The 111,887-nt window shown below is 72.3% G+C and carries 99 protein-coding genes, 5 pseudogenes and 1 riboswitch (2 of these 105 only partly in view); of the genes and pseudogenes, 54 read left to right on the forward strand and 50 right to left on the reverse strand.

Annotation, left to right across the window (positions count from 1 at the left end; all coding sequences use genetic code 11):
* Positions 1 to 521: the 3' end of an alkaline phosphatase family protein gene (locus ACZ60X_RS14085; protein ID WP_469597685.1), read on the forward strand. Its footprint begins 910 nt before the window's first position; 521 of the gene's 1,431 nt are visible here — the last part of the coding sequence; its start codon lies beyond the left edge, outside the window; the stop codon is at positions 519 to 521.
* 112 nt (positions 522 to 633) lie between these two features.
* Here ACZ60X_RS14085 and ku read toward each other — a convergent pair whose 3' ends face one another.
* Positions 634 to 1,638, reverse strand: coding sequence for a non-homologous end joining protein Ku (gene ku / locus ACZ60X_RS14090; protein WP_469597688.1), 1,005 nt, complete (start codon positions 1,636 to 1,638; stop codon positions 634 to 636).
* 50 nt (positions 1,639 to 1,688) lie between these two features.
* On the opposite strand from ku, the gene ligD reads away from it, so the two are divergent.
* Complete coding sequence (ligD, locus tag ACZ60X_RS14095; RefSeq protein ID WP_469597690.1) at positions 1,689 to 2,579, forward strand: non-homologous end-joining DNA ligase; 891 nt, start codon at positions 1,689 to 1,691, stop codon at positions 2,577 to 2,579.
* 12 nt (positions 2,580 to 2,591) lie between these two features.
* Here ligD and ACZ60X_RS14100 read toward each other — a convergent pair whose 3' ends face one another.
* The gene (locus ACZ60X_RS14100) at positions 2,592 to 3,395 is read right to left on the reverse strand and encodes an NERD domain-containing protein (protein ID WP_469597692.1); all 804 of its coding nucleotides are present in this window, start codon (positions 3,393 to 3,395) and stop codon (positions 2,592 to 2,594) included.
* A 115-nt stretch (positions 3,396 to 3,510) separates the two neighbouring features.
* Here ACZ60X_RS14100 and ACZ60X_RS14105 point away from each other — a divergent pair, with 115 nt between their 5' ends.
* From ACZ60X_RS14105 to ACZ60X_RS14130, 6 genes are all read left to right on the forward strand, one after another.
* Complete coding sequence (locus ACZ60X_RS14105) at positions 3,511 to 4,020, forward strand: protein-tyrosine phosphatase family protein (RefSeq protein WP_469597695.1); 510 nt, start codon at positions 3,511 to 3,513, stop codon at positions 4,018 to 4,020.
* Positions 4,021 to 4,148: 128 nt separating this feature from the next.
* Positions 4,149 to 4,919, forward strand: a complete 771-nt coding sequence (locus tag ACZ60X_RS14110; RefSeq protein ID WP_469597698.1) for a hypothetical protein — start codon at positions 4,149 to 4,151, stop codon at positions 4,917 to 4,919.
* A complete protein-coding gene (locus tag ACZ60X_RS14115) occupies positions 4,916 to 6,166 on the forward strand; it encodes an ATP-binding protein (protein ID WP_469597701.1) in 1,251 nt (416 codons plus the stop codon). Before ACZ60X_RS14110 ends, ACZ60X_RS14115 begins: the two co-directional genes overlap by 4 nt.
* 72 nt (positions 6,167 to 6,238) lie before the next feature.
* Entirely contained in the window at positions 6,239 to 7,600 is a 1,362-nt protein-coding gene (locus tag ACZ60X_RS14120; protein ID WP_469597704.1) for an FtsW/RodA/SpoVE family cell cycle protein, read from the forward strand.
* A 47-nt stretch (positions 7,601 to 7,647) separates the two neighbouring features.
* Positions 7,648 to 9,108 (forward strand): penicillin-binding transpeptidase domain-containing protein, encoded by a 1,461-nt coding sequence (locus ACZ60X_RS14125; RefSeq protein WP_469598408.1) that lies wholly within the window; start codon positions 7,648 to 7,650, stop codon positions 9,106 to 9,108.
* 45 nt (positions 9,109 to 9,153) lie between these two features.
* Entirely contained in the window at positions 9,154 to 9,651 is a 498-nt protein-coding gene (locus ACZ60X_RS14130; RefSeq protein ID WP_469597707.1) for a DUF3291 domain-containing protein, read from the forward strand.
* Here ACZ60X_RS14130 and ACZ60X_RS14135 read toward each other — a convergent pair.
* Together ACZ60X_RS14135 and ACZ60X_RS14140 are read right to left on the reverse strand one after the other, a co-directional pair.
* The gene (locus ACZ60X_RS14135) at positions 9,635 to 10,519 is read right to left on the reverse strand and encodes a hypothetical protein (protein WP_469598410.1); all 885 of its coding nucleotides are present in this window, start codon (positions 10,517 to 10,519) and stop codon (positions 9,635 to 9,637) included. The genes ACZ60X_RS14130 and ACZ60X_RS14135 overlap by 17 nt on opposite strands.
* 76 nt (positions 10,520 to 10,595) lie before the next feature.
* Complete coding sequence (locus tag ACZ60X_RS14140) at positions 10,596 to 11,705, reverse strand: ferritin-like domain-containing protein (RefSeq protein WP_469597710.1); 1,110 nt, start codon at positions 11,703 to 11,705, stop codon at positions 10,596 to 10,598.
* A 122-nt stretch (positions 11,706 to 11,827) separates the two neighbouring features.
* Here ACZ60X_RS14140 and ACZ60X_RS14145 point away from each other — a divergent pair, with 122 nt between their 5' ends.
* From ACZ60X_RS14145 to ACZ60X_RS14165, 5 genes are all read left to right on the forward strand, one after another.
* Positions 11,828 to 12,766, forward strand: a complete 939-nt coding sequence (locus ACZ60X_RS14145; protein WP_469597712.1) for an AurF N-oxygenase family protein — start codon at positions 11,828 to 11,830, stop codon at positions 12,764 to 12,766.
* Between the two features lie 388 nt (positions 12,767 to 13,154).
* Positions 13,155 to 13,928, forward strand: a complete 774-nt coding sequence (locus tag ACZ60X_RS14150) for a type 1 glutamine amidotransferase (protein ID WP_469597715.1) — start codon at positions 13,155 to 13,157, stop codon at positions 13,926 to 13,928.
* 48 nt (positions 13,929 to 13,976) lie between these two features.
* Positions 13,977 to 14,627: a TetR/AcrR family transcriptional regulator gene (locus ACZ60X_RS14155; RefSeq protein ID WP_469597717.1), complete on the forward strand. Its 651-nt coding sequence runs from the start codon at positions 13,977 to 13,979 to the stop codon at positions 14,625 to 14,627.
* Positions 14,620 to 14,916 (forward strand): hypothetical protein, encoded by a 297-nt coding sequence (locus ACZ60X_RS14160; protein WP_469597719.1) that lies wholly within the window; start codon positions 14,620 to 14,622, stop codon positions 14,914 to 14,916. The genes ACZ60X_RS14155 and ACZ60X_RS14160 overlap by 8 nt, the downstream gene beginning before the upstream one ends.
* A gap of 127 nt (positions 14,917 to 15,043) precedes the next feature.
* Positions 15,044 to 16,201, forward strand: a complete 1,158-nt coding sequence (locus ACZ60X_RS14165; RefSeq protein WP_469597722.1) for a C40 family peptidase — start codon at positions 15,044 to 15,046, stop codon at positions 16,199 to 16,201.
* Here the strand turns inward: ACZ60X_RS14165 and ACZ60X_RS14170 are convergent.
* The 5 genes from ACZ60X_RS14170 to ACZ60X_RS14190 are packed head-to-tail and all read right to left on the reverse strand — an operon-like array spanning position 16,174 to position 22,245.
* Positions 16,174 to 17,427 carry a styrene monooxygenase/indole monooxygenase family protein gene (locus ACZ60X_RS14170; RefSeq protein ID WP_469597724.1) on the reverse strand — a complete coding sequence of 418 codons (1,254 nt, stop codon included), beginning with the start codon at positions 17,425 to 17,427 and terminating at the stop codon, positions 16,174 to 16,176. The genes ACZ60X_RS14165 and ACZ60X_RS14170 overlap by 28 nt on opposite strands.
* 22 nt (positions 17,428 to 17,449) lie before the next feature.
* Entirely contained in the window at positions 17,450 to 18,118 is a 669-nt protein-coding gene (locus ACZ60X_RS14175) for a GTP-binding protein (protein WP_469597727.1), read from the reverse strand.
* Entirely contained in the window at positions 18,099 to 18,518 is a 420-nt protein-coding gene (locus tag ACZ60X_RS14180) for a DUF742 domain-containing protein (RefSeq protein ID WP_469597729.1), read from the reverse strand. The genes ACZ60X_RS14175 and ACZ60X_RS14180 overlap by 20 nt, the downstream gene beginning before the upstream one ends.
* Positions 18,515 to 19,012, reverse strand: a complete 498-nt coding sequence (locus ACZ60X_RS14185; RefSeq protein WP_469597732.1) for a roadblock/LC7 domain-containing protein — start codon at positions 19,010 to 19,012, stop codon at positions 18,515 to 18,517. Before ACZ60X_RS14185 ends, ACZ60X_RS14180 begins: the two co-directional genes overlap by 4 nt.
* Positions 19,009 to 22,245: a sensor histidine kinase gene (locus ACZ60X_RS14190; protein ID WP_469597735.1), complete on the reverse strand. Its 3,237-nt coding sequence runs from the start codon at positions 22,243 to 22,245 to the stop codon at positions 19,009 to 19,011. The genes ACZ60X_RS14185 and ACZ60X_RS14190 overlap by 4 nt, the downstream gene beginning before the upstream one ends.
* A 385-nt stretch (positions 22,246 to 22,630) precedes the next feature.
* Between ACZ60X_RS14190 and ACZ60X_RS14195 the strand changes: the two genes are divergently transcribed.
* Positions 22,631 to 23,419 carry a protein phosphatase 2C domain-containing protein gene (locus tag ACZ60X_RS14195; protein WP_469597737.1) on the forward strand — a complete coding sequence of 263 codons (789 nt, stop codon included), beginning with the start codon at positions 22,631 to 22,633 and terminating at the stop codon, positions 23,417 to 23,419.
* Between the two features lie 169 nt (positions 23,420 to 23,588).
* Here the strand turns inward: ACZ60X_RS14195 and ACZ60X_RS14200 are convergent, their stop codons facing one another.
* Positions 23,589 to 24,080, reverse strand: a complete 492-nt coding sequence (locus tag ACZ60X_RS14200) for a MarR family winged helix-turn-helix transcriptional regulator (protein WP_469597740.1) — start codon at positions 24,078 to 24,080, stop codon at positions 23,589 to 23,591.
* 232 nt (positions 24,081 to 24,312) lie between these two features.
* Here ACZ60X_RS14200 and ACZ60X_RS14205 point away from each other — a divergent pair, with 232 nt between their 5' ends.
* Together ACZ60X_RS14205 and ACZ60X_RS14210 are read left to right on the forward strand one after the other, a co-directional pair.
* Entirely contained in the window at positions 24,313 to 25,167 is an 855-nt protein-coding gene (locus ACZ60X_RS14205) for a lysozyme (RefSeq protein ID WP_469597743.1), read from the forward strand.
* Between the two features lie 152 nt (positions 25,168 to 25,319).
* The gene (locus tag ACZ60X_RS14210) at positions 25,320 to 27,923 is read left to right on the forward strand and encodes an ATP-binding SpoIIE family protein phosphatase (protein ID WP_469597745.1); all 2,604 of its coding nucleotides are present in this window, start codon (positions 25,320 to 25,322) and stop codon (positions 27,921 to 27,923) included.
* A 107-nt stretch (positions 27,924 to 28,030) separates the two neighbouring features.
* Here the strand turns inward: ACZ60X_RS14210 and lon are convergent, their stop codons facing one another.
* Positions 28,031 to 30,451, reverse strand: coding sequence for an endopeptidase La (gene lon, locus ACZ60X_RS14215; RefSeq protein WP_469597747.1), 2,421 nt, complete (start codon positions 30,449 to 30,451; stop codon positions 28,031 to 28,033).
* A 134-nt stretch (positions 30,452 to 30,585) separates the two neighbouring features.
* Positions 30,586 to 31,425: a rhomboid-like protein gene (locus tag ACZ60X_RS14220; RefSeq protein WP_469597749.1), complete on the reverse strand. Its 840-nt coding sequence runs from the start codon at positions 31,423 to 31,425 to the stop codon at positions 30,586 to 30,588.
* A gap of 218 nt (positions 31,426 to 31,643) precedes the next feature.
* Here ACZ60X_RS14220 and ACZ60X_RS14225 point away from each other — a divergent pair, with 218 nt between their 5' ends.
* The 4 genes from ACZ60X_RS14225 to ACZ60X_RS14240 all read left to right on the forward strand — a co-directional run bounded on the left by ACZ60X_RS14225 (position 31,644) and on the right by ACZ60X_RS14240 (position 38,400).
* Entirely contained in the window at positions 31,644 to 32,321 is a 678-nt protein-coding gene (locus ACZ60X_RS14225; RefSeq protein WP_469597752.1) for a spermine/spermidine synthase domain-containing protein, read from the forward strand.
* Positions 32,322 to 32,446: 125 nt separating this feature from the next.
* Positions 32,447 to 33,187 carry a response regulator transcription factor gene (locus tag ACZ60X_RS14230; RefSeq protein WP_071376483.1) on the forward strand — a complete coding sequence of 247 codons (741 nt, stop codon included), beginning with the start codon at positions 32,447 to 32,449 and terminating at the stop codon, positions 33,185 to 33,187.
* Positions 33,184 to 34,308, forward strand: a complete 1,125-nt coding sequence (locus tag ACZ60X_RS14235) for a sensor histidine kinase (protein WP_469597756.1) — start codon at positions 33,184 to 33,186, stop codon at positions 34,306 to 34,308. The genes ACZ60X_RS14230 and ACZ60X_RS14235 overlap by 4 nt, the downstream gene beginning before the upstream one ends.
* 303 nt (positions 34,309 to 34,611) lie before the next feature.
* The gene (locus ACZ60X_RS14240; RefSeq protein WP_469597758.1) at positions 34,612 to 38,400 is read left to right on the forward strand and encodes a multifunctional oxoglutarate decarboxylase/oxoglutarate dehydrogenase thiamine pyrophosphate-binding subunit/dihydrolipoyllysine-residue succinyltransferase subunit; all 3,789 of its coding nucleotides are present in this window, start codon (positions 34,612 to 34,614) and stop codon (positions 38,398 to 38,400) included.
* 81 nt (positions 38,401 to 38,481) lie between these two features.
* Here the strand turns inward: ACZ60X_RS14240 and fxsT are convergent, their stop codons facing one another.
* From fxsT to ACZ60X_RS14280, 8 genes are all read right to left on the reverse strand, one after another.
* On the reverse strand, positions 38,482 to 41,490 hold the full coding sequence (gene fxsT, locus ACZ60X_RS14245) for an FxSxx-COOH system tetratricopeptide repeat protein (RefSeq protein ID WP_469597760.1): 3,009 nt from the start codon (positions 41,488 to 41,490) through the stop codon (positions 38,482 to 38,484).
* Positions 41,491 to 41,620: 130 nt separating this feature from the next.
* Positions 41,621 to 43,042 carry an aKG-HExxH-type peptide beta-hydroxylase gene (locus ACZ60X_RS14250; protein ID WP_469597763.1) on the reverse strand — a complete coding sequence of 474 codons (1,422 nt, stop codon included), beginning with the start codon at positions 43,040 to 43,042 and terminating at the stop codon, positions 41,621 to 41,623.
* Positions 43,039 to 44,232, reverse strand: a complete 1,194-nt coding sequence (locus tag ACZ60X_RS14255; RefSeq protein WP_469597766.1) for an FxsB family cyclophane-forming radical SAM/SPASM peptide maturase — start codon at positions 44,230 to 44,232, stop codon at positions 43,039 to 43,041. Before ACZ60X_RS14255 ends, ACZ60X_RS14250 begins: the two co-directional genes overlap by 4 nt.
* A 207-nt stretch (positions 44,233 to 44,439) precedes the next feature.
* Positions 44,440 to 44,622 carry an FxSxx-COOH cyclophane-containing RiPP peptide gene (gene fxsA / locus ACZ60X_RS14260; RefSeq protein WP_469597768.1) on the reverse strand — a complete coding sequence of 61 codons (183 nt, stop codon included), beginning with the start codon at positions 44,620 to 44,622 and terminating at the stop codon, positions 44,440 to 44,442.
* Positions 44,623 to 44,673: 51 nt separating this feature from the next.
* Positions 44,674 to 48,342 (reverse strand): SAV_2336 N-terminal domain-related protein, encoded by a 3,669-nt coding sequence (locus ACZ60X_RS14265; protein ID WP_469597770.1) that lies wholly within the window; start codon positions 48,340 to 48,342, stop codon positions 44,674 to 44,676.
* Between the two features lie 7 nt (positions 48,343 to 48,349).
* Positions 48,350 to 49,363, reverse strand: coding sequence for an AAA family ATPase (locus ACZ60X_RS14270; protein WP_469597773.1), 1,014 nt, complete (start codon positions 49,361 to 49,363; stop codon positions 48,350 to 48,352).
* 109 nt (positions 49,364 to 49,472) lie between these two features.
* A complete protein-coding gene (locus ACZ60X_RS14275; protein WP_469597776.1) occupies positions 49,473 to 51,848 on the reverse strand; it encodes a VMAP-C domain-containing protein in 2,376 nt (791 codons plus the stop codon).
* A complete protein-coding gene (locus tag ACZ60X_RS14280; protein ID WP_469598412.1) occupies positions 51,845 to 52,393 on the reverse strand; it encodes a CU044_2847 family protein in 549 nt (182 codons plus the stop codon). The genes ACZ60X_RS14275 and ACZ60X_RS14280 overlap by 4 nt, the downstream gene beginning before the upstream one ends.
* Before the next feature lie 229 nt (positions 52,394 to 52,622).
* On the opposite strand from ACZ60X_RS14280, the gene ACZ60X_RS14285 reads away from it, so the two are divergent.
* From ACZ60X_RS14285 to ACZ60X_RS14295, 3 genes are all read left to right on the forward strand, one after another.
* Positions 52,623 to 52,802 (forward strand): DUF6104 family protein, encoded by a 180-nt coding sequence (locus tag ACZ60X_RS14285; protein WP_003992906.1) that lies wholly within the window; start codon positions 52,623 to 52,625, stop codon positions 52,800 to 52,802.
* 376 nt (positions 52,803 to 53,178) lie between these two features.
* A complete protein-coding gene (locus tag ACZ60X_RS14290; RefSeq protein WP_469597778.1) occupies positions 53,179 to 54,093 on the forward strand; it encodes a DUF4097 family beta strand repeat-containing protein in 915 nt (304 codons plus the stop codon).
* A gap of 1 nt (position 54,094) precedes the next feature.
* Positions 54,095 to 55,156: a PadR family transcriptional regulator gene (locus ACZ60X_RS14295; RefSeq protein WP_469597781.1), complete on the forward strand. Its 1,062-nt coding sequence runs from the start codon at positions 54,095 to 54,097 to the stop codon at positions 55,154 to 55,156.
* Positions 55,157 to 55,382: 226 nt separating this feature from the next.
* On the opposite strand, the gene ACZ60X_RS14300 is transcribed toward ACZ60X_RS14295, so the two are convergent.
* From ACZ60X_RS14300 to ACZ60X_RS14315, 4 genes are all read right to left on the reverse strand, one after another.
* Positions 55,383 to 55,919, reverse strand: a complete 537-nt coding sequence (locus tag ACZ60X_RS14300) for a Clp protease N-terminal domain-containing protein (RefSeq protein WP_469597783.1) — start codon at positions 55,917 to 55,919, stop codon at positions 55,383 to 55,385.
* Entirely contained in the window at positions 55,919 to 56,128 is a 210-nt protein-coding gene (locus ACZ60X_RS14305) for a helix-turn-helix domain-containing protein (RefSeq protein WP_037674056.1), read from the reverse strand. Before ACZ60X_RS14305 ends, ACZ60X_RS14300 begins: the two co-directional genes overlap by 1 nt.
* A gap of 114 nt (positions 56,129 to 56,242) precedes the next feature.
* Entirely contained in the window at positions 56,243 to 57,208 is a 966-nt protein-coding gene (locus ACZ60X_RS14310; RefSeq protein WP_469597785.1) for a zinc-binding dehydrogenase, read from the reverse strand.
* 189 nt (positions 57,209 to 57,397) lie between these two features.
* On the reverse strand, positions 57,398 to 58,621 hold the full coding sequence (locus ACZ60X_RS14315; protein WP_469597788.1) for an NAD(P)-dependent malic enzyme: 1,224 nt from the start codon (positions 58,619 to 58,621) through the stop codon (positions 57,398 to 57,400).
* Positions 58,622 to 59,183: 562 nt separating this feature from the next.
* Here ACZ60X_RS14315 and ACZ60X_RS14320 point away from each other — a divergent pair.
* The 3 genes from ACZ60X_RS14320 to ACZ60X_RS14330 are packed head-to-tail and all read left to right on the forward strand — an operon-like array spanning position 59,184 to position 61,888.
* Positions 59,184 to 60,143, forward strand: a complete 960-nt coding sequence (locus tag ACZ60X_RS14320; protein WP_469597790.1) for an ABC transporter substrate-binding protein — start codon at positions 59,184 to 59,186, stop codon at positions 60,141 to 60,143.
* A 36-nt stretch (positions 60,144 to 60,179) separates the two neighbouring features.
* Positions 60,180 to 61,121, forward strand: a complete 942-nt coding sequence (locus ACZ60X_RS14325) for an amino acid ABC transporter permease (RefSeq protein ID WP_469597793.1) — start codon at positions 60,180 to 60,182, stop codon at positions 61,119 to 61,121.
* A gap of 14 nt (positions 61,122 to 61,135) precedes the next feature.
* The gene (locus tag ACZ60X_RS14330; RefSeq protein ID WP_469598414.1) at positions 61,136 to 61,888 is read left to right on the forward strand and encodes an amino acid ABC transporter ATP-binding protein; all 753 of its coding nucleotides are present in this window, start codon (positions 61,136 to 61,138) and stop codon (positions 61,886 to 61,888) included.
* Between the two features lie 65 nt (positions 61,889 to 61,953).
* Here the strand turns inward: ACZ60X_RS14330 and ACZ60X_RS14335 are convergent, their stop codons facing one another.
* Positions 61,954 to 62,712, reverse strand: coding sequence for a class I SAM-dependent methyltransferase (locus ACZ60X_RS14335; RefSeq protein WP_469597795.1), 759 nt, complete (start codon positions 62,710 to 62,712; stop codon positions 61,954 to 61,956).
* A gap of 100 nt (positions 62,713 to 62,812) precedes the next feature.
* Between ACZ60X_RS14335 and ACZ60X_RS14340 the strand changes: the two genes are divergently transcribed.
* Positions 62,813 to 63,445, forward strand: a complete 633-nt coding sequence (locus tag ACZ60X_RS14340; RefSeq protein ID WP_469597797.1) for a CGNR zinc finger domain-containing protein — start codon at positions 62,813 to 62,815, stop codon at positions 63,443 to 63,445.
* Here the strand turns inward: ACZ60X_RS14340 and sodX are convergent.
* Complete coding sequence (gene sodX / locus ACZ60X_RS14345; RefSeq protein ID WP_469598416.1) at positions 63,349 to 63,783, reverse strand: nickel-type superoxide dismutase maturation protease; 435 nt, start codon at positions 63,781 to 63,783, stop codon at positions 63,349 to 63,351. The two genes, ACZ60X_RS14340 and sodX, sit on opposite strands and share 97 nt — an antisense overlap.
* Positions 63,784 to 63,928: 145 nt before the next feature.
* On the opposite strand from sodX, the gene sodN reads away from it, so the two are divergent.
* The gene (gene sodN / locus ACZ60X_RS14350; RefSeq protein ID WP_100828187.1) at positions 63,929 to 64,324 is read left to right on the forward strand and encodes a superoxide dismutase, Ni; all 396 of its coding nucleotides are present in this window, start codon (positions 63,929 to 63,931) and stop codon (positions 64,322 to 64,324) included.
* Positions 64,325 to 64,583: 259 nt separating this feature from the next.
* Here sodN and ACZ60X_RS14355 read toward each other — a convergent pair whose 3' ends face one another.
* Positions 64,584 to 64,922, reverse strand: coding sequence for a hypothetical protein (locus ACZ60X_RS14355; protein WP_469597800.1), 339 nt, complete (start codon positions 64,920 to 64,922; stop codon positions 64,584 to 64,586).
* 116 nt (positions 64,923 to 65,038) lie between these two features.
* On the opposite strand from ACZ60X_RS14355, the pseudogene ACZ60X_RS14360 reads away from it, so the two are divergent.
* Positions 65,039 to 65,381: pseudogene (locus ACZ60X_RS14360) on the forward strand (hypothetical protein); the annotation flags it as partial.
* Positions 65,363 to 65,479: pseudogene (locus ACZ60X_RS14365) on the forward strand (ASCH domain-containing protein); the annotation flags it as partial. The pseudogenes ACZ60X_RS14360 and ACZ60X_RS14365, both read left to right, overlap by 19 nt.
* Positions 65,480 to 65,645: 166 nt before the next feature.
* Here ACZ60X_RS14365 and ACZ60X_RS14370 read toward each other — a convergent pair.
* Positions 65,646 to 66,818, reverse strand: coding sequence for an epoxide hydrolase family protein (locus ACZ60X_RS14370; RefSeq protein WP_469597802.1), 1,173 nt, complete (start codon positions 66,816 to 66,818; stop codon positions 65,646 to 65,648).
* Between the two features lie 82 nt (positions 66,819 to 66,900).
* On the opposite strand from ACZ60X_RS14370, the gene ACZ60X_RS14375 reads away from it, so the two are divergent.
* Positions 66,901 to 67,476, forward strand: coding sequence for a CGNR zinc finger domain-containing protein (locus tag ACZ60X_RS14375; RefSeq protein ID WP_469597805.1), 576 nt, complete (start codon positions 66,901 to 66,903; stop codon positions 67,474 to 67,476).
* A 152-nt stretch (positions 67,477 to 67,628) separates the two neighbouring features.
* On the opposite strand, the gene ACZ60X_RS14380 is transcribed toward ACZ60X_RS14375, so the two are convergent.
* The 4 genes and pseudogenes from ACZ60X_RS14380 to ACZ60X_RS14395 form a co-directional block, all read right to left on the reverse strand.
* Positions 67,629 to 68,564 carry a hypothetical protein gene (locus tag ACZ60X_RS14380; protein ID WP_469597808.1) on the reverse strand — a complete coding sequence of 312 codons (936 nt, stop codon included), beginning with the start codon at positions 68,562 to 68,564 and terminating at the stop codon, positions 67,629 to 67,631.
* A complete protein-coding gene (locus tag ACZ60X_RS14385; RefSeq protein ID WP_469597811.1) occupies positions 68,561 to 68,917 on the reverse strand; it encodes a PadR family transcriptional regulator in 357 nt (118 codons plus the stop codon). Before ACZ60X_RS14385 ends, ACZ60X_RS14380 begins: the two co-directional genes overlap by 4 nt.
* A 136-nt stretch (positions 68,918 to 69,053) precedes the next feature.
* Positions 69,054 to 69,306, reverse strand: a pseudogene (locus ACZ60X_RS14390) (hypothetical protein).
* A 17-nt stretch (positions 69,307 to 69,323) separates the two neighbouring features.
* A pseudogene (locus ACZ60X_RS14395) lies at positions 69,324 to 69,818 on the reverse strand (inorganic phosphate transporter); the annotation flags it as partial.
* Between the two features lie 237 nt (positions 69,819 to 70,055).
* Between ACZ60X_RS14395 and ACZ60X_RS14400 the strand changes: the two are divergent.
* The 3 genes from ACZ60X_RS14400 to ACZ60X_RS14410 all read left to right on the forward strand — a co-directional run bounded on the left by ACZ60X_RS14400 (position 70,056) and on the right by ACZ60X_RS14410 (position 71,824).
* Positions 70,056 to 70,457, forward strand: coding sequence for a helix-turn-helix transcriptional regulator (locus ACZ60X_RS14400; RefSeq protein WP_469597814.1), 402 nt, complete (start codon positions 70,056 to 70,058; stop codon positions 70,455 to 70,457).
* A 133-nt stretch (positions 70,458 to 70,590) separates the two neighbouring features.
* Positions 70,591 to 71,007, forward strand: a complete 417-nt coding sequence (locus ACZ60X_RS14405) for a VOC family protein (RefSeq protein ID WP_031163324.1) — start codon at positions 70,591 to 70,593, stop codon at positions 71,005 to 71,007.
* Positions 71,008 to 71,062: 55 nt separating this feature from the next.
* Complete coding sequence (locus tag ACZ60X_RS14410; RefSeq protein WP_469597817.1) at positions 71,063 to 71,824, forward strand: VOC family protein; 762 nt, start codon at positions 71,063 to 71,065, stop codon at positions 71,822 to 71,824.
* A gap of 270 nt (positions 71,825 to 72,094) precedes the next feature.
* On the opposite strand, the gene ACZ60X_RS14415 is transcribed toward ACZ60X_RS14410, so the two are convergent.
* From ACZ60X_RS14415 to ACZ60X_RS14425, 3 genes are all read right to left on the reverse strand, one after another.
* Complete coding sequence (locus tag ACZ60X_RS14415) at positions 72,095 to 72,427, reverse strand: DUF952 domain-containing protein (protein WP_469597819.1); 333 nt, start codon at positions 72,425 to 72,427, stop codon at positions 72,095 to 72,097.
* A 300-nt stretch (positions 72,428 to 72,727) separates the two neighbouring features.
* Positions 72,728 to 73,897 (reverse strand): family 2 encapsulin nanocompartment cargo protein polyprenyl transferase, encoded by a 1,170-nt coding sequence (locus ACZ60X_RS14420; protein WP_469597822.1) that lies wholly within the window; start codon positions 73,895 to 73,897, stop codon positions 72,728 to 72,730.
* 112 nt (positions 73,898 to 74,009) lie between these two features.
* The gene (locus tag ACZ60X_RS14425) at positions 74,010 to 75,416 is read right to left on the reverse strand and encodes a family 2B encapsulin nanocompartment shell protein (RefSeq protein WP_469597824.1); all 1,407 of its coding nucleotides are present in this window, start codon (positions 75,414 to 75,416) and stop codon (positions 74,010 to 74,012) included.
* 279 nt (positions 75,417 to 75,695) lie between these two features.
* On the opposite strand from ACZ60X_RS14425, the pseudogene ACZ60X_RS14430 reads away from it, so the two are divergent.
* From ACZ60X_RS14430 to ACZ60X_RS14440, 3 genes and pseudogenes are all read left to right on the forward strand, one after another.
* Positions 75,696 to 76,288 (forward strand): annotated as a pseudogene (locus ACZ60X_RS14430) (N-acetylmuramoyl-L-alanine amidase).
* Between the two features lie 19 nt (positions 76,289 to 76,307).
* Positions 76,308 to 77,231, forward strand: a complete 924-nt coding sequence (locus ACZ60X_RS14435; protein WP_469597827.1) for a 1-aminocyclopropane-1-carboxylate deaminase/D-cysteine desulfhydrase — start codon at positions 76,308 to 76,310, stop codon at positions 77,229 to 77,231.
* Positions 77,232 to 77,298: 67 nt separating this feature from the next.
* Complete coding sequence (locus tag ACZ60X_RS14440) at positions 77,299 to 77,916, forward strand: DUF1707 SHOCT-like domain-containing protein (RefSeq protein ID WP_469597829.1); 618 nt, start codon at positions 77,299 to 77,301, stop codon at positions 77,914 to 77,916.
* Positions 77,917 to 78,461: 545 nt separating this feature from the next.
* On the opposite strand, the gene ACZ60X_RS14445 is transcribed toward ACZ60X_RS14440, so the two are convergent.
* Positions 78,462 to 80,057 carry a Na+/H+ antiporter gene (locus ACZ60X_RS14445; protein ID WP_469597831.1) on the reverse strand — a complete coding sequence of 532 codons (1,596 nt, stop codon included), beginning with the start codon at positions 80,055 to 80,057 and terminating at the stop codon, positions 78,462 to 78,464.
* Positions 80,058 to 80,118: 61 nt separating this feature from the next.
* Here ACZ60X_RS14445 and ACZ60X_RS14450 point away from each other — a divergent pair, with 61 nt between their 5' ends.
* The 3 genes from ACZ60X_RS14450 to ACZ60X_RS14460 all read left to right on the forward strand — a co-directional run bounded on the left by ACZ60X_RS14450 (position 80,119) and on the right by ACZ60X_RS14460 (position 82,296).
* A complete protein-coding gene (locus ACZ60X_RS14450; protein WP_469597833.1) occupies positions 80,119 to 80,379 on the forward strand; it encodes a UBP-type zinc finger domain-containing protein in 261 nt (86 codons plus the stop codon).
* A gap of 331 nt (positions 80,380 to 80,710) precedes the next feature.
* Positions 80,711 to 81,127, forward strand: coding sequence for an ATP-binding protein (locus ACZ60X_RS14455; RefSeq protein ID WP_469597836.1), 417 nt, complete (start codon positions 80,711 to 80,713; stop codon positions 81,125 to 81,127).
* 20 nt (positions 81,128 to 81,147) lie between these two features.
* The gene (locus ACZ60X_RS14460) at positions 81,148 to 82,296 is read left to right on the forward strand and encodes an RNA polymerase sigma factor SigF (protein WP_469597839.1); all 1,149 of its coding nucleotides are present in this window, start codon (positions 81,148 to 81,150) and stop codon (positions 82,294 to 82,296) included.
* A gap of 14 nt (positions 82,297 to 82,310) precedes the next feature.
* Here the strand turns inward: ACZ60X_RS14460 and ACZ60X_RS14465 are convergent, their stop codons facing one another.
* Positions 82,311 to 82,766: a hypothetical protein gene (locus tag ACZ60X_RS14465; protein ID WP_469597842.1), complete on the reverse strand. Its 456-nt coding sequence runs from the start codon at positions 82,764 to 82,766 to the stop codon at positions 82,311 to 82,313.
* A gap of 166 nt (positions 82,767 to 82,932) precedes the next feature.
* Between ACZ60X_RS14465 and ACZ60X_RS14470 the strand changes: the two genes are divergently transcribed.
* Positions 82,933 to 83,901: a diacylglycerol/lipid kinase family protein gene (locus ACZ60X_RS14470; RefSeq protein WP_469597844.1), complete on the forward strand. Its 969-nt coding sequence runs from the start codon at positions 82,933 to 82,935 to the stop codon at positions 83,899 to 83,901.
* Positions 83,902 to 84,220: 319 nt separating this feature from the next.
* Entirely contained in the window at positions 84,221 to 84,478 is a 258-nt protein-coding gene (locus tag ACZ60X_RS14475; RefSeq protein ID WP_003992873.1) for a WhiB family transcriptional regulator, read from the forward strand.
* Between the two features lie 195 nt (positions 84,479 to 84,673).
* On the opposite strand, the gene ACZ60X_RS14480 is transcribed toward ACZ60X_RS14475, so the two are convergent.
* Both ACZ60X_RS14480 and ACZ60X_RS14485 read right to left on the reverse strand, forming a co-directional pair.
* Positions 84,674 to 86,140, reverse strand: a complete 1,467-nt coding sequence (locus tag ACZ60X_RS14480) for a sensor histidine kinase (protein ID WP_469598418.1) — start codon at positions 86,138 to 86,140, stop codon at positions 84,674 to 84,676.
* Between the two features lie 347 nt (positions 86,141 to 86,487).
* Entirely contained in the window at positions 86,488 to 87,126 is a 639-nt protein-coding gene (locus ACZ60X_RS14485) for a TetR/AcrR family transcriptional regulator (RefSeq protein WP_469597846.1), read from the reverse strand.
* A gap of 483 nt (positions 87,127 to 87,609) precedes the next feature.
* Here ACZ60X_RS14485 and nagB point away from each other — a divergent pair, with 483 nt between their 5' ends.
* From nagB to ACZ60X_RS14525, 8 genes are all read left to right on the forward strand, one after another.
* Complete coding sequence (gene nagB, locus ACZ60X_RS14490; protein ID WP_469597848.1) at positions 87,610 to 88,395, forward strand: glucosamine-6-phosphate deaminase; 786 nt, start codon at positions 87,610 to 87,612, stop codon at positions 88,393 to 88,395.
* Between the two features lie 415 nt (positions 88,396 to 88,810).
* Entirely contained in the window at positions 88,811 to 89,575 is a 765-nt protein-coding gene (locus ACZ60X_RS14495) for a GntR family transcriptional regulator (protein WP_469597850.1), read from the forward strand.
* 117 nt (positions 89,576 to 89,692) lie between these two features.
* Complete coding sequence (locus tag ACZ60X_RS14500; protein WP_469597852.1) at positions 89,693 to 89,956, forward strand: DUF3311 domain-containing protein; 264 nt, start codon at positions 89,693 to 89,695, stop codon at positions 89,954 to 89,956.
* On the forward strand, positions 89,953 to 91,581 hold the full coding sequence (gene mctP, locus ACZ60X_RS14505) for a monocarboxylate uptake permease MctP (protein WP_469597854.1): 1,629 nt from the start codon (positions 89,953 to 89,955) through the stop codon (positions 91,579 to 91,581). The genes ACZ60X_RS14500 and mctP overlap by 4 nt, the downstream gene beginning before the upstream one ends.
* Before the next feature lie 74 nt (positions 91,582 to 91,655).
* Positions 91,656 to 92,162, forward strand: coding sequence for a GNAT family N-acetyltransferase (locus ACZ60X_RS14510; protein WP_469597856.1), 507 nt, complete (start codon positions 91,656 to 91,658; stop codon positions 92,160 to 92,162).
* Positions 92,163 to 92,225: 63 nt separating this feature from the next.
* A riboswitch (cobalamin riboswitch) is annotated at positions 92,226 to 92,350 on the forward strand.
* A 127-nt stretch (positions 92,351 to 92,477) separates the two neighbouring features.
* Positions 92,478 to 94,856, forward strand: coding sequence for a ribonucleoside-diphosphate reductase subunit alpha (locus tag ACZ60X_RS14515; protein ID WP_469597858.1), 2,379 nt, complete (start codon positions 92,478 to 92,480; stop codon positions 94,854 to 94,856).
* A complete protein-coding gene (locus ACZ60X_RS14520) occupies positions 94,856 to 95,866 on the forward strand; it encodes a ribonucleotide-diphosphate reductase subunit beta (protein WP_469597861.1) in 1,011 nt (336 codons plus the stop codon). Before ACZ60X_RS14515 ends, ACZ60X_RS14520 begins: the two co-directional genes overlap by 1 nt.
* A gap of 212 nt (positions 95,867 to 96,078) precedes the next feature.
* On the forward strand, positions 96,079 to 97,041 hold the full coding sequence (locus ACZ60X_RS14525) for a GlxA family transcriptional regulator (RefSeq protein ID WP_469597864.1): 963 nt from the start codon (positions 96,079 to 96,081) through the stop codon (positions 97,039 to 97,041).
* Positions 97,042 to 97,074: 33 nt separating this feature from the next.
* Here the strand turns inward: ACZ60X_RS14525 and ACZ60X_RS14530 are convergent, their stop codons facing one another.
* From ACZ60X_RS14530 to ACZ60X_RS14575, 10 genes are all read right to left on the reverse strand, one after another.
* On the reverse strand, positions 97,075 to 98,445 hold the full coding sequence (locus ACZ60X_RS14530) for a bifunctional albaflavenone monooxygenase/terpene synthase (RefSeq protein ID WP_469597867.1): 1,371 nt from the start codon (positions 98,443 to 98,445) through the stop codon (positions 97,075 to 97,077).
* Complete coding sequence (gene cyc1 / locus ACZ60X_RS14535; protein WP_469597870.1) at positions 98,442 to 99,527, reverse strand: epi-isozizaene synthase; 1,086 nt, start codon at positions 99,525 to 99,527, stop codon at positions 98,442 to 98,444. The genes ACZ60X_RS14530 and cyc1 overlap by 4 nt, the downstream gene beginning before the upstream one ends.
* A 290-nt stretch (positions 99,528 to 99,817) precedes the next feature.
* Positions 99,818 to 100,447, reverse strand: a complete 630-nt coding sequence (gene def / locus ACZ60X_RS14540) for a peptide deformylase (protein ID WP_469597873.1) — start codon at positions 100,445 to 100,447, stop codon at positions 99,818 to 99,820.
* Positions 100,448 to 100,535: 88 nt separating this feature from the next.
* Complete coding sequence (locus ACZ60X_RS14545; RefSeq protein WP_469597875.1) at positions 100,536 to 101,516, reverse strand: hypothetical protein; 981 nt, start codon at positions 101,514 to 101,516, stop codon at positions 100,536 to 100,538.
* A gap of 100 nt (positions 101,517 to 101,616) precedes the next feature.
* Positions 101,617 to 102,927: an HD-GYP domain-containing protein gene (locus ACZ60X_RS14550; RefSeq protein WP_469597877.1), complete on the reverse strand. Its 1,311-nt coding sequence runs from the start codon at positions 102,925 to 102,927 to the stop codon at positions 101,617 to 101,619.
* Between the two features lie 361 nt (positions 102,928 to 103,288).
* Positions 103,289 to 104,584 (reverse strand): HD-GYP domain-containing protein, encoded by a 1,296-nt coding sequence (locus ACZ60X_RS14555; protein WP_469597879.1) that lies wholly within the window; start codon positions 104,582 to 104,584, stop codon positions 103,289 to 103,291.
* Between the two features lie 106 nt (positions 104,585 to 104,690).
* The gene (gene rsrA / locus ACZ60X_RS14560; RefSeq protein WP_469597881.1) at positions 104,691 to 104,993 is read right to left on the reverse strand and encodes a mycothiol system anti-sigma-R factor; all 303 of its coding nucleotides are present in this window, start codon (positions 104,991 to 104,993) and stop codon (positions 104,691 to 104,693) included.
* Entirely contained in the window at positions 104,990 to 105,850 is an 861-nt protein-coding gene (locus ACZ60X_RS14565; protein ID WP_469597883.1) for a sigma-70 family RNA polymerase sigma factor, read from the reverse strand. Before ACZ60X_RS14565 ends, rsrA begins: the two co-directional genes overlap by 4 nt.
* Positions 105,851 to 105,942: 92 nt before the next feature.
* On the reverse strand, positions 105,943 to 106,569 hold the full coding sequence (locus ACZ60X_RS14570; protein WP_469597885.1) for an alpha/beta hydrolase family protein: 627 nt from the start codon (positions 106,567 to 106,569) through the stop codon (positions 105,943 to 105,945).
* 1 nt (position 106,570) lies between these two features.
* A complete protein-coding gene (locus ACZ60X_RS14575; protein ID WP_469598420.1) occupies positions 106,571 to 107,386 on the reverse strand; it encodes an SOS response-associated peptidase in 816 nt (271 codons plus the stop codon).
* Positions 107,387 to 107,436: 50 nt separating this feature from the next.
* On the opposite strand from ACZ60X_RS14575, the gene ACZ60X_RS14580 reads away from it, so the two are divergent.
* From ACZ60X_RS14580 to ACZ60X_RS14595, 4 genes are all read left to right on the forward strand, one after another.
* Positions 107,437 to 108,159 carry a M50 family metallopeptidase gene (locus ACZ60X_RS14580; RefSeq protein WP_469597887.1) on the forward strand — a complete coding sequence of 241 codons (723 nt, stop codon included), beginning with the start codon at positions 107,437 to 107,439 and terminating at the stop codon, positions 108,157 to 108,159.
* A 28-nt stretch (positions 108,160 to 108,187) separates the two neighbouring features.
* Positions 108,188 to 109,528, forward strand: a complete 1,341-nt coding sequence (gene aroA, locus ACZ60X_RS14585) for a 3-phosphoshikimate 1-carboxyvinyltransferase (protein WP_469597889.1) — start codon at positions 108,188 to 108,190, stop codon at positions 109,526 to 109,528.
* Between the two features lie 12 nt (positions 109,529 to 109,540).
* On the forward strand, positions 109,541 to 110,551 hold the full coding sequence (gene rsgA / locus ACZ60X_RS14590; protein WP_469597891.1) for a ribosome small subunit-dependent GTPase A: 1,011 nt from the start codon (positions 109,541 to 109,543) through the stop codon (positions 110,549 to 110,551).
* Between the two features lie 84 nt (positions 110,552 to 110,635).
* The gene (locus ACZ60X_RS14595; RefSeq protein ID WP_469597893.1) at positions 110,636 to 110,959 is read left to right on the forward strand and encodes a DMT family transporter; all 324 of its coding nucleotides are present in this window, start codon (positions 110,636 to 110,638) and stop codon (positions 110,957 to 110,959) included.
* A 451-nt stretch (positions 110,960 to 111,410) separates the two neighbouring features.
* Here ACZ60X_RS14595 and ACZ60X_RS14600 read toward each other — a convergent pair whose 3' ends face one another.
* Positions 111,411 to 111,887 carry the 3' portion of a TetR/AcrR family transcriptional regulator gene (locus ACZ60X_RS14600; protein ID WP_469597895.1) on the reverse strand. The gene runs 129 nt beyond the window's last position, so 477 of the gene's 606 nt are visible here — the last part of the coding sequence; its start codon lies off the right edge, out of view — the gene reads right to left on this strand; the stop codon is at positions 111,411 to 111,413.

A 111,887-nucleotide genomic window follows, 5' to 3' on the forward strand; every position in this document is an offset into this window, starting at 1 on the left:
TCCTGGTCATCACCTACGACGAGCACGGCGGGTGCTACGACCACGTCGCGCCCCCGACCACGGCCACCGCGCCGGGGGACGGCACCGCGGGTGAGTTCGGCTTCGACTTCGGCCGGTTCGGCGTCCGGGTGCCGACCGTGCTGGTGTCCCCGCTGATCGACCAGGGCGTCGTGTTCCGCGTCGCGGCCGACGCGACCCCGCTGGATCACACCAGCATCCTCAGGACCGTCGAAGAGCGCTGGTCGCTGCCCGCGCTCACCCAGCGGGACGCCGCGGCCACGGGCCTCGGGGACGTGCTCACCCTCGGCACGCCGCGCACCGACGACGTCCTCGCGAACGTGACCCCGCCCGCGGTGGCGGCGGCCGACCCGAACACCGGCGAGATCTCCCACCTCCAGGAGATCCACGCCGACCTTGTCGCCCGCCAGCTCATCCCGGGCCCGCACGAGCTGTACCGTCCGCTGCCCACCGAGCAGACGCCCCAGGCGTACGACGCGTTCATACGCGCGCACACCCGGTGACCGTTCCCCGGGCAACCCGTCGTACAGCGGGGCGGCCGGCGCCAGGTGGCTCCTGCCTCCTGCGCCGCCGCTCCGCCGGACGCTACCCGTGCCAGCCGGTGCGGGGGCTGCCTCATGCCGACCGTTTGCGCGACGTCGTCTTCTTCGCAGGCGTCTTCGCCGGCGTCGCCTTGTCCGCCGCCGACTTGGCCGACTTCGTCGCGGACCTGGCCGTCGTCTTCTTCGCCGCCGTCGTCTTCTTCGCGGCGGCCGTCTTCTTCACGGCGGCCGTCTTCTTCGCGGCGGCGGTCTTCTTGCGGGGCAGGCGTCTGATCTCGGCCTCGGGGCCGGAGGGGGATTCGCCGCGGGATTCCCGGGCCGCCCGGACGCTGTTCTCCAGGGCCGCCATCAGGTCGAGGACCTTGCCGCCGGCCGCCGGGGCCGGGGATTCCGGCGGGGCCTCGCCGGAGGCCTTCGCGGCGATGACCTCCTCCAGGGCCTCCCGGTACTCGTCGTGCAGGTCCTCCAGGTCCACCTCGCCGAGCGTGTCCATCAGGGCGTCGGCGAGGTCGAGTTCCTTGTCGCGGATCGTCACGGGGGTGTCCGGGGCGACGCCCTCCGGGGCGCGTACCTCGTCGGGCCAGAGCAGGCCGTGCATGGCGATGGCGTCGCCGACGACCCGCAGCATGCCGAGGCGCTCGCGCCCGCGCAGGGCGTACTTCGCGATGGCCACCTTGTTGCTGCGCTTGAGGGCCTCCCGAAGGAGGGTGTACGGCTTCGCCGCCGGGGCGCCGCTCGCCGCCAGGTAGTACGCCGCGTCCATCTGGAGGGGGTCGATCCGGTCGGCCGGTACGAAGGCCACGATCTCGATCGTGCGGGCGGTGGGGATGGGCAGGTGGGAGAGCTCGTCGTCGCTGATCGGGATGATCGTGCCGTCGGCGTCCTCGTAGCCCTTGCCGATCTCCGACTGGGTGACCTCGCGGTCTTCCAGCTCGCACACCTTGCGGTAGCGGATGCGCCCGTTGTCCTCGGTGTGGATCTGGCGGAAGGAGATCGCGTGGCTCTCCGTGGCGTTCACCAGCTTGATCGGGATGCTGACGAGACCGAAGGAGATCGCGCCGTTCCATATCGACCGCACGTGCCGCACCCTTCCGACGGTTTGACCGGTTTTTCTGGGATTGTCATCTTATGACGCCTATCACAGAGGTGGCGGGGCGGCGGGTGGCGCTCACCAACCTGGAGAAGGTGCTGTATCCGCGGACCGGCTTCACCAAGGCGGAGCTGGTGCACTACTACGCGACCAGCGCCGACGCGCTGCTGCCGCACCTGCGCGACCGGGCCGTGTCCTTCCTGCGGTATCCGGACGGCCCGGAAGGGCAGCTGTTCTTCACCAAGAACGTGCCGCCGGGTACGCCCGAGTGGGTCACCACCGCCGAGGTGCCCCGCTCCTCCGCGGACAGCCCGGCCCGGATGGTCGTCGTACAGGACCTGCCGAGCCTGGTGTGGGCGGCGAATCTGGTCACCGAGTTCCACACGCACCAGTGGCTCGTGCAGAGTCCGCGGGAGGCCGACCGGCTGGTCTTCGATCTCGACCCCGGGCCGCCGGCCCATCTCGTCCACTGCTGCGAGGTGGCTCTCTGGCTGCGTGAGCGGCTCACGGCGGACGGGATCGAGGCGTACCCGAAGACGGCCGGGTCGAAGGGGATGCACCTGCTGGCCGCCGTCCGGGGCTCGTCCTCGGAGCGGACCAGCGAGTACGCCAAGGCGCTCGCCGTCGAGGCCGAGCGGGCCATGCCCCGGCTGGTGGTGCACCGGATGACCAAGAGCCTCAGACCGGGGAAGGTGTTCGTCGACTGGAGCCAGAACGCCGCCCGCAAGACGACGGCCACGCCCTACACCCTGCGCGCCCGCCCGTTCCCCCTCGTGTCCACCCCGGTCACCTGGGAAGAGGTCGAGGAGTGCCGCGAACCCGGGCAACTGGCGTTCCAGGCCGCGGACATGGCCGCGCGGCTGCGGGAGCACGGTGACCTGATGGCTCCCCTGCTGGACCCGGGGACGGCCGCTCCCCTGCCCTCCTGACGTCCGAGGCCCTCACACCCTGCGCCACGTGTTGCGGTCCCGGGCCATTCCGTGCAGGGCCTCCACGTCCGCCGGTTTCAGCACCCCGCCCAGCCGGGCCAGCTCCGCCAGCCGGGTGTCGTCGAGGATCCGCACCGCGCGCGGCCGGTCGGTGACGGTCACCTCGGCGGGGCCGGTGAGGGCCAGGACCGGGTGGACCTCGGCGGTCAGGGCGTAGGAGGCGCGGTCCGCGTCCGCGCGCAGGCGGCGCAGCAGCGGCTCGGCCTCGCGGCGGCCCAGGGTGACCATGGGGTCGGCGACCAGGACGCGGGCCTTGCGGGCGTACAGGGCGTGGACGGCGAAGACGCCGCCGGGGCCGAGCAGCAGATGGTGGATGCGGTCGCCGCCGGGCAGCGCGACGGAGTGCACGGTGTGCCAGCCGGCGCCCTCCAAAGCGTCCAGGGCCCCTCCGACGGTCTGCTCGGCGGTCAGGGCGCGGCGGCGCGGGTCGGGGCGCAGCCGGTGGGCGGGGCCGGGGTCGCGGTCGAGGGCGACGAGCAGGGCCTCGCCGGGCCGGTTGGGCGCGAGGTCGTCGTCGGGGTGCAGGGTCAGCCGGGCCAGTTCGGCGGGGGTGGGGACCGGCGGTGGGCCCACGGTCACCGGGCCGGTCAGAAAGGGTTTCAGGGCTTGGAGTACGTCGTCCCTGCTGTCCTCGCCGAGCAGGTTCACGCGGCTCGTCTCCCGGTCGTACCAGGCGACGTTGCTGCCGTCCTGGCGGCAGACGTACAGCCGTTCCCGGCCGTGCCGATAGGCCGGCACCACGCGCAGTGCGTTCATGCGCCATCACCCCTCGACCATGGGAACAGGCGGGGCGCTCCCGGGGCAAGACCGGTTACCTTGGAGGGCGGCCCTGGCAGGACGGACCTTTCGACGGGGAGTTGGGGAGGCGCCGTTGCGGATCCGCGGAAGGCAGCCCGACGTACCGGCTCCGGAGCGTCCGTGGAGCGAGATCGTGCCCGGGCTGTGGATGGGCGGGCACGAGGTCCTCGGCCCGTCCGGGCGCCGGGAGCCCGTGGTCGTGCGGGACGAGTTCGATGTGGTGCAGACGCTGTTACGGCTGCCGGGGCACGGCCCCGATCCGGGGGTCGAGCACCGTGTGTGGCCGATCCCGGACGGCCCGCTGGACGCGACGCAGCTCGCCGGGGTGATGCGGCTGGCCGCAGCGGCGAACGAGGCGCTGGACGCCGGGCGCCGGGTTCTGGTGCGCTGCTTCCACGGGTACAACCGCTCGGGCCTGGTCGTGGCGCACGCCCTGGTGCAGCGCGGCCGCTTCTCGCCGGACGAGGCGATCCAGCTGATCCGGGCCCGGCGTTCGGCCTGGGCGCTGCACAACGAGCTGTTCGTGGAGTACCTGCGCACCGGACTGCCGACCGTGCGACTGCTGGAGGAACTGGCCGAGTAGCCTCTCTCCCAGCGCCGCCCCATGAGCGCAAAAAGGATTTTCCTACGAAACTACGAAACTAAGAGCAATACGAAACTGCGCATAAGGTTGTTCGGGATCCCGAACCGACCCGACACCCCAGGAGCACCGTGCCAGCCCGCCGCCCCGTACGCACCGTCCTCGCCGCGGTCGTCGTCGCCCTGCTGTCGGTGACGGCGTCGGCCTGCGGGGACCGGGGCGGGCTGCGGGCCGCCGGGCCGACGCCCACCGCGGTCAGCCCCGCCAAGCTCTGGCCCGACCTCCAGCCGGCCTCCAGCCCGGCCTACCCCTACGCCGTGGCGGCCCGGGCGGTCGTCAAGGGCGTCAAGGTCCCCGGCGACGACATCCGCAAGGTGAACCCGGTCGACGTGGTCGAGGCGGAGATCAAGGCGGAGCCGGACGACTACGGGTCCAAGGGGGCCTACCACGCGACCGTGGACCGGCTGAAGGACTGCCGGCCCGCCGGCGACCGGGCGCTGTGCCCGCTGCTGAAGCCGTACTACCGGGACCTGACCGGCGACGGCCGGGACGACCTCACGCTCGGCTTCCGGCTCTACCCGACCAACCAGACGGCGGTGCGGGTCTACACCGTCGAGAAGCACCGGCTGGTGCAGGTGCTGGCGGACAACGACGCGATCCTGGGGGTGGAGCTGGCCGGCCGGGCGCTGATCGAGCGCTCCCCGGCGGACATCTCCGGCTACGAGTACCGCACGACCTGGGTGTGGGACCCGGGGCAGCGGGCGATGGTGTTCTCCCGGGACGAGTACCTGCACACCGGTGACGGCCGCAAGGCCACCAAGCCGTCCCGCTCCGCCTCGCCGCCCCGCTCCGCCTCGCATACCCCGTCCGCCTCGCAGACCCCCTCGGCGGGCACCCCGTGAAGCCCGCTCTGCCGAGGTGGGCCGGTCCGCTCGCCGTGAAGGCGGCCGTGTTCATCACGGTGATGTGCTGTGCGCTGGCCGCGCTGCTCGGCGTCCTGGTGCACGTCTCGGTGACCAACCAGACCGTCGACCAGTCCCGCCGCCAGGCCCTGTCCCGCCTCGGGGACGCCACCGAGGCGTACGAGGCCGGGGACACGCTGCTGCCGGGCGCCGGGGTGGACCCCGAAGGGCTGCCCGGCGCGCTGCGGGCGCTGGCGGCGCGCGGTGAGCGCGGCACGATCGTCTCCACGCACAACGGGCGCCCGACCATGTGGGCGGCGGGCCCGGCGGCCGGGCACCGGGCGCTGGCCGTGGAGATGGACTACTCGCAGCAGGCCCGCACCATCGCCGGGCTGGACAACTCCATCCTGTGGTCCTCGGGGCTGGCCATCGGGGTCGTGGTGCTGGTCGGCGTGTTCGGCGTGACCCGCGTGACCCGGCGGCTGCACGCCACCGCGCGCGTGGCGCGGCGCATCAGCGCCGGCGACCTGGACGCGCGCGTGGACGATCCGCTGACCAAGGTCCCGTCCCGGCCGCAGGACGAGGTGGCGGCGGTCGCGGCGGCCCTGGACACGATGGCCTCCACGCTGCAGAGCAAGCTGCTGAGCGAGCAGCGGTTCACCGCGGACGTGGCGCACGAGCTGCGCACCCCGCTGACCGGGCTGCACGCGGCGGCGGAGCTGCTTCCCCCGGGACGGCCGACGGAGCTGGTCCGGGACCGGGTCGCGGCGCTGCGCACGCTGACCGAGGACCTGCTGGAGATCTCCCGGCTGGACACCGGGCGGGAGAAGCTGGACCTGGGCACCGAGGAGCTGGGGGCGCTGGCCCGGCGGGTGGTGCGGGCGTCGGGCACCGACACCGAGGTGCGGATCGTTCGGGGCGCGCGCGTGGAGACCGACCGCCGGCGGCTGGAGCGGGTGCTGGGGAACCTGGTGGCCAACGCGCACAAGCACGGCGCCCCGCCGGTGGTGCTGACCGTGGACGGGGCCGTGGTGACCGTGCGGGATCACGGCGGCGGGTACCCGCGGTACCTGGTGGCGCACGGCCCGCAGCGCTTCCGCACGGAGGGCGGGGCCACCGGGCACGGGCTGGGGCTCACCATCGCGGTGGGGCAGGCGGAGGTCCTGGGCGCGCGGCTGACGTTCGCCAACGCGGTGGACGGGGGCGCGGTGGCGACCCTGCTCCTGCCGGTGGACGAGGAGCGCTAGAGCCCGGGACGCAGCGCCCGGCACGCGGCGCGCTGCATCGGCACCATAGCCCCATTTCGGTAGGTTCCGGGCATGACCAAGGCCGGAACCACGCTGGCGGCGACGCAGGCTCACGCACCTGTCGAACGCCTCCCCCGGCGCCGTGGCATCGAACTCGCGCTGATCGTCCTGGCCGTCCTGCTGTGCGTGTACGGCTACTGCGCGGTGGGGCTCGCGCGCAGCGGCAGCGTTCCGCCCGGTGCCGTCGGGTACGGCGCCGGGCTCGGGGTGCTCGCCCTGGTCGCGCATCTCGTCGTACGGCTGCGGGCGCCGTACGCCGATCCGCTGCCGCTGCCGATCGGGGTGCTGCTCAACGGGCTCGGCCTGGTGCTGATCTACCGGCTGGACCTGCAGACCCCGAAGGACCGGGCGGCGCCGGCCCAGCTGGTGTGGTCCACGCTCGGGGTCGGGCTGTTCATCGGGGTCGTACTGGTACTGCGCGACCACCGGCTGCTGCAGCGGTACGCGTACGTGTGCGGGGCCGCCGCGCTGGTGCTGCTCGCGCTGCCGATCCTGTTCCCGGCCGTCAACGGCGCCCGGATCTGGCTGCGGATCGCCGGGTTCTCCATCCAGCCCGGCGAGTTCGCGAAGGTGCTGCTCGCGGTGTTCTTCGCCGCCTACCTGGCCGCCAACCGCAACGCGCTCGCGTACACGGGCCGCCGGCTGTGGCGGCTGCAGTTCCCGGCCGGGCGGGTGCTCGGGCCGATCGTGACGGTCTGGCTGCTGAGCGTCGGCGTGCTGGTCCTGGAGCGGGACCTGGGCACCTCGCTGCTGTTCTTCGGGCTGTTCGTGGTGCTGCTGTACGTCGCGACCGGGCGGACGGGGTGGATCGCGGTCGGGCTGCTGCTGGCGGTGCTCGGCGCCTACGCCGTCGGGCGGTTCGAGCCGCACGTGGGCGGACGCATCGAGGACTGGCTGCACCCCTTCCACACGATCGACGCCGGGATCGGACCCAACCAGCTCTCGCAGTCGCTGTTCGCCTTCGCGGCCGGCGGGGTGCTCGGCACCGGGCTCGGGCTCGGGCACTCCCTGCTGATCGGCTTCGCCGTGAAGTCGGACTTCATCCTGGCCACGGCGGGCGAGGAGCTGGGGCTGGCCGGGCTCGCGGCGATCTTCCTGCTGTACGGCCTGCTGGTGGAGCGCGGCTTCCGCGCGGGCCTCGCGCTGCGCGAGCCGTTCGGCCGGCTCCTCGCCGTCGGGCTCGCCTCGCTGCTGGCGCTGCAGGTGTTCGTGATCGCGGGCGGGGTGACCGGGCTGATCCCGCTGACCGGCATGGCGATGCCGTTCCTCGCCCAGGGCGGCTCCTCGGTGATCACCAACTGGGCGATCGTCGCGCTGCTGATCCGGGTGAGCGACTCGGCACGCAGCCAGTACGACGGGCGGGAGGCCCCATGAGCGACGACCACGGCGGCTACGGCGGCTTTCCCGAGGGAGGGCGCCCCATGGCCCGGTACATCCGGCGCGCCTGGGCGCTGTGCGCGCTGCTGCTCGCGGCCCTGCTGGGCAACGCCGCCCGGGTGCAGGTGGTGCAGTCGCAGTACTTCGACGCCAATCCGGCCAACCGCCGTGCCACGATCGCCCGTTACAGCCAGCCGCGCGGCGACATCGTGGTCGGCGGCGAGCCGGTCACCGGGTCCGTCGACACCGGGGAGCAGCTGCGCTACGAACGGAGCTACAAGGACGGCCCGTTGTACGCCCCGGTCACCGGCTTCTCCTCGCAGACGTACGGCACCACGTTCCTGGAGCACGCCGGGGACGGGGTGCTCTCCGGCACCGATCCGCTGCTGTCGCCGCTGCTGCCGCTGTGGCAGGACCTGACGCGCGCCCGCACTCCCGCGGGGAACGTCGTGACCACGCTGAACCGGGACGCGCAGGAGGCCGCGTACCGGGGGCTGGCGGGGCGCAAGGGCGCGGTCGCCGCGATCGAGCCGGCCACCGGCCGGATCCTCGCGCTGGTGTCGAGCCCGTCGTACGACCCCGCGCAACTGTCCGGCAACGGCGAGGCGGTGGCCTCGGCGTGGGAGCGGCTGGGCCATGACCCGGAGAAGCCGATGCTCAACCGGGCGGCGCGGCAGACCTATCCGCCGGGCTCGACGTTCAAGGTGGTCACCGCGGCGGCGGCGCTGGACGCGGGCGCGGTCACGGACCTGGACGCGCCCACCGACTCCCCCGACCCCTACCGGCTGCCCGGCACCGCGACCCGGCTGACCAACGAGTCCGACGGCTGCCGCGACGCCTCGCTGCGCATGGCCTTCGAGTGGTCCTGCAACACGGTGTTCGCCAAGCTGGGCGTGGACGTCGGGGCGCGGGACATGGTGGACACGGCGCAGGGGTTCGGGTTCAACGACACCGCGCTGCGCATCCCGTTCTCCGTGGTGCCCAGCACCTTCGACCCGCACGTGGACCGGGCGCAGCTGGCGCTGTCGTCGATCGGGCAGTACAACACGCGGGCCACGCCGTTGCAGATGGCGATGGTCGCGGCGGCCGTCGCCGACGGCGGTCTGCTGCACACCCCGTACCTGGTGGAGCGCACGACCCGGCGCACCGGCGAGACGGTCGCCGGGAGCGGGGTGCACCGGGTGCGGCAGGTGATGAACCCGACGACGGCCGTGCGGCTGAAGGAGCTGATGACGGACGTGGTCCAGGAGGGCACCGGGACCCGGGCGGCCATCCCCGGCGCCCTGGTCGGCGGCAAGACCGGCACCGCGCAGCACGGAGTCGGCAACTCCGGTGTGCCCTACGCCTGGTTCGTCTCCTGGGCGCAGGCCGCGAACGCGCTGGAGCCGCGGGTGGCGGTCGCGGTGGTGGTCGAGGACGCCTCGGCGAACCGGGGCGAGATCAGCGGCGGCGGGGACGCGGCGCCGATCGCGCGGGACGTGATGCGCGCGGTTCTCGGTCCGTGAGACGGGGGGTACCGGGCGCACCCGGCCCCGACCTACCGTTCGGTCATGACGCAGACCGCCGCGTACGAACTCGCCGAAGTCAACATCGCCCGCCTCAAGTTCCCGCTGGACTCCCCCGAGTTGAAGGACTTCGTCGACGCGCTCGACCCGGTGAACGCGACGGCGGACGCCGCGGACGGATTCGTGTGGCGGCTCGCGAGCGACTCGGGCAACGCCACCGACATCCCGGTGCTCGGCGACGAGTGGCTGATCATCAACATGTCGACCTGGCGGGACGCGGACGCGCTGACGGCGTTCATGTACCAGGGGCAGCACCGGGAGTTGCTGGCGCGGCGCCGGGAGTGGTTCGACAGGCTCCAGGAGGCGACGGCCGTGCTGTGGTGGGTGCCGGCCGGCCACCGCCCGACGGTCGCCGAGGCGGAGGACCGGCTGCTGCGGCTGCGGGCGCAGGGCCCGACGCCGTTCGCCTTCACGCTGCGGACGCGGTTCCCGGCCCCCGCGGGGACGGCGGTGGTGCGGGAGCCGGTCAGCCGATCGGCTTGACCGCCTCGGTGCGGATCCGGCGGGTCGTGCGGGCGAGTCGGGCCAGGTCCACCTCCGACGGGTCCTGCGCGAGCCGCTGCGTGTCGACCTCGGCGACCGTGGCGCCGGTGTTGCCGTCGGCCCAGGCGCACATGGGCACGGTGACCGTCGTGCCCATCTGCTGCTGCGTCGCCACTTCGCACGTGATGGTCACGCCGTCCAGCTGGTAGTCCTTCGGGGCCACGGCGACCGTGGCACCGTCCCCCTGGGCGGCGCCCTTCATCATGCTGCGCCGGGCGGCATCGGGGTTCTTGAACCTGCCGTACATGCCCGACAGCGCCAGTGTGCCCCTGGCCGCGTCACCGCCGAGGTCGTAGCTGCCGACCACCCCGTGCGTGTCCTTGGCGTCCCAGGCGCCGTCGGCCTCGTCCTCGATCTTCCTGCCCTCGGAGGCGGAGAGGTCCCGGGCCAGCTGGTAGTTCCCTTCGGGCAGGGCCAGCGTCCCGGGCAGCGTCAGCTTGTTCTTCGCCTCGGGGAAGCCGCTGCCGACCACCGCGCCGAGCAGGACGAGACCCACGACGACCAGCGTCACGACACCGCCCACGATCCCGAGGACCAGCCCGACCCGGCGCTTCCCGGTCGGCGGGGCCGGGAGCGGCGCGCCCCAGGCCGGGTAGGGCTGCGGCGGGTACGGCTGCTGGTGGGGGTAGCGCTGCTGCTCTGGGTACGGCTGCTGGGCGTAGGGCTGCTGTCGCGGATACGGCTGCGCCTGCGGATACGGCGAGCCGCACGGGCCGGGGGCGGCCGGCGGCTGACCGTACGGGGGCTGCGGGCCGTAGGGAGGCTGCTGCCCGTACGGTGGCTGCGGCTGCTGCGACGGTGGAGGCATGGACACGCCAGCACGCTACTGCACCCGGGCGACCACCCGGCCACCGCCGCCGAGCGCCCGGCCCGGCGCCCGATGCTCAGTCCTCGGCCGCGCCCGACTCCACGGCCTGCCGCACCTCCGCCACCCGCGCGTGCTCCTCGGCGGCGAAGCGCTCGGCGTCCAGTCGCTCGGCCAGTTCCTCGTCCTGGGCCATGAGCAGGTCCAGGCTGGAGTCGCCCATCTCGAACACACCCATGTCGACATAGGCCTGCTGCAGGCGCTCGCCCCACAGGCCGATGTCCTTGACGCAGGGCACGATGCGGCTGAACAGCAGCTTCCGGAAGAGCTGGAGGAACTCGGAGCGCTCGCTCAGCGCCTCCGCCTCGGCCTTGGGAATGCCGAAGTTCTCCAGGACCTCGACCCCGCGCAGCCGGTCGCGCATCAGGTAGCAGCCCTCGATGACGAACTCCTCGCGCTCGCGCAGCTCGGCGTCGGTGAGCTGCCTGTAGTAGTCCCGCAGGGCCATGCGACCGAAGGCGACGTGCCGGGCCTCGTCCTGCATGACGTACGTCAGGATCTGCTTCGGCAGCGGCTTGTCGGTGGTGTCCCGGATCATGCCGAAGGCGGCCAGCGCCAGGCCCTCGATGAGCACCTGCATGCCCAGGTACGGCATGTCCCAGCGGCTGTCGCGCAGGGTGTCGTCGAGGAGGGAGCGCAGATTGTCGTTGATCGGGTAGACGAGCCCGATCTTCTCGTGCAGGAACCGGCCGTAGATCTCGGCGTGCCGGGCCTCGTCCATGGTCTGGGTCGCGGAGTAGAACTTGGCGTCCAGGTCGGGCACCGACTCCACGATCCGCGCCGCGCAGATCATCGCGCCCTGCTCGCCGTGCAGGAACTGGCTGAACTGCCAGGAGGCGAAGTGCCGGCGCAGCTCGCCCTTGTCCTTGTCGGTCATCTTGTCCCAGTACGGGGTGCCGTACAGGGTCATGGACTCCTCGGGAGTGCCGAGCGGGTCGTACGGATCGACCTCCAGCTCCCAGTCGATGCGCCGCTGCCCGTCCCACTGCTTGTCCTTGCCCTTCTGGTACAGGGCGAGCAAGCGGTCGCGGCCGTCGTCGTACTCCCAGGTGAACCGGGCCGCGCCGCTCGCGGGCACCTGCCAGGAGGAGTCGCCGGGGTCGTTGGAGTACAGGTCATGGGTCGGCATACCTCGCAGGCTCACACGTAGACGCTGAGTCAACAAGTCGTGCGCGAGGGATTGACGGCCTTGCTGACAAGCAGTCTCATAAGATAGGACGACGTACCCCCCGGTAACGAGGTGAGGGAGCCATGACGACGCTGACGGAAGAGGACGCGCTGGACGGACTGCGCGACGCCCTCGGCCTGCTCAAGGACCGGGAACAGGTGGCCGAACGGCTGCTCGTCTCCTCCGCCAGGCACTCCTTCGACCCGGACAAGGAGCTGGACTGGGACGCGCCCTTCGAGGAGGGCAAGTGGTTCTGGCCGCCGGAGCTGGTGTCGCTGTACGACACCCCGATGTGGAAGCGGATGAGCGAGGAACAGCGGATCCTGCTCTCCCAGCACGAGGCGGCGGCGCTGGCCTCGCTCGGCATCTGGTTCGAGATCATCCTGATGCAGCTGCTGGTCCGGCACATCTACGACAAGGCGGCGACGAGCGCGCACGTCCGCTACGCGCTGACCGAGATCGAGGACGAGTGCCGGCACTCGAAGATGTTCGCCCGGCTGATCGCGCACGGCGGCACGCCCTGGTACCCGGTGAGCCGCGCCCACCAGAACCTCGGCCGCCTCTTCAAGACCGTCTCCACCACCCCCGGCTCCTTCACGGCGACGCTGCTCGGCGAGGAGGTCCTGGACTGGATGCAGCGCCTGACCTTCCCGGACGAGCGCGTCCAGCCGCTCATCCGGGGCGTCACGCGCATCCATGTCGTGGAGGAGGCCCGCCATGTCCGCTACGCCCGCGAGGAGTTGCGCCGCCAGATGGTGACCGCCCCGAAGTGGTCCCAGGAGTTCACCCGGATCACCTCCGGCGAGTTCGCCCGCGTCTTCTCGGTCGCCTTCGTCAACCCCGACGTCTACGCGAACGTCGGCCTCGACAAGCGGGAGGCCATGGCCCAGGTGAAGGCCAGCGGGCACCGCCGGGAGGTCATGCAGAGCGGCGCGAAGCGGCTGACGGACTTCCTGGACGACATCGGCGTGCTGCGGGGTGCGGGCCGGCGACTGTGGAGGTCGTCGGGACTGCTGGCCTAGGGACGGGCGCATGCGGTGACCTGCGGCGCCCGGGAGGGCTGGTCCGGCGGGCGGGGAGGGCGGCCCGAGCACCGGAGACGCCGACGCGACGGGAGCGCTGACGGCCGGGCATGCGGGCGGCCGTCGCCCGACGGGCGGAAGCAGTTGCCGAACCAGCGGTGCTGTGACTCGACCGACGCAGACGGCGACCCCACAAGCACGAGCCGACAGCACCACCCACCGAGCCGTCCCCCGCAGGCCAGGCGACGTTGTCCGATGGGCGGTGCGGGTGGTCTGAGCTGCCGGTTCGGGTCCTGGACTGGCGCGTTAGGGTGAGAGCCGTTCCGCCCGGGACCGATCTCCCGGTCCCCTCCGATCGGTTCCCCCGCCCCCTCCAGGAGACCTCCGTATGCCCACGCGTACCGTCCTGTTCCTCCAGCACGTCGAGGTGGAGAGGCCGGGTCTGATACTCGACGCCCTGGACGGCAGCGGTCTCGACGTGGACATCCGGAACCTCGTCGACCTTCCGGGCGCCTCGGCGGACGATCTGCCGCCGGTCGCGGACCTCGCGGGGCTCGTCGTGATGGGCGGTCCCATGAACGCCGACGATCTCGCCGGGCATCCGGCGCTCCGGCTGGAGCGGGAGCTGCTGGCCGAGGCGCTGCGCCGGGGCACGCCGACGCTGGGCGTGTGCCTGGGCGCCCAGCTCCTCGCCCGTGCCCAGGGCCTGGCCGTACGGACCGGTGCCGAGCTGGGGCGGGGCAGCGAGCTGGGCTGGAGCCCGCTGCGCGAGGTGGACCGCGGCGACCCGGTCGTCGGCCCGCTGGCGGACGCCCCCGCCGTATTCCACTGGCACGCTGACCGCATCGTGCCCGGCACCGGCACCCGCGTGCTGGCCCGCACCGACACCACCGAGTGCCAGGCGTTCCGCGCCGGACCGGCCGCCTGGGGCCTGCAGTTCCACCTCGAGGTCTCGCCGGACCTCCTCGACGACTGGCTCGCCGAACCCTCCTTCGTCGCCGAGGCCACGCACGCGCTCGGCGACGCGGCGGTGGACCGGCTGCGGGCCGACGCCCGCGCCGCCGCCCCGGCCCTGCGCCCGTCGGCCGAGCGGAGCCTGGCCCATCTGCGGGGTCTGTTCCAGGCCCACGCCGACCGTCGGGGCCCCTCCGACGGGTCGTGATCCGCGCACGGGCGACGGCCCGGCGACGGCGCGCGTTACCCTGCGTGCATGACCCCGGCCGCCACCCCCGCCTACCGTCGTCTGAGCGTCGAGGAGCGACGCAGCCAGCTGCTCGCCGCCGCGCTCTCGCTGTTCGCCCACCGCGCCCCCGAGGACGTGTCACTGGACGACGTGGCGGAGGCCGCCGGGGTGTCGCGGCCGCTGGTGTACCGGTACTTCCCGGGCGGCAAGCAGCAGTTGTACGAGGCCGCGCTGCGCTCGGCCGCGGAAGAGCTCCAGCAGTGCTTCGACGAGCCCCTGGCGGGTCCGTTGCTGCGCCGGCTGTCCCGGGCCCTCGACCGGTATCTGGCGTTCGTCGACGAGCACGACACCGGCTTCAGCGCACTGCTCCAGGGCGGCAGCGTGGTGGAGACCTCGCGGACGACGGCCATAGTGGACGGGGTGCGCCGGGCCGCCGCCGAGCACATCTACCGCCATCTCGACGTCGCCGATCCCGGCCCCCGGCTGCGGATGACCGTCCGGATGTGGATCACCGCCGTCGAGGCGGCCTCGCTGATCTGGCTGGACGAGGACAAGCAGCCCCCGGTCGAGGAGCTGCGCGACTGGCTGGTGGAGCAGTTCGTGGCCGTCCTCGCCGTCACCGCGGGCCGCGACCCGCAGACGGCCGCCCTCGTCGGCACGCTCGCCGAGGATGGCTGAGACTGGACGCGTGAAGAGCGAGGACACCCCCTTCGAGGGCGGCCCGATGGACGGGCGCGTGCTGCCGGTCATGCTCGGGCCGACCGGGCACCCCCCGAAGACGTACCGCATCCCCGTCCCCGACCCGGACGGCGGCCCGCCCACGGTGCTCGTCTACCGCCGGGTGCCCCGGGGCCACAGCAAGAGGCTGGGGCTGATCCAGGGGTGGAAGTACCTCTACGACCCCGACGACACCTCCGGCGGCAGGCTCCGGTGGCCCTGGTCGAAGCCGGCGGCCACGAACGAGTGACAGGCCTGGGCCGATCCGCGCACGCTCGGCGCGCGCCCCGCACAGATACATCCGATTATCGCGGTGCCATGGGAGGCGACCAGCCCGCCCGCCGGGATCCCCTGCCCGCACCCGAGGTGATGATGCCGTGTCAGGAGTGCTGCTGCGCCTCGTCTGTACGGCGGCGGTGGCGGCCCAGGCCGTCCTCGCACCCGTGCCCGCCCTGGCCGCGCCGGCCGGCCCGGCCGATCCGGCGCCCCAGCAGTCCGCGCCCCAGCCGCCCGGACCTCAGCCGTCCGGATCCCAGCCGCCCGGACCCCAGCCGTCCGCGTCCCAGTCGCCCGGACCCCAGCGGTCCGTGTCCCAGCTGCTGACGGATCTGCAACAGCTGTACCGGCAGGCGGAGCAGGCCACCGAGGCCTACAACGCCACGGCCGGGAAGCTGAAGCGGCAGCAGGCCGAGGTGTCCCGGCTGGACGGCCAACTGGCCCGTGTGCGCCTGGCGTTGCAGGACAGCCGGACCGACGCGGGGCGGCTGGCCCGGCAGCAGTACCAGAACAGCGGCGGCCTCGGGCCGTACGTCCGCCTGCTGCTCGCGCCCGACCCCCAGCACGCGCTGGACGAGGGCCACGTCATCGGTGAGCTGGCACGCCAACGGGCCCGGACCGTCTCCCGGCTGACCGGCGCGGAGCAGCAGAAGGACGCCCTGGCCCGCGCCGCCCGCGCGGCCCTCGACACCCAGCTCACGCTCGCGGACCAGCAGAAGAGGCAGCGTGACGAGGTCCGGGCGAAGCTGGCCGACGTCGAACGCCTGCTGGCCGGGCTCACCCCGGCCCAGCTGGCCGCGGTCGCCGCGCTGGAACGGCAGGGGGTCACCGCGGCCCAGTCCAAGCTCACCACCGCGGGCGCCCTGCCCACGGACCGCGCCGCCTCCCCCGCCGGGGACCGCGCGGTCCGCTACGCCATGGCGCAGGTGGGCAAGCCCTACGAGTGGGGCGCGGAGGGCCCCGACTCCTACGACTGCTCGGGCCTCACCGCGCGGGCCTGGGAGCACGCGGGCACGCCGATCCCGCGCACCAGCCAGGAGCAGTGGGAGCGGCTGAAGCGGATCCCGCTCGGCGAGCTGCGCCCCGGTGACCTCGTGGTCTACTTCCCCGACGCGACCCACGTGGCGATGTACGCCGGGCACGGCGAGGTCGTCCAGGCACCGAGGCCGGGAGCGGCGGTGACGGTGTCACCCCTGGCCTCGTACCCGGTCCTCGGTGCCGTGCGGCCGGATCAGGCTCCGGCCACCGACGCCAGGTAGGCCTGCGTCTTGTCCGGCTCGTAGAAGAAGTTCTCGAAGTCCGCCGGGTCGTTGAAGGCGTTGGCGAAGCGGTCGGCGACGGGCTGGAGCTGGCCGGCGGCGCCGATGAGGTTCAGGATGTGCTCCGGCGGCGGCGCGAGCATCGCGTTGGTCCACTTGGTGACGTGCTGCGCGGTGTTCCAGTAGCGGTCGAACGTCGCCTGCATCCAGGCCTCGTCGAACTCCTTGTCCCCGTGTTCGAGGATCGAGGCGAGGTAGGCGGCGGCGCACTTGGACGCCGAGTTGGAGCCCTGGCCGGTGATCGGGTCGTTCGCGACGACCACGTCGGCCACGCCGAGGACCAGGCCGCCGCCGGGGAGGCGGCCGATCGGGTTGCGGACGGTGGGTGCGTAGCGGCCGGCCAGCGTGCCGCCCGCGTCGGTCAGTTCGACCTTGGTCGCGCGCGCGTACTCCCAGGGCGTGAACGTCTCCATGAGTTCCAGGGTCAGGGAGAGGTGCTCCGCCGGGTCCTTGACGCCCTTGAAGACGTCCAGCGGCCCGCCCGGTATGCCCTCCCAGAACAGGATGTCCGCGCGCCCGGAGGTGGTGAGCGTCGGCATCACGAACAGCTCGCCGACGCCCGGCACCAGGTTGCAGCGCACGGCGTCGAACTCCGGGTGCTCCGGGCGCGGGCCCAGCCCGTGGACGTACGCCACGGCCAGCGCGCGCTGCGGCTCGCTGTACGGGGAGCGGGAGGCGTCGCGGCCGAACATCTGGACCAGCTCGCCCTTGCCGGCCGAGACCAGGACGAGGTCGTAGGTCCGGGCGAAGTAGTCGAGGTCGCCGACCGCCGCGCCGTGGATGACCAGCTGGCCGCCGCGCTGCGCGAAGGTCTCCATCCAGCCGGCCATCTTCACCCGCTGGTCGACCGACTGCGCGTACCCGTCCAGCCTGCCCACCCAGTCGATGGCCCGCTGGGTGGGGCCCGGGTCGTGCGAGCCGGGGGCCGCGACCGAGACGCCGAGTCCCTCGATCTTCGGGGCCTGGGACTCCCAGAAGTTCAACTGGAGATCGCGCTCGTGCTGCAGTGCCGTGTGGAACATGCACTGTGTCGACATGACCCGGCCGGTGCGGATCTCGTCCGCGGTCCGGTTCGACATCAGGGTGACCTCATAGCCGTGCGACTGGAGGCCGAGGGCGAGCTGGAGGCCGGACTGGCCGGCTCCGACGACGAGTATCTTCCGCATGCGGGTGAGGACTCCTTCGGGACTACTCGGGGGTTTCGTCCAGCGCGTGGCCGACCAGGGCCAGGAGGATCTCGATGACCGAAATTCGACGCCGCGCATCCATGATCATGACAGGGATGTGCGCGGGTATCGTCAGCGCCTCCCGCACGTCCTCCGGCTCGAACCGCTCGCTGCCGTCGAAGTGGTTGACCGCGACGACGTACGGCAGCCCGCAGCTCTCGAAGTAGTCCAGTGCCGGGAAACAGTCCTTCAGGCGCCGGGTGTCGGCCATGACGACGGCGCCGATCGCGCCCCGCACCAGGTCGTCCCACATGAACCAGAACCGCTGCTGGCCCGGCGTGCCGAACAGGTAGAGCACCAGGTCGTCGTCGAGCGTGATGCGGCCGAAGTCCATGGCCACGGTGGTCGTGACCTTGTCCGGCGTGGCGGTGAGGTCGTCGGTCTCCTCGCTCGCCTCGGTCATCAGCGCCTCGGTCTGCAGCGGCGTGATCTCAGAAACGGAGGTGACCAGTGTGGTCTTGCCGACGCCGAAGCCCCCGGCCACCACGATCTTGGTGGCGATGGGGGCCCGCGTACGGTCGGTCTGCCAGGCCTTCAGGTCCTCGTCGGGCTCGGTGAAACCGGCGACGAGCGGGGGCCTTCCGACCGCGGAGGCCGCGGAGGCCGCGGCGTCAGAGACGACGGAGTCCACCAAGCACCCTTTCCAGCAGAGCGCGGTCCGGACGGCCGGTGCCGTGACCGGTTCCGGTGCCGTACACACGGATCTTTCCCTGGTCCGCGAGGTCGCTGAGCAGGACGCGGACCACGCCGAGCGGCATCTTCAGCAGCGCGGCGATCTCGGCCACCGTGCGCATACGGCGGCACAGTTCGACGATGGCCCGCATCTCCGGCATGACCCGGGTGACGAGGGAACCGTTCGTCAGTTCCTTGCGCTCCTCCGGAGCCTCCAGCGCGGCGGTGCTGGCGACGAACGTCTCCACGAGGAGGACGTGGCCGAAACGGGTACGGCCGCCGGTGAGCGAGTAGGGGCGGACGCGGGCGGGTTTGCGGTCGCCGCCGCGCACGGGGAGTTTCTTCGGGGTGCCGCTCATCGGGTGCTCCCCGTCGACTCGGCTTCCAGGGACTTGCGCAGCTCGCTGCGGAGTTCGGGGGTCAGGACGTGGCCGGCGCGGCCGACGAAGAGGGCCATGTGGTACGCCACCACGCTCATGTCGCAGTCGGCGGAACCGTGCACGCCGAGCAGCGAGCCGTCGCTGATGGACATCACGAACAGGCTGCCCTCCTCCATGGCGACCATCGTGTGCCTGACCCCGCCGAACTGCATCAGCTTGGCGGCGCCGACGGTGAGGCTGCCGATGCCGGAGACGATGGTGGCGAGGTCGGCGGAGGAGCCGCGGGGCCCTTTCGCCGGGCGGTTCTGGCGGGACTGCTCGGTCTGGCCCGGGTCGGACGAGAGCAGGAGCAGACCGTCCGAGGAGACCACGGCGACGGATTCGATGCCGGGTACTTCGTCCACCAGGTTGGTCAGCAGCCAGTGCAGGTTGCGGGCTTCACTGCTCAGACCATAGGTACTGGGCGCGGTCAACTGCTTGCCTCCTCGGCTGTGCCCCCCGTTGCTTCTTCGGCGTGTGCGTAAGCGGTCGGCCGGCGGTGGCCGGCGGTCTGTTCCTCGATCTCCTGCGCCACGGCGCGGTAGCCGGCCTGGGCGCCGCTGCGGAAGCCGCCGAGTCTGCGGCGCAGGGCGTCGGCGTCGACCGTGCCGGTCCGCTGGCGCGGGGCCTGGGCGGGGGCGGTGATCCTGGGGGTGCGCTTGGGCAGACCCTTGGCGGTGACCGCCTCGGCTTCGCCTTCGGCGCGCTCGGTGCCATCCGCAGCGTGCGTGCGGGTCTCGTCCTCGGGCGCGGGTGCCCCCTGCGGAGCGCGCCCGCCACCGGCGGCCACCGGGCCCGTGGGCGGGCCTGACTGCGCCGGGGCGGTGGGGGTGGTGAGCGTGTGCGGGCCCGCTGGGGCTTGCGGGGCCGGGGCCGGTGCGCCGGTGGCCGGTGCCTCCGGCTCGCGCGCCGGCAGGCCGGTGGCCGTGGCGTGCGGGTCGGCTGCCGGGCCGCTGTGGAACGCCGGGTCCGGGCCGTCGGAGTGCGGGTGCTGCGCGACGTCCGGCAGCAGCAGCTCCATCGTCGTCTCGGCGAAGGTCTCCGCCGGGGCCTTCGGGCGCGTTTCCGTGTGCCGGCCGGCGGACGGCTCGGCCTGCTGGTGTACGGCGGTGTCTTCGGGCTCGCCGTGCTCGGCGGCCCCGGTGGACTCCCCGAACTCCCGGTGCTCAGCGGGCCCGGCGGACTCCCCGTACTCCCCACGCGCACCAGAGCCGGCGACCTCCCGGTACCGCCAGTGCTCACCAGACCCGGCGGACTCCCCGTACTCGCCGTGCTCAGCGGGCCCGGCGGACTCCCCGTACTCCCCACGCGCACCAGAGCCGGCGGCCTCCCGGTACTGCCGGTGCTCACCAGACCCGGCGGATTCGCCGTGCTCCCCGTGCTCACCGGGCCCGGTGGCTTCGCCGGACGGGGCGGCCAAGGCCTCCTCGGCCCGGACGGCTTCCTCCGCGAGGGCCACCAGGGGGTCGGTGTTCTTGGGCCGCCCGTGCAGGACGTTGGAGTTGGCCTCGGCGTCGGCGCCCGGCAGGGAGAAGGTGCCGGTGCCGCTCATGGAGGCGGTCTGCGGGGGCAGGGCAGTGGGCGGCGCCTCCGCCAGGAGGGTGGCGGGGAGGACCACGACCGCCGCGATGCCCCCCTGCTTCTGCTCGCGCAGCTGCACGCGGACACCGTGCCGGTGCGCGAGGCGGGCGACGACGTACAGGCCGAGGCCGAGCCCGGTCTCGCCCTGGGTGTCGTAGTGGGACTCGGGGTCGAAGTCCGCCAGGCGGCCGTTGAGCTGGTCGAGGCGGTCGCCCGCCATACCGATGCCCTCGTCCTGGACGGAGAGCATCACCTCACCGGACTCCAGCAGCCAGCCGGAGACCTCGACCGGGAGGTCCGGAGGGGAGAACGACGTGGCGTTCTCCATCAGCTCGGCCAGGAGGTGGGAGAGGTCGTCGGCGGCGAAGCCGGCCACGTGCGCGTGCGGGGGCAGCGCGGCGATGCGGACGCGTTCGTAGCGTTCGATCTCGCTGACCGCGGCGCGGACGACGTCGACCAGCGGGACCGGGCCGTGGTGCTGCTGGACGTGCTCGGTGCCGGCGAGGACGAGGAGGTTCTCGCTGTGCCGGCGCATGACCGTGGCGAAGTGGTCCAGCTTGAAGAGCGTGGCGAGGCGGTCGGGGTCCTGCTCGCGCTCCTCCAGGCCCTCGATGACGGCGAGCTGGCGCTCGACCAGGCCGAGGGTGCGCAGGGCGAGGTTGACGAAGGTGCCGCCGATGCTGCCGCGCAGCCGCTTCAGCTGGGCGGCGGACTCGGCGAGTTCGGCACGCAGCTCCTCGCGGGCGTCGGCCATCTTCTGGCGCTGGCCGACCAGGTGCTTGCGGTCCGTCTCCAGCGTGGCCACGCGCTCGTGCAGGGCCGCGGCGTGCGCGTGCAGGGCGTTGACCGAGCGGACGACCTGGGCGAACTCGTCGTTGCGGCCGGTGAAGGCGATCGGCTCCTGCGCCACCGGGTCCTCCGCCTGCGCCAGGCGGGCCGAGCCGCGGCGCAGCACGGACAGCGGACGGGTCAGGGTGCGGGCCATGGCCGTGGCGATGCCGACCGCGACCAGCATCAGGGCGCCCAGCACGGCGACGCGGATCTCCAGCGCCGTGACGTCGTCGTCCCGGAGCTTCGCCAGGTCCTTGGTGCGGTGGTCGTAGAGGGCCGACTCGGCGCCGCGCATCAGGTCGACCCGGGCGGACAAGGCCGCGTCCAGCTTCTTGGTGCTGGTGGACAGCTCGCTGTCGGTGAGGGTGGGCTGGGCGGTGAGCGTGGCCAGGTACTTCTCCGCCGAGTTCACCTCGGAGCCGGTGACCGTGGAGTCGTAGGAGTCGACGGCGGAGCGCGGGGCGGTCTCCCGGAAGTCGGCGAGGGCGGCGTCGGAGCGCAGCCGGGCCTGCTGGGCCGCGGCGGTGAGGCCGTCGCGCAGCTTCCTGTCGGCCTCCGTGGCGGTGGAGGCCGTGACGGGCAGGCCGGTGACGGGGCTGATCACGGTCCGGGTGGTGCCCGGCACGTTCAGCGCGGCCAGCAGCAGGCCGCGGGCGGCGGCGGACTGCTGGACGGCGGTGTCGAGTTCGGCGAGCGCGTGGGCGCCGGAGCCGGCCCGCGGGGGCGACTGCTCGGCCAGCTGCTCGGCGACCTGGTGCAGCGCGGCGATCGTGTCCGAGTAGGCCTTGTGTGCCTCCAGCGCCGTGGACCTGCCGGTGAGCGCGGACTGGCGCACGGCGGCGATGCCGTCGAGTTCGCCGCGCAGGCCCGCCGGGATGCCCGGGTCGGCGCGCAGGTCCTCGACCTGCCGGTCGACGCGGGCGCTGCGGTCCTCGGAGGGGGCCTTGGACTTGACCCGCCCGGCCGCGACGTAGGTGGTGACCTCGTCGCGCTCGTCGGCCAGCGAGTGGGCGAGCGCGAGCGCGTCCTCGGTGCCGGCGGCCAGCGTCACCAGGTTCTGGGAGTCGCTGACGTCCTCGGAGGCGGTCAGCAGGGCGGGCGCCCCGGCGCCGGCGATGGCGGCGGCCACCACGGCGACGGCGACGATCAGCCGGGTGCGCACATGAGTGGGGCGGCCGGTACCCACGGGGGTCTGCTGGGCGGTCCCCACGGGGTCCGTCTGCCTGCCTGTGCGCCGAGGCCGCTTTTTCTGCACCGGTGCTCGCACTCCTGAACTCGACTACCTAGGGGCCCGGGTGGCGCCCCGTCATCTCGGTGCCAAGTGGTGCGTACACCCGGTTCGTACGGTTTCCGACCCTCCCAGCGCCGGTGGGCGGGGGTCGTGCATCACCTGACCCGCCACCCGAAGGAGTGAACATCGGAGGGGAGTTGGCGGGCAAGTTCCCATGGCGTGTGCACGACTGCTGCGGGGCACGCCGGTTGGACGCGCGCGGCATGCTTTGGCAGTATTCGCCACCCACCCCTTCCCGGAATGGCCCATTCCCGCGCAAACCAGGCGTCTGACCTGCGCGGTCGTATCAATTCGCGGCCGCTTGCCAGCCTTTGGCGAATGCTGTGAAGGCCTCGTGCAGACTGACTGGATGCGATCTGATCTCGTTTCGGAGCCCGGCGACCCGAACCGCCCCAACGAGGACTTCGCCGGTGTCGGACTACCCGCCTGCGGGCAGGGCGGTTGCGTGATCGTCCTGGACGGGGTGACACCGCCGAGAGGGGAGACGGGGTGTCTGCATTCCGTCCCCTGGTTCACGGCCCGGCTCGGCGGCGCGCTGACCGAACTGACCGTTTCGGGGCGAGATCTGACGCTCCCGGAGATTCTCTCGCGGGCGATCGCGCGCACGGCCGAGGCCCACGCGGACACCTGTGAGCTTTCTCACCCGCGCACGCCTCAGGCAACGGTGGCACTGGCCCGCTGGTCCGCCGACGCGGTCGAGTACCTGGTGCTGTCCGACTCCGCGCTGCTCCTGCGGGCCCCCGACGGGACGGTCACGCCGGTGCTGGACGACCGCCTCGCCCGGCTCCCGCGCTCCGCGCTCGCCACCGACGCCCTGGTGGACGCCACCCTGCGCAACAAGGAGGGCGGCTTCTTCACGGCCGCCGCCGATCCGGCGGTGGCCACCCGCGCGGTCACCGGCCTCGCGCCCCGCCGCGAGGTCCGGGCACTGGCCGCGCTGACGGACGGGGCGACCCGCTGGACGGAGAAGTTCCGCGAGGGCGACTGGGCGGCCCTGTTCGACGTGGTCGAGAAGGAGGGCGCCCGGTCGCTGGTGGACCGGGTGCGGGAGCTGGAGGCGGCGGACGGCGAGGCGCGGACCTTCCTGGGGCGGGGCAAGACGCACGACGACGCGACGGTGGTGTACGTCGAGCTGTGAGCCGTGCGCCGTCACGGCCCGAGCCCTGCCCGGGGACGCCGAGGGGCGATCCGGCCCGCTCCCCCGTGCGGCCGTGACGTGCCCCATCCGGCCGTGGCACAGCCCTCACGACGGCGGCGACGCGCTTCGTTAGGCCGTGCCCGCACGCCGGACGGCATGCGGGCACGGCCTACTTCTCCATGACGCCGTTCAGCTGGTGCAGCAGCCGGGCCAGCTCGGCGACCTCGTGGCGGTCCCAGTGGGCGAGCTGGCTGACGTAGCGGGCGCGGCGGGCCTCGCGGACCTTGCCGACCCGGCCGCGGCCCTCGTCGGTCAGGGTGACGAGCCAGGCGCGGCCGTCGGCCGGGTCCGGTTCGCGGGCGATCAGCCCCAGCTCCTCCAGGGCGCGCAGCTGGCGCGACATGGTGGCCTTGCCGACACCGATGTAGGCGGCGAGTGCCGTGGCCCGCTGGCCGCCGCACTCGTCGAGCCGGATGAGCAGCCCGTACGCGGAGGACTCCAGGTCGGGATGGACCTCGCGGGCCATCTCGCCCTGGTTGGCCCGGGCGCGCCGCAGGAGCACGGTCAACTCCCGCTCCAACGCCAGGAACTCCTGGTCTGCGCCACTGGGCGTCATCTGTCCGGCGGCGCGATGTGCGCCGTCGTTTCCGTGCTCGTGCACGTCAGCACCCCTGCTCGGTTTCGCGATTCTGAAAGTTTCTGCCAAACGTGGTCATTGCCGCAGCTCCCTCAGTATTTCGCAGGCGTAGACCAACGGCGGCGCCCGGACCCCCTTCCCAGGCTGTCATCTACGTGCGTAGCTTCTTTACCAGGCAATGAATGGCATGCCCACGCCAGTGGGACGACCCCCCACCTGTCTGTCGCTCCCCCACCTCGTTCTCCGGAGGCACGTCATGCCCGTGCACAGACCCGGCTCCGTCCGCCCCGCCCCCCACACCTCGCACTCCCTGCGTCCGCGCGTCCTCGCCGTCCTCGTGACGGCCCTGCTCACGGCGCTCTCCCTCACCCTTCCCCTCACCTCCGCCCAGGCCGCCACGAAGCCCGCACGAGGCAGCGCCCACATGGGCATGGGGGTCCTCGCCCACGACGGCCACGGCGGCACGCCCGCCGCCACCGCCGTCACCCAGACCGAGGGCGTGGACGTCGCCGCCTACCAGGGCAACGTCGCCTGGTCGACCCTGTGGAACAGCGGGGTGCGCTGGGCGTACACGAAGGCCACGGAAGGCACGTACTACACGAACCCGTACTTCGCGCAGCAGTACAACGGCTCGTACGGCACCGGCATGATCCGCGGCGCCTACCACTTCGCGACCCCGGACACCACCAGCGGCGCCGCCCAGGCGAGCTACTTCGTCGGCCACGGCGGCGGCTGGTCCAAGGACGGCAAGACGCTGCCGGGCGCCCTCGACATCGAGTGGAACCCGTACGGCGCCGAGTGCTACGGCAAGTCGGCGAGCGCGATGGTCGGCTGGATCGCCGACTTCCTGACCACCTACAAGTCCCTGACCGGCCGGGACGCCGTGATCTACACGGCCACCAGCTGGTGGAGCGACTGCACCGGGAACTACGGCGGCTTCGCGGCGAACAACCCCCTGTGGATCGCCCGCTACGCCTCGGACCCGGGCACGCTGCCGGCCGGCTGGTCGTACTACACGATGTGGCAGTACACCTCCTCCGGCCCGACCGTCGGCGACCACGACAAGTTCAACGGCGCCCTGGACCGGGTGCAGGCGCTGGCCAACGGCTGAGCCGGTCCGGCCGGGCCGGCGGTGCCCTCTGCGTGGCCCCTGCCGCTCGTGCGCGGGGGCCACCGCGCTGCCGGGGGCTGCGTTGGTGCTCGGCGCCGCCCCGGACGATGCTGGTCGTGGAGGGCCTGCTGAGCAAGGCGAGATGAGCGACGATGGAGCGACAGGAGCGCCGGGCGACCTACACGGCCACGGCCACCATCGATGAGCAGGGCATTCTCACGAGCTGGAGCGACGGCGCGCGCCGCCTGCTCGGTTACGACTCCCCCGCCGTCGTCGGCCGCCCCGCCACCGCCCTGCTCGCCTCCGACGGCGAGGCCGCCCGCCGGGTCCTGGCGGGCCGGCAGCGCTGGAACGGCACCGTGCCGCTGCGCCACCGCGACGGCCGGCTCCTGGAGCTGGGCGTGCTGGCGCACCGCCGCACCTCGCGGACCGGTGCCACCGACTGGCTCGTGGTGAGCGCCGTACCGGCCCGCGCGCAGCCGCCGCGGGGCGAGCCGCTGGAGGAGTGGACGTTTCTCCAGTCGCCGTACCCGCTGGCCATCTTCGACGCCGAGTTGCGCCTGGTGCGCGTCAACCGCCGGATGGAGCGCGCCCTCGCGCTGCCCGAGGCGGCGGTGCGCGGGCTGCGGCTGCCGCTCATCGTGCCCGGCGCCGAGAGCGAGGAGGCCGACCGGTCGATGCGGCGTGCGCTGGAGTCGGGCCGGCCGCAGGAGATCAGGGCGCGGCTCGGCGCGGAGCTGGGCGGCAGCGCCGTGTTCACTCCGCTGAAGGACGCCGACGGCCGGGTGCGGGCGGTCAGCCTGTCCGTCCGCCAGCCCGCCGACCAGGGCTCCGCCGGCATGCCGGGCGCGGCGCCCACCGGCTCCTTCGACGCGGAAGAGGAACAGGACCGCGCCGCCCGGAACCTCGCCGAACTCACCGTCCCCGAGCTGGCCGACGCCATGACGGTCGACCTGCTCGACGCCCTGCCGGAGGGAACGGAGGGGATGGTGGAGGCGGAGGGGACGGAGGGCGGCGGGGGGATCGAGGATGCCGGGGCCGGCGGGGCCGGCGGCAGGGCCACGGCCGAGGGAGGCGCCGGAGGCGGAACGAGCGGGGCGGAGGACGAGCGGGCCGGCACATGGGCCGAGAGGGTCGTCCCGCGCACCGCCGGGCCCCTCCTCCTGCGCCGCGCCGTGCTGCGTGCCGTACCGAGCGGCGGGCGGCCCCACCCGGGCGCCGACGCAGGCGCCGGCACCTGGGGCCACGCCTCCGCCTCTGCTTCCGCCGGGGCCGATGCCGAGGGCGGAGCCGGGGCCGGGGAGGCGGTGGTGTGTGGGCCGGAGTCGCCGGCCGGGCGCTGTCTGGTGGCGGGGCGGGCCCTGCTGTTCGACACGCGGGAGCCGGCCGTCGCCGAGTGGGCGGCGCTGGACCCGGGCGCGGCCTGGCTGCGGGCGGCCGGGGCGGGCGCGCTGCTCGCGGTGCCGCTGCTCGCCCAGGGCGACGCCGTCGGCGTGGCCCTCTTCGCCCGGCGGCGCGAGCGCGGGCCGTTCGGGGCGGAGGAGCTGCGGCGGGCGCAGGAACTCGCCGACCGGGCGGCCGCGGCCCTGCGGCGGGCGCGCGACCACGCCCGCGCCCATGCGCACGCCCGGGCCCGGACCACCACGATGGCCCTGCAGCGCAGCCTGCTTCCGCACACCCTGCCCGAGCAGGCGGCCCTGGAGATCGCCACCCGCTATGTGCCCGCCGCCACCCGGGCCGGGGTCGGCGGCGACTGGTTCGACGTGATCCCGCTGTCCGGGGCCCGCGTCGCGCTGGTCGTCGGCGACGTCGTCGGACACGGCATCCGCGCCTCGGCGACCATGGGCCGGCTGCGCACCGCCGTCCGCACCCTGGCCGACGTCGACCTGCCGCCCGACGAACTGCTCACCCACCTCGACGACCTGGTCCTGCGGCTCGCCGCCGACGAGAGCGGCGAGGACACCTCCGACGACACGCCCGGCGGCATCGGCACGACCTGCCTGTACGCGGTCTACGACCCGGTCTCGCGCCGGTGCTCCCTGGCCCGCGCCGGGCACCCGCCGCCCGCCGTCGTCGCTCCGGACGGCGCCGTCCGGTTCCTCGACGTACCGGCCGGACCGCCGCTCGGGCTGGGCGGGCTGCCCTTCGAGGCCGCCGAGACGGAACTGCCCGAGGGCAGCCTGCTCGCCCTCTACACCGACGGACTGTTCGAGGCCCGCGAGCACGACATCGACGAGGCACTGGACAGGATGTTCGTCGCGCTCGCCCGGCCCGCCCGGTCGCTGGACGCGATCTGCGACCACGTGCTCACCGCGCTGCTGACCCAACGCCCCGACGACGACATCGCCCTCCTCGTCGCCCGCACCCGCGCGCTGCACGGGGACCGGGTGGCCGCCTGGGAGCTGGCGGACGAACCCGCCATGGTCGCCCGCGCCCGCCGCCTCACCGACGAGCAGCTGTCCACGTGGGGCCTGACGGAGGCCGCGTTCACCACCGAGCTGATGGTCAGCGAGCTGGTCACCAACGCCATCCGCTACGGCCGCCCGCCCATCCAGCTCCGGCTGATCCACCAGGACGCCACGCTGATCTGCGAGGTGTACGACGCCGGCGGCACCACCCCGCACATGCGCCGCGCCCGCATCTTCGACGAGGGCGGCCGGGGTCTGCTGCTGGTCGCCCAGCTCGCCGAGCGCTGGGGCACCCGGCACGACCGGGTCGGCAAGACGGTGTGGGCGGAACAGTCGCTCCTCCCCTGAGCGGCCCGGCCGGCCCGGATCCTCGCGGGCCGCCCCGGAAGGCGTCCACGGCGAGGGCCCGGGCCTCCCTCACGGGACCCGGGCCCTCGGTCGTCCCGCGGCGTCTGTCACGCCGCCACGGGAATCTCCGGCGCCACGCCGTTCAGGGCGGGCGCGAGCGCCAGTTCCAGGACCTGGCGGACGTCGGTCACGGTGTGGACGTCGAGCTTGTCCAGCACCTCGGCCGGGACGTCGTCCAGGTCGGGTTCGTTGCGCTTGGGGATGATCACGGTGGTCACCCCGGCGCGGTGGGCGGCGAGCAGCTTCTGCTTGACCCCGCCGATCGGCAGCACGCGGCCGGTCAGCGAGATCTCGCCGGTCATCGCCACGCCCGTGCGCACCAGCCGGCCGGAGAGCAGGGAGGCGAGGGCGGTGGTCATCGTGACGCCCGCGCTCGGGCCGTCCTTCGGGACCGCGCCCGCCGGGAAGTGGATGTGCACGCCCCGGTCCTTCAGGTCGGCCACCGGCAGTTCCAGTTCGGCGCCGTGGCTGCGCAGGAAGCTGAGCGCGATCTGCGCCGACTCCTTCATCACGTCACCGAGCTGCCCGGTCAGGGTCAGGCCCGCCGCGCCCGTCTCGGGGTCGGCCAGGGACGCCTCCACGAAGAGGACGTCGCCGCCCGCTCCCGTGACCGCGAGGCCCGTGGCCACGCCGGGCACGGACGTACGGCGCTCGGCCGGGTCCTGTGCGGACTCGGGCACGTGGTGCGGCCGGCCGATCAGGGCGCGCAGGTCGGCGTCCGTCACGGTGAACGGCAGCTCCCGCTCGCCGAGTTCGTGCTGGGCCGCGACCTTGCGCAGCAGGCGCGCGATGGAGCGCTCCAGGGTGCGCACGCCCGCCTCGCGCGTGTACTCGCCGGCCAGCTTGCGCAGCGCGCCCTCGTCGATCGTGACCTCGTCCCTGTCGATCCCGGCCCGCTCCAGCTGGCGCGGGAGCAGGTGGTCGCGGGCGATGACGACCTTCTCGTCCTCGGTGTAGCCGTCGAGCCGGACGATCTCCATACGGTCGGCGAGCGCCTCCGGGATGGCCTCCAGGACGTTGGCGGTGGCCAGGAAGACCACGTCGGACAGGTCGAGTTCGACCTCCAGGTAGTGGTCCCGGAAGGTGTGGTTCTGGGCCGGGTCGAGGACTTCCAGCAGGGCGGCCGCCGGGTCGCCGCGGAAGTCGGAGCCCACCTTGTCGATCTCGTCCAGCAGGACCACCGGGTTCATGGACCCGGCCTCCTTGATCGCGCGGACGATCCGGCCGGGCAGCGCCCCGACGTACGTACGGCGGTGGCCGCGGATCTCGGCCTCGTCGCGGACGCCGCCGAGGGCGACGCGGACGAACGTGCGGCCCATGGCGTGGGCCACGCTCTCGCCCAGGCTGGTCTTCCCGACGCCGGGGGGCCCGACGAGGGCCAGGACGGCGCCGCCGCGCCGGCCGCCGATGACGCCCAGGCCGCGGTCGTTGCGGCGCTTGCGCACCGCGAGGTACTCGGTGATGCGTTCCTTGACGTCCTCCAGGCCCGCGTGCTCGGCGTCCAGGACCGCCTTGGCGCCCTGGATGTCGTAGGCGTCCTGCGTCCGCTCGTTCCACGGCATCTCCAGGACGGTGTCCAGCCAGGTGCGGATCCAGGACCCCTCGGGGGACTGGTCGCTGGACCGCTCCAGCTTGTCGACCTCCTTGAGGGCGGCCTCGCGGACGTTCTCGGGCAGGTCGGCGGCCTCGACGCGGGCGCGGTAGTCGTCGGACTCCTCCCCCTCCTTCTCGCCGTTCAGCTCGCGCAGTTCCTTGCGGACGGCTTCCAGCTGACGGCGCAGCAGGAACTCGCGCTGCTGCTTGTCGACGCCCTCCTGGACGTCCTTGGCGATGGTCTCGGCCACGTCCTGCTCGGCGAGGTGGTCGCGCAGCGCCTGCGTGGCAAGCTTCAGCCGGGCCACCGGGTCGGCGGTCTCCAGCAGTTCGACCTTCTGCTCGATGGTCAGGAAGGGCGAGTAGCCGGAGTTGTCGGCGAGCGCGGAGACGTCCTCGATGGCCTGGACCCGGTCCACGACCTGCCAGGCGCCGCGCTTCTTCAGCCAGTTGGTGGCGAGGGCCTTGTACTCCTTGACGAGGTCGGCGACATGACCCGGCATCGGTTCCGGCACGCTCTCCTCGATCCGGGCGCCCTCGACCCACAGGGCGGCGCCGGGGCCGGTGGTACCGGCACCGATCCGCACCCGGGCGCGGCCGCGGATCAGAGCCCCCGGGTCTCCGTCGGCCAGCCGGCCGACCTGCTCGACCGTGCCGAGCACACCGGTCTTGGCGTACGTGCCGTCGATGCGCGGCACGAGCAGGACCTGAGGCTTTCCGGGCGCCGACCGGGCGGCGGCCTGCGCAGCCTCCACCGCGGCGCGCACCTCGGCGTCGCTCAGGTCCAGCGGAACGACCATGCCGGGCAGCACGACCTCGTCGTCGAGCGGCAGCACGGGCAGGACGAGCGTGAACGCCGTGGACTCAGCAGCCATGATCTCCCCTTCGGCAGTCAACTTGAGCTGTACCGACTCAACCTCTGGGCATGGTCCGGTGTTCCCACGGCGCTGTTCGCTGTGAGCGATCAGGGAAGGGTGCGGACGTTCCCGCAGGGGGAGGGGACGGCCCGTCAGGCCGAGCGAGCCCACCGGCGTACGAAGCGCCAGCTCAACACACCTATCGTCAGGGCGATCAGATGGCCCCAGTCCGTCATCGGGTCCACGAACGCGGTCAGGTCGCTCACGAGGAGTCCGGCGACCACGGTGAGGATGGGCCAGCGCAGCCACGGGGACAGCAGGCCGGACAGGGCGCCGATGCTGGCGGCCACGCCGAAGCTGATGCCGTAGTCGAGGCGGTGCAGGGACGTGGACGGCAGATGGCCCACCAGCACGGCGAGGCCCACCGGGACCTCGGTGGCGAGGGTGGCGAGGACATGGCCGGCCAGGAAGACACAGGCCGTCCGTCCGCCGCCTATACGGCGTTCCAGCGCGGTGAGCGTCAGCAGGAAGGCGGCCGTGTACGGCGAGAGGATCCCGCCCGCGATCCACAGCGCGCTCGTGAGCAGCACCACCGCGGGTGACCGCACGAGATGCGCCACGTCCGTGCTGGAGGCCTGGTAGAGGGCGTTCACGAGGCCGGGATCGGCCACCGCCGCGACGGCGGAGGTGACCGCGAGGACGGCCGCGTAGCCGAAGGTGAAGGGCGTGCCGACCGGGGTGGGCAGCAGCCGCAGGAGACGGGCGACGGGGTCCGGGGCCGGCCGCAGCCCGCGCAGACGGGCGGCGAGACTCGGGCGCGGCGCCGCCACGCGCGCGGGAACGGGGGCCTCCTCTGCGCCGCGCTGACGCGGCATGCCGTCGAGCAGGTCCGGAAGCACCGGGGCCGGCACGGTGGCCGTGCCGTCGGACAGGGGCGTGCCCGTCGAGGGCGGGGACGCGGCCGCCGCAGGGCCCGTCGCGGTCCGTTCCACGATGAGGCGCTCCTTCCGTTGGGCCCCACGATCGGGACTCGACGGGCCGCGTGTCTATGACCGGCGCCACGCGAGAGCCATTTCTCAGCAACCTCTCACGCTCTGCGCGCGTCCGCACCCCGGCGCACGCCCCTCGGACGGGCGCACCGGACCGGGGCCGGCCGTCCGTCATCGGCAATTCCCGTGCCGGACAAGGCCCGTTCAAGCAGGATGGGGGTATGACTGCCGCGTACGACACCCCCGTTGTCCTCGACCGCCGTACCGGCCCGTACGGCGAGGTGGTGCTGCGCCGGCACGGCGCGCTGCTCCAGATCATCGCCAACGGGTGCTTCCTGATGGACACCTCCGACGGCCGCTCCGAGCGGCTGCTGGTCGACGCGGCGTACGACGCGCTGGACGGGCGACCCGCGCCGGCGGTGCTGATCGGCGGGCTGGGCGTCGGCTTCTCGCTCGCGCACGCCGCCGCCGACGCGCGCTGGGGGCGGATCACCGTGGTGGAGCGGGAGCCCGCCGTCGTCGACTGGCACCGCGGCGGCCCGCTCGGGCGGATCTCCGCCGGCGCGCTCGGCGATCCGCGCACCGAGGTGGTCCAGGGCGACCTCGTCTCCTACGTCAATGAGACATCGGACACGTTCGACGCGCTGTGCCTGGACATCGACAACGGACCCGGCTGGACGGTCACGGACGGCAACGACAGCCTGTACTCCCCGGCCGGACTCGCTTCCTGCGCACGGGTGTTGAGGCCCGGCGGGGTGCTCGCGGTGTGGTCGGCCCGGCCCTCTCCGGAATTTGAAGGAAGCTTGCGGAATGCCGGGTTCCAGCAGGTGCGTACCGAAGAGGTGCCGGTTGCCCGGGGCGTTCCGGACGCCGTGCACCTCGGGGTCCGCCCTGGATAGCGACAGCGCGGCGGATCCCCGTAATGTGCTGCCCTGACGCGGATCATTCAACGGATCAACCAAGCGTCGAACGCAGACATGGGATCACCCCACGGATTCCGGAAAGCAACAAGCAGGGGCGGGCGATGGAGCAGACACACACCTCCCAGAGCGGCGCGGCGACGAGCACCCCGGGCGCACAGCGCCGGGTGCTGGTCGTCGAGGACGACCCCACGATCGTCGACGCCATCGCGGCCCGGCTGCGTGCCGAGGGATTTCTCGTGCAGACCGCGGCGGACGGTCCGGCGGCGGTCGACACGGCCGAGGCCTGGCAGCCCGACCTGCTGATCCTCGACATCATGCTGCCGGGCTTCGACGGCCTCGAGGTCTGCCGGCGGGTGCAGGCGCAGCGGCCGGTGCCGGTGCTGATGCTGACCGCACGGGACGACGAGACGGACATGCTGGTCGGTCTCGGGGTCGGCGCGGACGACTACATGACCAAGCCGTTCTCGATGCGGGAGCTGGCGGCGCGCGTGCACGTGCTGCTGCGCCGGGTGGAGCGGGCGGCCCTCGCCGCCACGACTCCGCGCTCCGGCATACTGCGCCTCGGCGAGCTGGAGATCGACCACGCGCAGCGCCGGGTGCGGGTGAAGTCCGAGGACGTCCACCTGACGCCGACCGAGTTCGACCTGTTGGTGTGCCTCGCGAACACCCCGCGTGCGGTGCTCTCCCGGGAGCAGCTGCTGGCCGAGGTGTGGGACTGGGCGGACGCCTCCGGGACCCGCACGGTCGACAGCCACATCAAGGCGCTGCGCCGGAAGATCGGCGCGGAGCGGATCCGCACGGTGCACGGCGTGGGCTACGCCCTGGAGACACCGACGCCATGAGCGCGGACGGGCGCCAGGCCGCACGGAGGAGCTCCGGGGCCCCCGGTGAGGAACCCTGGGGCCGGGTGCGCCCGTTCTCGATCAAGACCAAGCTGGGCGCGCTCGTCGTCATCTCGGTGCTGATCACCACCGGTCTGTCGATGATCGCGGTGCACACCAAGACCGAGCTGCGCTTCATCACGGTCTTCTCGATGATCGCCACGCTGCTGATCACCCAGTTCGTGGCGCACTCGCTGACCATGCCGCTGGACGAGATGAACGCGGTGGCGCGGTCGATCTCACAGGGCGACTACACCCGCCGGGTGCGGGAGAACCGCCGGGACGAACTGGGCGACCTGGCCGAGACGATCAACGTCATGGCCGACGAGCTGGAGGCCCAGGACCGCCAGCGCAAGGAGCTGGTCGCGAACGTCTCGCACGAGCTGCGCACGCCCATCGCCGGGCTGCGCGCGGTGCTGGAGAACATCGTCGACGGGGTCACCGAGGCCGACCAGGAGACGATGCGCACGGCCCTGAAGCAGACCGAGCGGCTGGGCCGCCTGGTGGAGACCCTGCTGGACCTGTCCCGGCTGGACAACGGCGTCGTCCCGCTGAAGACGCGCCGCTTCGAGGTGTGGCCGTATCTGTCGGGCGTGCTGAAGGAGGCCAACATGGTCGCCTCGGCGCGGGCCGGCATCGCCTCCGGCTCCGGCAGCCACACCCGCACCGACGTCCACCTCCACCTGGACGTCTCCCCGCCGGAGCTGACCGCGCACGCGGACCCCGAGCGCATCCACCAGGTCGTCGCCAACCTGATCGACAACGCGGTCAAGCACAGCCCGCCGCACGGCCGTGTGACCGTGAAGGCGCGGCGCGGGCCGCAGCCGGACTCGCTGGAGCTGGAGGTCCTGGACGAGGGCCCCGGTATCCCCCGCTCCGAGTGGCACAAGGTGTTCGAGCGCTTCAACCGGGGCGCGGTGACCCGGCCGCACGGCCCGGGCAGCGACGGCGGTACCGGCCTGGGGCTCGCGATCGCCCGCTGGGCGGTGGATCTGCACGGCGGCCGGATCGGTGTGGCCGAATCCGAGCGGGGCTGCCGGATCATCGTCACTCTGCCGGGACTGACTTCCGTTCCGCGTTGACGTAAGGTCCGAACCGGAGGCACAAGATCCACGACGGCCGCCGCCGCTTCGGCGCAGCTGGACACGTGTGATCAGGAGCAGGCCCGCGCCACCCTTCGAACGAAGGCGCGCCGGGCCGGGGCCCGTGCACCCTCTCACATGCGGAACCACGCTTGTTTCCCGCCATATCAAGCCCTGAAACAAGATTTGCAATGTGACTTACGCGACGATGACCTTGCTCGACCTGACCTTCTCGGCCATGGAGGCGTAGCCTTTATTCCCGCTGTCCATCACCTTGTGAAGCGGAAGAGGGCGGTTGCCGCCGTGTCGCCACAGTCCCCCAGTAACCCGAGCGTCTCCACCGACGACCAAGCCGGGAAGAACCCCGCAGCTGCGTTCGGTCCGAACGAGTGGCTCGTCGACGAGATCTATCAGCAGTACCTCCAGGACCCGAATTCGGTAGACCGCGCCTGGTGGGACTTCTTCGCCGATTACAAGCCGGGGGCGCCTGCCACCCCGGCTCCGGCGGGTACTGCGGCCGCGGGGGCCGCAGAGACCACCCCATCGGCCCCGCAGACCGCCGCTCCGGCACCTGCCCCGCAGGCCGCCGCCCCGGCCGCCCCCACGGCCCCCCAGCCCGCCCCGGCCCCCGCCCCCGCGGCGAAGGCCCCGGCCAAGCCGGCGCAGCCCGCACAGGCGCCCGCTCAGCCGAAGAAGGAGCAGGCCGCCGCCGAGGCCCCCGCGGGCCCCGAGCTGGTCACGCTGCGCGGCCCGGCCGCCGCGGTCGCGAAGAACATGAACGCCTCGCTGGAGCTGCCGACGGCCACCTCGGTCCGCGCGGTCCCGGTGAAGCTGCTGTTCGACAACCGCATCGTCATCAACAACCACCTCAAGCGCGCCCGCGGCGGGAAGATCTCCTTCACGCACCTGATCGGGTACGCGATGGTGCAGGCCATCAAGGCCATGCCGGCCATGAACTGGTCGTTCGGCGAGAAGGACGGCAAGCCGACCCTCGTCAAGCCGCCGCACGTCAACCTGGGCCTGGCCATCGACCTGGTGAAGCCCAACGGTGACCGCCAGCTCGTCGTGGCCGCCATCAAGAAGGCCGAGACGCTGAACTTCTTCGAGTTCTGGCAGGCCTACGAGGACATCGTCCGCCGCGCCCGTGACGGCAAGCTGACGATGGACGACTTCACCGGTGTCACGGTCTCCCTGACCAACCCCGGCGGTCTCGGCACCGTCCACTCGGTCCCGCGCCTCATGCCCGGCCAGTCGGTCATCATGGGCGTCGGCTCCATGGACTACCCGGCGGAGTTCCAGGGCACCAGCCAGGACACCCTGAACAAGCTCGGCATCTCGAAGGTCATGACGCTCACGTCGACCTACGACCACCGGGTCATCCAGGGCGCCGCCTCCGGCGAGTTCCTGCGCCAGGTCGCCAACCTGCTGCTCGGCGAGAACGGCTTCTACGACGACATCTTCGAGGCCCTGCGCATCCCCTACGAGCCGGTCCGCTGGCTCAAGGACATCGACGCCAGCCACGACGACGACGTCACCAAGGCCGCCCGCGTCTTCGAGCTGATCCACTCCTACCGGGTCCGCGGCCACGTCATGGCCGACACCGACCCGCTGGAGTACAAGCAGCGCAAGCACCCCGACCTGGACATCACCGAGCACGGGCTCACCCTGTGGGACCTGGAGCGCGACTTCGCGGTCGGCGGCTTCGCCGGCAAGTCGATGATGAAGCTGCGCGACATCCTCGGCGTGCTGCGCGACTCGTACTGCCGCACCACCGGCATCGAGTTCATGCACATCCAGGACCCCAAGCAGCGCAAGTGGATCCAGGACCGCGTGGAGCGCGGGCACTCCAAGATGGAGCGCGAGGAGCAGCTGCGCATCCTGCGCCGGCTGAACGCCGCGGAGGCCTTCGAGACCTTCCTGCAGACGAAGTACGTCGGCCAGAAGCGCTTCTCGCTGGAGGGCGGCGAGTCCGTCATCCCGCTGCTCGACGCGGTGATCGACTCCGCCGCCGAGTCCCGCCTGGACGAGGTCGTCATCGGCATGGCCCACCGCGGCCGCCTGAACGTCCTCGCCAACATCGTCGGCAAGTCGTACGCGCAGATCTTCCGCGAGTTCGAGGGCAACCTCGACCCGAAGTCGATGCACGGCTCCGGCGACGTGAAGTACCACCTGGGCGCCGAGGGCACCTTCACCGGCCTCGACGGCGAGCAGATCAAGGTGTCGCTGGCCGCCAACCCGTCCCACCTGGAGACGGTCGACCCGGTCATCGAGGGCATCGCCCGCGCCAAGCAGGACATCATCAACAAGGGCGGCACGGACTTCACGGTCCTGCCCGTCGCGCTGCACGGCGACGCGGCCTTCGCGGGCCAGGGCGTCGTGGCCGAGACGCTGAACATGTCGCAGCTGCGCGGCTACCGCACCGGCGGCACGGTCCACATCGTCATCAACAACCAGGTCGGCTTCACCGCGGCCCCCGAGTCCTCGCGTTCCTCCATGTACGCGACGGACGTGGCCCGCATGATCGAGGCCCCGATCTTCCACGTGAACGGCGACGACCCCGAGGCCGTCGTCCGCGTCGCGCGGCTCGCCTTCGAGTTCCGCCAGGCGTTCAACAAGGACGTGGTGATCGACCTCATCTGCTACCGCCGCCGCGGTCACAACGAGTCGGACAACCCGGCCTTCACGCAGCCGCTGATGTACGACCTGATCGACAAGAAGCGCTCGGTGCGCAAGCTCTACACCGAGTCCCTGATCGGTCGCGGCGACATCACCCTGGAAGAGGCCGAGCAGGCCCTGCAGGACTACCAGGGCCAGCTGGAGAAGGTCTTCACCGAGGTCCGCGAGGCCGTCACGACCCAGCAGGGCGTCGGCCCGGTCTCGGACCCGCAGGCGGACTTCCCGGTCGCCGTGAACACCGCGATCTCCTCGGAGGTCGTCAAGCGCATCGCCGAGTCCCAGGTCAACATCCCGGAGTCCTTCCACGTCCACCCGCGTCTGCTGCCCCAGCTGCAGCGCCGGGCCACGATGGTCGAGGACGGCACGATCGACTGGGGCATGGGCGAGACCCTCGCGGTCGGCTCGCTGCTGCTGGAGGGCACCCCTGTCCGGCTGTCCGGCCAGGACTCCCAGCGCGGTACCTTCGGCCAGCGCCACGCGGTCCTCATCGACCGCGAGACGGGCGAGGAGTACACCCCGCTCCAGTACCTCGCCGAGGAGCAGGCGCGCTACAACGTCTACAACTCCCTCCTGTCCGAGTACGCGGTCATGGGCTTCGAGTACGGCTACTCGCTGGCCCGCCCCGACGCGCTCGTGATGTGGGAGGCGCAGTTCGGTGACTTCGTCAACGGCGCCCAGACGGTGGTCGACGAGTACATCTCGGCGGCCGAGCAGAAGTGGGGCCAGACGTCCGGCGTCACCCTGCTCCTGCCGCACGGCTACGAGGGCCAGGGCCCGGACCACTCCTCGGCCCGTGTCGAGCGGTTCCTCCAGCTCTGCGCCCAGAACAACATGACGGTCGCCATGCCGACCCTGCCGTCGAACTACTTCCACCTCCTGCGGTGGCAGGTGCACAACCCGCACCACAAGCCGCTGGTGGTCTTCACCCCGAAGTCGATGCTGCGTCTGAAGGCCGCCGCGTCGAAGACGGAGGAGTTCACGTCGGGTCAGTTCCGTCCCGTCATCGGGGACGCGACGGCGGACCCGGCCGCGGTCCGCAAGGTCGTCTTCGTGGCCGGCAAGCTGTACTACGACCTGGAGGCCGAGCGGGTCAAGCGCGGCATCACGGACACCGCGATCATCCGCATCGAGCGGCTGTACCCGCTGCCGGGTGCCGAGCTGCAGGCGGAGATCAAGAAGTACCCGAACGCCGAGAAGTACCTGTGGGCGCAGGAGGAGCCGGCGAACCAGGGTGCCTGGCCGTTCATCGCGCTCAACCTGATCGACCACCTGGACCTGGCGGTCGGCGCGGACGTCCCGCACGGCGAGCGGCTGCGGCGCATCTCGCGCCCGCACTCCTCGTCCCCGGCGGTCGGCTCCGCCAAGCGCCACCAGGCGGAGCAGGAGCAGCTGGTGCGTGAGGTCTTCGAGGCGTAAGGCCTCGGGCGGCTCAGCGCGACGCGAAGGGCCCGGTGCCGAGTTCCTGACTCGGCACCGGGCCCTTCGCGTGCCGTCGGCTCAGCTCGCCTGGGGCTCGAAGTCCCAGTACGGGCGGTTGCGGGAGCGGGCCGAGATGGTGTGGGTGTGCTGGGGGCCCAGCGTGGCGGCGAGGTCGGACAGGGCCTCCTGTTCGACCTTCTCGGCCTGCTGGCGGTCCCGCAGGGCGCGCAGGTCGGCCGCGTGGGCGACGCGGGCGGAGAGCGTCAGGGGGTGGGTGCGGCCGAGGGTCTCGGTCGCGCGGGCGATCGTGGTCCGGCTGAGGTCGGCGGCGGCCTCCGCGTCCCCGACGAGGTTGCGCAGGGCCGAGGCGTTGATGGCGCAGCCGAGGGTGTGCGGGTGGCTCTCCCCGAGCGTCTCGGTGAGACCGGCCAGCGCCTCCTCGATGACCGCGTAGGCGTGCTCCCGTTCGCCGACGCTGCGCAGGACCAGGGCGTGGTTGGCGCGCGCTCCGATGATGAAGGGGTGGCCCTCGGGGAGCAGCAGCTCGTAGCGGGCGATGATGGACTCGCTGGCCTCGCGGGCCTGGTCGATGTCGCCGTGCTCACGGGCGAAGCAGCTCTGGCTGACGGCCGCGGCCAGGGTCAGCATGTGGATGTCGCCCAGCTTGCGTTCGTATCCTTCGAGCACCCGGGTGAGGAGCTGGCCCGCGGCGGCCCGGTCGCCGCCGCGCAGCTGGCACAGGGCCAGGTTGTGCTCGGCGCGCAGGGTGTCCTGGTTGTCCCGGCCCATGACGATCCGGTACTCGCGCACGTTCTTCGCCTGGGCGGACTCGGCCTCGGCGTAGCGGCCCAGCAGCCTCAGGTCGGTCGCGTGCGACACCTCGGAGAACAGGGTCCACGGGTGGCGGCCCTTCAGCAGCAGGCGCCGGGCCTCCAGGGTGCGCTGGTCGATGCCCCGCGCCTCCTCGTAGCGGCCGAGCAGCCGCATGGTGTAGCCGAGGTTGTTCAGGGCGTTGAGGGTGCGCGAGTCCTGGTCCCCGAGCAGTTCCCGGTAGGTCGGGTAGAGCCACTGGGACAGCTCCAGAGCCTCGTCGTAGCGGCCGAGTTCGCGCAGGTCGGCCGCGAGTCCACTGGCCATCCGCAGGTGGTCGAGGTCGTTCTCGCCCTTCTCCGCCCGCAGATGGTCCACCGCCGCCCGTTCGAGGGCCTCGGTCTCCTGGAACCGGCCGGCCGAGCGCAGCAGGTTCGCGTAGTGGTAGGTGACCTCCCAGACCCGGGCGTGGGAGTCGCCGAGGAGCCGGCGCCAGGCGCGCAGGGCGCGGCGGCCGAGTTTCACACCGGCGCTGTACTCGCCCGCGAACCACATGTACCGCAGGCAGTTCAGCACCAGCGTCTGCACCTTGCGGTCCTTGGACTGCAGGACGTCGGCGTACTTCAGGTGCGGCACGATCTCCGCGTACGCGTCCCAGTTGCGGGTGTCGGTGGGGCGGCCGGGGTCGGCCTCGGCCAGGGCGCGGCGGACCACGTCGATGAAGTCGCGGCGGTCCCGCTCGGGCATGTCCTTGTGGACGATCTGGTGGACCATGCGGTGCAGGTAGACCGACTCGCCCGAGGAGGCGGCCTCGTCCAGGGCCGCCTCGTGGGACTCCAGGCGGACGACCGAGTACTGGCGGAGCTGGTTGACGGCCTTGTTCCACAGCAGGGGGTCGTCCAGGAGGCCCGCGAGCTGTTCGGGCAGGTCGTCGTGGGACATCTCCTTCAGCAGCCGGACGGGGATGAATCCGGGGGCGAAGAAGGTGCACAGGCGCAGCAGGTCGACCGACTCGGGGACGGTCTCGCGGAGCTTGTTCAGCAGTATCGACCAGGCGGTCTGGAAGGCGAGCGGGAAGTCCGCGGACACCTTGACCACGTCCTGGTCGATGCCGCCCTCCAGCAGGTCGATGTACTGCTCCACCGACAGGTCGGAGTCGTTGAGCCAGCCGGCCGTCTGGTCCAGCAGCAGCGGCAGGTCCTCCAGGGCCTCCGCGAGCTGGTCGGCGTCGGCCTCGGTCAGCCGGGGCGCGCGGCGCCGGATGAAGGCCACGGACTCGTCGCGGGCGTAGACGGGGACTTCGAGCAGTTTGCTGTTGTGCTCGCCCCACTCGGGGTTGCGGGAGGTGATGATGACGTGGCCGGGGCCGGTGGGGACCAGGTCCCAGATCTGCTCGGGCTCGTCGGCGCCGTCGAGGATCAGCAGCCAGCGGGAGTACGGCTCGCCGCGGCGCAGGGAGTCCCGGACGGCGCGGAGCCGTTCGCCGTACTCGGGGCCGGTGGCGAGGCCCAGTTTGGGCGCCAGTTCGGCGAGGAGGCGGCGGTAGGTGACCCGCTTCTCGGAGCCGACCCACCAGACGACGTCGTACTCGGAGCCGAAGCGGTAGGCGTACTCGGCGGCCAGCTGGGTCTTGCCGACCCCGGACATGCCGTGGAGGGTGAGGACGCCGGCTCCGGTCTCGCTGCCCTGGAGGAGGTGGTAGGCGTCGTTCAGGAGCGGTTCGCGGCCGGTGAAGCGGGTGTTGCGGCGCGGTACGCCGCCCCAGACGTCGGGCATCGAGGCGGGAAAGCGCGGGGCCGGGCGGGTGACGTCCGCGGTCACCGGCGTGTCGGCCGGGATGTCCAGCCGGTCCAGCAGGCGCCGTTCGGCCTCCTCGGCGCCCATGTTGGTCAGGTCGACCGGGGCGAGGACGGCGGTGGCGGAGGGGACGGAGCTGTTGGTGACGGACACCGCGGCGAACTTGTCCGGGTCGGGCGCGACGACCTCACGCAGGGCCTCGTTCCACTCCTCGTGGGTGCGCGGGCCGAGCTGGAAGTACCACTCGCTGACCAGGATCAGGGTGCGGCCGCCCGCGAGGGTGAGGTCGCGCAGCAGGCCGGTCAGGGACTGGTCGGGCGGGGCGTCCCAGCGCAGGTACACCACGCGCAGGCCGCGCCGCTCCAGCCTGTCCCCGATCCACGCCGCCCAGGGTCGGTTGAACCCGGCGAAGCTGATCGTGACGGTCTGCCTCGCGGCCCCCTTCCCGGTCGACCGGACCGGCGTACGAGCTTCAGACATGCAGCGGCCTCCAGCGCGTAGTCCTCGAAATCGTAGAACCTCGGCGCGGCTCTGGGGAGTCCGGCGACTACGGCAGTGCAACGCCTGGGTCCGACGATCTTCCCGCAGCGGGGAGCGGGAAGTCGGCATTTCATCGATTCGTGAGCGGGGGCGCCGGAGGTTGACGCTGCCGCCACAGGGTGCGTACGGCTTTGACGTACGCCTGCGCGCGCGCCGTGTAACCCCGGGGTGCCGGACGCGCGGCGAGCCGTTCGTGGACTGCGGCCATGGCGTCGACGAAGCGCCGGCCCACCGGTGTCAGGTCGGGCGAGCCGACGAGCGCGGGCAGGGCGGCGCCGACCTGGGCGTGGTAGCGGGCGTGTTCGGCCCAGGCGGACTCCCGCTGGGCGGGGTCCGCGAGCGCCCGGCGCTGGAAGAAGTCCGCCAGCGCGAGGTGGGAGTACGTACCCTGGAGCAGACCGTCGTACGGTCGCGGGTCGGGGCGCCAGGGAGCGAAGTAGCGGGCCTCGGGGCCGGCGCGGTGCAGTTCCACCATCTCGCTGAGCGCGGCGAGTTTGGTGTGCTGCAGTTCGTGCACGAGGGTCGCGGCGAAGGCCACCGGGGTCGCGGGCGCGCTGCTGAGGAGGGCGCCGAACGCCTCGCGACGGGTCGCGCTGCAGCTGCCCCGGCCGCCGGCGCCGGGCGGCGGCTCCAGCGGGACCAGGCAGCGCAGCAGGGTGAGCGCCTCGGTGAGCCGGTGCTCGCCCCCGTCGCGCAGCACGGCGGCGGTGCCGGACCAGGCCTGGAGCCATCGTTTGCGTTCGGCGTCGTCGGGGGGCACGGGTCCGCTCAGCGCGTACGGGGCGGGCTCGCGGGGCGGGACGCGGTAGGGGTCGAGGTCGTCCAGGGGCATGGGGGCGGCGCCGGGCACGAGGCCGGGCAGGGCGTGGGCCGGTGTCCAGGCGGGGGTCGCGGACCAGGCACCGGTGCCGTGTTCCAGGTGCACGGTGACCGCGGGCCCGTCCGGCCGGCCGAGCGTCACCCGCCCGTCCGCGTGCCGGACCTCGACCCGCGCGTCCCCGCCCCCGGGCAGGCGCAGGGCGCCGAGGGAGGGCAGGGTCAGCACGCCGTCGCGCGCGGTGAGGGAGGTGGTGAACGGCAGTCCGGCGCGGGCCGCCGCGGCCACGGCGACCGCGCTGAGGTGGCCGAGGTCGTGCAGCAGCGCACGGCGGCCCTCTTCGGCGAGCCGGCCCTCGCGGGGGCCCAGTCCGGTCAGCACCCGCCTGGCCCAGGGGCCCATGAGCGGATGGGTCAGCCGGGCCCGCGCCGCGGAGTGCGCGCCGCCGCCGGCCCGGTCCGCGGCCGCCAGCAGCGCCCAGTCCTCGCGCAGCCGGCGCTTCGCCGGTCCGGGACAGACACCGGCATCGGCCGCCTCGGCGGCGTCGAGCACGGCGCGCAGCATCAGCAGGCGCCGGGTGTCCTGGTCCCGGACGAGCAGCGCGAGCGTGTCCGGACCGCCCTCGGTCCGCCCGAGTTCCGCAAGCGCCCACTGTGGGACCACCGGAAGACTCACGGGGTGCCCCCTTCGGAGGAGACCGGGGCCGCGGGGCGGGTGGTCGGGGTGTGCCCGGCGAGCCGTGCGGCCACGTGCTGGATGAAGTGCTGCAGGTCCGCGCAGTAGACGGACGGGTTGCGGAAACCGTGTCCGGCGCGGTAGCGGTGGGCGTAGTGTCCGCCGCCGCACACGGTGAGCAGCGGGCAGGCCCGGCAGCGGTCGGACAGGGCCGCCGGACCCGCCTGCCGGGCCGCCACGCCGGGGTGGCGCAGGGCCTCGTCGAAGGCGTGCCGGAAGACGTCCAGTCCGGTCTCGGCGGCGCCCTCGTACGCCGATTTCAGCGAGTCGACCTGCTCGATCGAGCCGTCCGTCTCGACCACGACGGCGTCGAAGGGCTGCAGCCCGAGCGACTCGGTGGCGGCCGGCAGGCCGAGCAGCAGCGCCAGGCACTCCTCGAACAGCCGCACCCGCATCTCGCGCCGGCCCGCCGACCACCAGCGGTCGAAGACCCGGCACAGCCAGTCGCCGTGCCGCGCGTCGCCCCAGTGCGGCGGCGGTGCCGACCAGTTGCCGTGCGGCAGCAGCAGGTCGAGTGCGGGCGGGCGCAGGCCGAGCAGGGACTCGTAGGTGTCCACCGGGTCGGCCGTCGGGTCGACGACGGTGAGGACGCCGGCGTACGCCTCGGGGAAGTGCTCGGCGACCAGTCGGGCACCGCGTGCCGCGGCGGGCCAGGAGGGGCGTCCGGCGTGGTCGACGCGCCGGGCGTTGTGCGCGGGGCTGCCGCCGTCGAGGCTGATGCCGATGCGGATGCCGTGCCGGGCGAGGGCGGCCGCCCGCTCGCGGGTCAGCAGGGTGGCGTTCGTCTGGACCGTGGCCTGGACGCCGCAGCCGGCCGGGACGCGGGCGCGCACGTCGTCGGTGAAGCGGGCGAGCGTGTCCGCGCCGGCCAGCAGGGGTTCGCCGCCGTGCAGGACGAGGGAGACGGCGGCCAGGCCGTGGGCGCGTGCGTGCTCGGCGATGCGGTCGGCGGTGCGCGCCAGGACCTCGGCGGGAGCGGCGGCCGGGCGGACGCGCCAGCCGTGGTCGGGGCCCTCGTACAGATAGCAGTAACGGCAGGCGAGGTTGCAGCGGCCGTGCACCTTGACGATGAACTGCCGGAAGGGAGGGGGGCTTTGGGCCGTGGGCGGGCTGGCGGTGTTTCCGGACACTCCAGCACCCCCATGCCGTACGCCCCGCCGGATGCGATACGAGCGCGGCACAGCTCTTCCGCCCGCATGGACGCGCATTCCCGGCCAATGACCGGGCGCAAACCCCGCCCGATCGAAGTTGGCTGTTTCTGCTCCTGGTTGACCGATAGCAAAGGCCGGTACGGAGGTCCGCGCCGGCCCCCGGCCCCGCTCCGCCCCGTCCGGGTCTCAGAGGGAGTTGTTGAAGCCCCAGAGCATCTCGTTCGGGCGCTCCGCCCGCTCCCGCAGGCCCGTCAGCACCTCCCGCAGGACGGGGTGTTCGACGGTGCGCAGCTCCTCCAGGTCCAGTGCCAGCAGGTCCGGCACCGGCCCGGCGTCCTGCGCCGCGGGTGTCTCGTCCCGTGTGCTCATCCCCGTTCCCCTCTCCCCTGCCGCCCGGCGGGGGTGTCCCCGCCGGTGCGCTCAATCCAGCTCGGCCAGCCGCTCCGCCGTGTCCGCCGCCGTCGGCCCGCCCGTGCCGAGCCCGGCGACGGGCAGCCGCGACCACTCCCCACGCGCCGCCCGGTAGGCCTCACGAGCCGCGCGGGGGCGGGCGGCCGCCTCGTAGGACATACCCCGCCAGTGGTGCGCTTGCGCGCCCAGCTCGACCGCCTCCAGGCGCCGGCGCTCCGTTTCGGCCCCCTCCTCGGCGTCCCGCGCCGCCTCGGCCGCGAGGCGGAAGGCGTCCACCGCGTCGTCCAGGCGGGTGGGCCGGCCGAGGCTGCGGTAGGCCTCGTACTGCGTCTGCCCCAGCTCCAGCCGGCAGCGGGCGGCCAGCAGCGAGTCGGTCGCCTCCGCCGCGGCCAGGCCGAAGAGGTGCTCCGCCTCCCGCAGGTCGACCCGGTCGCCGCGCAGCCGGTAGCGCAGGATCAGGGCCCGGCCCAGCATCAGCAGCCGGTACGCGGTGTGCCGGCTGCCGGTGGGCGTCTCCGTACGGCAGTCCCGCAGCACACGGATCGCCTGGGCCAGCGGCTCCCAGGCGCGGGCCGCGCTCTCCGCGTCCGCGCGCCGCAGCAGTGCCTCGCCCCACTCGGCGAGGACGCCGGAGTAACCGGCCGCGTCCCGGGAGATGTCGGCGGCGGCCTGCGCGAACGCGTCGGCGGCGGCGCGCAGTTCGCGCAGGTCGCCGGACTCGGCGTACCGGGCGACCCGGACACGCCCGGCGCGCACGTGGAGCAGCGAGCGCAGGCTGCGGCTGCTGGTGCTCGCCAGTGCCTCGTCGAGGCGGTCCTGGGCCTCGGTCAGGTCCCCGCCCGACGTCAGCAGCGCGTCGACCAGGTCGATGCGGGCGCGGACCCGCTCCCGGGCCCGGTCCGGGCCGCCCGTGCCGTCGTCCGCGGCCTCGGTCGCCAGCGCGTCGCGCAGCGAGCGGCAGGCCTGCTCGGCATAGCGGCGGGCCTGCTCCGGGTCGCTCGTGACGTGCGCCAGGCGCAGCAGGAGCCGGCCGTGGGTGAGCGGCAGCTCGGACGGGCGGTCCCGGCGGTCCGGCCAGATGTCGGCGAAGGCCTCCAGCATGCCGACGGCGCTCTGCAGCAGCGCGCTGTCGTCGCCCAGCCGGAACTGCGTCTGCAGCGCGTCCACCCGCTCCAGGGTCAGCCGCAGCGCCTCCTTCGGGTCCAGTCCGGGCGCGGCACAGGCCACCGCGTACTCCCGGTCGGCGCGGCGCAGCAGGTCCAGGGCGCCGTGCCGGTCGCCGTGGCGTCTGCGGTCGACGGCCGCGGCGCGCAGCACCCGGGCGAGCGCCGCCCGTTCGCGCAGGGCGTGCGGGTGCGCCACGGCCCGCTCGGCGGCCGTCTCCGCCTCCCGCAGCAGCTCGGCCCCGCCCTGCACCTCCCACAGCCGCAGGGTGGCGTAGGCGTACTCCGCCCACAGCTCGGGATCGGCCCCGGCCGGCCGCTCGTGCTCGGTGGCGCCGCGCAGCAGCTGTACGGCGTCGATCGCGTCCTGCACCATGCCCTCGGCGTCGAACCGGTCGAGCAGGGTGCGGGCCCGCACCACCGCCGGGTGCGTCGGGCGCTCCCCGGGCGGGTCGCCGGGCAGCAGCTCGGGCAGCGGCATGAAGCGCTCGAGCACGCGGGCCGCGACCTCCGCGAAGGGCTGCGGGACCAGCGTCGCGTCACCGTTGTCGCCGTTCTCCCCGGCGTAGCCGGTGCGGGACCCGTAGATCCGCGCGGGGGTGGCGACGGGGTGCCGCGGCGAGGGCACGTAGGTCCGCGGCGAGGCGGCGGGATCCCGCGTTGGTGGCGGCGCCGCCTCGCTCACGGCCTCGGTCACCGGGTCCGGTACGGCGTCGGCCGCGCCGCCGAGCTGGGCGAGGGCGAGGGCCGGGAAGTTGGTGCCGCCCTTGCCGAAGCGCTGCTCGATGTACTCGGAGCAGTGCTTGAGCACCAAAACGGCCTCGTCCCGGCCGAGGGTCGACAGCAGCGCCTCGCGCACGTCCGGGTCCATCTCGTACCACTGGGCGGCGTCCGGGCCGTACTCCTCCTCGGCGCGCCGGACGAGGCCGCCGAGCAGCACCTCGGCGAGTTCCGAGGGGCCGGAACCGGGCAGCATCGTGCGCTGGACCAGTTGCATCACCGGAAGGCACAGCGGGGCGGCGGCCAGATAGACGGCGAGGCGGCCGGCGGTCGGGGAGGCGGCGGAGCGGAACCTGCTGACCCGCTCCACCGGCGTCGGCGTGCGCCCCCGGCGCGGCTCCGGCGCGGGCGGCTGGTCCGGGCGCACCCAGCCGACCGCCCCCGGCACCTGCCCGGCACCGGCCCCGGACAGCAGCCGCGCCCACGCGCCGAGGGCGACGGGCTCGGGCGGCAGCACCGGTACGGGCAGGACGCCCGGCGGCGGCGCCATCGGGGCACCGTCGGGCGTGCGCACCCGCAGGGCGGTGCCGCCCAGGGTGTCGCCGCGGGTCAGTTCGCCGTAGGTCACGGGCAGCAGGGTGCGGTTCCACAGGCGCTGCGGGAGCGGCTGGAGCACCGCTACGGGGGCGATGCGGGCCAGGTGGTGCAGCAGCCGGTGCGCGCGGCCGCTGCGCCACAGCGGGCCGGTGCAGTCGCTGACCAGCAGGGTGATCCGGCGGCCGGTGGGATCGCTCAGCCGGTCCGCGCCGTGCAGCGGGGCCGCCTGGGCGTCCGCGCTGCGGCCGACCGCCGGCTCACCGTCCGGGCCGGCGTGCAGATGGCTGACCTGGATGTCCCCGAAGGCGCCCAACTGGGCGAAGGCCTGCTGGAGTTCGGCGAACATCCGGTCCCACACCCGCATCGAGGGGGCGGCGTCCAGCACCAGCTGAAGCCGGGCGTCGCGCCGGGTCACGGCACGGCGGACGGGCAGGATCAGTCCGCCCGCGCGGGCGCTCAGCTCGGCGGTGGCCGTCTCGTCCAGCTCCGTGCGCAGCGCGGGTGCGGCGCTGCGGTAGGTCTGCAACGGCCGCAGCGCGCGCTGGAGTTCGAGGAGGGCGGGCAGCGCCGGGGCGGCGGGCACCCCGACCGGCAGCGCCCTGATCCGCCCGCTCGCCCGGGTGCGCGGGGCGCCGGGGGCGCCGGGGGCGGTCGTGGCCCCGTCCCGGGGCAGCGGGTACAGCGTCACACGCCGGTCGGGCGCGGCGGCGTCCGCCGACGGTCCCGCCCATGGGGCGGGCCGCTCGGCCTCGGATTCCGTGCGGTCCCCGTTCCGCCCGGGCACGGCCGTACTCACTCCCAGCCCCTGCGCGCCCGGCCTCCCGGTTGCGGCCTCCTCCGGCCGGTCGTCGCCCTCGTCGTCGCCCCCGGCCCAGCGCGCGAGCCACACAGCGTCGCTCAGCTCCTCCGCGTCGGGGTCCATCCCGATCTCCCGCAACCGGCACACCAGTTCGGCCAGCGGATCACCGCCGCCCGCGGCGCCGCGAGCGGAAGCGGCACCGGGCGGAGGACCGGAGCGGCCCGCGCCCGCGGCGGACAGGCCGGACGGAGCGGACGAAGCGGAGGGGCCGGGCGAACCCGACGTGGTCGGCGGCTCGGCGGAGGGCGGCGGGGCGGGAGGGTCGGCGGAGGGCGACGGGGTGGGGCGGTCGGCGGGGTCCGGGGGGATCGGGCCGTGACGTGCCGCTGCGTCGGGCATCAGCGCCTCACCTCGAACGGTCGAGTCGCTGGATGAGCAGGTCGGCGAGGCGCTCGCGGCTCGGCGGCGCGGCGGCCGCGGTCAGGTGGATCGCGTTCAACAGCTGGTCCGCCGCGAGGAGTTCACTGCGCGAGCGTTCCAGGAAGCGGGCGATCAGGTCGTCGCCGGCCCGCGCGGCCTCGTCACCGAGGTGGGCGCGGACGAAGGTGGCGAGCCGGTTGTGATCGGGCCGGTCCAGCTCCAGATGGATGCACCGGCGCATCAGCGGGGCCGGGAAGTCGCGCTCGCCGTTGCTGGTGAGGACCACGAACGGGAAGGCGCGGCAGCGCACCCGGCCGTCGCGCACCCGGACCTTGGCGCCGTCGGCGGTGAGCACCTCGGCCTCGCCGCCGGGCAGCCGGTCGGCGATGCGCTGCAGCTCGGGTATCTCGAACTCGCCCTCCTCCAGCACGTTCAGCAGGTCGTTCGGGAGGTCGATGTCGCATTTGTCGAGTTCATCGATGAGCAGCACGCGCGGCGTGTCGGAGGGCAACAGGGCGGTGCCGAGCGGCCCGAGCCGGATGTAGCTGCCGATGGCCTCCACGGCTCCCGGCCCGCCCTCCGCGGCGCCCGCCCCCTGCGCGGCGATCTGGACGTCCTGGAGCCGGGCGATGGCGTCGTAGTGGTAGAGCCCGTCCTGGAGCGCGGTCCGGCTGACGATGGACCAGCGCAGCACCTCGCCCAGGCCCAGCTCGTACGCCACCGAGTGGGCCAGCGTGCTCTTGCCCGCGCCGGGGCTGCCGGTGACGAGCAGCGGGCGGCGCAGATACAGCGCCGCGTTGATCATCTCCAGCTCCTCCGCGCCGGGCCGGTGCAGTTCGGCCAGGTGCCGGTGCGCGCCGAGCCTGCGGTCCTGGGAGCTGTCGCCGTCCGCGTCCCGGCCGGAGAAGTCCCGCCAGGGCGGCGGCGGCGGCAGCCGGTTCATCCCGTCGTGCGGTTCCCCGGCGCCTCGGTAGATGAGCCACTCACTGGATTCGGTCATGTTCCGGTCCTCGTCGTCACTCGTCCGCCACCGCAGCCGTGAACGTGCATCACGTTATCGACCCTCAGGACGCCTGGTAAGAGGATCCGGAGGGAACGCGCGCGCTGCGTCACGGCGCCTCCAGCAGATCTCCGGTACCGGGCAGGGGCCTGTGCGGATCGTCGTACAGCAGTGCTATTCCATGGGCCCAGTAGGACTCCGTGAGCCCCGCGTGCACCTGCCGGCGCAGGCCGTGCACCACCTCGGGCAGGAGCGCCACGCCGACGCCGTCGTCGACGACCGTCTTGGCGCCCCGGTGGAACTCGCCGCACACGGAGTCGGGTTGCCGCCGCCAGCGGCGCCAAACGGCCACCCCGAAGCCGGCGCCCAGGATCCGGCCCAGCGAGGTGGGGTCGCTGTCGTAGCGCTGGTCGCCGAGGCGGCAGAGCACCGGGACGTCGTGCGGCGCGAGGTCGCGCAGCACCGCGGTCCCGGGCACGGGCCGGCGCACCCCGTCGTCGCAGTCCAGCACCTCGGCCCGTGCCTGGCGGGTGTGCAGCCGGCGCCAGCGGTCGCGCCGTTCGCCGTCCTCGTCCGGCTCGTCGCCGTACGGCTCCCAGACCGCCGTCGGCCACGCGCCGGGGCCCCGCGCCCACTCGTCGGGCAACTGGTCGCGGTCCGAGCAGCGCACGAGCACCGGCCGCTCGACGCCCAGCGGGACGCCGTCGGGCCGCAGCCGCCAGTCGTCCACCGGCGTGTCCAGGAGCGTGTGCGGCAGGGCCACGTACAGGGCGGCGGGCCGCCCGGGTTCGTCGCACTGCCGGAAGGCCTCGACGAGCGGGGCGGCCACCTGGGCGCCGAGGTCGGCCAGCGCGGTGCGCTGCGTCTCGTGCAGCAGCCTCGTCCCGCCGTCCGGGTCCGCCACGCAGACCGACCAGTCGCAGCGGTCGGGCTCCCAGCCCCGGCGCAGCACCACCAGCAGCACGGACGGCCCGGGCGGCGCGAGGGACGGATGCGGTACGGGGGCCTCCGCCGGTGCCTGTCCGTCGTCGTCGCCGGGCCGCTCGTGCCGGGGCTCCGGCCGCCCCAGCAACTCCTCGCGCAGACGGTGCAGTTCGGCGCGGTAGGTGCCGTCCAGACCCGTCGACGCGTGCCGCACCCACTCCCACAGGGCCCCCTCGGCGGCGCGCACGCTGGGCGTCCGCTCGCGGTCGGCGGCCAGGATCCGCATCGCGTAGTCGAGGACGAGCCTGCGCGCCTCGTCCTGCCGCGCGTGCTCGTACAGCACGCCCAGTCCGTCCCGCCAGCCGCGCGGCGCGGGCACCAGGGACGGAAGCCGGAAGCCCGGCAGCGCACGGAGGATGCCGAGCAGGCCGCGGGTGCTGGCCGGGGGCGGCAGGTCGGCCAGCCGCCCGAGCAGCTCCCCGCGCTCGTGCGCACTGAGCGTGCGCCCGGGCCGCGCGCCCAGCTCGCCCTGGATGTCGGCCCAGGTGGGGGCGGACGAGTCGGAGGGCTGCTGGCGGTCGCGGTGGTAGCGGTCGTGGGCGTGGAAGACGGCTTGGTAGAGGTCGCCGTGGTCCGCGGTGTGATGGAGGGCGGTGAAGTGACCGGTGTCGGTGGTGGCGACGGGACTGCCGGGACTGACGGGGCCGTCGAGTCTGACTGCGCCGTGGGAGTCGGCGGCTCCGTGGAGGTCGGCGGCTCCGCGGGCGTTGGTGACGGCGGGAGCGCTGATGGGCTCCGGTAACCGGACGGACTCTCCGGACCCGCTGGTCTCGGGGGGCCCGATGACGCCGTGAGCCGTGAGGGCGTCGCCTGCCATCCGCGCCTGAAGGGTGCGCAGTTGCTCGACACCGATGGAGGTGCCGCCCGCCCCCTGGTCCGAGCGGGACTTCAGGACCCCGACGACCTCGCCGCGCACGGGGTCGATCACCGGTCCGCCGGAGACACCGGGCGGCAGGTCGTTCTGGCCGAGCCGCACCTGCTCCTCGGGGGACCACGCGCTGATGGTGCCCTGGACCGAGAGGTACCCGTCCAGGATCTCCAGCCGGCCCCGGACCCCCGTCCAGCCCGCGTAGTACACCCGGGCCGCGCCGAAGTGCGGGTTGGGCCGCTCCGAGACGTACACGCACGCGTGCCCGGCGGGTTCGCGCAGCCGGACCAGTGCCAGGTCCGGTGCGGGCCAGCTGCCGGCGACGAGCCGGCCGGCGTGCTCCGGCAGGGTCACCGCCACCTGCCCGGGCACGGCGCAGGGGTCGTCGTAGGGACTGGTCCGGTACACCACGGTGACCTCGCCCCCCTCCTCGGCGTGAACCACGTGCGCGCAGGTCAGAACCCAGTTCGGCGCGACGAAGAATCCGCTGCCGAGGAAGCTGCCGGGCTCGTCGTGGGCATACCCGGCGCCCGTGTGATGAATGCGCACCGTCGCCGCGAGAACGAGTTCACGCAGGGCAAGCCGGGCAGCATCGAAGCCGTCGGGTGCGCCCCCGTCGTACCCCTGCGTCATTCCGCGCCCCCGACGCCGCGGCCCCCGACCCCTCCGTGCCCCCGAACGCCGGTGGACGCGCCGGTAGCGGGGCTCGGGTCGGCGGGGCGCGGGCGCGGGGGCGCGCTGTCGCGACCGTGGGCGCCCGGGGTGGCGGACGCGCCCTCCGGCGTGCCGTCGGACGTCCCCTCCGTTGTGTCCGGCGGACCGCCGCCGTTCCAGGTCAGGGTGACCGTGATGGCGGCCTTGGCCTCGCCGTCCGCGAGCAGGCCCACCACCTTGCCGGCCTTCGCGGTCAGCTCGATGCCGAACTCGACGCTCACCTCGTCCGGCCGCACCGCCCGCAGCGGGCCGGACAGCGACCGTGCGACACCGGTGATCAGCGACTGGAGGCTCTCGACGCTCGCCTCCACCCGCTCGGCGAAGCCGGTGTCCGTGTACGACAGCCCGCCCGACGGATGCCCCTCCGCCCGCGCGGACAGCTCCTCGGCCCCGGAAATCCGGGCCCACACCGGCGTCCCGTCCGGCAGCTGGATCCGTGCTACCCGCGTCGACTCCGCGTTCATCATGTTCCCCCGTCCCCTTGCCCCGTTACACCCCGTTGGCCGCCTATGTACCGCTTGCTCCCGGTCATTCCCGGACCACTCGCCCGCCGCGCGGCGCGCCTGCCTATCATTTTCCTGTTCTCGCCAGGCTCCTCAGGCGGAAAAGCGGCATCTTCCACCTCTCACAAGGTGAGGGTTCTTCCCGCCAGGGAGCGGCCCTACCCCTGCACTGAACGACGGAGCGGCATCCATGTACTTCACGGACCGAGGCATCGAAGAACTGGAGAAGCGGCGCGGCGAGGAGGAGGTCACCTTCGAGTGGCTCGCCGAGCAGCTGCGCACGTTCGTCGACCTGAACCCCGACTTCGAGGTACCGGTCGAGCGCCTCGCGACCTGGCTGGCCCGCCTGGACGACGAGGACGACGAGTAGTTCCGGCGATTCCGGCAGTCGAGCAGCGACCGACGCCCACGCCGACAGGGACGGCCGACTCACGACGGTGAGCGCGGCCCGGTCGCGGCGCTGCGGTCGGGCGGGGTACGGCGCTGCGGTCGGGCGGGCACCGCGGCGCGGCGACGCGGCCGCAGCACCACCGCAGCGCGCCGCCGCCCCCGAACCGCGCATCCACCCCCTCCCTCCCGGGCCCTCCACCCATGCCCGCACCGCCTCGCACCGTCGCGTCACGGCGTCGGCTTCCGCGCATGGGCGTCTTGACTTTCCATGACCGCGATATATCGTGAATCGAAGAAGACGCGATATGGCGTGTGTCGTGATCCGCGCTTCGTCCCGCCGTGCCCGAGGAGGCCCCATGCCCGAGTGGTCCGTAGCCGAGCCCCAGAAGCTGACCTTCGACTCCCGCGTGAGCGACCTCAAGGTCCGCATCGTGAGCGGAACGGTGAACGTGGTGGGCACGGAAGAAGGTTCCGCCCGCCTGGAGGTCTCGGAGATCGAAGGCCCACCCCTCGTGGTCACCGAGGAGGGGGGCACCCTGACGGTGGCCTATGAGGACCTGCCCTGGAAGGGATTCCTCAAGTGGCTCGACCGCAAAGGCTGGCGGCGCAGTGCCGTCGTCTCCCTCGCGGTCCCGGCCGACACGCGCGTCGAGGTGGGCGTGGTCGACGCCGACGCGATCGTCTCCGGCCTCCGCGGACCCTCCGTGGTCAAGGGCGTCACCGGTGACACGACCCTGGTCGGCCTCTCCGGCCCGGTCCGCGCGGATACCGTGTCGGGCAATCTGGAGGCCCAGGCGGTCACGGGCGACCTGCGCTTCAACTCCGTCTCGGGAGACCTGACGGTCGTCGAGGGCTCCGGCCGCTCCGTCCGCGCCGACTCGGTCAGCGGATCCATGATCGTCGACCTGGACCCGAACGGTCCCACGGAGGTCAGCCTGACCAGCGTGTCCGGGGAGATCGCCATCCGGCTGCCCCACCCGGCGGACGCAGAGGTGGAGGCGAACACGGCGAGCGGCACGGTCTCCAACGCCTTCGACGGGCTGCGGGTGCACGGCCAGTGGGGCGCCCACAAGATCACGGGCCGGCTCGGCGCGGGCACCGGCAAACTCCGGGCCACCACGGTCTCCGGCTCGATCGCCCTGCTGCGCCGCCCGACACGCGACGACGAGGCCACCCCGTGGGAGCCCGAGCCGCCACACACCCCCGGGACCGGCACCACCGACGCCTCCGATGCCCCGGCCGACGGTACGACCGACAAGAAGGTGCTCTGACATGCCCCCCGTCTTCGCCCACGGGCGCCTCCGCCTGTACCTGCTCAAGCTCCTCGACGAGGCCCCGCGCCACGGCTACGAGGTGATCAGGCTTCTGGAGGAACGCTTCCAGGGGCTGTACGCCCCCTCGGCGGGCACCGTCTACCCCCGCCTGGCCAAGCTGGAGGCCGAGGGCCTGGTCCGGCACACCACGGAGGGCGGCCGCAAGGTGTACTCCATCACGGACGCGGGCCGAGCCGAACTGGCCGATCGCAGCGGCGAGTTGGCCGACCTGGAGCTGGAGATCCGCGAGTCGGTCGCGGAACTCGCGGCCGAGATCAGGGCGGATGTGCGCGGCGCGGCCGGCGACCTGCGCCGCGAAGTGCGCGCGGCCGCCACGGAGGCCCGCCAGGGCGCAAGGCCGGGCGCGGGGGCCCCGCCCGGGGAGTACGGCGACCTGGGCGACGACAAGGAGTCCTGGCGCGCGGCCAAGGAGGAGATGCGCCGGGTCAAGCAGGAGTGGAAGGAGCAGGCCCGCCGCGCCAAGGACGAGAGCCGCCGGGCCCGCGAGGAGGCCCAGCGGGCCCGCCGCCAGGCCCAGGAGGCGCAGGCACGGGCGCGGGCTCAGGCCCAGGAGGAGATGCAGCGCATCGCCCGTCATGTCCAGGATCGTGTCCAGGACCATTTCACGCGCGGCGACTGGCCGACCGGCGTCCGCGAGGGCCTCACCGAGCTGGCCAAGGAGTTCGGTGATTTCGGCAAGGACTGGAGCAAGACCCTGGGCAAGGACTGGGGCTTCACCCGCGCCCCCGAGGAGGCGCACCAGCCCGCCACCCACCCCGAACCCGAATTCACCGTGCCCACCGAGGAATTCCCGGCCGCCTACGAACCCTCCTGGGCGCACGAGGACTTCACCGGCGACCCGTCCCGCGACCTGGACCGCCTCCTGGACCGCTTCCGCGACGACATCCGCGACACGGCCCGCGACCACGGGGTCACCCCCGACCAACTCCGTGAAACCCGTCGGCATCTGTCGACAGCGGCGGCCCGCATCGCGGCCCTGCTGCATCAGCCGAAGGCCTGACGGGAGCACCGGCACGGGGCGCCCTCGATCCACCGAGGACGCCCCGCACCCCCACCGTGCGGCGCCCCGGCACCGCCCCGCCACGGCTCCCGACACCACCTCGCACCAGCGCCCCCGTCACCACCCCCCGACAGGCCCCGGCACCGCCCCGCAGCACCGGCCCCCGCCAACACTCTTGGCACCACACCCCGGCAGGCCCCGGCACCCCGCCACAGCACCGCCCTCGTCACAACACCCCTGACACCGCCTCGTACGTCACCCCGTGATCCGCCAGCACCTCTCCCGCCACTCCGGGCCGGGCGGTGAGGGCCAGCAGGATGTGTTCGTCGCCGATATGGCGGTCCCGGCGGCCGACGGCACTGCGCAGGGCGCCCTCCAGGATGCCCTTGGCGTCCCGGTCGAAGGAGCGCCGGCCCCGCCAACGGCCCCCGTCCGCGCGTTCGCCGGACATCGCGCCGACGCCGTGCGCCTCCTCGACACGGGAGACGATCTCGCAGACGTCGATCCCGAGTCCCGCGAGCGCCTGCGTCTCGGCCCGGGACAGTCCGGCGCGCCGCCGGGCCTCGGCCAGCGCCTCCCGTACCGACGCCTTGCGCGCGGCCAGTCCCAGCGCGGCCAGCGCGGTCTGGGCACGGCCGCTCTCCCGGTCGAGAAGGGCGAGCAGCAGATGCTCGGCGCCGACGGTCCGCTCCCCCGCGCGTTCGCAGCGGCCGACCGCGCCCTCCACGACCACACGGGCATCCTGGTTGAAGCGTTCGAACATCACTGCCTCCCGTACTTCTTGTGCACGGCCTGCCTGCTGACACCCAGCTCCGCGGCGATCTCCTGCCACGACCAGCCCTGATGGCGCGCGCTGCGCACCTGTACCGCCTCCAGCTGCTCCAGCAGCCTGCGCAGCGCGGCCACGGCCCGCAGTCCCACCCGCGGATCACGGTCACCGGCGCGCTCGGCGAGATCGGTTGCCTCGGTCATGACGTCAATCTAGGTTGACACCCTCGCCATGTCAATCGAAGTTGACACGCGGGCCCGAAAAAAGGCGGGTCCGGGACAACCCCGGACCCGCCGCGCTCGACTACCCCGCCGGCGTCAGGAGTTGGTCAGCACGATCTTGCCGAACTGCTCCCCCGACGCCAGCCGCTCGAAGCCCTCACGGGCCCGGTCCAGTGGCAGCTCCTCGTCGATGACGGGCCGTACGCCGGTGGCGGCACAGAAGGAGAGCAGGTCCTCCAGCTCGTCCTTGGTGCCCATCGTGGAGCCGACGACCTTCAGTTCCAGGAAGAAGATCCGGGTCAGCTCGGCGTGCGAGGGACGGTCCCCGCTGGTCGCGCCGGAGATGACGATCGTTCCGCCGGGCCGCAGGGACTTCACCGAGTGCGACCAGGTGGCCGCGCCCACGGTCTCGATCACGGCATCCACCCGCTGCGGCAGCCGCGCCCCCGGCTCCACGGCCTCCACGGCCCCCAGTTCCACGGCCCGCTTCCGCTTCGCCTCGTCCCGGCTGGTGGCGAACACCCGCAGCCCCGCCGCCCTGCCGAGCACGATCGCGGCCGTGGCGACGCCACCGCCCGCGCCCTGCACGAGGACCGAGTCACCGGGTCGTACCCCGGCGTTGGTGAACAGCATCCGGTACGCCGTCAGCCACGCGGTGGGCAGGCAGGCGGCCTCGGCGAAGGACAGCTCCTTGGGCTTGGGCAGCACGTTCCAGGCCGGTACGGCGACCTGCTCGGCGAACGTGCCCTGGTAGCGCTCGGTGAGGATGGAGCGCGGCTCGTCCGGGCCGACCCCATGGCCGCTCTGGCCGATGACGGAGTGCAGGACGACCTCGTTGCCGTCCGCGTCGACCCCGGCGGCGTCACAGCCGAGGATCATCGGCAGCCGGTCCTCCGGGAGGCCGACGCCGCGCAGGGACCAGAGGTCGTGGTGGTTGAGGGAGGCGGCGCGCACATCGATCGTGCTCCAGCCGGGCCGGGCCTCGGGAGCCGGGCGCTCCCCCAACTCCAGGCCGGTCAGCGGCTGGTCTCGGTCGATTCGGGCGGCGTAGACAGCGAACATGGGCCCGACGATAGGTGGGCCGGTCAGCCGGCGGAACCACACAGCCCTGTGACACATGCCCTCTTGCGCACCGGCACCCGTCCGGCGCAGCCCGGCACCAGCGCCGCCACGGGCACCTCGGGTACCACCCGGCCGGCGGGCCGGCGGCAGAGAAAAGGCCCCGCTCACGGGAGCGGGGCCGATTCCGGGTTACCGGCGTGCGACTCCCTCGGCCCGCGCGGCAGCCGCCACCGCCGCGGTGACCGCCGGAGCGACCCGCTCGTCGAACGGCGACGGAATCACATAGTCGGCGGCGAGGTCGTCCCCGACCACCGCGGCCAGCGCCTCCGCCGCGGCGATCTTCATGCCCTCGGTGATCCGGGTGGCCCGCACCTGGAGCGCGCCCGCGAAGATGCCCGGGAACGCCAGGACGTTGTTGATCTGGTTCGGGAAGTCCGAGCGCCCGGTGGCGACGACCGCCGCGTACTTGTGCGCGACGTCCGGGTGCACCTCGGGGTTCGGGTTGGCCATCGCGAACACGAAGGCACCCTCGGCCATGGAGGCCACGGCCTCCTCCGGGACCGTACCGCCGGAGACGCCGATGAAGACGTCCGCGCCCGCGAGGGCGTCCTCCAGCGTGCCGGTGACGCCGGCCTTGTTGGTGAAGCCGGCCAGCTCGCGCTTGACCGGGGTCAGGTCCTCCCGCTCGGCGGACACGACGCCCTTGCGGTCCGCCACGGCCACGTCCCCGACGCCGGCCTCGACCAGCATCTTGGCGATGGCGACACCGGCCGCGCCGGCGCCCGAGATGACGGCCCGCAGCTGTCCGATCTCGCGCCCGCTCAGCCGCGCCGCGTTGCGCAGCGCCGCGAGCGTCACGACGGCCGTGCCGTGCTGGTCGTCGTGGAAGACCGGGATGTCGAGGCGCTCCTGCAGGCGGCGCTCGATCTCGAAGCACCGCGGCGCCGAGATGTCCTCCAGGTTCACCCCGCCGAAGGACGGAGCGAGCCGGACGACGGTCTCGACGATGTCGTCCACGTCGGTGCAGTCGAGCGCGATCGGGACCGCGTCGACACCGCCGAACTGCTTGAACAGGATCGCCTTGCCCTCCATCACCGGAAGGGAGGCCTGGGGACCGATGTCCCCGAGCCCGAGCACGGCCGTACCGTCGGTCACGACGGCGACCACGTTGGACTTCCACGTGTAGTCGTTGACCAGCTCCGGCTGCTCCGCGATCGCGGTGCACACGCGCGCGACTCCGGGCGTGTACGCGAGGGAAAGGTCGTCCTTGTCGCGGACCGGCACGGTGGCCTGCACGGCCATCTTGCCGCCGCGGTGCAGCGCGAACGCCGGATCGAAGGAATCGAGGGGCTCGGCCCCGCCGTCCTGATCCGTTTTGCTGTCGCTGCGAGGATTGACGATCTCCGCTGCCACTTTGTCTTACCCCTTAGGTATGCATGGTTTGAGGGTCGACCACTCCTGGTGAGGGGTGGGCGGGCACCGCGTACGGCCCGATTGCTGATACGTACGAGCACATACGCGACGGGCGCGCCGCACACGCGCCCTGAGCCCCGGATGAGGGGTGTAAAGAACCTTCTTACCGGACGGACGGTGCCCACGACGAGTCCATTAGGTCCAAGGTCACATCCGGCGGCTGGAGAGCCGCACCCGGATGACGGGAGGCCGACGTCCGCGCCGTGCCGCCCGCGACCACGGGTGACGCGGGTAGATGTGACGACCACATCGTGAGATGCGCCGAAGATTTTCCGGCCGGAGGGGTGGATCACCGCAGATGGTCCGGCGGCCAACGACCGTTGTTGTGCCGTCCTATGCGGTTTGGGGGGTCACCCGTTATGCGATTTTGACATAGTCACAACCCTGAATAGCGCCGTCCGAATGGCAAGATGCCGTAAACCCAGCGAGGTCGCGACACCCGATGGTGTGTGTTCTCGTCGACCCATCGGCAAACTCTTCCCATCCGCCGGAGGAACCCACAATGACCGCAAGCTCCACCCGTCGTACGACCGCCGCGCACTCCCGTCTGGCAGCGGTGGGTGCGATCGCGGTCGCGGGCACCCTGCTGCTCACCGGTTGTGGTGACCAGACCAAGAGCAAGAACAACGGCTCCGGCGGCGCGTCCACCGGCAGCGCTCCGCTCGCCGCCAAGCTCCCCGCCAACATCCGGAACAAGGGTGAGATAAAGGTCGGTTCGGACATCGCGTACGCCCCGGTGGAGTTCAAGGACTCCTCCGGCAACGTCGCAGGTCTCGACCCCGACCTCGCGGCGGCCATGGGCAAGCAGCTCGGGGTGAAGCTGACCTTCGAGAACGGCACCTTCGACGGCCTGATCACCGGTCTGCGCTCCGGCCGCTACGACATCGCGATGTCCGCGATGACGGACAACAAGAACCGTCAGCAGGGCGTCGACCCCGACACCGGCAAGAAGGTCGGCGAGGGCGTCGACTTCGTGGACTACCTGACCGCCGGCGTCTCGATCTACACGCGCAAGGGCGACACCCAGGGCATCAACGGGTGGACGGACCTGTGCGGCAAGAAGATCGCCGTCGAGCGCGGCACCGTCTCGGAGGACCTGGCCAAGCAGGAGGCCAAGAAGTGTCCGAGCGGCAAGAAGCTCACCATCGAGCCCTTCGACGACGACCAGCAGTCCCAGACCCGGCTGCGCTCGGGCGGCGTGGACGCCGCCTCCTCCGACTTCCCGGTGGCCGCCTACGCGGTGAAGACCTCCGGCGGCGGCAAGGACTTCCAGATGGCCGGCCAGCAGGTCCAGGCGGCCCCGTACGGCATCGCCGTCTCCAAGGAGGCGACCCAGCTGCGGGACGCGCTCCAGGCCGCGATGGACGCGATCATCAAGGACGGCGAGTACACGAAGATCCTCGCGAAGTGGGGCGCCGAGGACGGCGCCGTCAAGCAGGCCGTGGTCAACGGCGGCAAGTGACCCGCGCGAACGAGCGGCCACTGAGAGGCAACACACGTGACTGACATAGAGAAGACGGCCGGAGGGGCGCCGGCCGGGGGCGGCTCCCCCGCCCACCCGGAGGTCATCAAGGCCATCCCGGTCCGGCACTACGGACGCTACGTCTCCGCCGTCATCGCCCTCGCGATCCTCGTCGCGATCATCTACGCGTTCGGCCAGGGCAAGATCAACTGGCACGCGGTGCCGGAGTACTTCTTCGACCACCGGATCATGACCGGTGTCAGCAAGACCCTGCTGCTGACGGTCCTGTCGATGCTGATCGGCATCGTCGGCGGCATCGTCCTGGCGATCATGCGGCTGTCGAAGAACCCGGTGACCTCGTCGATCGCCTGGTTCTACATCTGGTTCTTCCGCGGCACCCCGGTCCTCGTCCAGCTGTTCCTCTGGTTCAACCTGGGCCTGGTCTTCGAGTACATCAACCTGATGCCGTTCTACAAGGACTACTGGTCGAACTTCATGACGCCGCTGCTGACGGCGCTGCTCGGCCTGGGTCTGAACGAGGCGGCGTACATGGCCGAGATCTGCCGGGCGGGCCTGCTCGCGGTGGACGAGGGCCAGACCGAGGCGGCCCACGCGCTCGGCATGAGCCACGCCAAGACCCTGCGCCGGGTGATCATCCCGCAGGCGATGCGCGTGATCGTGCCGCCGACGGGCAACGAGGTCATCAACATGCTGAAGACGACCTCGCTCGTGGCGGCCGTCCAGTATCCCGAGCTGTTCCGCTACGCGCAGGACATCGGCCAGAACTCCGGCGCCCCGGTGGAGATGTACTTCCTCGCCGCCGCCTGGTACCTGATCATGACGTCCGTCCTGAGCGTCGGCCAGTACTACATCGAGCGGTACTACGCCCGCGGCTCCAGCCGCAGCCTCCCGCCCACCCCGTGGCAGAAGGTCAAGGGGCACCTGACGACCTTCTCGAGCAGGAAGGTCACGGCATGACCGAGCAGAACCCGATGGTCAGGGCCGAGGGCGTGCACAAGTCCTTCGGCCAGGTCGAGGTGCTCAAGGGCATCGACCTGGAGGTGAGGCCCGGCGAGGTGTTCTGCCTCATCGGCCCCTCCGGCTCCGGCAAGTCGACCTTCCTGCGGTGCATCAACCACCTGGAGAAGATCAACGCCGGCCGGCTGTACGTCGACGGCGAGCTGGTCGGCTACCGCCAGCAGGGCGACAGGCTGTACGAGCTGCGCGACCGCGAGGTGGCACTCAAGCGCCGCGACATCGGCATGGTCTTCCAGCGCTTCAACCTGTTCCCGCACATGACGGCCGTCGAGAACGTCATGGAGGCGCCGGTGCAGGTCAAGGGCCGGGGCAGGACGGAGGCCCGGGAGCGGGCGATGCAGCTGCTGGAGCGCGTGGGCCTCGCCGACCGGGCCGGGCACTACCCCTCGCAGCTCTCCGGCGGCCAGCAGCAGCGTGTGGCGATCGCCCGGGCGCTCGCGATGGACCCGAAGCTGATGCTGTTCGACGAGCCGACCTCGGCCCTCGACCCGGAGCTGGTCGGCGACGTCCTGGACGTCATGCGCGACCTCGCCGAGTCCGGCATGACGATGGTCGTCGTCACCCACGAGATGGGCTTCGCCCGCGAGGTGGGCGACAGCCTGGTGTTCATGGACGAGGGCGTGGTGGTCGAATCCGGCCATCCGCGGGATGTCCTGACGAACCCGCAGCACGAGCGGACGCAGTCGTTCCTGTCCAAGGTCCTCTGACCGCGTTACCGAAGAAGGGGCGGTACGGCAAGCCCGTACCGCCCCTTCCGGCATCGCGCGTCCGGCTACTTGAGCGCGAGCAGCAGCGTGTCCGAGGGTGAGCACCACACCGCCCGCGCCTCGGTGAAGCCCCGCTCCAGCAGGGTGCGGGCGTGCCAGGCGGGCGCGGGCATGTCCCCGTCGGCGTGCTCGCCGTAGATCTCGAACCTGCGTGCCGTCGGCTCGGCGAGCACCGGGTCCGCCGCCGCCAGCCGCCACCACTCGGCCCAGTCGACGGCGCCGTCGCGCTTGGCCTGATCCATCCGGGCGTGCCGGAGGGCGCGCACGGCCTCGTTGATCCGGGGCGTGCTGTCGTCGATCATGTGGTCCGCGTTCATGAAGACACCGCCGTCGCGGACCAGCCCCGCGACCTGACCGTAGAGGGCCGCGAGGGGTTCGCTGTGCAGCCAGTGCAGGGCCGTGGCGGTCAGTACGGCGTCGTAGGAGCCGTACGGCAGCCGCGCCGCCCACCCGGGGTCCTTGAGGTCGGCGCTGACGAAGGAGACCCGGTCGTCGCCCTCGAAGGTGCCGCGCGCGATGGCGAGCAGGGCCGGGTCCAGATCGACGCCGGTGCTGGTCGCCTCCGGGAAACGGGCCAGCAGCCGGGCGGTGATGCTGCCGGTGCCGCAGGCCAGGTCGAGGACGCGCGGAGCCGTACCGACCAGCGCCTCGACCATGTCGAGCATGATCCGGAACCGCTCCTCGCGGTCCGGCATGTACCACTCCTGCTGCCGGTCCCAGCTCTCCTGCCAGGCCGCCCAGTCGGTTCCGGTACTCGTGGTCATGGCACCTCATCCCCTCACGCGACGCGTAATACCCTGGATGCACGACGGGCCGTTACCCGACCGCAGACACGACCATAAAGCGCCCTCGTAAGGACTACAAGTGGAACTGGCCTATTACTCGGATTACGCCGTCCGTCTCGTCAACAGCGAGGAACCGGCGCGGGGGAAGGACTCCCTGACCTCGGTCGAGGCCGTCCGCGATCTGTTCGGCACCAGCAACTCCTCCACGGCCCGCCGTGCCACGGACGCCGACGTCACGCGCTTCCGCTCGGTCCGGGCGCGGCTGCGCGGCGTCTTCGAGGCGGCGGACCAGGGGGACGAGACGCTCGCCGTGGACCTGCTGAACTCACTGCTCCTGGAGTTCCCGGTCAGCCCGCAGATCTCCGGGCACGACTTCCGGGACGAGGACGGCCGCCCGCTGTGGCACATGCACCTGGCCGACCACCCCTCCAACCCCACCGCGGGCTACGCGGCCATCGCGGCGATGGGCCTGGCCTTCCACCTCACCGAGTACGGCGTCGACCGCCTCGGCCTCTGCCAGGCCGCCCCCTGCCGCAACGCCTACCTCGACACCTCCACCAACCGCTCCCGGCGCTACTGCTCCGACCGCTGCGCGACCCGCGCCAACGTGGCCGCCTACCGGGCCCGCAAACGCCTGGAGGCCGACCGGTCGGGCAGCAGCGGCCGCACGGACGACAGCGCCCAGCGCACCAGCCTCAGCGGCGAGCGCTGACCGGCCGGCCGCGGCCGGTATCTGAAGTACGCCTTGCCCAGGACCAGTTCGTCCGGTACGACGCCGTAGTCGGTGCTGTCCCCGCCCGCGTACGGGTTGTCCCCCAGCACCCACCAGCCGCCCTCGCGCCGCTCCACGGCGCGCTTGACGACCAGCAGGTCCTGCTGGAACGGATGCCGCAGGACCACGATGTCCCCCGGCCGTACGACCGCCCCATAGCGCAGCAGCAGCCGGTCCCCGTGGCGGAGCGTGGGCACCATGGACGGGCCCGTCACCTCGGCCAGCCCGTACGGCGCCACGGCCCTCCCCCGTTCCGTCTCCTGCGACAGCTCCGGCATCCCCGGCACCTCCCCGGTCCGTTCCTCCACCAGTCTCAGTCTCACCCTGGACTTTTGTCCTAAGCCCTAGGGGGCACCCGAGAAATCGCTCTCCTCAGGGAGTAATGTCGCACCCGAGAAGACGATCACGAGGAAGGAATGCTCCATGCTTTCCCGCCTGTTTGCCCCCAAGGTCAAGGTCAGCGCCCACTGCGACCTGCCCTGCGGCGTGTACGACCCGGCCCAGGCCCGCATCGAGGCGGAGTCGGTGAAGGCCGTGCAGGAAAAGATGGCCGCCAACGACGACCCCCACTTCCAGGCGCGCGCCACCGTCATCAAGGAGCAGCGCGCGGAGCTCGCGAAGCACCACGTCTCGGTCCTGTGGAGCGACTACTTCAAGGCCCCGCACTTCGAGAAGTACCCGGAGCTGCACCAGCTGGTCAACGACACCCTGAAGGCCCTGTCGGCCGCCAAGGCCTCGACCGACCCGGCGACGGGCCAGAAGGCTCTGGACTACATCGCCCAGATCGACAAGATCTTCTGGGAGACGAAGAAGGCGTGATTTCCCTCTACGCCCTCTGACCTGCGATTTCTTTCGTTGCAGTGTCTCCCTGTCCGCACCCGGTCCGCAGGCCGCCGAGCATGGCGAGCGTGGGGTCCGGGTGCGGCGGTCCCGGTCGGTGACGGCGGCGTCGTGTGCGGCGGACAGTTCGGTCACGTCGGCAACTCCGGAGGGGCGGGTAACGCCGCGAGGACGGCCGTGTGTTGGAGCCGTTCGCGCAGGTGCACGGCGTACGCGGCTCCACCGTGCTGCGGCCCGTTCAGTTCCTGGCCCACAGCGGTGAGCCGGCGCGCGGTGCCGGCCGACATGCGCTCCTGCGGGGCATCAAGGACGAACCCACGTGGGCGGCGAACAGGTCACCGACCGACTGGTCGTCGTCTTCGGCGCTTCGGTAGAGCCGGATCGCGGTGTCTGCGCCGGCGACGGCCTGCTGGACGTGCTCCCGCCCGCCCACGGCCAGGTGGCTCGTCCCGGCGTACGCGAACTGCTTGGCGGCCGGGAAGGCGAAGATGCCCGGCACCTCGTCGTGGCCACGCATCGCCTCGCGGGCGCGCTCGGCGTCCACCAGCGCGACCACCGTTCCCGGCCGGTCTGCCACTATGGCCGGCGCACGCGCCTCCAGGCTCGCCAGCCGAGCCCCGATGCTCCCGTCCGCCCTGTGCCGACGACCGGCCTGCGCCGGCCGCGCTGCCCGCTCGTAGTGTCCGTTCCAGTAGGCGATCAGAGACCCGCTGGTGGCTCGTACCCTCCACCGGCACCCCGCACCCCCGCATCCCTTGCCCGCACCCCGGCTGCGGCTGGGCCGAGAGACACGCCGAACGCACCCGCGTCCACCACACCGACCGCGAGGCCGCGCAGGTGGCCGCCGTCTGCCTCCACCGCGGTCCCTGCCGGGCCACCATCGCCCCGACCGGCGGCTCCTACCCGGACCTGGCCACAACTGGTCGACGAGGCCCTCCAAGCCGTCGGCCTCACCCGCGGACAGCTCCCCGCTCGTCTGTTCTGCCCCCAGGTCGTCACCGACACCGGCGCCAAGCTGTCCAAGTCGCTGATCCGCACCTCGCCGACCCTGCAGTCGGCGACACCATCCGCTTCCGGATCAAGGGCACCGACGAGACGTGCGACGTGAAGGTCAAGCGGGTCACCGAGTACCCTCGGCGCCCTCGCCATCGAGATTCGGCTCTCGCGTTTCTCAGGCCTCGCCGCAGAGAAGGCTCAGCACGCGAAATCCACGTGCCGTTGCCGGGGCTAGGAGTGACCATGCTCGGGCGGCCCCGCAGCCGCGATCAGGCGGGATCGAGTGCCGACACCCCTGCCGCGTTCAACGATGGGCGGCCAGCACTGCCGCGAGACCCTCTTGCAGATCTTTGACGAAATACTCGGGAACCTCCAGCGACGGGAAATGTCCTCCCCTTTCGGGCTCCCTCCATCGGACGATCTGTCGGTACCGCTCCTGCGCCCAGGGGCGCGGACACTTCTCGACATCGCGGGGATACATGGTGAGTGCCGACGGGACGTCGACCCGAAGTTCCGGGTCGAGCGAGTTGTGGCTTTCGCAGTAGATGCGGGCCGCCGATGCGCCGGTCCGCGTCAGCCAGTACAGGGTGACGTCGTCAAGAACCGTGTCCATGGAAATCGCCTCGAACGGACTGTCCTCGGTGTCTGACCACTCGGCGAACTTGTCGAGGATCCAGGCAAGAAGCCCGACCGGTGAGTCGACGAGCGAGTAGCCGATGGTCTGTGGGCGGGTCGCCTGCTGCTTCGCGTACGCCGCGCGGTGGCGCCAGAAATCGCGGGTCTCCTCTGCCCACTTGCGCTCGACCGCCGTCAGCCCGTCCGTGGTCAACCCGGGCGGTGCCTCCGCGAACGTTGTGTGGATTCCGAGAACGTGCGCCGGGAACCTGCCGCCGAGAACCGTCGTGATATTGCCTCCCCAGTCGCCGCCGTGGGCTGCGAACCTGCTGTAGCCGAGCCTTCCCATCAGCTCCACCCATGCGGCCGCGATCTTTTCGGTTCCCCACCCGGTGATGGTCGGCTTGTCGCTGTAACCAAAGCCCGGTAGCGATGGAACCACGACGTGGAACGCCGGCGCGTCCGCATCTTTCGGATCTGCCAACTCGTCCACCACATCGACGAACCGAGCAATGCTGTCCGGCCAGCCGTGCGTCAAGATCAGCGGAGTGGCATCTGCGCGGGCGGATCGGCGGTGCAGGAAGTGGATTCCCAGCTCATCGATGGTCGTGCGGAATTGGCCGATCCCGTTGAGGCGCGCTTCGAACGACCGCCAGTCGTACCCGGTGCGCCAGTGGTCCACGACCTCGACGAGGTCGGCGAGCGGAACGCCCTGTTCCCACCGGCGCGGGTCGGGCGCGGCGCGATGGACCGTCTCGGCCTCCGGTAGCCGCGCCACAGCCAGGCGCGCGCGCAGATCGTCGAGGTCGGCGTCAGTTGCGTGGGCTTCGAATGCTTGCGCGTCGCTGGTTGGACGGGGCATGAGACCTCCTGACCATTGCGGAACCGGCTAAGACGGTTCTAGCAGTCCTCCACGGCACCCTGCAACCGGCTAAGGTGGTTCCATGCGTGCTGAGTTCCCTGGCTTCCGTCTCGGTAAGGTGCTGGCGACCAGCTTCACGGGGACTCTGTCGGAGCGTCATGGCGACTCCGTGGAGCGCATTCCCACGCCGCAGCGACTCGTCGACTGGCTGGCGGTGAACGGCCTCGCCGTGGACTCCTGCACCACCGCCCAGCTCGACCTCGCCCGGGAACTGAGGGAGTCGATTCACGCCGCCGCGACAGCGGCCGCACTCCAGGACGTTCTCCCCGCGTCCGCTGTCCACGTCATCAATGACTTCAGCGTTCAGGGTCGGGCCGCGGCGATCCTGACACCCGAGGGCAAGCGGCGATGGCGGCTCGGTTCGGCTTCCCGCGTGGAAGACGCCCTCAGCGTGATCGCCGCCGACGCGATCAGCATCATCGCGGGCGAACGAGACGGAAAGTTGGCCTTGTGCGCATCACCGACCTGCCGAGCCGCCTTCTTCGACACCAGCCAAAGCCGCACCCGCAAATGGTGCGACATGAACACGTGCGGGAATCGTCACAAGAAGGCGCGCTTCATTGCCAACCAGCGCAAAAACCCCAGATCAGCAGAGTGATCGTTACCTCGGTGCATCCACACCGCCCGCCCCTCTGACACCGCGCCCTACGTGCTCGCGGCGTCTCCCCGGCCGCACCCGGACCGCGGGCCGCCGGGCACGGCGACCATCGCGATCCGGGTGCGGTTCTCTGTTCGTCTCGCGCGGGTTTCCTAGGCCGCGCTCGGTGGGGTTGCCCGGTCGCGGGGCCGGCGCGCGCGGGTGAGGAGGACGGCGCCGCCGAGCAGGAGGATGAGCAGCGCGCCCACGCCTGCGGGCGACAGCGGGAGCAGTTGCGGCACCGTCATCTGGAGCATGGTGGGCAGCAGGGCCACCGCCAGGCCCGCGGCGGTCAGCCGGTTCCGGCCGGTGAAGAGAAGGGCGACGGCGAGGGCCGCGGCCCACAGGGTGCGGACGGCACGGGGGCCGCCCGGCAGGACGTAGTAGAGGGTGGCGAGTTGCGCCCCCCACAGCAGGGCGGCCAGGATCCCGGCACCCGCCATCGCGGCATGCTGCGGCCGGGAGTGGCCGAGCAGGTCCCTGGGCGCGGCGAGCACGACGGCGCCGGTGAGGAGCGGCACGAGCAGGCTCATCACCAGGGCGGAGGAGGCGGGCCGGCCGCCGTCGTGGGCGAGCAGGACCAACGGGACGTCGGCCAGCCGCAGCACCGTCGCCGGTACGACCAGCGTCCGGGCCGCGCCCCAGCGCCCGGTCCAGGCGGTCGCGAGCGCCGCCAGCCAGAGCAGCGGCACGAGCACCTGGTCGGCCAGGACGAGAAGGTCCGGGAACGAGGACCACGACAGACCCCGGACGCCGGGGGCGACGAGCCAGAGCAGGCTCACCACGCCACCGCCCGTCGTCACGGCGACGGCGAGCGGAGCAGCCTGCGCCAGCACCCGGCCGGCGATCCGGTCGGACCCCAGCCCGGTGCGCCGCCGCAGCCCGTGCCCGGCGACGTCGAGCGCCTCGCGCAGCCGGCCGAGCGCGCCGGCACCCTGGGTGGCCTCGGCGTAGATCGCGGTCAGCTCGGCCTCGTGCTCGGCGCGGTAGGCGGCCGGGTGGCAGCGCAGTGCCCAGCGCAGGGCGCGCGGCACATGGCGTTCCGTCATGCCGTGGCTCCCTTCGGGCGGACGGTGGGCACACGGCGGGCGGCCATGCGCCGTTCGGCCTCGGCGACGACGGCACGCAGCCGTGCCGTCTCGGCGGCCAGCACGGAGCGGCCCGCCTCGGCGAGGGCGTAGACCTTGCGGGCCCGGCCGTCGACGACCTCCTCGCGTTCGACCCGGATCAGGCCCTGTTGCAGCAGCCGGTCCAGCGCGCCGTAAAGGGTGCCGGTACGCATGCGTACGCGGCCCTGGGAGATGGTGCCGATCTCCTGGATCAGCCCGTAACCGTGCCTGGGCTCGTCGGCCAGGGCGGTGAGCAGGAGCAGCGTCGGCTCCTGAAGCGGTCGGTCACTCATGCCGTCTATATATATCGGCGAACTACATATGCTGTCGAGCGACATGTTGCGGCCGATCGGAGGCAGTCGGCGACGGAGGACGAAGGCCCGGTCGACTCCGCCGACCGGGCCTGGTCCGGGCTGGTGTGCTGCCGTCTCAGTGGAACTGCGGCACGATGAGGCAGATCCCGTACGCCACCACCGCCGCGCAGGCCAGGAAGCACATGGCGGCCTGGGCGCGGCCGGCCGTGCCGGCGGCGCCGTCGCGCGCGCCACCGCCGGCGCCCCCGTCACGGGCGGCTTCGGCGCGGGAGGCCGAGGACGCCGAAGGTGAAGACGACGGCCACGGCGACCGTGACGCCGAGGCTGACCGCGGTGACCTCGCCCAGGGCGGACCAGTCGACACGCATGAGGGACTCCCGGGGTTTCAGGCGGCCGTGCCGACCTTGGTCGGGGCCGCGGTGCGAAGGGTGACCTCGTGGTGGTCGTTGACGTTGTCGGCGCACACCGGGTCGCGGCGGGAGGCGGCGACGATGACCGCGGCGAGCGCCAGAGCGACCAGGGCGACCACGGCCGTACCGGCGTTGCCGCCGTGCTTGACGACGCTCGCCGCGAGGCCGCCGACCAGCGCCGCCGCGGGCAGCGTGATCAGCCAGGCCAGCACCATCCGGCAGGCCACGCCCCAGCGCACCTCGGCGAGCCGGCGGCCCAGGCCCGCGCCGAGGATGCTGCCCGAGGCGACCTGCGTGGTGGACAGCGCGAAGCCGAGGTGGGCGGAGGTGAGGATCACCGCCGTGGACGCGGTCTCTGCGGCGAAGCCCTGCGGGGACTGGATCTCCGCCAGGCCGTTGCCCATGGTGCGGATGATCCGCCAGCCGCCCGGGTAGGTGCCGAGGCCGATCGCGACGCCCGCCGCACCGAGGGTGTCGTGGAACCCGTTCGTGAAGTCGAACGCGAGAGCCGTGACGATGACGACCGCCACGAGGAACGTGATGTGGTCCATTCCGCAAGGCTGGCGAGGGCAGGCCAATGCGCGGAGAACTGAGGGCGAACGACGTATCGAAGATGGGGAACCCTGTTGTGTGCTCTTGTGGGGAAATGTTGTACTCCCCGTTGTCAGTGCCCCGTGCCACGCTGGACACCGACCCTGGAGGAGTGGATGACCGCGCTGGACGACCTCAGACGCCTGCGCCGCGTGCGCGACCGCATGGACCGTGAGTACGCCGAGCCGCTCGACATGACCGACCTGGCCCGGGGCGCCCACATGTCCCCCGGCCACTTCCAGCGCAGCTTCCGCAAGGCCTTCGGGGAGACGCCGTACAGCTATCTCATGACCCGCAGGATCGAGCGCGCCAAGGCGCTGCTGCGCAGGGGTGACCTCACGGTGACCGAGGTCTGCCTCGCCGTGGGCTGTACGTCGCTCGGCTCCTTCAGCTCCCGCTTCACCGAGCTGGTCGGCGAGACGCCGAGCGCCTACCGCGCCCGGGACCACGAGGCGAGCGCGGCGATCCCCTCCTGCGTGGCCCGCACGTTCACCCGGCCGCGCCGCAGACCGTACTGAACCCCGCACCCACCGGACAGCGGTGAGCACCGCACCCAGCCTCACGCGCCCATCGCACCGCTCCCGCCCCCGCGCTCACCCGCCCCTGGCCGAGTACCGCGCGCCCGTGCCCGCAGGGGCCTAGCGTGTGGCCATGGACGTGAAACTCAAACAGTGCTTCATCGCGGTGGACGACCACGACAAGGCGCTCGCCTTCTACCGTGACGTGCTCGGCCTGGAGGTCCGCAACGACGTGGGCTTCGAGGGCATGCGCTGGGTGACGCTGGGCTCGCCGCTCCAGCCGGACGTCGAGATCGTGCTGGAGCCACCGGGCGCGAACCCGGACGCCTCCCCCGCCGACCGGCAGGCGATGGCGGAACTGCTCGCCAAGGGCATGCTCCGCGGCGTCATCTTCACGACCGAGGACTGCGACGCCCTCTACGAGCGCGTGCGCGAGTCCGGCGGCGATGTGCTCCAGGAGCCCACCGACCAGCCGTACGGCGTGCGCGACTGCGCCTTCCGGGACCCGGCGGGCAACCAGCTGCGCTTCCTCCAACGGCCCGCCGAGTGAGGCGCGGCGAGAATTCCGGGCGACCTCGCGGGAATCCGCGCCTACACTCCCGAGCGTGATCATTCGCTGGACGTACGCGTTCGTCGACCGCCCCGCCGACCGGCTGCCGCGGGCCCGCGCCTTCTGGTCGGCGGTCACCGGCACCCGGCCGTCCGAACCCCGGGGCGAGCGAGGGGAGTTCCTGACCCTGCTGCCCGACCCGGCCGCTGGGGCGGACGCGTGCGTGAAGCTCCAGGGCGTCGCCGAGGGGGACGGCGGCGCCCATCTCGACCTGTGCGTGGACGCCGGGGACGTACCGGAGTCGGTCGCGGCCGCGCGCGAACGCGGTGCGGAACTGATCGCGGACCACGGCGGCTGGGCCGTACTGCGCTCCCCCGCCGGGCAGTTGTTCTGTGTGGTGCCCTGGCACGGCGAGGCGGTGCGCCCGCCCGTGGTGGCGGGCAGCCGACTGGACCAGGTGTGCCTCGACATCCCGCCGTCCGCGTATGCCGCGGAGGCAGGCTTCTGGGCCGCGCTGACCGGCTGGGAACGGCTGACGGGGTCCCGCCCGGAGTTCGAGGTGCTGCGGCCGCCGGCGGGGCTGCCCGTGCGGATCCTGCTCCAGCGGCTCGACGCCGAGCGCCCCGCCTGTGCCCATCTCGACCTCGCCTGCGCGGACATCCCCGCGGTCCGCGCCCGGCACGAGGAGTTGGGGGCCGTGCCGGTGTCCCACGGCCCGCACTGGTCCGTGCTGCGCGACCCGGCCGGCGGCCTGTACTGCCTCACCGGCCGCGATCCGGAGACGGGCGGCCTGCCGAACGCCACCCGGCGCGGCTAGGGGGTTTCGTGTGGACCAGGCCGGCCGGGACGAACGGTGCGGCCTGGCGGACCCGAGCGGGCTCTGGTGCGTGCGGACGCGAGACGGAGGAGGGAGTCGACGTGATGGCGGTCCCCCGCGCACGGGAGTCCCTCCGCGCACATGGGGGTCCCTCCCGCTCGAGCGAAGCCGAGAGCGGGGGAGAAGCCGAGCGCGGCGGAGAAGCGGCAACGCCGCAGATGCGCGTGCCGGCCCTCGCGACGACGGGATGGTCCGAACGACACCCCTAGGTCACTCCCAGGGCTCCACCGCGACCACCGCCTCGATCGGCAGCGGTCCGTACAGGTGCGGGAACTCCTCCCCGTCCGGCCCCATCGCCTCGTACCTCAGCGGCGCGCCGACCAGGGCCGGGTCCACGACCAGGACGACCAGGTCGTCGGGGCCGTCGTAGCCGCCGTACAGGAAGTCGGCGACACGCGGGAGCTGTGCGCGGGTGGAGAAGTGGATGAAGCCCTCCTCCTGGAGAGTGCGGCCGCGCGTCGACAGCTCGTAGGTGCCGCGCTCGCGGGCGGCCTCCCACAGGGAGCGCTCGGTGATGTGGAGGATCGGGGGCAGTTTCGGCATGCGCCCACAGTACGGCCGGGCCGGCACCGGTGCGCGAGCGCGGGGGACGGCCCCGCACACGGTGGGGATGTGCGGGACCCGTCTGGCCGGAGCCCCGGTGACCGTGCGGGGTCAGGAGCCGCACGGCCCGGGGCTCCGGGGTCTGTGACGCCCCGAAGGAAACGCGCGCCTGCATCCGGCGGGCGGCTGCCACCGCGAGGGGGTGTCGCCCCGCTCGAACGAAGCTGAGGGCTTGGGACGCGCCGCCGGCCACGACGAGCGCGGACGGCAAACTGCCACGCGCGGCGCTTCCGGTGGCCGCTAGGCGCTGCGCCGGGTCACGAACTCGGCGAGCGCCAGCAGACCGCCCGCCGCCTCGGGATCGGGTACCGCGCGGGCCAGCTCCTGCATGGCGCGAGCCATCCGGTCGGCCGCCTCGGCCTGCGCCCAGTCCCGGCCGCCGGCCCGCTCCACGGCCAGTGCCGTGCGCGCGACGCCCTCTTCGTCCCCGGCGACATGCGGCTTGGCGTACAGCTCGGCCAGGTCGGCCGCCGCGTCCGTGCCCGAGGTGAGCGCGGCCACCACCGGCAGCGACTTCTTGCGGGCCGCCAGGTCGGCGCCGGCCGGCTTGCCGGTGTGCCGCGGGTCTCCCCATATGCCGATGACGTCGTCGATCAGCTGGAAGGCGAGCCCGGCCTGGCGGCCGAAGCCGTCCAGCGCGGCCACCTCCTCGGGCCCGGCGCCCGCGTACAGCGCGCCGAGGGCACAGGCGCAGCCCAGCAGCGCGCCGGTCTTCGCCTCGGCCATGGCGAGCACCTCGTCGAGGGTGACCTCGTCCGGGGCGCGGTGCTCCATGTCCGTGTCGGTGTGCTCTCCGGCGCACAGTTCCACCACGCAGTTCGCGAGCCGGGCCGCGGCCGGGCCGCCCGCCGGATGCGTGTCCTCGGCGAGCAGCCGCAGGGCCAGCGCCAGCAGGGCGTCCCCGGCGAGGATCGCGTCGGTGTCGCCGAACACCGTCCAGGCCGTGGGCCGGTGCCGGCGGGAGGTGTCCCGGTCCATCACGTCGTCGTGCAACAGCGTGAAGTTGTGGACCAGTTCGACCGCCACCGCCGCCGGGACGGCCGCCGTACGGGCCACCGGACCGCCGAGGGCGGCGGCCGCGGCCAGGACGAGCGCCGGCCTTATGGCCTTGCCGCCGTTGCCGGACGCAGGGGTGCCGTCGGCGTGCTGCCAGCCGAAGTGGTAGAGCGCGATCCGGCGCAGGGAGCCGGGCAGCGGCTGAAGGGCCGCGCGCAGCTCCGGGTCGACGACGGCCCTGGTGCGCTCCAGCAGCGCCATCGCCTCATGGCTCTCTGTGGCCTCGGCCGGACCCGTGCCGCCGTCGGCCGCCCTGCCCAGCGCCCCCTTTGCGTCCGTGTGTACGCCCCCCGCCGCGCCCGGGTGCGGCACGGCGGGGTAACGCTGTTCGGTCTCCGTCATGAACTCGGCCATGTCTCCCCCTCGCCCGGTCCGCGGACGCCGGCGTCGCCGGCCCGGCCGGACACGTGTGCCGAGGGTCTACCCGCCACGGTGGGCGGGAACACGGCCGCGAAGTGCGGAAACGTCACCTCCACCGGCCGATCTCGACGTTCTCCAGCACACCGAGCGCGTCCGGCACCAGCACGGCGGCCGAGTAGTAGGCCGTCACGAGGTACTTGATGATGGCCTGTTCGTTGATGCCCATGAACCGCACCGACAGGCTCGGCTCGATCTCGTCGGGGATGCCCGACTGCCGCAGGCCGATGACGCCCTGGTCCTGCTCGCCGGTACGCATCGCGATGATCGACGTGGTGCGCTCCGGGGTGACCGGGATCTTGTTGCAGGGGTAGATCGGCACACCGCGCCAGGTCGGGATGCGGTTGCCGTTGATCTCGACGGTCTCCGGGACCAGGCCGCGCTTGTTCAGCTCGCGTCCGAACGCGGCGATCGCGCGCGGGTGGGCGAGGAACAGCTTGGTGCTGCGGCGGCGGCTGAGCAGCTCGTCCATGTCGTCCGGGCTGGGCACGCCGTCGTGCGGCTGGATCCGCTGGTCGTACTCGCAGTTGTGGAGCAGACCGAACTCGCGGTTGTTGATCAGCTCGTGCTCCTGGCGCTCCTTGAGCGCCTCGACCGTCAGCCGCAGCTGCTGCTCGGTCTGGTTCATCGGCTGGTTGTACAGGTCCGCCACGCGCGTGTGGATGCGCAGCACGGTCTGGGCGATGCTCAGCTCGTACTCGCGGGGGCGGGGCTCGTAGTCGACGAAGGTGTGCGGGATGTCGGGCTCGCCGGAGTGCCCGGCCGCCAGCTCGACCTCCTTCTCGCCGTACTTGTTGGTCCGCTGCTCGGGGAGCGTGCGCAGCTGCTCCAGGTGCTCGCGCAGGGTGTCCGCGCGCTCGACGACCTGCTGGAAGTCCTGGCGGCTGAGGATCAGCACCGTGGTGGGGGTGGCCGCGCGGACGGTGAACTCCCAGATGGCGTCCGGGTCGAGCAGCGCCGCGTCGCCGAAGTAGGCCCCGTCGGCGAGGACCCCGAGGACGGCGTCGTCACCGTAGGGGCCGGTGCCGACCTTCTCGACCCTGCCGTGCGCCAGCAGGTACACCTCATTGGTCTGGTTGCCGAAGTCGGCGATGACCTCACCGGGTGCGAAGTCACGCTGTCGACAGCGGCGGGCCAGTTCCGTCAGCACCTCGTCGTCCGCGTAGTCGCGCAGGGCCGGCAGCTCGCCCAGTTCGGCCGGGATGACCTCGACCTGGTCACCGGTCTTCACGAAGGTGATGCGGCCGTCGCCGACGGTGTACGCCAGGCGCCGGTTGACACGGTACGTACCGCCGTGAACGTCCACCCACGGGAGCGTGCGCAGCAGCCAGCGGGAGCTGATCTCCTGCATCTGCGGTACGGACTTGGTGGTGGTGGCCAGGTTCCGCGCGGCCGCCGTCCCGAGGGACTGCTGCGGCTTGCCCTCGTCCGTGCGGACCTCTTCGCCTACCGACATAAGGAAATGTCCTCCCATGTATGCCCGGTTCCGAATCGCACGGACACCGGTCTCGGAGCCGAGCCTTCCATCACGGAACGCGCTGTCGCCATTACCCGAAAGAGCGGGAATGGATCATCGGACTCCTGGGCATAAGGAGGCATCTCGTCCAGCTCCGACGGCCCTCACGGTCGCGCTCCGTGTCCGGATCGGCTCGCACGACGTACGAACGATGTGTCCGTGACGTCCGTTTTCCGGTAGGGGTCCGCGGCACGGTGAAGCGAACCCGAAGGAGGCGGCATGGCCCCGCCCATGTCCGCGAGCACGTTTCTGGACGTGCTGCGCGCCGAGGGCGTCAGCGTCGTCGAGGTCGGCGGCTGGCGGCACCCCAACCGCAACCACAAGGGCCCCTGGGGACCGGTGCACGGGGTGATGATCCATCACACGGCGACCCGGGTGACGCCGCCACGGTGCAGCTGTGCCGGGACGGCTACGGGGCGCTGCCGGGCCCGCTGTGCCACGGCGTGGTCACCAAGGACGGCACCCTCCACCTGGTCGGCCACGGCCGTGCCGACCTTGCCGGGCTCGGCGACGACGACGTGCCGTGCGCGGTGATCGCCGAGGAGGGACTGCCGCCGGACAACGAGGCGAACACCGACGGCAACCGGCACTTCCACGGCTTCGAGTGCGAGAGCCTGGGCGACGGCGCGGACCCCTGGCCGGACTCCCAGCTCGACGCGATCGCCCGCGCGGCGGCCGCGGTGTGCCGCGTCCACGACTGGACGGAACGCTCGGTGATCGGCCACCTGGAGTGGCAGCCGGGCAAGGCGGACCCGCGCGGGTTCACCATGGCGTGGCTGCGGGAGCGGATCGCGGGGAGGCTGAAGGGGTAGTGCCGGGCGACAATGAGGCGTGACCAGCCCCGGCCCCGCCCTTGCTCCCCGCCTGCCCTCTCCGCTGCAGGAGGTACGGGACGACCGGTTCGAGCGGCGCGGTCTGCGTCTGCTGCTCAAGCGGGACGATCTGATCCACCCGGAGCTGATCGGCAACAAGTGGCGCAAGCTGGTGCCGAACATCGAGGCGGCGGGCGGACGGCCGCTGGTCACCTTCGGCGGGGCCTGGTCGAATCACCTGCGGGCCACCGCCGCCGCGGGCCGGCTGCTCGGCCTGCCGGTCACCGGCGTGGTGCGCGGCGAGGAACTGGCCGGACGCCCGCTCAACCCGTCTCTCGCCCGGTGCGTCGCCGACGGTATGCGGCTGTGCTTCGTCGACAGATCGATGTACCGCCGCAAGGCCGAGCCGGGGACCCTGGCCGCGATCCTGCGCGCGGCCGGCGCCGAGGAGGCGTACGCCGTCCCGGAGGGCGGCAGCAACAGCGCGGCCGTACGGGGCTGCCGGGCGCTCGGCGCGGAACTGCGCGGGCACGCCGACGTGGCGGCCGTCGCCTGCGGCACCGGCGGCACCCTCGCGGGGCTCGCCGCCGGACTCGCACCCAGCGGGCGTGCGCTCGGGATCCCCGTGCTCAAGGGCGGGTTCCTCGGGGGCGACGTACAGGCGCTGCAGGAACGTGCCTTCGGGGGACGCGCCGGGGACTGGTCCCTCGACGAGCGCTTCCACTTCGGCGGGTACGCGCGTACGACGCCCGAACTTCACGACTTCGCGCGGGACTTCGAGGACCGTCACGGGCTGCCGGTCGAGCGTCTCTATGTCGCCAAAATGCTGTACGCGCTTGTCGCCCTGGCGGAAGAAGGCGCCTACGCGCGCGGGACGACGATCGCCGCCGTCGTCACCGGCCGGCCCTTCCCGGAGGACCAGGACGTCCTCGGCGCCTCGTGAACGCCCGCCCGTCGTCGCGCCGTTCGCGCTCGCGCGGGGTGCGGGCCGGGTCGTAAGGTACAGGGCCATGAGCGTCGAGGAGCCCAGCGACCGAGCCGAGCACGATGCGAGACTGCTGCGTGTCTCGCACGCGGACCGCGACCGGATGGTGGAGATCCTGCGGGACGCGGCGGCGGAGGGCCGGCTGGACATCGACGAGCTGGAGGAGCGGGTGGAGCGTGCGCTCACCGCGCGTACCTTCGCGGACCTGGAACCGCTCGCCGAGGACCTGCCGGTCGCGGCGCCCGCTCCACCGGCCCCGGCACCGGCCCCTGCTGCGGCGGACGAGGAGGTGGAGCGGTGGCAGGTACACGGCCAGCGGCTTCGCCGGGAGGGCGCCTGGAAGGTGCCGCGCGTCGTCGAACTCAGCCTGCACGGCGGCTCGGCGCTGCTGGACTACACCCTGGCCCGGCTCCCGGAGGGCGGGCGGAGCACGCTGCGCGTCACGACGCACGGCGGAAGTGTGCGGCTGAGGGTGCCGCCGGGCATCGCGGTGGACCTGAGCGGGGTGTCGACGTACGGAGGACGGGTCCGCGACAACGCCTCGCGGCACGCGGCACCGGGGACGGCGGTGACTCATGTGGTCACGGTGACCGGATCGACCCACGGCGGCAGCGTCCGCGTGGAGATGTCGGCCGCGACGTAGATCCCCCGGGTCGGCCGCACCGCAGGGGACCGAGCGGTCGCCACCGGCGCCGGCGAGCGACCTCACGCGCGCGGAGCCCTCACCACCGCAGTCGGCCACGACCCAGCGCAACCCGCCACCGACATCGGCGAGCGACGCCGCCCACGCGGAGCCGTTGCCACCGGCCTCGGCGAGCATCCCCGCCCGCGCAGAGCCCTCACCACCGCAGTCGGCCACGACCTCACCGGCGAAACCCGCCACCGCCACCGCCGAACGCAATCACACACGCGGAGCCGTTGCCACCGGCCTCGGCGAGCGACCCCACCGGCGAAACCCGTCACCCCCATCGAACGCCACCAGGCACACGGAGCCCTCGCCGGCGGCGCCGGCCGCGGTCTCACCGGCGAAGCCGTCAGCGGCCCGTCGGGGACGACCTCGCGCAGGAAGCCGTCACCGCCGCCCTGGGCCGCGATGTGACCGACCGGCGAAGCCGCGACCGTCGAACGCAACCGCACGCGCGCGGAGCCCCTACCGCCGGCGTCCGCCGCCCATGGCCCGCCTCCCGGCTAGCCCGCCTCCCGGTAAGCCGCGGCCTCCTCCAGGTCCAGGCGCCGGAGCAGCGCGCGCAGCATCTCGTCGTCGATGTGGCGGTGGTCGCGGAGCTTGACGAAGACCTCGCGCTCGGCACTGATCACCTCGCGGGAGAGGCGACGGTAGGTGTCGTCGACGGACTCGCCGGTGACGGGGTTGGTCTGGCCGAGGCGCTCCCAGACGGCGTTGCGGCGGCGCTCCAGCACCGTGCGCAGCCGGTCGGCGAGCGGCGGCGGCAGGGCGTTGCGCTCGTCGGACAGGAGGTCGTCGAGGCGGCTCTCGGCGACCCGGGACGCCTGCGCCTGGGCGTTGGCCTCGGCGAGCGTCTCGGCCTGCCGGTCGCGGCCGGGGAACCTCATCAGGCGGATCAGCGGCGCGAGCGTGAGGCCCTGCACCACCAGGGTGCCGATGACCGTGGTGAAGGTCAGGAACAGGATCAGGTTCCGCTGCGGGAAGGCGGCGCCGCCGTGCACCGTGAGCGGGATGGAGAACGCGATGGCCAGGGACACCACACCTCGCATGGCCGCCCATGACGTGACGACCGGCCCCCGCCAGCCCGGACTCTCCTCACGCTCGCGGATGCGCCCGGAGAGCGCCCGCGGCAGCAGGGCGGCCGGGAACACCCACACGAACCGGGCCGCAACCACGACGAGGAACACCGCGACGGCGTACCGGGCCGCGTCGGTCCCCCGGTAGGCGCCGAGCCCCCTGAGGACGTTCGGCAGTTGCAGGCCGATCAGCGCGAAGACCGCCGACTCCAGCAGGAAGGCGACCATCCGCCACACCGCGTCCTCCTGGAGCCGGGTGGCGAAGTCGACCTCCCACGCGCGGTGCCCGAGATAGACCGCGACCACCACGACCGCGAGCACGCCGGAGCCGTGCAGCTGCTCGGCGACGCCGTAGGCGACGAACGGGATCAGCAGGGAGAGGGTGTTCTGGAGCAGGGCTTCCCTCAGGCGTGTGCGCAGCCAGTGGATCGGCACCATCAGCACCAGTCCGACGAGCACACCGCCGACCGCGGCCCGCAGGAACTCCACGACGCCGCCCGACCAGGTGGCGCCCTCGCCGACGGCCGCCGCGAGGGCGACCTTGTAGGCGGTGATCGCGGTGGCGTCGTTGAGCAGGGACTCGCCCTGGAGGATGGTGGTGATCCGGGACGGCAGACCGACCCGGCGCGCGATCGCCGCGGCCGCGACCGCGTCGGTCGGCGCGACGACCGCGCCCAGCACCAGCGCGGCGGTCAGCGGCAGCCCCGGGACGACGAGGTAGGCGGCCCAGCCGACGACGAAGGTCGCGAAGAGCACGTACCCGATCGACAGCAGCCCCACGGGCCGCATCTGGGCCCGCAGATCGAGGTACGAGCTCTCGGTGCCCTCCTTGTACAGCAGCGGGGGCAGCACCAGCGGCAGGACGACCTCCGGGTCCAGGGTGTAGTGCGGGATCCCCGGGACGTACGAGACCGCCAGGCCCACCGCGACCAGCAGCAGGGGCGCCGGCACCGGTGTGCGCCGGGCGACACCGGCGATGCCCGCACTGCCCGCCACCAGCAACAGCAGCGGCATCACGTCCATGCTCCTCGCCCGCCCTCTTTTTCCGCGCGGTCACCCGCACACCCGTCGTAATCTGGCAATCATGAAACAGTGCACGCACGCCGACGCGCTGCCGCACCCGGAGCCGGAGCCGCTCGACACGACCTGTCCGGAGTGTCTGCGGGACGGCACCCACCCGGTGCAGCTGCGGTTGTGCCTCACCTGTGGTCACGTCGGCTGCTGCGACTCCTCGCCGGGCCGGCACGCGACGGAGCACCATGCGCGCTCCGGTCACCCGGTCATGCGAACCTTCGAGCCCGGCGAGGACTGGCGGTGGTGCTTCGTGGACCACATCCTCGTCTGAACGCTGAACGGCTCGCGGCCCGGACGTCTTCCCGCCCGCGGCTTCCCGCTCGGGGCCGGTGTCGTGTGACACTGCATGCGGTGGCGGCCGTACGACGGTTCGAGCGCCGGACGCCTGGGTACGTCAACCCGGCGCGCGCTCTTCCCATTTGGGCCCGCAAACCCTCTAGACACGGAGCGTATCCACAGCTTTACTGTGAGTGACGCCAGGGGGTTGGGGCCCCGAGGACAGGACCGTTCGGAGCGCGATAGCGTCACCGCGGAACCACGTACGCGTTACCCCGGGGGGCGACCCTCGGCCCCGTAAAGCTTGTACCACCATGGAGGTGAGGGTGTCCCAGATCGCAGGCGAGCCCACGGCGAACCAGGACTTCGTGGAAGTCCGGCTGCCGGCCGCGGGTGCCTACCTGTCGGTGCTGCGGACGGCCACGGCCGGTCTCGCGGCCCGCTTGGACTTCACCCTGGACGAGATCGAGGACCTGCGCATCGCCGTGGACGAGGCCTGCGCGATCCTGCTCCAACAGGCCGTACCCGGCTCCGTGCTCAGCTGTGTCTTCCGGCTCGTCGACGACTCGCTGGAAGTCACGGTCGCGGCGCCGACCACCGATGGCCACGCCCCCTCGCGGGACACCTTCGCCTGGACCGTGCTGTCGGCCCTCGCGGGCAAGGTCTCGTCCGCCGTCGACGAGGACAGGACCGTGTCGATCAGTCTCTACAAACAGCGCGGCGCGGGCCCCGGCCCGGCGTGAGGAAGAACGGGGACGGTCCGGTGCGGGACGAAGAGCGCGGCACACGGGAGCTGCCGGCCGAGGACGGGGGTGCCCCCTGGCCATGGGGGTCCCCCCGCTCGAGCGGAGCCGAGAGCGGCGGAACGGCCGGGATCTCCGGGGAACCCCCTCGGGACGGTTCCCGGCGCATGGCGGACGGCATCGACGGCATCCCCGAGCAGGCCAGACCGCACCCGGAGGACGACTCCGCGCGGGACGGCGGTGACGGTGCCGTGCAGGGCGCGACGCCGGAAGGGTCCGGCGGCGCCGGGTCCGCCGTCCGTACGGGGGCGCGGGCTCGGGGAAGGGCTACGGGCGGGACGATGAGCGAGCACGAGCGATACGCCGGGGACGACGCGCCGGGCGCACAGGCCGTGCAGGCCGTACAGCACGGCCCCCAGGACCGCAGCGGGGCACGGGCGATGTTCGTCGAGCTGCGCACGCTGAAGGAGGGCAGCCCCCAGTACGCGGAGCTGCGCAATCAGCTGGTCCGTATGCACCTGCCGCTCGTGGAGCACCTGGCGCGCCGCTTCCGCAACCGCGGCGAGCCGCTGGACGACCTCACCCAGGTCGCCACGATCGGCCTGATCAAGTCCGTCGACCGGTTCGACCCGGAGCGCGGCGTGGAGTTCTCCACGTACGCCACCCCGACCGTGGTCGGCGAGATCAAGCGGCACTTCCGCGACAAGGGCTGGGCGGTGCGCGTGCCGCGCCGGCTCCAGGAGCTGCGCCTCGCGCTCACCACGGCGACGGCCGAGCTGTCCCAGCTGCACGGCCGCTCCCCGACCGTGCACGAGCTGGCCGAGAAGCTCGCCATCTCCGAGGAGGAGGTCCTGGAGGGCCTGGAATCCGCCAACGCCTACTCCACGCTGTCCCTGGACGTCCCCGACACCGACGACGAGTCCCCGGCGGTCGCCGACACCCTGGGCGCCGAGGACGAGGCGTTGGAGGGCGTGGAGTACCGGGAATCGCTGAAGCCGCTGCTGGAGGACCTGCCGCCGCGGGAGAAGCGCATCCTGCTGCTGCGCTTCTTCGGGAACATGACGCAGTCGCAGATCGCGCAGGAGGTCGGCATCTCCCAGATGCACGTCTCCCGCCTGCTGGCCCGCACCCTGGCCCAGCTGCGGGAGAAGCTGCTCGTGGAGGAGTAGGCCGGAGCAGGTGGCTACTCGCTCCGGCCCGGTCCCTTGATGCCAAGGGCCCGGGTCGTGGCGGGGTTGACGAGGAGCACCAGCCCCGTGACGGCGACGACCGCGAGGACGATCCCGGCCGGGACGGCGATGCTGTCGGCCTTCAACAGGCTGTAGGCCACCGGCAGGGCCATGAGCTGCGTGATCACCGCCGGGCCCCGGCTCCAGCCGCGCCGCAGCAGCAGACCGCGCGCGGCGAGCAGCGGCAGCAGCGCGAGCACGGCGAGCGTGATCCCCAGGGACACACCCTGCTGCCGGTCCGAGCCGTCACCGGTGAGGCTGAGAACGACCATCCACACCCCGCCGACCACCAGGGCCACGCCCTCCAGCGCGGCGAGCACGGCGGCATAGGTCAGCCGACTCGGCCGCGGCCCCGCGACGACGTCGGCGGCGTCCGCGGCACCCTTGGCACTCTTCTGCTCACTGCTCACCCCAGCAGGGTAGCCGCCGGGGCCCGGGGACCCCGTGGGGCGGGGCGGTACCGACGTGCGCGCTCAAGCCGCGGGACGGTGACGTGTTCAGGCTCACTCCCCTGCCTCTTACCCGATCCCTACCTCGCTCTCCATCCGGTACCACCCACTGGGTACGCTGCCATCCATGCGTGCACTTCTCGTGGTCAATCCGGCGGCTACCACCACAAGCGCACGCAGGCGTGACGTTCTGATCCACGCGCTGGCGAGCGAGGTGAAGCTGGAGGCGGTCACCACCGAGTACCGCGGCCACGCCCGCGACCTCGGCCGGCAGGCGGCGGACAGCGACGACATCGACCTCGTGGTGGCCCTCGGCGGCGACGGCACGGTCAACGAGGTCGTCAACGGCCTCCTGCACGCAGGCCCCGACCCCGACCGGCTGCCCGGCTTCGCCGTGGTGCCCGGCGGCTCCACGAACGTCTTCGCCCGCGCCCTGGGCCTGCCCAACGACCCCGTCGAGGCCACCGGCGCCCTGCTGGACGCGCTGCGCGAGGGCCGGGAGCGGGTCGTCGGGCTCGGGCTGACCTCGGGTACACCCGGCACGGAGGACGAGGCGGTCCCGGACCGCTGGTTCACCTTCAACGCCGGGCTCGGCTTCGACGCGGGCGTGGTCGGCCGGGTCGAGCAGCAGCGCGAGCGGGGGAAGACCTCGACACACGGGCTCTACGTCCGTCAGGTGATCCGGCAGTTCCTCGGCGAGCCCAACCGCCGGCACGGGGCGATCTCTCTCGAACGCCCCGGCGAGGACCCGGTTGCGGATCTTGTGCTCGCCATAGTCTCGAACACGGCCCCGTGGACATATCTCGGCAATCGCCCCATGTACACATCGCCTAAGGCCTCGTTCGATACCGGCCTCGACGTGCTCGGTCTCAGCCGCCTCTCCACGGCCGCGGTTGCCCGGTATGGCACCCAGTTGCTCACTTCGTCCCCCGAGCGCGGCCCCCAGGGCAGACACGCCCACTCGCTGCACGATCTGGACCAGTTCACCTTGCATTCGAAGGCGCCCCTGCCCCTGCAGATGGACGGCGACCACCTCGGGCTGCGTACGAGCGTGACGTTCACAGGCGTACGCCGTGCACTGCGTGTGATTGTGTGAGCGGAACGGGCCAAAGTCCTTTCACTCGAACGTTTAGGCCAGGATCCACCCCATGGAAGTACGGCTGTGACCTAGTCGACACCGAGGAATCAAAAAAAACTTTCCGGAAGGGGTTGTATCCGCCGCCGAGGTTTGCGAGTCTCTACGTGTCGATCGGGACGGCCCGCACCACCGGCCTCCACTGATCAACAGAACCCCTCTTCAAACCCAGGACCACGCCGGGGAGACTCGGCGGTCGGCCCTTCACTTGTTGAGGGATTCGTGAAAGCGTTCACATTCACAAGCAACCTGCACGTAATACCAAGGAGAGGTAGCAGCCATGGACTGGCGTCACAACGCCGTTTGCCGCGAGGAAGACCCCGAGCTCTTCTTCCCCATCGGCAACACCGGTCCTGCGCTGCTGCAGATCGAGGAAGCCAAGGCCGTCTGCCGTCGCTGCCCGGTGATCGAGCAGTGTCTGCAGTGGGCGCTCGAGTCCGGCCAGGACTCCGGCGTCTGGGGTGGTCTCAGCGAGGACGAGCGCCGCGCCATGAAGCGCCGCGCCGCTCGCAACCGGGCTCGTCAGGCCTCCGCCTGACATTCCCACCCCTGCTGACAGCCTGAGCTTGGCGGCGCGTGCGCCACGCACGCATCTCCCGCCCCCGAGCCGCAGCGCGCAGTATCCCCCGATGCGCTTAGCACTACGCGGAGCAGCAACGAGCACGAGCCTCGGACCCATGGCGGTCCGGGGCTTTCTGCTGTGCCGAAACGCCCTGGCGGTCAGGGCACTTGCTCACTTCTGCGACCGCACCGGAATGTCGAGGATCACCCGCGTGCCCCGCTCCGGTGCCGGGACCATGTCGAACGAGCCGCCCAACTCGCCCTCCACCAGGGTTCGTACGATCTGCAGGCCGAGGTTGCCCGAGCGGTGCGGGTCGAAGCCCTCGGGCAGGCCGACGCCGTCGTCCTGGACCGTGACCAGGAGCCGGGCCTCCTTCGTCGTACCGCCACGGACGGCGGAGACCTCGACCGTTCCGGTGTCGCCCTCGCGGAAGCCGTGTTCCAGGGCGTTCTGCAGGATCTCGGTGAGGACCATGGACAGCGGGGTGGCGACCTCGGCGTCGAGGATGCCGAAGCGTCCGGTGCGCCGGCCGGTCACCTTGCCCGGCGAGATCTCGGCGACCATCGCCAGCACGCGGTCGGCGATGTCGTCGAACTCCACGCGCTCATCGAGGTTCTGGGACAGCGTCTCGTGCACGATCGCGATCGAGCCGACCCGGCGGACGGCCTCCTCCAGGGCCTCCCGACCGCGCTCGGACTCGATGCGCCGGGCCTGGAGGCGCAGCAGCGCGGCGACCGTCTGCAGGTTGTTCTTCACCCGGTGGTGGATCTCCCGGATGGTGGCGTCCTTGGTGATCAACTCGCGCTCGCGCCGCCGCAGTTCGGTGACGTCCCGGCACAGCACCAGGGAGCCGATGCGGGTGCCCTTGGGCTTGAGCGGGATCGCCCGGAACTGGATCACGCCGTCGTTGGCCTCGATCTCGAACTCGCGCGGGGCCCAGCCGCTCGCGAGCTTGACGAGCGCCTCGTCCACGGGGCCCCGGGTCGGGGCGAGTTCGGCGGTGGTCTGCCCGAGGTGCTGGCCGACCAAATCGGCGGCGAGGCCGAGGCGGTGGTAGGCGGACAGGGCGTTCGGGGAGGCGTACTGGACGAGGCCGTCCGCGTCGAGCCGGATCAGCCCGTCGCCGACGCGCGGCGAGGCGTCCATGTCGACCTGCTGGTCCGGGAAGGGAAACGATCCTGCCGCGATCATCTGCGCGAGGTCCGAGGCACTCTGCAGATACGTCAGCTCCAGTCGGCTCGGGGTGCGCACCGTCAGCAGATTGGTGTTGCGGGCGATCACACCGAGCACCCGGCCCTCGCGACGCACGGGGATCGACTCGACCCGTACGGGGACCTCTTCACGCCACTCCGGGTCGCCCTCGCGCACGATCCGGCCCTCGTCCAGGGCCGCGTCCAGCATGGGCCGGCGGCCGCGCGGGACGAGGTGGCCGACCATGTCGTCCTGGTAGGAGGTGGGGCCGGTGTTCGGGCGCATCTGGGCGACCGAGACGTACCGGGTGCCGTCGCGGGTGGGCACCCACAGGACCAGGTCGGCGAAGGAGAGGTCGGAGAGCAGCTGCCACTCCGAGACCAGCAGGTGGAGCCACTCGAGGTCGGAGTCGTCGAGGGCGGTGTGCTGGCGGACCAGTTCGTTCATGGAGGGCACGTCTGCGAGCGTACCCGCACGTTCGAAGGCGGCCGAAAAACACCCGCGGGCCGCGGCGCCTGGAAGGGACCCTCAACCCTCCCGGCACCGCAGCCCGGAGCATCATCGGCCGCGGGGTGTGCGGTCCCGTTCGGCCGAAGGTCGAGGAGCCCGGGGCAGTCAGGGCAGATAGCTCCGGTTCCTCGATCCGCCCTCCTGTGCGGGGAGGACGGAGGCTGGTGTGTTCTCTTGGAATTGTGGACTAGACCACAACGGTGTGTCCATGGTCTTGTCGCCGTGCACGAAGACGGACCACCGCGCGGGTGGCACTCGATGCCACGCAGCCTAGCCCGCCGGACTCACCCGTGGGGCCAGATGGCCATGGCAATTTCCGCGAGTGCCTCCAGTTCCTCCCGGCTCGCCCCGTCGCGCGCCTGCTGGGACATGCCCTGGATCATCGCGCCGGCGTGCCGGGCGAGGGCGGCCGCGTCCGTGCCGGCCGGAAGCACGCCCGCCGCGACGTCCGCGCGGATCCGGGAGGTCATGGCCGCGATGTTCGCGTTGCGCCGCTCGCGCAGCAGCTTCTCCACCTCGGGGCTGGTGCAGTTGGTGGCGGCGTGCACCACCAGGCAGCCGTAGGGGTGGGCGGGGTCGGTGTACTCGGCGGCGGCCTCGCGCAGCATGCGGGCGACGGCGGCGCGGGCGGTGGGCTCCTCGGCGAGCGCGCGGTCACCGAAGGCGCCGTGCGTGTCGGCGTAGACGCGGACGACCTCCTCGAACAGGCTGCGCTTGTCACCGAAGGCCGCGTACAGGCTCGGGGCCCCGATGCCCATGATCCGGGTGAGGTCGGAGACCGAGGTGGCCTCGTACCCGTGCTCCCAGAAGGCCATGAGGGCCTTCTCCAGGGCGGTGGCCCGGTCGAAGGACCGCGGTCGGCCGCGACCCCGCGCCGTCCTGACCTGCTCTTGCGTCTGCCCGTGTCCCACCACGGAGTGCATTTTATAGCGGGTCCTAGAGAAATGCGCCGAGCGTGCGGTACGGTTTTTGTGTAGCGATTACTAGGTAAATCGGGAGGGGCTGACCATGGGTGCACCGACGGGCAAGTCCGCCCCGGTCACCAGCGCGAGCGGGGGTATCGGAGGGGCCATCGCCGAGCGGCCGGGGCACACCGCCCAGGCGTTCGCGGAGATCGGCGCGGAGGAGCACGGCCGCCTCTTCGCCGTGAACGTGAAGGCTCCTCCTTCCTCACCCGGCTCGGCGCGGACCGGCTGCACGACGGGGGGCGGATGGCGACCGCAGCGAGCCCGGACGCACGGGATCACGGTGAAGACACTCTCACCTGACCGCTCACGGACCCTGCCACCCCGAACGTTCCATGGTTCTTCCGCCCCGCTTTTCCGCGCCGTCGAACACCGATTCTGTTAGATTGGTCTAAACCACATAGAGACGCACAGAGCCCACTTCAGAACGGCAGGCCCAGCGTGGAAGTTGTCATCGTTCCGGACGCCGCGGCGGGCGGCGAGCTGATCGCCGAGGCCATGGCCCAGCTGCTGCGACGCAAGCCCGACGCCCTGCTCGGCGTGGCCACCGGCTCGACCCCGCTGCCCATCTACCAGGCGCTGACCGCGAAGACGCGCTCCGGCGCCGTGGACACCTCACGGGCCCGGATCGCCCAGCTCGACGAGTACGTGGGGCTGCCCGCCGACCACCCCGAGTCCTACCGCTCGGTGCTGCGCCGGGAGGTGCTGGAGCCGCTCGGCATAGGCATGGACGCGTTCCTCGGTCCCGACGGCACCGCCGCGGACATCCAGGCGGCGTGCGAGGCGTACGACCGCGCGCTCGCCGCGGCCGGCGGCGTGGACCTGCAGTTGCTCGGCATCGGCACCGACGGGCACATCGGCTTCAACGAGCCGTGCTCCTCGCTCGCCTCGCGCACCCGGATCAAGACCCTGACCGAGCAGACCCGCGTCGACAACGCCCGCTTCTTCGACGGCGACATCGACCAGGTCCCGCACCACGTCATCACCCAGGGCATCGGCACCATCCTGGAGGCCCGGCACCTGGTGCTGCTCGCGACCGGCGAGGGCAAGGCGGACGCGGTGGCCGCGACGGTCGAGGGTCCGGTCGCCGCCGTGTGCCCGGCATCCGCACTCCAGCTGCACCCGCACGCCACGGTGGTCGTCGACGAGGCGGCCGCGGCCAAGCTGAAGCTCGCCGACTACTTCCGGCACACCTACGCCAACAAGCCGGACTGGCAGGGGATCTAGTGCCCCGGCAGGCAACGTTTGCCCGTCACGGAGCGGCGTCCGGTGCGTGCTGTCGGCGTGCCGGCCGGAAGTCCTCGTACCGGGCGTACCTGGGCTTTCGGCCGGTGCGGCGAGTGGGGACACCTCCCGCGCAGCGGGGGAGCGTGCCGGGCGTCGCGACGGGGCGAACGTCGCCTGCCCGGGCGCTAGCTCCGAGACCCCTCCGGGGCGGACTCCGGCGCCCGTGCCGGTGCGCATACCGGTACGGGCCGCCCACATCGGGGGCGTTGGACTAGACCAACACCGGACGCGACGGTATACAGAGGAGATCACGGGGCGTGCGGGTGGACTCCGGACACACCAAGCCGTGCCACGATGTGTGCCGTGGCCGAAGTCAGTCGGTCGCTTTCGGCATCGGGAGCCGGGAAGGCAGAGCATGAGCACCGACGTCAGCAGTGCGGAGAACGAGGCCGGCACCACCGTCCGTACGGCGCGCGTGCCCAAGTACTACCGCTTGAAGAAGCACCTGCTCGACATGACGGAGACCCAGGCGCCGGGCACGCCGGTCCCGCCCGAGCGCACGCTGGCGGCCGAGTTCGACACCTCCCGCACCACCGTCCGCCAGGCCCTTCAGGAACTGGTCGTCGAGGGCCGACTGGAGCGGATCCAGGGCAAGGGCACCTTCGTCGCCAAGCCCAAGGTCTCCCAGGCGCTCCAGCTCACCTCCTACACGGAGGACATGCGCGCCCAGGGCCTGGAGCCGACCTCGCAGCTGCTGGACATCGGCTACATCACCGCGGACGACCGGCTCGCCGGGCTGCTCGACATCACGGCCGGCGGGCGCGTGCTGCGCATCGAGCGGCTGCGCATGGCCAACGGCGAGCCGATGGCCATCGAGACCACGCATCTGAGCGCCAAGCGCTTCCCCGCCCTGCGCCGGTCCCTGCTGAAGTACACGTCGCTGTACACCGCGCTCGCCGAGGTCTACGGCATCCACCTCGCCGAGGCCGAGGAGACCATCGAGACCTCCCTGGCCACCCCGCGCGAGGCGGGCCTGCTCGGCACCGACGTGGGCCTGCCGATGCTGATGCTCTCGCGCCACTCCCTGGACCGCGAGGGCAAGCCGGTGGAGTGGGTGCGGTCGGTGTACCGCGGGGACCGCTACAAGTTCGTCGCGCGGCTCAAGCGCCCGGCGGACTGAGGCCTTCGCTGAATCGATATACCGATATGCGGACGAGGTCTTCCGCTGTCGCGACAGCGTCACCTAGATTGCCTGCGCATTACACAGGTGATCAGCGAGGGGACGGAGAGCCGTGGCATGTCCGAAGCACCAGAAGTGAGACCTCCGGTGGTGACACCGGTCCGCGTGATCATCGGTCTGTGTCTCGTCGCGCCGTTCGTGGCGATGCTGTGGGTCGGCTCGTACGCCAAGACCGACCCCGCGTTCATCGGCATCCCGTTCTTCTACTGGTACCAGATGGCCTGGGTGCTGGTCTCCACGGCGCTCACGATGACGGCGTACAAGCTGTGGCAGCGTGACCAGCGCGCCCGTGCCGTCCAGAAGGGCGGTGCGGCGAAGTGAACAACAGGGTCGACGGCGTCGCGCTCGGCGTCTTCATCTTCTTCTTCCTGGCCGTCACGGTCATGGGCTTCCTCGCCGCGCGCTGGCGCAGGGCCGAGAACGAGCACTCGCTGGACGAATGGGGCCTCGGCGGGCGGTCGTTCGGCACGTGGATCACCTGGTTCCTGCTCGGCGGTGACCTGTACACGGCGTACACCTTCGTCGCCGTACCGGCGGCGATCTACGCGGCGGGCGCGTCCGGCTTCTTCGCGGTGCCCTACACGATCCTCGTCTACCCGCTGATCTTCACCTTCCTGCCACGCCTGTGGTCCGTCAGCCACCGCCACGGGTACGTGACGACCTCGGACTTCGTACGCGGCCGCTTCGGCTCCAAGGGTCTGTCGCTGGCGGTGGCGCTGACCGGCATCCTGGCGACGATGCCGTACATCGCGCTGCAGCTCGTCGGCATCCAGGCGGTGCTGGACGTGATGGGCGTCGGCGGGGACAGCAGCACCAACTGGTTCGTCCGGGACCTGCCGTTGCTCATCGCCTTCGGCGTGCTGGCCGCCTACACCTACTCGTCCGGTCTGCGCGCGCCCGCCCTGATCGCGTTCGTCAAGGACGCCCTGATCTACATCGTCATCGCGGTCGCGATCATCTACATCCCGGTCAAGCTGGGCGGGTTCGACGAGATCTTCGCCAAGGCGGGCCATGCGTTCAGCCAGATCAGTCCGGCCACCGGCAAGCCCCGCGGTGCGCTCGTGCCACCGGAGGCGGGCCAGTGGACGTACGCCACGCTGGCCCTCGGCTCGGCCCTCGCGCTGTTCATGTACCCGCACTCGATCACCGCGACCCTGTCGTCGAAGAGCCGTGAGGTGATCCGCCGCAACACCACGATCCTGCCGCTGTACTCCCTGATGCTCGGCCTGCTGGCCCTGCTGGGCTTCATGGCGATCGCGGCCGGAGTGAAGGTGAAGAACGGCCAGTTGGCGATCCCGCAGCTGTTCGAGGACATGTTCCCGAGCTGGTTCGCGGGCGTGGCCTTCGCGGCGATCGGCATCGGGGCGCTGGTCCCGGCGGCGATCATGTCGATCGCGGCGGCGAACCTGTTCACCCGCAACATCTACAAGGACTTCATCAAGCCGGACGCCACGCCGAAGCAGGAGGCGCAGGTCTCCAAGTTCGTGTCGCTGCTGGTGAAGGTGGGCGCCCTGGTCTTCGTCCTCACCATGGACAAGACGGTCGCCATCAACTTCCAGCTGCTGGGCGGCATCTGGATCCTGCAGACCTTCCCGGCCCTGGTCGGCGGCCTGTTCACGCGCTGGTTCCACCGCTGGGCGCTGCTGGCCGGCTGGGCGGTCGGCATGGTCTACGGCACGGTCGCGGCGTACGGCGTCGCCTCCCCGACCCAGAAGCACTTCGGCGGCTCGGCGAAGGAGATCCCCGGCATCGGCGAGATCGGCTACATCGGCCTCACCGCGTTCGTCCTCAACGTCCTGGTCACCGTGGTCCTGACCCTCGTCCTGAAGGCCGTCAAGGCCCCTGAGGGCCTGGACGAGACCAGGCCGGAGGACTACACGGCGGACGCGGGCGACCCGGGGGTGCAGGTCGAGCTGCCGCCGGCGACCGCGGGCGCCGGCCACTGAGCGACCGCCGGGCGACGGGCCGTCGCAGGAGATCCGGCGGCCCGTCGCCGTATCCGTCCGGCACACTCGGTGCCATGGACTTCGTGATCCGGCAGGCCACCTCCCGCGACTACGCAGCCCTCGGCGAGATCACCGCCCGGGCCTACCTCCAGGACGGCCTCCTCGACTTCGGGGAGAGCGACGCCTACCTCGCCGAGCTGCGGGACGTGGCCAAGCGCGCCGCCGACGCCGAGGTGCTCGTCGCCGCGGCGGCGGAAACCGTGCTCGGCGGCGTCACGTTCGTGCCGTACGGCGGGCCCATGGCCGACATAGCCCGCCCCGAAGAGGCCGAGATTCGTATGCTGGCCGTCGCCCACGCGGCGCGCGGCCGGGGCGTCGGCGAGGCCCTCGTCCGGGCCTGCGTCGACCGCGCACGGGCCACCGACGGCTGCCGCGCCGTCGTGCTGTCCACCCAGCGCAGCATGCACAGCGCCCACCGCATCTACGAACGCCTGGGCTTCGTCCGCACACCCGAGCGGGACTGGAACCCCCTGCCGGAGCTTTGCGACATCGCCCTGCTCGCTTACGAGTTGACACTCTGAAGCCGCCGCGACACACAACAGACACAACATCTGGGGGTGCCATGACAGCCCGGCACTAGATGTATGCTCATCCTCGCTGTCGCCGCAGGGGAATCCGGTGCGAATCCGGAACTGTCCCGCAACGGTGTACTTGCGTGCATTCGCGCGCTCGCGTCAGTCCGAGGACCTGCCGGCAGCGTGCGCCCGGCCGTCCGGCCCGGGTGCCTTCCGACGTCCGGGCCTCGTGGAATGGGCCGGTGGACGCGACGCCGTGCGCGCTCGTGGCTGCCCCCTGCCCTCCGCAAGGCCCCCGTGCCGAGCGAGGGAGAGCCCCACGTGACCATCGCGCCCGCAGATCCGGCTTCAGCCAGCGGCCTGGACACCGAGGACACCGACGGTCCCGGTACCGCGCTGCTGCGGACCCTGACCGAGCTGACCGCCGACCTCCCCGACGCCGATCCCGGCCGGGTCGCCGCCGCCGCGCTGCGCGGCCGCTCCGCCCGGGCCGACGAGGCGGAGTTGCGCGAACTGGCCACGGAGGCCGCCGCCGGGCTCATCTCCGAGGACCCCGCCTACTCGCGGCTGGCCGCCCGGCTGCTGGCCCTGTCGCTGCGCGCCGAGGCCGCCTCCCAGGGCGTGACGTCCTTCACCGAGTCCGTGGCCGTCGGCCACCGCGAGGGCCTGATCGCCCACCGGACCGCCGAGTTCGCGCGGCTGCACGCCGAACGGCTGGACGGCCTGGTCGACACCGGCGCCGACGACCGCTTCGGCTACTTCGGCCTGCGCACCCTGTACAGCCGCTACCTGCTGCGGCACCCGATCACCCGCAAGGTCATCGAGACCCCCCAGCACTTCATGCTGCGGGTGGCCGCCGGTCTCGCCGAGGACGACACCAGCCGCTCCGTGGACGAAGTCGCCGCGCTCTACGGGCTCATGAGCCGCCTCGACTACCTGCCCTCCTCCCCCACGCTCTTCAACTCCGGCACGCGGCACCCCCAGATGTCGTCCTGCTACCTGCTCGACTCCCCGCTGGACGAGCTGGACTCCATCTACGACCGCTACCACCAGGTGGCCCGGCTCTCCAAGCACGCCGGCGGCATCGGGCTGTCGTACTCCCGCATCCGCAGCCGCGGTTCGCTGATCCGTGGCACCAACGGGCACTCCAACGGCATCGTGCCGTTCCTGAAGACCCTGGACGCCTCGGTGGCGGCCGTGAACCAGGGCGGCCGGCGCAAGGGCGCCGCCGCCGTGTACCTGGAGACCTGGCACTCCGACATCGAGGAGTTCCTGGAGCTGCGGGACAACACCGGTGAGGACGCCCGCCGTACGCACAACCTGAACCTCGCGCACTGGATCCCGGACGAGTTCATGCGCCGGGTGGGCGCCGACGAGCAGTGGTCGCTGTTCTCGCCGGCCGACGTGCCGGAGCTGGTGGACCTGTGGGGCGAGGAGTTCGAGGCGGCCTACCGCAAGGCCGAGCAGGCGGGCCTCGCGAAGAAGACCATCGCGGCCCGTGAGCTGTACGGCCGCATGATGCGCACGCTCGCGCAGACCGGCAACGGCTGGATGACCTTCAAGGACGCGGCCAACCGCACCGCCAACCAGACGGCCCTGCCCGGCCACGTCGTCCACTCCTCCAACCTCTGCACCGAGATCCTGGAGGTCACGGACGACGGGGAGACCGCGGTCTGCAACCTGGGCTCCGTGAACCTGGGCGCCTTCGTGGACACGGCGGCCGGCGACCTCGACTGGGAGCGGCTGGACGAGACCGTCCGCACCGCCGTCACCTTCCTCGACCGCGTGGTCGACATCAACTTCTACCCGACCGAGCAGGCCGGGCGGTCGAACGCCAAGTGGCGCCCCGTCGGCCTGGGCGCGATGGGTCTGCAGGACGTCTTCTTCCAGCTGCGCCTGCCCTTCGACTCGCCGGAGGCCAAGGCCCTGTCCACGCGGATCGCCGAGCGGATCATGCTCGCCGCGTACGAGGCCTCCGCCGACCTCGCCGAGCGCAGCGGCCCGCTGCCGGCCTGGGAGAAGACGCGTACCGCCCGGGGCGTGCTGCACCCCGACCACTACGGCGTCGAGCTGACCTGGCCCGAGCGCTGGGCGGCGCTGCGCGGCCGTGTCGCCGAGGTCGGCATGCGCAACTCGCTGCTGCTGGCCATCGCGCCCACCGCGACCATCGCCTCCATCGCGGGCGTCTACGAGTGCATCGAGCCGCAGGTGTCCAACCTGTTCAAGCGCGAGACGCTGTCCGGTGAGTTCCTGCAGGTCAACTCCTATCTCGTGCAGGACCTGAAGGACCTGGGCGTGTGGGACGCGCGCACCCGTGAGGCGCTGCGGGACTCGGGCGGATCCGTGCAGGACTTCGCCTGGATCCCCGAGGAGGTGCGGGCGCTGTACCGCACCGCGTGGGAGATCCCGCAACGCGGCCTGATCGACATGGCGGCGGCCCGCACCCCGTTCCTGGACCAGTCCCAGTCCCTGAACCTCTTCATGGAGACGCCGACCATCGGCAAGCTCTCCTCGATGTACGCGTACGCCTGGAAGTCGGGCCTGAAGACGACGTACTACCTGCGCTCCCGCCCGGCGACCCGGATCGCCCGCGCGGCCCAGGCGCAGCCCCGGAAGACCATCCCCGTCCAGCAGGCCGCCGACCCCGACGCCGTCGCCTGCTCCCTGGAAAACCCCGAGTCCTGCGAGGCCTGCCAGTGATGTCCCGTAACGCCAATCTTCTCGACCCGGGCTTCGAGCTGACCCTGCGCCCGATGCGCTACCCCGACTTCTACGAGCGCTACCGGGACGCGATCAAGAACACCTGGCACGTGGAGGAGGTCGACCTGCACTCGGACGTCGCCGACCTCGCGAAGCTGACGCCGGAGGAGCAGCACCTCATCGGCCGTCTGGTCGCGTTCTTCGCCACGGGTGACTCGATCGTCGCGAACAACCTGGTGCTGACGCTGTACAAGCACATCAACTCCCCCGAGGCGCGGCTCTACCTGAGCCGCCAGCTCTTCGAGGAGGCCGTGCACGTCCAGTTCTACCTGACGCTGCTGGACACCTATCTGCCCGACCCGGACGACCGGGCGGCGGCCTTCGCGGCCGTCGAGAACATCCCGTCCATCCGCGAGAAGGCGCAGTTCTGCTTCACGTGGATCAACGAGGTGGAGAAGCTGGAGCGGCTGGAGACGAAGGCGGACCGCCGGCGCTTCCTGCTGAACCTCATCTGCTTCGCGGCCTGCATCGAGGGCCTGTTCTTCTACGGCGCCTTCGCGTACGTCTACTGGTTCCGCAGCCGGGGTCTGCTGCACGGCCTCGCCACGGGCACCAACTGGGTGTTCCGCGACGAGACCATGCACATGTCCTTCGCCTTCGACGTGGTCGACACCGTCCGCAAGGAGGAGCCGGACCTCTTCGACGACCAGCTCCGGCAGCAGGTCACCGACATGCTGCGGGAGGCCGTCGAGGCCGAGCTGCAGTTCGCCCGCGACCTGTGCGGTGAGGGCCTGCCGGGCATGAACACCGAGTCGATGCGCCAGTACCTGGAGTGCGTCGCCGACCAGCGCCTCACGCGCCTCGGCTTCGCCCCGGTGTACGGCTCGGAGAACCCGTTCTCCTTCATGGAGCTGCAGGGTGTTCAGGAGCTGACGAACTTCTTCGAGCGCCGCCCGTCGGCGTACCAGGTCGCGGTGGAGGGCACCGTGGACCTGGACGAGGAGTTCTGAACCGGGTTCGCCTTCAGCTGACGGTCGATCCGGCGCTCGTGGAGCTGTCCCACGAGCGCCGGAGCCGCGAGCAGCGCGAGAACGAACAGGACCGTCAGGTAGTCGAGGAATGTGTTCATGCCTGTCAGCATCATGGGCGGGCCACGAGCATGACAGTGGCAGGACTGCCGCAGACCCTCGAATTACTGCCATCGGCGCGGCACACTGACAGCATGCTGAAGAACGTGGCCGCCGTGCTGCTGGCCGGGGTGCATCCCTTCGAACTCGGCGTCGTGTGCGAGGTGTTCGGCATCGACCGCAGCGACGAGGGACTTCCCGTCTACGACTTCGCCGTGGCCTCGGCCGAGGGACCGCTGCTGGGCACCCACTGCGGGTTCAGCGTGTCCACGCCGTACGGCCTGGAGCGGCTGGAGGAGGCCGATCTGATCGCCGTGCCGGCCGGGGAGACGTATGCCGTGCGGGAGTATCCCGAGGAGCTGCTGGACGCGCTGCGCCGGGCCGTCGCTCGGGGCGCCCGGGTGCTGAGCGTGTGCTCCGGGGTCTTCGTGCTGGCCGCCGCGGGGCTGCTGGACGACCGGCGCTGCGCGGTGCACTGGCATCACGCCGAGCAGCTGGCCCGGCGCTATCCGCGCGTCGCCGTCGAGCCGGACGTCCTGTACGTCGACGCGGATCCGGTGATCACCTCCGCCGGTACGGCCGCCGGGATCGACGCCTGTCTGCACATCGTGCGCAAGGAGCAGGGACCCGAGGTCGCCAACAAGATCGCCCGGCGGATGGTCGTACCGCCGCACCGGGACGGCGGGCAGGCGCAGTACATCGAGCGGCCGCTGCCGAAGGGGTCGTGCGACACCGTCGGCGAGGTGCTGGTGTGGATGGAGGAGCACCTGGCGGCGGAGGTGACCGTCGAGCAGCTCGCCGCCCGCGCGCACATGTCCCCCCGCACCTTCGCCCGCCGCTTCCAGCAGGAGACGGGGACCACTCCGTACCGGTGGGTCCTGCGCCAACGGGTACTGCGCGCCCAGGAGTTGCTGGAGGGAACCGACGAGACGGTGGACGCGATCGCCGCGCGGTCCGGGTTCGGTACGGCGGCGGCGCTGCGACACCACTTCCTCCGCGTGCTCGGCACCACACCGAACGCCTACCGGCGCACGTTCCGGGGCCCGCGGGCCGCCTGAGCGCGCGCCGGTATCAGGTGTGACTCTCCGCGATCACCAGGGGATCGGGCGCAGCAGCAGGTCGTGCGGGCGCAGCGTGATGCCCACGCGGGTGGTGTCGTTCGACCCCGCGACCTGCTCGAAGCGGTACTTCGCCGAGATCGCCGCCGTGATCAGGGTCAGCTGGGCCATGGAGAAGTGGTCGCTGGGGCACTTGCGATTACCCGTGCTGAAGGGGCTCATGGCGTGCTTCGGCACCTGTTTGGCCCGCTCCGGCAGCCACCGGTCGGGGTCGAAGTCGAGGTGGCGCTCGTAGGAACGGGCGTCGCGCTGGATCGCGTACGGGCTGTAGACGATGTCCGCCCCGGCCGGAATGCGATAGCCGCCGAGCGAGGTTTCGGTCACCGCGCGCCGCGTCAATATCCATACGGCCGGCCTGAGCCGCATGGCCTCGACGACGACATTGTTGGTGTGGGTGAGCGAGCGGACGTGCTCGAATGCGACAGGTTGGCCGCCGGTCACGGTTTCGACCTCGGTCCGTACCTTCTCGGCGTGTTCCGGGTGTTCCGCGAGGACTTGGAGCAGCCACATGATCGTGGAGGCCACTGTTTCGCTGCCCGGGGTGAGTATCGCGACGACCTGGTCGTGGATCTCCTGTTCCCCGATGGGGTCGCCATTGTCGTCCTTTGCTTCCAGCAATGCCGTCAGCAAATCGTCCGGCTTTTGACCAGATGCCCTCCGTTCGGCGACGATCTCGTCGACCAGGAGATGCAAATCGGCCAGGGCGCGGTTGAATTCGCGGTTGGCCGGGAACGGCAGCCGGTACAGCGGTCCGAGGGGGACGACCATCCTGCGGTACATGCCCCGGAAGACGGTAGCGAGGTCGGTGCTGAGCCGCTCGGCGCGCTCGTCCATGTACTCGCCGCGCAGCAGGCAGCGGGCGGCGATGCGGACGGCGACCCGGAAGGACTCCGAGGTGCACTCGACGGCCTCCCCGGGTTTCCAGCGGTCGGTCAGCGCGTGCGCCTCCTCCTCCATGATCGGTCCGTAGTGGGGGATCGCGTCCAGCCGGAAGGCGGGCTGGATGGTGCGCCGCTGACGCCGGTGCCGGGGGCCGTTGGCGGTGGCCACGCCCTCCTTGCCGAGGAGTCCTTCGAGGGACTCCCACAGCGGTCCGTCGATCTTGAAGTCGGGGCTGAGCGCGAGGGCGCCGGTGAGCGCCGGCGTGGTGACGGCGTACACCGTCTTGGGGCCGAGCCTGAGGCGCACGACGTCGCCGTGGTCCCGCAGGCCCGCCATGAAGGCGAGCGGGTCGCGGACCAGCTTCAGGCCGTGTCCGAGGCCCGGTACGGCGCCACCCGCCAGGGGCGCCTCGCGCAGTCCGGTCGGTTCGGGGGTCACGGGCTTGACCGACTCGACGGTCATTTCTCACCTGCCGCTTCGTTCGTCACGTACGGGGGCGTGGAGCGGTCGTCCCAGCTGTCGACCATGTACCGGCCGGACTCGTGGTGGAACCAGTAGGCGGAGCTGAACCAGTTGCGCATATTGCCGACACAGGCCCGCACCGCGGTACTGAGTTCTTTACCGCGGGCGCCGTCGTCGGCAATTGCGTCGGCGAAGAGCAGTGCGTCCTGCTCGACTTCGAGGAATTCCTGGATGCACTCCTCGACGCGCCGCCTCACCTCGTCCACCGCTTCTTCGAGAGTCAGCCCCTCATGGGTGATGAGACTGATTCCGAGATTGTGGACCTCGTCTCCCGCTATTTCTTTCGGGAGCGAGCACAGGTCGTTGTACCAGGCGGCGAATTCCTGGGTCAGCAGCGCGGCCCGGCGATAGGCCGGATGTTCCCGCACGGTGTCCGGGAGTTCGCACATGACGCTGGGTTCCAGGAGGTCCGTCCATATCCAGTGGGCGAAGGTGTGCCGGCGCAGGGCGAGGTATTCCTCGACGCCGGGTATGTAGCCCTCGGTACGGTTGCGGAATTCACGGTCGTAGGCCTCGATCACCGCGTGGAAGTGCCGGGCGAACCGCTGGTTCCAGGTGCGCGACAGGAAGCCGTACAGCCGCAGCACACTGTCCGCGAACCCGGCGACCAGCGGGTCGGGGTGGTGCAGGTGGTGCCTGGGTGCGTCCAGGGCCGTGTGCAGGCGGTTCCTCAGCCGCCGCCAGTCGCCCGCCCGGCCGTGCACGATGTCGCGGTCATGACGGTCGTCCCAGATGAAGAACCACGCACTGTAGTCGGCGATGGCCTGGAGCACCTGGTCCGGGGCGTTCACGTAGAAGCCCGCCATCAGGTCGGTGTAGCACAGTCCGTCGGCATATTCCTGCACCTTGCCCGCGGGCATGAGCCGTTTTTCCAGCACCCACAGGCGGGTCGTCTCCTGGAGGCGCGGCCAATACGGGTGCAGTTGCCGGGGAAAGCGGGATTCGATCACCGGGAGTGCCAGTGTGGGTGGTACTACGACCGCCGTCGGCGTCGCTGTGGTGCTGTGTGGGAAAGCTTGCATGAACAAACCCCTCTCAGCCGCCAGGAGCACACGCCCCTCCCGTTGTGCCGGGCGTGCGCCGGTGCGTATCCCCGCCACTCCATTCAGCACCACAACTGACCGGTCTGGGAACGGATTTGCGCCTTTCACTACCCCAAGGTGCCGAGAATCCCCCCTTGTGTGACTGATTAAGGATCAGTAGAGGGCCGCAAGAGTTCGGTCGTACCACGCACGGACGAACGGATCCTGGCATACGAAGGGCGCCCGGCCGGGGGGTGACCCCGGCCGGGCGCCCAACGGCCTCGCCGTGCCTAGTCGTTGGCGACCACCGGGTAGCGTGGCTCGTTCTCGGCCATCTGCCGCATGACGTCCTTGCGCTCCCGCTTGGACAGCCGGTCGATGTAGAGGCGGCCGTAGAGGTGGTCGGTCTCGTGCTGCAAACAGCGTGCGAAGTAGCCGGTGCCGCGGACCTTGATCGGGTTGCCCTCGATGTCCTGGCCGGTCACCTCGGCGTAGTCGGGACGCGCGAGCGGCGCGTAGGCCCCCGGCACGGACAGGCAGCCCTCGTTGCTGTCGTCCAGCAGCCGCTTCTCGGCGGGCAGCTCGACCAGCTGCGGGTTGCAGACCACGCCGACGTGCCGGGTGCCCTCGTCGTCCTGGCAGTCGTAGACGAAGACCTTCAGGTCGACCCCGATCTGGTTGGCGGCCAGGCCCACACCCTCGGCGGTGCGCTGGCTGGCGAACATGTCGGCGACCAGTTGCCGCAACTCCTCGCCGAACTCGGTGACGTCCTGGCACTCCTTGTGCAGCACCGGGTTGCCGACGACCGTGATCGGCCGGGAGGTGCCGCGCTCGCGCCAGGCCTGCTCGCGCTCCTCGCAGTCCTCCGTGTCGACGATGAACTCGTCTTCGAGCTGCTGATCGGTGTCCTGCTGCGCCATGACCGACGTACGCCTTCCTGCAAACCTTGGAGATGTCCCGAGTCGAAAAGTCTCGGGTACAGACTAAAGGTGGCTGGTCACCGCCGGCTCAGCAAACCTCTTCGAGATCCCGCCAGTCCCGCGAGTCCGGACTGTCGGCGACCCAGCCGTCCAGCAGGCCCCGCACCAGGGAGGCCGGCGCGGCCACCCCGCACTCGCGCTCCGGCACCCACAGCTGCCCGTCCGTGCGGTGTCCCAGCGGCCCCGGATGCCCCGGCTCGCTGTGGTCGTGGGGGTCCAGATGCACCCCGTCGCCCTCGTCCGACGGCATCCGCGACTCCGAGCACATCCGGCACAGCAGCCGCACCGACGAAGACCAGTCCTCCGCGGCGAACCCGGCGTCGGCGGCCAGCTGCTCCAGCGCGTCCCGGTCCGCCTCCGTGGCCGCCTCCAGCAGGACCACCCAGGTCGGCACGGGAGAGGGTGCCCACAGCTCGATCTCGTCGAAGACGGGGTAGGCGTGGCCGGCGGACGTCGTGCGCTCGCCGTGCGGGACGCCGTCGTGCAGCACGACCTCCCCCCAGCGTCGCCCGGACGAGGGAAGCGGGATGGAGAGGACCTCGATGCGGGCCGGGTCCAGCCTGCGGCCCCAGACGACCTCGGCCTCGCCCTCCGGGGAGAGCCGCACGGCCGCGCTGCCCAGCTCCATGCCGACCGGTTCCCCGGCCACGGTGGCGCCCCCGGGCACCTTCAGCCCGTACGCCTGCCAGGCGCGGCGGGCCAGCGGCCAGTCCTGCAGGGCGGTGGCGGCGATGCCGACGTTCCACCAGTCGGGCGTCCCGGTCTCGCGGTCCAGCAGGGCGACGGCGCGCAGCCCGGCCGCGCGGGCCTGCTCCCAGTCGTGGCGGAACTTGTGCAGCAGGGCGAGGTTGAACCACGACTCCGACAGCCAGGGCTCCAGGTCGGCGGCCCGTGTCAGCAGCTCGCCCGCGTCCTCGTAGCGGCCGTCGCCGATGAGTGTGAACGCGCGGTCCGTGGCCTGCCGCCAGGAGGCGGAGGGCCGGTGCCGTCCCTTGCCGAAGATCCTCACGATTCCCGCCTGCCAGTTCCAGTTCCGCACAGTGGGCTGGCTTGTGCCCCCGGACACCCTCTCCCTCGCATCCAACCACGTGCCGTGGGAAAGGCGCTCATTACCCATGGGTTACCCAGCCGCGCACGGGGTCAGACAGTGCCGTGCGTCTCCCGTCGTCCCGCACCGGCGCGCTCTCCCGCCAGCCGCGGGGGCGGGCCAGCACCCGGGCGAGGGACTCGACGACCTCGGGGGCGTACTCCCCGGCGGCGGCGAGCCGCAGCTCCTCCAGTGCCCGCAGCGGACCGTCCGGGCCGGTGTCCCGGGTCTTCTCCTCGTAGGCGTTCACGGCCCGGACGATCCGCGCGGCGAGCGGCTGCCCGTGACAGGGGTCGGCCTGCCGCTCGACCACGACGGCGACGGCCGCGTCCACCCCGGTCTGCCGTACGACGGCCCCGCCGAGCAGCGCGATGCGGCGCTGCTCCTCGGGCGGCAGTCCCGCGGTGGCGCCGGCCGGTACCGGGTCGACCAGGCTGAGCTGGCCGATGTCGTGCATGAGGGCCGCGTACTCCAGAACGGTCAGCTCGGCCTCGCCCATGCCGAGATCGCGGCCGACGGCGAGGCTGAGCGCCGCGACCCGGCGCGCGTGGCCCGTGGGGGTGCAGCCGGCGATCTCGGTGGCGCGGGCGAGGGAGGCGATGGTCTGCCGGTAGGTGGCCCGGACGGCGGTGTACCGGCGCATGGAGAGCTGGGTGAGCAGCAGGGGGAGGCAGAACACGGGCAGCGCCCACAGCCCGACGACGGCGACCGCGAGCGCCATCACGGCGCCGGTGGCACCGACGGCGGAGCCGATGCCGAGCAGCCCGCGCAGTTCCTCGCGCAGGCGCGGCCCGAACGGCCAGCGGGTGCGGGCGTGGGCGAGGACGGCGGCGAGCACGGCGTCGCACAGTCCGGTCAGGCCGAGCAGCGCGATGAGGACCAGGGCGTACAGCGGACCGGCCCAGGAGTCGAACAGACCCCGGTGGCAGAGGGGTTGGAAGCAGACGGCGGTGAAGCCGACCGTGAGGACGCGGCGGGCGAGATGGTCGGGGGTGGGCATGCGGCCGGACCAGATGTGGGGTACGGCGCCGAGCACCGCGGCGACGAGGACGACGGTGACGACCTGGGCGGCGGAGTGGGAGGCGGGCCTCCCGGCGTCGGCGCCGAGGAGGGCGTACGCCAGCGAGCCGGCGGCGGCGAGCGGCGCGGCCTGGCGGGTCCGGCCGTCCTGGCGTTCACCGTCGTCGTGCCGCCAGGTCAGCTCGCCGACGGCTATGAGCACCCCGAAGGCGAGCGCGGTCCCCCGGTCGGCGAGGCCGGTGCCCAGGGTGGCGGCGAGTGACCCGGTCGCGGCGAGGGCCGCCGCGCCGTGGACCAGCCGCAGCGTGGTCACCGGGCCGCCCCGGCGATGACCGCCGTGCCCCGGCCGCTCGGGCGGACACGGACGAGCGCGCCGACCGCCCCGACGCGAACCGAACACCCGGCCACGACCGCCGGGACACCCACCGGTCGGCGGGCACGCGGCCCCCTCCCACCGCGCCGCGTGCCGGTCATCCCCGCGTCAAGAGACCACGCGCCGACCGCACCGGCACCACGAACCCCCCGGCCACAACCACCACCCACCCCACCCCGCGGACACGGAGCACCAACGAACACACCAACCATCCAGGAGCGAACCGGACAACCCCACACAGCCGCCGGGACACCCACCGGTCGGCGTGCACGCGGCCCCCTCCCGCCGCGCCGCGTGCCGGTCACCCCCGGGCTCCGAGGCCGTGGGCCGGTCGCACCGGCTCGTGGGGCTCGTCGGCGGTGACCGCGGGCTGCCAGCCGTGCCGACGCAGCGCGCGCACCAGCGCGCCGACCATCCGGGGGTCGAACTGGGCGCCCGCGCAGCGCTCCAGCTCCGCGATGGCGGTCTCGACCGGCCGGGCCCGGCGGTAGGAGCGGGTGGAGGTCATCGCGTCGAAGGCGTCGGCGACGGCGACGACCCGGGCGCACTCGGGGATCCGGTCGCCGGCCAGGCCGTACGGGTAGCCGCTGCCGTCGAGGCGTTCGTGGTGGTGCAGGATCGCGGCGCGGGCCTCGCCGAGGAAGGAGATCCCGCGGACCATCTCATGGCCGTACTCGGGGTGCAGTTCGATGATCCGGCGCTCCTCGGGGGTGAGCGGGCCGTCCTTGCGCAGCAGCCGGGTGGGGACGCCGAGCTTGCCGACGTCGTGCAGGATCCCGGCGAAGCGGAGCGTCTCCACGCGGTCGTCGTCCATGCCGAGTTCGCGGGCGATCAGCACGGAGGCGTGGCCGACGCGTTCGCTGTGGCCGCGGGTGTAGCCGTCCTTGATGTCGACGGCCTGGACGAGGGCGCGGATGGTGGCCTGGTGGGCGGCGCGTTCACGGTGGTACTGGGCGAAGACCCACCAGGAGACGCACATCGGCAGCAGCACGAGCAGCGCGGCGACCGGGCCGTAGCGGCTGCGCCACAGGACGGCCATCATCAGTCCCGCGAGCCCGTGCACGGCGACGGGCGCGAGCGAGCGGCACAGCAGCCCGCGCCAGGCCCGGCGCAGCGGCACGTGCTCGGCGGTGGCGAGGATGCCGCCGTCGAGGGCGGTGAGGATCAGGCAGAAGGCGAGGACGGCCGCGCCGGCGGGCACGAGCGCGTGGGGGAAGTCGGGGGCGACGACGGCGTCCCGGCCGCCGAGCGTCCAGTGCACCTTCGCCGCGCCCCACACGGCGAGCGACGGCTGCGCCGCCCGCCAGACCCGTCTGAGGAGGGCGTGCCGCTGCCGGACCGGGCAGAGCAGGGCGGCGGGCAGCGGGACGAGCGCGGCGGCCGGCGGGGGCAGCAGGAACGCGCCGGCGAGCAGGACGGGGTGGAAGGTGCCGCCGAAGCGGCGCCGTACGACGTACTCGCAGACGGCGTGGAGCGCGCAGAGCAGGGCGAGCGCCCACCAGGGGGTGCGCACCGTCGGCAGCGGCAGCAGACACAGCAGCGCCGACACGGCGACGACGGCCACATAGCCGCGCGCTCCCGCCGGTACCGCCTCCATGGCCCCTCCCCGACCGTGCCTGCCCAGGCTGGGAGCCTAGGGCGGGAATCGCGGGGTACGGGGCTTATGACCTGAGGATTAGCACGTTCGGGTGACGACCTGGCGGTCAGCTCTCCCGGGGCGCGGCGGCCACGTCCTTGTCCGGAACGGTGTGGCCGGAGCGGATCAGCTCGATCCGCCCCATGACCTTGGCGCGCAGGTCGGCGGGCACGTCGTCATGGCCGCAGCACCGCTTGACCAGCTTCTTCACGGCCTGCTCCAGGCCGTACTTCTCCAGGCACGGAGAGCATTCCTCGAAGTGGTGCTGGAACTTGTCGCGGTCGACGTCCGGCATCTCGCTGTCGAGGAACTCGTACAGGTGGTCGAGTACCTCACTGCAGTCCGTCTCGTGCGGCTCTCCGCAGCTCATGAGCCCGAGCCTTTCGCTTCGTTCGACTCTCCGGCGCCCGCCGGGACGAGCCCGCGCTCACGGGCGTAGTCCTCCAGCATGCCGCGCAGCTGACGGCGGCCCCGGTGCAGCCGGGACATCACCGTACCGATGGGTGTCCCCATGATGTCCGCGATCTCCTTGTACGCAAAGCCCTCGACGTCCGCGAGATACACGGCGATGCGGAACTCCTCGGGGATCGCCTGCAGCGCCTCCTTCACGTCCGAGTCGGGCAGGTGGTCGAGCGCCTGCGACTCGGCGGAGCGCAGGCCCGTCGACATGTGCGACTCGGCGCGGGCGAGCTGCCAGTCCTCGATCTCCTCCGCCGCCGAGCGCTGCGGCTCGCGCTGCTTCTTGCGGTAGGAGTTGATGAACGTGTTGGTGAGGATCCGGTAGAGCCACGCCTTGAGGTTGGTGCCTTCGCGGAACTGGTGGAAGGACGCGTACGCCTTGGCGTACGTCTCCTGCACCAGGTCCTCGGCGTCGGCCGGGTTGCGTGTCATGCGCAGCGCGGCCGAGTACATCTGGTCGAGGAATTCGAGCGCGTCCCGCTCGAAGCGCGCGCTGCGCTCGGCGGTGGACTCGGAAGACGTCTGCGCACTCATGCCCCGGCCCTCGGGCTGCTCCGCCTGGCCGTTGTCGGTCCCTGCGTCGGTACCGGTGACCGGACCCACCTCCTCAAGATCCCGGGCGGGACCGAGTCCGGTCCCACTCGTTTCGGAGGATAGAACACGACCCGGGCCCGCCGCCGCTCGAATAGGAGCGGTCCTGGCCGCGTGCAGCACCGTCCAGTCCAGCTCACCGGCGCTGCGGCGGTTCGGGCAGATGGTCGAACCCATGCGGCGGACTTCCTCTCCGTACGACGTCGGTGCCGAGGCCTCAGCACTTCTGTCCGCCTCAACAGCGGTGTGCCGCGAGGCATTCCCTGCCGTCACCCGAGTGACGCGACCCACTCCACGACAGCGTCGGTGATGATCTCCAGGGCCCGCTCCTGGGTGATCCCGGCGCGCTTGGGCACCGCGAAACCGTGATCGCCGTACGGCACCTCGATCAGCTCGTACGGCCCCCGCGGGAACTCGGCCGGCCTGCCGAAGGGGTCGGCCCCGCCCTGCACGACGAGCGTCGGCACCCCGGTCCCGAGCAGCTCTTCGGCGCGGGACTTCTCGGGCCTGCCCGGCGGGTGCAGCGGGAAGCTCAGGGCGAGCACCGCGTGCGCGCCCAGCTCGCCGGCCGTGCGGCAGGCCACCCGGGCGCCCGCGCTGCGCCCGCCGGCGATCACCGGCAGCTCCATCCCGGCCAGCGCGGGCCAGATGCCGCGCCAGCCGGCGTCCAGGGTCTTCGGCGCGGGCGCGACCTTCTTGCCGGCGACCCGCCAGGGCTGCTCGACGAGGGCGACGGTGACGCCGTGCGCGGGCAGGGCCCCGGCGAGCGCCCGCAGGTCCCGCGCCTCGACGCCGCCGCCGGCGCCGTGGCCCAGGGCGAGGACGAGTGCGGGCCGGTGCGCCTTGTGCCAGGTGACGCGTGCGGTCCCGGCGTCGGTCTCGACAATCTCGATCACGCTAGAAGAGTGTGCCCTCTTCCGGCGCCGGCAGCTCCTTGAGCAGGTCCGCGCCGTTGTTGCGGACGTTGCTGACGGCGGTGGAGACCGGGTAGGCGCGCATGCGGCCGGGCGGGGGCGGGGCGAGCAGCTCGCGCAGGGCGTCGGGGTCGGTGCGGGCCGGGTCGAGCCAGGCGTCCCAGCGGTCGGGGGTGAGCATCAGCGGCATCCGGGGGTGGATCTCGGCGAGGGAGTGCGGGCCCTCCTCCGGTGCCACGGCCAGCGGAGTCCGCTCGGCCTCCGTGGTGATCACCGAGCAGGTGACCCACCAGGCCTGCGAGTGGTCGTCGGGCAGCGTGCGGTCGCGCCAGAACTCGTAGAGCCCGGCCATCGCGAACACCGAGCCGTCGGCGGGCAGCACGAAGTACGGCTGCTTGCGCGGCCGCTTCTTCCTTCCCTCGACCTCCAGGTCCCGCTCCTCCTTCCCGGTGACCCACTCGTAGTAGCCGTCGGCGGGCAGGACGCAGCGCCGGGCGGCGAAGGCGCGGCGGTAAGCGGGCTTCTCGTGCACGGTCTCGGCGCGCGCGTTGATCATCCGGGCGCCGCCCTCGGGCGTCTTGGCCCAGGACGGCACCAGTCCCCACCGCAGCTTGCGCAGCTGGCGAACCGGACGCGGGGAGTCCGCGTCTTTCAGGGGACGGTCGAGGACGGCGTAGACCTCCTTGGTCGGCGCCACGTTGTAGTCCGGCTCCAGGGTCTCCTCGGGCTCCCACTTCTGGATCTCAAAGATTCCTGCGAGATCCTCGGGCCCACGACTCGATGCATACCGTCCGCACATACGTGCCACACTGCCAGATTCCGTCCGGTGAAAGGGAGCCACCAGCCGACATGGACAGCCTCGCCGCCCTCGCGCTGCCCGACCTCTGGGACCGGCTCGCCGGCACCCAGCCCGACCCCGCCCTGTGGGTGGTGATCGCCACCCTGTGCGCCGCGCTCGCCGTCGTCGTGCCGCACCCGGTGTGGCGCATATCCCGCAACGCGGTGACCATCGCGCACGAGGGCGGCCACGGCCTGGTCGCGCTGCTCACCGGGCGGCAGCTCACCGCCATCCGGCTGCACTCCGACACCAGCGGCCTCACGGTCAGCCGGGGCAAGCCGTACGGGCTGGGCATGATCCTGACGGCGGCGGCCGGATACACCGCGCCCTCACTGCTGGGGCTGGGCGGGGCCGCGCTGCTGGTCGCCGGCCGGATCACCCTGCTGCTCTGGGTCGCGACGGCCCTGCTGGTGGCGATGCTGGTGATGATCCGCAACGCGTACGGCGTACTGACCGTGGTCCTGGCGGGCGGCGCCTTCCTGCTGGTGTCGTGGCTGACGGGTCCCCAGGTGCAGGCCGCCTTCGCGTACGCGGTGGTGTGGTTCCTGCTGCTCGGCGGGGTCCGGCCGCCCTTCGAACTCCAGGCGAAGCGCTCCCGGGGAGGCGCCGGGGACTCGGACGCGGACCAGCTGTCCCGGCTGACGCACGTCCCGGCGGGGCTGTGGCTGTTCCTGTTCCACGCGGTGTCGCTGTGCTCGCTGGTCGGCGGGGGCCGCTGGCTGCTGGAAGGTTGACGGCCCGCCCTCCTTATAAAGTGGGCCCATGGCCCCGAACACCGCCCTTCCCGCACTCTGGCCCGCCCCGCACGCGAGCGGAGCCGTCGACGCGACGGTCCACGTGCCGGGGTCCAAGTCGGTCACGAACCGCGCCCTCGTCCTCGCCGCCCTCGCCTCCGAGCCCGGCTGGCTGCGCCGCCCGCTGCGCTCCCGCGACACCCTGCTGATGGCCGGCGCCCTGCGCGCGATGGGTGTGGAGATCGAGGAGACGGTGTCCTCCAGCTCCTCCGTCGCGGGCGGCCCCGACGGCACCGGCGAGGCCTGGCGGGTGCTGCCCACCGGACTGCGCGGCCCGGCCACGGTCGACGTCGGCAACGCCGGCACGGTGATGCGCTTCCTTCCACCGGTCGCCGCGCTGGCCGACGGCCCGGTCCGGTTCGACGGGGACCCGCGGTCGTACGAGCGCCCGCTGAACGGCGTGATCGACGCGCTGCGCGTGCTCGGCGCCCGGATCGACGACGACGGCCGGGGCACGCTGCCGCTGACCGTGCACGGCGGCGGAGCGCTGGACGGCGGCCCGGTGTCGATCGACGCGTCCTCCTCGTCCCAGTTCGTCTCGGCCCTCCTGCTGTCCGGCCCGCGCTTCAACCAGGGCGTCGAGGTCCGCCACACCGGCGCGACCCTGCCCTCCCTGCCGCACATCCGGATGACCGTCGACATGCTGCGCGCGGTCGGCGCCCAGGTGGACACCCCGGAGTCGGGCGGCGAGCCGAACGTGTGGCGGGTGACGCCGGGGGCGCTGCTCGGCCGGGACCTCACGATCGAGCCGGACCTGTCCAACGCCCAGCCGTTCCTCGCGGCGGCGCTGGTGACCGGCGGCAAGGTGGTGATCCCGGACTGGCCGGAGCGGACCACGCAGCCCGGCGACCGGCTGCGGGAGATCTTCAACGAGATGGGCGGTTCCTGTGAACTCACCGAATACGGGCTGGTGTTCAGCGGTTCGGGCGCCGTCCACGGCATCGACGTGGACCTCGGCGACGTCGGCGAACTGACCCCCGGCATCGCGGCGGTGGCCGCCCTCGCCGACTCCCCCTCCACCCTGCGGGGCGTGGCCCATCTGCGGCTGCACGAGACGGACCGGCTGGCCGCGCTCACCAAGGAGATCAACGAACTCGGCGGTGACGTCACGGAGACCGCCGACGGCCTGCACATCCGCCCGCGCCCGCTGCACGGCGGGACCTTCCACACCTACGAGGACCACCGCATGGCGACCGCCGGCGCGATCCTCGGCCTCGCGGTCGAGGGCGTGCGGATCGAGAACGTGGCGACGACGGCCAAGACCCTGCCGGACTTCCCCGAGTTGTGGACCGGGATGCTCGGGCAGTAGGGACGTCACGCCATGCGCCGCTACGGCAAGCACACCGACGAGGACGACATCCGCACGCGTCCCAACCGCAAGGGCAACCGGCCCCGGACCAGCATCCGGCCCAAGCACGAGGACGCGGCCGAGGGCATGGTCCTCACCGTCGACCGCGGACGGCTTACCTGCCTGGTCGAGGGCCGTACGGTCATGGCGATGAAGGCTCGCGAACTGGGCCGCAAGGCCGCCGTGGTGGGCGACCGGGTGGCGCTGGTCGGTGACCTGTCCGGCACGAAGGACACGCTCGCGCGGATCGTCCGCATCGAGGAGCGTTCCTCGGTGCTGCGCCGTACGGCCGACGACGACGATCCCTACGAGCGGGTCGTCGTCGCCAACGCCGACCAACTGGCCGTCGTCACGGCCCTCGCCGACCCCGAGCCCCGCCCCCGCCTGATCGACCGCTGCCTGGTGGCCGCGTTCGACGGCGGCCTGGAGCCGCTGCTGGTGCTGACGAAGTCGGACCTGGCTCCGCCGGACAAGCTGCTGGAGCTGTACGGCGACCTCGACATCCCCTACGTCGTCACCAGCCGCGAGGAGTTGGAGAACGGGGACGCGGCGGACCGGGTGCGCGCCCATCTCGACGGCCGGATCACCGCGTTCGTCGGCCACTCCGGCGTCGGCAAGACGACCCTGGTCAACGCGCTGGTCCCGCGGGACCGGCGGCGGACGACCGGACACGTCAACGCGGTGACGGGCCGGGGCCGGCACACCACCACCTCGGCGCTGGCGCTGCCGCTCAGCGACGACGGGGGCTGGGTCGTCGACACCCCGGGCGTGCGCTCCTTCGGCCTCGCGCACATCGACCCGTCCCGCGTCATCCACGCCTTCCCCGACCTCGAACCGGGTACGGAGGGCTGCCCGCGCGCGTGCAGTCACGACGAGCCGGACTGCGCGCTGGACGCCTGGGTCCAGGAGGGCCACGCGGACCCGGCGCGGCTGTACTCCCTGCGCCGGCTGCTGGCCACGAGGGAGCGGCGGGAAGGCGACTGACCATCGCGTTGTTTGGCCGGACGAGAGGCCGGTAAGTGCATACTCGCACCGAGCCGGTGATCCGGACCAACGGGAGGACAGCGCATGGCATGGCTGCTGGTGGTCGTGGCCGGGGTTCTGGAGACCGGATTCGCCGTGTGCCTGAAGCTCTCGCACGGATTCACCCGCCTGTGGCCGACGATCGCCTTCGCCTCCTTCGCGCTCGGCAGCTTCGGGCTGCTCACGCTCTCCCTGCGGAAGCTCGACGTCGGCCCCGCCTACGCCGTGTGGACCGGGATCGGTGCGGCGGGCACCGCGATCTACGGCATGGTCTTCCTCGGTGACCTGGTGTCCACGCTGAAGATCGTGTCGATCACCCTCGTCATCGTCGGGGTGATCGGCCTTCAGCTGTCGGGCTCGGCGCACTAGTGCCCCGGCAGGCGACGTTTGCCCGTCAAGGAGCGGCGTCCGGTGCGTGCTGTCGGTGTGCCGGCCGGAAGTCCTCGTACTGGGCGTACGTGGGCTTTCGGCCGGTGCGGCGAGTGGGGGCACCTCCCGCGCAGCGGGGTGGCGTGCCGGGCGTCGCGACGGGGCGAACGCTGCCTGCCCGGGCACTAGTCCGGGCCTTGCGGGCTCGGCCGCGGTGCGGTCCCGTACGTACGGCGCGCGGATCCCGCCGTGCGGGTCGTCGGTCCCGGCGACGGCAACGGGCCGCCCGCTCGCCGGGCGACAGCGGTTGGGCGGGCTCGGCCTCCCCGAGGTCCCGCGGCCGCCGGGCGGCGGACCGCCGCTCCTCCTCCCCGCGCCCGCGGCGGCCGTACCCGCCAACTTCCGTGATTCCGGCGGGAGTACGGCGGAGTACGGCGGGCGGGGCGCACGCTCAGGCCGGCTGCCGGGGGACCACCCGGCGGACCAGTTCCGCGATGCCGCCCTCGCCCGGCGGGGCCGCGACGCAGGACAGGGCGAGGCGGACGACCAGTTCGCAGGGGTGGGCCAGTTCGGCGGTGTCGCCGGCGGTGGCGGTGGGACCGGCCAAGGCGGTGACCGCGCGGTCGCGCACGATGCGTACGAGGTCGCGGGGCGTCGGCAGCGGTCCGTCCGCGCGGCGCTGGGCGGGCACCGTGGACGTGGACGGCACGGCGGCGAACGGCGGGGCGGGCAGCCGCTCGCTCCAGCAGCCGGTGAGCACGGCCCGGATCAGCGGGTCCTCCCGCGCGGCCGAACTGGTCCACTCGGCGAGGGCGGTGAGCCGCTCGCCGGGTTCGGCGGACCCGGCGAGCGCCCGCTCGACACCGGCGAGGTAGCCGTCGGCCGCCCGCCGCACCAGGGCCCGGGCGAGGCCGTCCTTGCTGCCGAA

This window comes from Streptomyces sp. NPDC104106, from assembly GCF_055584345.1.

Coding starts and splice junctions, on each gene's coding strand:
- cyc1 (WP_469597870.1), bottom strand. CDS start 99,527: ATGCAAGCTTTCCCACACAGCACCACAGCGACGCCGACGGCGGTCGTA.
- ACZ60X_RS14565 (WP_469597883.1), bottom strand. CDS start 105,850: ATGGGTTCGACCATCTGCCCGAACCGCCGCAGCGCCGGTGAGCTGGAC.
- ACZ60X_RS14525 (WP_469597864.1), top strand. CDS start 96,079: ATGCTGAAGAACGTGGCCGCCGTGCTGCTGGCCGGGGTGCATCCCTTC.
- ACZ60X_RS14310 (WP_469597785.1), bottom strand. CDS start 57,208: ATGTTCGCTGTCTACGCCGCCCGAATCGACCGAGACCAGCCGCTGACC.
- ACZ60X_RS14520 (WP_469597861.1), top strand. CDS start 94,856: ATGTCCCGTAACGCCAATCTTCTCGACCCGGGCTTCGAGCTGACCCTG.
- ACZ60X_RS14125 (WP_469598408.1), top strand. CDS start 7,648: ATGGCCCGGTACATCCGGCGCGCCTGGGCGCTGTGCGCGCTGCTGCTC.
- ACZ60X_RS14335 (WP_469597795.1), bottom strand. CDS start 62,712: ATGACCACGAGTACCGGAACCGACTGGGCGGCCTGGCAGGAGAGCTGG.
- sodX (WP_469598416.1), bottom strand. CDS start 63,783: ATGCCGGAGCTGTCGCAGGAGACGGAACGGGGGAGGGCCGTGGCGCCG.
- ACZ60X_RS14370 (WP_469597802.1), bottom strand. CDS start 66,818: ATGCCCCGTCCAACCAGCGACGCGCAAGCATTCGAAGCCCACGCAACT.
- ACZ60X_RS14530 (WP_469597867.1), bottom strand. CDS start 98,445: ATGACCGTCGAGTCGGTCAAGCCCGTGACCCCCGAACCGACCGGACTG.
- ACZ60X_RS14270 (WP_469597773.1), bottom strand. CDS start 49,363: ATGACCGAATCCAGTGAGTGGCTCATCTACCGAGGCGCCGGGGAACCG.
- sodN (WP_100828187.1), top strand. CDS start 63,929: ATGCTTTCCCGCCTGTTTGCCCCCAAGGTCAAGGTCAGCGCCCACTGC.
- rsrA (WP_469597881.1), bottom strand. CDS start 104,993: ATGAGCTGCGGAGAGCCGCACGAGACGGACTGCAGTGAGGTACTCGAC.
- fxsA (WP_469597768.1), bottom strand. CDS start 44,622: ATGAGCACACGGGACGAGACACCCGCGGCGCAGGACGCCGGGCCGGTG.
- ACZ60X_RS14280 (WP_469598412.1), bottom strand. CDS start 52,393: ATGAACGCGGAGTCGACGCGGGTAGCACGGATCCAGCTGCCGGACGGG.
- ACZ60X_RS14580 (WP_469597887.1), top strand. CDS start 107,437: ATGGACAGCCTCGCCGCCCTCGCGCTGCCCGACCTCTGGGACCGGCTC.
- rsgA (WP_469597891.1), top strand. CDS start 109,541: ATGCGCCGCTACGGCAAGCACACCGACGAGGACGACATCCGCACGCGT.
- ACZ60X_RS14230 (WP_071376483.1), top strand. CDS start 32,447: ATGGAGCAGACACACACCTCCCAGAGCGGCGCGGCGACGAGCACCCCG.
- ACZ60X_RS14130 (WP_469597707.1), top strand. CDS start 9,154: ATGACGCAGACCGCCGCGTACGAACTCGCCGAAGTCAACATCGCCCGC.
- lon (WP_469597747.1), bottom strand. CDS start 30,451: ATGGCTGCTGAGTCCACGGCGTTCACGCTCGTCCTGCCCGTGCTGCCG.
- ACZ60X_RS14170 (WP_469597724.1), bottom strand. CDS start 17,427: ATGCGGAAGATACTCGTCGTCGGAGCCGGCCAGTCCGGCCTCCAGCTC.
- ACZ60X_RS14100 (WP_469597692.1), bottom strand. CDS start 3,395: ATGAACGCACTGCGCGTGGTGCCGGCCTATCGGCACGGCCGGGAACGG.
- ACZ60X_RS14440 (WP_469597829.1), top strand. CDS start 77,299: ATGAGCGTCGAGGAGCCCAGCGACCGAGCCGAGCACGATGCGAGACTG.
- ACZ60X_RS14140 (WP_469597710.1), bottom strand. CDS start 11,705: ATGCCGACCCATGACCTGTACTCCAACGACCCCGGCGACTCCTCCTGG.
- ACZ60X_RS14495 (WP_469597850.1), top strand. CDS start 88,811: ATGAGCACCGACGTCAGCAGTGCGGAGAACGAGGCCGGCACCACCGTC.
- ACZ60X_RS14485 (WP_469597846.1), bottom strand. CDS start 87,126: ATGCACTCCGTGGTGGGACACGGGCAGACGCAAGAGCAGGTCAGGACG.
- ACZ60X_RS14120 (WP_469597704.1), top strand. CDS start 6,239: ATGACCAAGGCCGGAACCACGCTGGCGGCGACGCAGGCTCACGCACCT.
- ACZ60X_RS14425 (WP_469597824.1), bottom strand. CDS start 75,416: ATGTCGGTAGGCGAAGAGGTCCGCACGGACGAGGGCAAGCCGCAGCAG.
- ACZ60X_RS14295 (WP_469597781.1), top strand. CDS start 54,095: ATGCCCCCCGTCTTCGCCCACGGGCGCCTCCGCCTGTACCTGCTCAAG.
- ACZ60X_RS14275 (WP_469597776.1), bottom strand. CDS start 51,848: ATGACGCAGGGGTACGACGGGGGCGCACCCGACGGCTTCGATGCTGCC.
- ACZ60X_RS14235 (WP_469597756.1), top strand. CDS start 33,184: ATGAGCGCGGACGGGCGCCAGGCCGCACGGAGGAGCTCCGGGGCCCCC.
- ACZ60X_RS14470 (WP_469597844.1), top strand. CDS start 82,933: ATGCGTGCACTTCTCGTGGTCAATCCGGCGGCTACCACCACAAGCGCA.
- def (WP_469597873.1), bottom strand. CDS start 100,447: ATGGCGCAGCAGGACACCGATCAGCAGCTCGAAGACGAGTTCATCGTC.
- ACZ60X_RS14320 (WP_469597790.1), top strand. CDS start 59,184: ATGACCGCAAGCTCCACCCGTCGTACGACCGCCGCGCACTCCCGTCTG.
- ACZ60X_RS14210 (WP_469597745.1), top strand. CDS start 25,320: ATGGAGCGACAGGAGCGCCGGGCGACCTACACGGCCACGGCCACCATC.
- ACZ60X_RS14555 (WP_469597879.1), bottom strand. CDS start 104,584: ATGGAGGCGGTACCGGCGGGAGCGCGCGGCTATGTGGCCGTCGTCGCC.
- fxsT (WP_469597760.1), bottom strand. CDS start 41,490: ATGTCTGAAGCTCGTACGCCGGTCCGGTCGACCGGGAAGGGGGCCGCG.
- ACZ60X_RS14385 (WP_469597811.1), bottom strand. CDS start 68,917: ATGAGTGACCGACCGCTTCAGGAGCCGACGCTGCTCCTGCTCACCGCC.
- ACZ60X_RS14595 (WP_469597893.1), top strand. CDS start 110,636: ATGGCATGGCTGCTGGTGGTCGTGGCCGGGGTTCTGGAGACCGGATTC.
- ACZ60X_RS14195 (WP_469597737.1), top strand. CDS start 22,631: ATGCGATCTGATCTCGTTTCGGAGCCCGGCGACCCGAACCGCCCCAAC.
- ligD (WP_469597690.1), top strand. CDS start 1,689: ATGACGCCTATCACAGAGGTGGCGGGGCGGCGGGTGGCGCTCACCAAC.
- ACZ60X_RS14145 (WP_469597712.1), top strand. CDS start 11,828: ATGACGACGCTGACGGAAGAGGACGCGCTGGACGGACTGCGCGACGCC.
- ACZ60X_RS14475 (WP_003992873.1), top strand. CDS start 84,221: ATGGACTGGCGTCACAACGCCGTTTGCCGCGAGGAAGACCCCGAGCTC.
- ACZ60X_RS14510 (WP_469597856.1), top strand. CDS start 91,656: ATGGACTTCGTGATCCGGCAGGCCACCTCCCGCGACTACGCAGCCCTC.
- ACZ60X_RS14135 (WP_469598410.1), bottom strand. CDS start 10,519: ATGCCTCCACCGTCGCAGCAGCCGCAGCCACCGTACGGGCAGCAGCCT.
- ACZ60X_RS14180 (WP_469597729.1), bottom strand. CDS start 18,518: ATGAGCGGCACCCCGAAGAAACTCCCCGTGCGCGGCGGCGACCGCAAA.
- ACZ60X_RS14305 (WP_037674056.1), bottom strand. CDS start 56,128: ATGACCGAGGCAACCGATCTCGCCGAGCGCGCCGGTGACCGTGATCCG.
- ACZ60X_RS14420 (WP_469597822.1), bottom strand. CDS start 73,897: ATGGCCGAGTTCATGACGGAGACCGAACAGCGTTACCCCGCCGTGCCG.
- ACZ60X_RS14205 (WP_469597743.1), top strand. CDS start 24,313: ATGCCCGTGCACAGACCCGGCTCCGTCCGCCCCGCCCCCCACACCTCG.
- ACZ60X_RS14155 (WP_469597717.1), top strand. CDS start 13,977: ATGACCCCGGCCGCCACCCCCGCCTACCGTCGTCTGAGCGTCGAGGAG.
- aroA (WP_469597889.1), top strand. CDS start 108,188: ATGGCCCCGAACACCGCCCTTCCCGCACTCTGGCCCGCCCCGCACGCG.
- ACZ60X_RS14480 (WP_469598418.1), bottom strand. CDS start 86,140: ATGAACGAACTGGTCCGCCAGCACACCGCCCTCGACGACTCCGACCTC.
- ACZ60X_RS14415 (WP_469597819.1), bottom strand. CDS start 72,427: ATGCCGAAACTGCCCCCGATCCTCCACATCACCGAGCGCTCCCTGTGG.
- ACZ60X_RS14500 (WP_469597852.1), top strand. CDS start 89,693: ATGTCCGAAGCACCAGAAGTGAGACCTCCGGTGGTGACACCGGTCCGC.
- ACZ60X_RS14330 (WP_469598414.1), top strand. CDS start 61,136: ATGGTCAGGGCCGAGGGCGTGCACAAGTCCTTCGGCCAGGTCGAGGTG.
- ACZ60X_RS14265 (WP_469597770.1), bottom strand. CDS start 48,342: ATGCCCGACGCAGCGGCACGTCACGGCCCGATCCCCCCGGACCCCGCC.
- ACZ60X_RS14450 (WP_469597833.1), top strand. CDS start 80,119: ATGAAACAGTGCACGCACGCCGACGCGCTGCCGCACCCGGAGCCGGAG.
- ACZ60X_RS14160 (WP_469597719.1), top strand. CDS start 14,620: ATGGCTGAGACTGGACGCGTGAAGAGCGAGGACACCCCCTTCGAGGGC.
- ACZ60X_RS14150 (WP_469597715.1), top strand. CDS start 13,155: ATGCCCACGCGTACCGTCCTGTTCCTCCAGCACGTCGAGGTGGAGAGG.
- ACZ60X_RS14380 (WP_469597808.1), bottom strand. CDS start 68,564: ATGACGGAACGCCATGTGCCGCGCGCCCTGCGCTGGGCACTGCGCTGC.
- ACZ60X_RS14445 (WP_469597831.1), bottom strand. CDS start 80,057: ATGGACGTGATGCCGCTGCTGTTGCTGGTGGCGGGCAGTGCGGGCATC.
- ACZ60X_RS14300 (WP_469597783.1), bottom strand. CDS start 55,919: ATGTTCGAACGCTTCAACCAGGATGCCCGTGTGGTCGTGGAGGGCGCG.
- ACZ60X_RS14285 (WP_003992906.1), top strand. CDS start 52,623: ATGTACTTCACGGACCGAGGCATCGAAGAACTGGAGAAGCGGCGCGGC.
- ACZ60X_RS14375 (WP_469597805.1), top strand. CDS start 66,901: ATGCGTGCTGAGTTCCCTGGCTTCCGTCTCGGTAAGGTGCTGGCGACC.
- ACZ60X_RS14225 (WP_469597752.1), top strand. CDS start 31,644: ATGACTGCCGCGTACGACACCCCCGTTGTCCTCGACCGCCGTACCGGC.
- ACZ60X_RS14290 (WP_469597778.1), top strand. CDS start 53,179: ATGCCCGAGTGGTCCGTAGCCGAGCCCCAGAAGCTGACCTTCGACTCC.
- ACZ60X_RS14575 (WP_469598420.1), bottom strand. CDS start 107,386: ATGTGCGGACGGTATGCATCGAGTCGTGGGCCCGAGGATCTCGCAGGA.
- ACZ60X_RS14400 (WP_469597814.1), top strand. CDS start 70,056: ATGACCGCGCTGGACGACCTCAGACGCCTGCGCCGCGTGCGCGACCGC.
- ACZ60X_RS14405 (WP_031163324.1), top strand. CDS start 70,591: ATGGACGTGAAACTCAAACAGTGCTTCATCGCGGTGGACGACCACGAC.